The 113,093-nt window shown below is 62.8% G+C and carries 111 protein-coding genes, 1 tRNA gene and 1 riboswitch (1 of these 113 running past the window's edge); of the genes, 65 read left to right on the top strand and 47 right to left on the bottom strand.

The features are described from left to right. From ACODSR_RS05255 to ACODSR_RS05225, 7 genes are all read left to right on the top strand, one after another. Positions 1-282, top strand: the 3' portion of a protein-coding gene (locus tag ACODSR_RS05255; protein ID WP_489074372.1) for a sodium-translocating pyrophosphatase. Its footprint begins 1,845 nt before the window's first position; 282 of the gene's 2,127 nt are visible here — the last part of the coding sequence; its start codon lies beyond the left edge, outside the window; it ends in the stop codon at positions 280-282. 137 nt (positions 283-419) lie between these two features. After that, positions 420-1,718, top strand: coding sequence for a DNA (cytosine-5-)-methyltransferase (gene dcm, locus ACODSR_RS05250; RefSeq protein WP_489074370.1), 1,299 nt, complete (start codon positions 420-422; stop codon positions 1,716-1,718). Further along, a complete protein-coding gene (locus ACODSR_RS05245) occupies positions 1,708-2,178 on the top strand; it encodes a very short patch repair endonuclease (protein WP_489074368.1) in 471 nt (156 codons plus the stop codon). The genes dcm and ACODSR_RS05245 overlap by 11 nt, the downstream gene beginning before the upstream one ends. Continuing rightward, positions 2,165-3,409 carry a type II restriction endonuclease gene (locus ACODSR_RS05240; RefSeq protein ID WP_489074366.1) on the top strand — a complete coding sequence of 415 codons (1,245 nt, stop codon included), beginning with the start codon at positions 2,165-2,167 and terminating at the stop codon, positions 3,407-3,409. The genes ACODSR_RS05245 and ACODSR_RS05240 overlap by 14 nt, the downstream gene beginning before the upstream one ends. A gap of 207 nt (positions 3,410-3,616) precedes the next feature. Next, the gene (locus ACODSR_RS05235; RefSeq protein ID WP_489074364.1) at positions 3,617-4,741 is read left to right on the top strand and encodes an 8-amino-7-oxononanoate synthase; all 1,125 of its coding nucleotides are present in this window, start codon (positions 3,617-3,619) and stop codon (positions 4,739-4,741) included. Beyond that, on the top strand, positions 4,738-5,367 hold the full coding sequence (bioD, locus tag ACODSR_RS05230; protein ID WP_489074362.1) for a dethiobiotin synthase: 630 nt from the start codon (positions 4,738-4,740) through the stop codon (positions 5,365-5,367). The genes ACODSR_RS05235 and bioD overlap by 4 nt, the downstream gene beginning before the upstream one ends. Before the next feature lie 101 nt (positions 5,368-5,468). Continuing rightward, positions 5,469-7,508: a M13 family metallopeptidase gene (locus ACODSR_RS05225; protein WP_489074360.1), complete on the top strand. Its 2,040-nt coding sequence runs from the start codon at positions 5,469-5,471 to the stop codon at positions 7,506-7,508. 40 nt (positions 7,509-7,548) lie between these two features. On the opposite strand, the gene ACODSR_RS05220 is transcribed toward ACODSR_RS05225, so the two are convergent. Genes ACODSR_RS05220 through ACODSR_RS05210 form a run of 3 tightly spaced genes read right to left on the bottom strand, consistent with a single transcriptional unit; the run spans position 7,549 to position 10,021 of the window. Then, the gene (locus ACODSR_RS05220; RefSeq protein ID WP_489074358.1) at positions 7,549-8,136 is read right to left on the bottom strand and encodes a hypothetical protein; all 588 of its coding nucleotides are present in this window, start codon (positions 8,134-8,136) and stop codon (positions 7,549-7,551) included. An 11-nt stretch (positions 8,137-8,147) separates the two neighbouring features. Continuing rightward, entirely contained in the window at positions 8,148-9,290 is a 1,143-nt protein-coding gene (locus ACODSR_RS05215; protein ID WP_489074356.1) for a M48 family metallopeptidase, read from the bottom strand. Next, entirely contained in the window at positions 9,287-10,021 is a 735-nt protein-coding gene (locus ACODSR_RS05210) for a hypothetical protein (RefSeq protein ID WP_489074354.1), read from the bottom strand. The genes ACODSR_RS05215 and ACODSR_RS05210 overlap by 4 nt, the downstream gene beginning before the upstream one ends. Before the next feature lie 88 nt (positions 10,022-10,109). Between ACODSR_RS05210 and ACODSR_RS05205 the strand changes: the two genes are divergently transcribed. The 7 genes from ACODSR_RS05205 (at position 10,110) to ACODSR_RS05175 (ending at position 14,366) form a co-directional block, all read left to right on the top strand. Next, positions 10,110-11,393, top strand: coding sequence for an adenosylmethionine--8-amino-7-oxononanoate transaminase (locus tag ACODSR_RS05205; protein ID WP_489074352.1), 1,284 nt, complete (start codon positions 10,110-10,112; stop codon positions 11,391-11,393). A 63-nt stretch (positions 11,394-11,456) separates the two neighbouring features. Beyond that, positions 11,457-11,675 carry a translation initiation factor IF-1 gene (infA, locus tag ACODSR_RS05200; protein WP_003049127.1) on the top strand — a complete coding sequence of 73 codons (219 nt, stop codon included), beginning with the start codon at positions 11,457-11,459 and terminating at the stop codon, positions 11,673-11,675. A gap of 20 nt (positions 11,676-11,695) precedes the next feature. Beyond that, positions 11,696-12,268 carry a Maf family protein gene (locus ACODSR_RS05195; protein ID WP_489074350.1) on the top strand — a complete coding sequence of 191 codons (573 nt, stop codon included), beginning with the start codon at positions 11,696-11,698 and terminating at the stop codon, positions 12,266-12,268. Positions 12,269-12,276: 8 nt separating this feature from the next. Continuing rightward, on the top strand, positions 12,277-13,266 hold the full coding sequence (locus ACODSR_RS05190; RefSeq protein ID WP_489074348.1) for a ribonuclease: 990 nt from the start codon (positions 12,277-12,279) through the stop codon (positions 13,264-13,266). Next, on the top strand, positions 13,256-13,450 hold the full coding sequence (locus ACODSR_RS05185; RefSeq protein ID WP_489074346.1) for a DNA gyrase inhibitor YacG: 195 nt from the start codon (positions 13,256-13,258) through the stop codon (positions 13,448-13,450). The genes ACODSR_RS05190 and ACODSR_RS05185 overlap by 11 nt, the downstream gene beginning before the upstream one ends. Before the next feature lie 48 nt (positions 13,451-13,498). After that, a tRNA-Phe gene (locus tag ACODSR_RS05180) sits at positions 13,499-13,574 on the top strand. A 120-nt stretch (positions 13,575-13,694) separates the two neighbouring features. Next, on the top strand, positions 13,695-14,366 hold the full coding sequence (locus ACODSR_RS05175; protein ID WP_489074344.1) for a peptidylprolyl isomerase: 672 nt from the start codon (positions 13,695-13,697) through the stop codon (positions 14,364-14,366). 6 nt (positions 14,367-14,372) lie between these two features. On the opposite strand, the gene ACODSR_RS05170 is transcribed toward ACODSR_RS05175, so the two are convergent. Continuing rightward, positions 14,373-14,609 carry a DUF2061 domain-containing protein gene (locus ACODSR_RS05170; RefSeq protein WP_489074342.1) on the bottom strand — a complete coding sequence of 79 codons (237 nt, stop codon included), beginning with the start codon at positions 14,607-14,609 and terminating at the stop codon, positions 14,373-14,375. Between the two features lie 439 nt (positions 14,610-15,048). Beyond that, positions 15,049-15,234: a PspC domain-containing protein gene (locus ACODSR_RS05165; protein ID WP_217674220.1), complete on the bottom strand. Its 186-nt coding sequence runs from the start codon at positions 15,232-15,234 to the stop codon at positions 15,049-15,051. A 343-nt stretch (positions 15,235-15,577) separates the two neighbouring features. On the opposite strand from ACODSR_RS05165, the gene ACODSR_RS05160 reads away from it, so the two are divergent. Then, positions 15,578-15,967, top strand: coding sequence for a gamma-glutamylcyclotransferase family protein (locus tag ACODSR_RS05160; RefSeq protein ID WP_489074340.1), 390 nt, complete (start codon positions 15,578-15,580; stop codon positions 15,965-15,967). 61 nt (positions 15,968-16,028) lie between these two features. On the opposite strand, the gene ACODSR_RS05155 is transcribed toward ACODSR_RS05160, so the two are convergent. Both ACODSR_RS05155 and ACODSR_RS05150 read right to left on the bottom strand, forming a co-directional pair. Further along, entirely contained in the window at positions 16,029-16,562 is a 534-nt protein-coding gene (locus tag ACODSR_RS05155) for a peroxiredoxin (protein ID WP_489074339.1), read from the bottom strand. Positions 16,563-16,584: 22 nt separating this feature from the next. Further along, positions 16,585-16,974 (bottom strand): VOC family protein, encoded by a 390-nt coding sequence (locus ACODSR_RS05150; protein WP_489074337.1) that lies wholly within the window; start codon positions 16,972-16,974, stop codon positions 16,585-16,587. A 101-nt stretch (positions 16,975-17,075) separates the two neighbouring features. On the opposite strand from ACODSR_RS05150, the gene ACODSR_RS05145 reads away from it, so the two are divergent. From ACODSR_RS05145 to ACODSR_RS05130, 4 genes are all read left to right on the top strand, one after another. Next, a complete protein-coding gene (locus tag ACODSR_RS05145; RefSeq protein ID WP_489074336.1) occupies positions 17,076-17,558 on the top strand; it encodes a hypothetical protein in 483 nt (160 codons plus the stop codon). Between the two features lie 39 nt (positions 17,559-17,597). Beyond that, positions 17,598-18,671, top strand: coding sequence for a DNA replication/repair protein RecF (gene recF, locus ACODSR_RS05140; RefSeq protein ID WP_489074334.1), 1,074 nt, complete (start codon positions 17,598-17,600; stop codon positions 18,669-18,671). 108 nt (positions 18,672-18,779) lie between these two features. Beyond that, positions 18,780-19,310, top strand: coding sequence for a CHAP domain-containing protein (locus tag ACODSR_RS05135; RefSeq protein ID WP_489074332.1), 531 nt, complete (start codon positions 18,780-18,782; stop codon positions 19,308-19,310). A gap of 78 nt (positions 19,311-19,388) precedes the next feature. Then, the gene (locus ACODSR_RS05130) at positions 19,389-20,111 is read left to right on the top strand and encodes a CHAP domain-containing protein (RefSeq protein WP_489074330.1); all 723 of its coding nucleotides are present in this window, start codon (positions 19,389-19,391) and stop codon (positions 20,109-20,111) included. Positions 20,112-20,136: 25 nt separating this feature from the next. On the opposite strand, the gene ACODSR_RS05125 is transcribed toward ACODSR_RS05130, so the two are convergent. The 5 genes from ACODSR_RS05125 to ACODSR_RS05105 all read right to left on the bottom strand — a co-directional run bounded on the left by ACODSR_RS05125 (position 20,137) and on the right by ACODSR_RS05105 (position 23,650). Continuing rightward, complete coding sequence (locus tag ACODSR_RS05125) at positions 20,137-20,412, bottom strand: DUF3297 family protein (protein ID WP_489074328.1); 276 nt, start codon at positions 20,410-20,412, stop codon at positions 20,137-20,139. Between the two features lie 99 nt (positions 20,413-20,511). Beyond that, the gene (locus ACODSR_RS05120) at positions 20,512-20,802 is read right to left on the bottom strand and encodes a hypothetical protein (protein WP_489074326.1); all 291 of its coding nucleotides are present in this window, start codon (positions 20,800-20,802) and stop codon (positions 20,512-20,514) included. 112 nt (positions 20,803-20,914) lie between these two features. After that, positions 20,915-22,156, bottom strand: a complete 1,242-nt coding sequence (locus ACODSR_RS05115) for a class I SAM-dependent methyltransferase (protein WP_489074324.1) — start codon at positions 22,154-22,156, stop codon at positions 20,915-20,917. Between the two features lie 31 nt (positions 22,157-22,187). Further along, positions 22,188-22,934: a molybdopterin-binding protein gene (locus ACODSR_RS05110; RefSeq protein WP_489074322.1), complete on the bottom strand. Its 747-nt coding sequence runs from the start codon at positions 22,932-22,934 to the stop codon at positions 22,188-22,190. After that, positions 22,931-23,650, bottom strand: coding sequence for a cytochrome b/b6 domain-containing protein (locus tag ACODSR_RS05105; RefSeq protein WP_489074320.1), 720 nt, complete (start codon positions 23,648-23,650; stop codon positions 22,931-22,933). Before ACODSR_RS05105 ends, ACODSR_RS05110 begins: the two co-directional genes overlap by 4 nt. Positions 23,651-23,972: 322 nt before the next feature. Here ACODSR_RS05105 and ACODSR_RS05100 point away from each other — a divergent pair, with 322 nt between their 5' ends. After that, entirely contained in the window at positions 23,973-24,479 is a 507-nt protein-coding gene (locus ACODSR_RS05100; protein WP_489007097.1) for an outer membrane beta-barrel protein, read from the top strand. A 60-nt stretch (positions 24,480-24,539) separates the two neighbouring features. On the opposite strand, the gene ACODSR_RS05095 is transcribed toward ACODSR_RS05100, so the two are convergent. The 3 genes from ACODSR_RS05095 to ACODSR_RS05085 form a co-directional block, all read right to left on the bottom strand. After that, a complete protein-coding gene (locus ACODSR_RS05095; protein WP_489074622.1) occupies positions 24,540-24,968 on the bottom strand; it encodes a hypothetical protein in 429 nt (142 codons plus the stop codon). Between the two features lie 72 nt (positions 24,969-25,040). Beyond that, positions 25,041-26,309 (bottom strand): dual-specificity RNA methyltransferase RlmN, encoded by a 1,269-nt coding sequence (rlmN, locus tag ACODSR_RS05090; RefSeq protein ID WP_489074318.1) that lies wholly within the window; start codon positions 26,307-26,309, stop codon positions 25,041-25,043. A gap of 47 nt (positions 26,310-26,356) precedes the next feature. Then, entirely contained in the window at positions 26,357-26,836 is a 480-nt protein-coding gene (locus ACODSR_RS05085) for a hypothetical protein (protein ID WP_489074316.1), read from the bottom strand. Positions 26,837-27,008: 172 nt separating this feature from the next. Between ACODSR_RS05085 and dnaN the strand changes: the two genes are divergently transcribed. The 3 genes from dnaN to ACODSR_RS05070 all read left to right on the top strand — a co-directional run bounded on the left by dnaN (position 27,009) and on the right by ACODSR_RS05070 (position 31,146). Beyond that, entirely contained in the window at positions 27,009-28,121 is a 1,113-nt protein-coding gene (gene dnaN / locus ACODSR_RS05080; RefSeq protein ID WP_489074314.1) for a DNA polymerase III subunit beta, read from the top strand. Positions 28,122-28,268: 147 nt separating this feature from the next. Beyond that, positions 28,269-30,839 (top strand): EAL domain-containing protein, encoded by a 2,571-nt coding sequence (locus tag ACODSR_RS05075; RefSeq protein ID WP_489074312.1) that lies wholly within the window; start codon positions 28,269-28,271, stop codon positions 30,837-30,839. Positions 30,840-30,948: 109 nt separating this feature from the next. Continuing rightward, complete coding sequence (locus ACODSR_RS05070; RefSeq protein ID WP_489074310.1) at positions 30,949-31,146, top strand: hypothetical protein; 198 nt, start codon at positions 30,949-30,951, stop codon at positions 31,144-31,146. A 67-nt stretch (positions 31,147-31,213) separates the two neighbouring features. On the opposite strand, the gene ACODSR_RS05065 is transcribed toward ACODSR_RS05070, so the two are convergent. From ACODSR_RS05065 to ACODSR_RS05050, 4 genes are all read right to left on the bottom strand, one after another. Then, on the bottom strand, positions 31,214-31,636 hold the full coding sequence (locus tag ACODSR_RS05065; RefSeq protein ID WP_026002061.1) for a response regulator: 423 nt from the start codon (positions 31,634-31,636) through the stop codon (positions 31,214-31,216). 76 nt (positions 31,637-31,712) lie between these two features. Beyond that, on the bottom strand, positions 31,713-34,457 hold the full coding sequence (locus ACODSR_RS05060) for a TonB-dependent receptor (RefSeq protein ID WP_489074308.1): 2,745 nt from the start codon (positions 34,455-34,457) through the stop codon (positions 31,713-31,715). 262 nt (positions 34,458-34,719) lie between these two features. Continuing rightward, a complete protein-coding gene (locus ACODSR_RS05055; protein ID WP_489074306.1) occupies positions 34,720-35,127 on the bottom strand; it encodes a type II toxin-antitoxin system death-on-curing family toxin in 408 nt (135 codons plus the stop codon). A 6-nt stretch (positions 35,128-35,133) separates the two neighbouring features. Then, positions 35,134-35,361 (bottom strand): AbrB/MazE/SpoVT family DNA-binding domain-containing protein, encoded by a 228-nt coding sequence (locus ACODSR_RS05050; RefSeq protein ID WP_145198984.1) that lies wholly within the window; start codon positions 35,359-35,361, stop codon positions 35,134-35,136. 229 nt (positions 35,362-35,590) lie between these two features. On the opposite strand from ACODSR_RS05050, the gene ACODSR_RS05045 reads away from it, so the two are divergent. After that, entirely contained in the window at positions 35,591-36,760 is a 1,170-nt protein-coding gene (locus ACODSR_RS05045; RefSeq protein WP_489074304.1) for a Fic family protein, read from the top strand. A 16-nt stretch (positions 36,761-36,776) separates the two neighbouring features. Here ACODSR_RS05045 and thiC read toward each other — a convergent pair whose 3' ends face one another. Further along, complete coding sequence (gene thiC / locus ACODSR_RS05040; RefSeq protein ID WP_489074302.1) at positions 36,777-38,741, bottom strand: phosphomethylpyrimidine synthase ThiC; 1,965 nt, start codon at positions 38,739-38,741, stop codon at positions 36,777-36,779. A 43-nt stretch (positions 38,742-38,784) separates the two neighbouring features. Then, positions 38,785-38,894, bottom strand: a riboswitch (TPP riboswitch). A 138-nt stretch (positions 38,895-39,032) separates the two neighbouring features. Between thiC and ACODSR_RS05035 the strand changes: the two genes are divergently transcribed. The 3 genes from ACODSR_RS05035 (at position 39,033) to ACODSR_RS05025 (ending at position 45,755) form a co-directional block, all read left to right on the top strand. Then, complete coding sequence (locus ACODSR_RS05035) at positions 39,033-42,392, top strand: transglutaminase family protein (RefSeq protein ID WP_489074620.1); 3,360 nt, start codon at positions 39,033-39,035, stop codon at positions 42,390-42,392. Between the two features lie 97 nt (positions 42,393-42,489). After that, positions 42,490-44,868: a circularly permuted type 2 ATP-grasp protein gene (locus ACODSR_RS05030; protein ID WP_489074618.1), complete on the top strand. Its 2,379-nt coding sequence runs from the start codon at positions 42,490-42,492 to the stop codon at positions 44,866-44,868. Continuing rightward, positions 44,865-45,755, top strand: a complete 891-nt coding sequence (locus ACODSR_RS05025) for a transglutaminase family protein (protein WP_489074300.1) — start codon at positions 44,865-44,867, stop codon at positions 45,753-45,755. The genes ACODSR_RS05030 and ACODSR_RS05025 overlap by 4 nt, the downstream gene beginning before the upstream one ends. Before the next feature lie 124 nt (positions 45,756-45,879). Here the strand turns inward: ACODSR_RS05025 and ACODSR_RS05020 are convergent, their stop codons facing one another. Beyond that, positions 45,880-47,256 carry a cytochrome P450 gene (locus ACODSR_RS05020; RefSeq protein ID WP_489074298.1) on the bottom strand — a complete coding sequence of 459 codons (1,377 nt, stop codon included), beginning with the start codon at positions 47,254-47,256 and terminating at the stop codon, positions 45,880-45,882. Beyond that, positions 47,253-48,386, bottom strand: coding sequence for a hypothetical protein (locus ACODSR_RS05015; RefSeq protein WP_489074296.1), 1,134 nt, complete (start codon positions 48,384-48,386; stop codon positions 47,253-47,255). Before ACODSR_RS05015 ends, ACODSR_RS05020 begins: the two co-directional genes overlap by 4 nt. 21 nt (positions 48,387-48,407) lie before the next feature. Between ACODSR_RS05015 and ACODSR_RS05010 the strand changes: the two genes are divergently transcribed. Together ACODSR_RS05010 and kdsA are read left to right on the top strand one after the other, a co-directional pair. Beyond that, positions 48,408-48,701 carry a hypothetical protein gene (locus ACODSR_RS05010; RefSeq protein ID WP_489074294.1) on the top strand — a complete coding sequence of 98 codons (294 nt, stop codon included), beginning with the start codon at positions 48,408-48,410 and terminating at the stop codon, positions 48,699-48,701. Between the two features lie 5 nt (positions 48,702-48,706). Beyond that, positions 48,707-49,534, top strand: coding sequence for a 3-deoxy-8-phosphooctulonate synthase (gene kdsA, locus ACODSR_RS05005; RefSeq protein ID WP_489074616.1), 828 nt, complete (start codon positions 48,707-48,709; stop codon positions 49,532-49,534). A gap of 233 nt (positions 49,535-49,767) precedes the next feature. Here kdsA and ACODSR_RS05000 read toward each other — a convergent pair whose 3' ends face one another. After that, entirely contained in the window at positions 49,768-50,199 is a 432-nt protein-coding gene (locus ACODSR_RS05000) for a MarR family winged helix-turn-helix transcriptional regulator (protein ID WP_489074292.1), read from the bottom strand. Positions 50,200-50,278: 79 nt separating this feature from the next. On the opposite strand from ACODSR_RS05000, the gene ACODSR_RS04995 reads away from it, so the two are divergent. From ACODSR_RS04995 to ACODSR_RS04920, 16 genes are all read left to right on the top strand, one after another. Then, entirely contained in the window at positions 50,279-51,730 is a 1,452-nt protein-coding gene (locus ACODSR_RS04995; protein WP_489074290.1) for an aldehyde dehydrogenase, read from the top strand. A gap of 43 nt (positions 51,731-51,773) precedes the next feature. Continuing rightward, positions 51,774-52,619, top strand: coding sequence for a p-hydroxycinnamoyl CoA hydratase/lyase (locus ACODSR_RS04990; RefSeq protein ID WP_489074288.1), 846 nt, complete (start codon positions 51,774-51,776; stop codon positions 52,617-52,619). Positions 52,620-52,627: 8 nt separating this feature from the next. Next, positions 52,628-54,739 carry an acetate--CoA ligase family protein gene (locus ACODSR_RS04985; protein ID WP_489074286.1) on the top strand — a complete coding sequence of 704 codons (2,112 nt, stop codon included), beginning with the start codon at positions 52,628-52,630 and terminating at the stop codon, positions 54,737-54,739. Positions 54,740-54,828: 89 nt separating this feature from the next. Then, on the top strand, positions 54,829-56,145 hold the full coding sequence (locus ACODSR_RS04980) for an MFS transporter (RefSeq protein WP_489074283.1): 1,317 nt from the start codon (positions 54,829-54,831) through the stop codon (positions 56,143-56,145). A gap of 600 nt (positions 56,146-56,745) precedes the next feature. Next, positions 56,746-57,873: an ROK family transcriptional regulator gene (locus tag ACODSR_RS04975; protein WP_489074281.1), complete on the top strand. Its 1,128-nt coding sequence runs from the start codon at positions 56,746-56,748 to the stop codon at positions 57,871-57,873. Positions 57,874-58,148: 275 nt separating this feature from the next. Beyond that, the gene (locus ACODSR_RS04970) at positions 58,149-60,977 is read left to right on the top strand and encodes a TonB-dependent receptor (RefSeq protein WP_489074279.1); all 2,829 of its coding nucleotides are present in this window, start codon (positions 58,149-58,151) and stop codon (positions 60,975-60,977) included. A 34-nt stretch (positions 60,978-61,011) separates the two neighbouring features. Beyond that, positions 61,012-62,007, top strand: coding sequence for an ROK family protein (locus ACODSR_RS04965; RefSeq protein ID WP_489074277.1), 996 nt, complete (start codon positions 61,012-61,014; stop codon positions 62,005-62,007). Beyond that, positions 62,000-63,385 carry a sugar porter family MFS transporter gene (locus ACODSR_RS04960; RefSeq protein ID WP_489074276.1) on the top strand — a complete coding sequence of 462 codons (1,386 nt, stop codon included), beginning with the start codon at positions 62,000-62,002 and terminating at the stop codon, positions 63,383-63,385. Before ACODSR_RS04965 ends, ACODSR_RS04960 begins: the two co-directional genes overlap by 8 nt. A 32-nt stretch (positions 63,386-63,417) precedes the next feature. After that, the gene (locus tag ACODSR_RS04955; protein WP_489074274.1) at positions 63,418-64,917 is read left to right on the top strand and encodes a glycoside hydrolase family 32 protein; all 1,500 of its coding nucleotides are present in this window, start codon (positions 63,418-63,420) and stop codon (positions 64,915-64,917) included. 1,073 nt (positions 64,918-65,990) lie between these two features. After that, positions 65,991-66,152 carry a helix-turn-helix transcriptional regulator gene (locus tag ACODSR_RS04950; RefSeq protein WP_489074272.1) on the top strand — a complete coding sequence of 54 codons (162 nt, stop codon included), beginning with the start codon at positions 65,991-65,993 and terminating at the stop codon, positions 66,150-66,152. 64 nt (positions 66,153-66,216) lie between these two features. Continuing rightward, positions 66,217-66,420 (top strand): hypothetical protein, encoded by a 204-nt coding sequence (locus ACODSR_RS04945; protein WP_489074270.1) that lies wholly within the window; start codon positions 66,217-66,219, stop codon positions 66,418-66,420. A gap of 111 nt (positions 66,421-66,531) precedes the next feature. Then, a complete protein-coding gene (locus ACODSR_RS04940) occupies positions 66,532-66,774 on the top strand; it encodes an AbrB/MazE/SpoVT family DNA-binding domain-containing protein (RefSeq protein ID WP_489074268.1) in 243 nt (80 codons plus the stop codon). After that, positions 66,774-67,106, top strand: a complete 333-nt coding sequence (gene mazF, locus ACODSR_RS04935) for an endoribonuclease MazF (RefSeq protein WP_489074266.1) — start codon at positions 66,774-66,776, stop codon at positions 67,104-67,106. The genes ACODSR_RS04940 and mazF overlap by 1 nt, the downstream gene beginning before the upstream one ends. 93 nt (positions 67,107-67,199) lie before the next feature. Further along, entirely contained in the window at positions 67,200-68,138 is a 939-nt protein-coding gene (locus ACODSR_RS04930) for a recombinase family protein (protein ID WP_489074614.1), read from the top strand. Continuing rightward, positions 68,135-68,764, top strand: coding sequence for a hypothetical protein (locus ACODSR_RS04925; RefSeq protein ID WP_489074264.1), 630 nt, complete (start codon positions 68,135-68,137; stop codon positions 68,762-68,764). Before ACODSR_RS04930 ends, ACODSR_RS04925 begins: the two co-directional genes overlap by 4 nt. 29 nt (positions 68,765-68,793) lie before the next feature. Further along, positions 68,794-69,177 (top strand): endonuclease domain-containing protein, encoded by a 384-nt coding sequence (locus ACODSR_RS04920; RefSeq protein ID WP_489074262.1) that lies wholly within the window; start codon positions 68,794-68,796, stop codon positions 69,175-69,177. A 36-nt stretch (positions 69,178-69,213) separates the two neighbouring features. Here the strand turns inward: ACODSR_RS04920 and ACODSR_RS04915 are convergent, their stop codons facing one another. After that, positions 69,214-70,479, bottom strand: a complete 1,266-nt coding sequence (locus ACODSR_RS04915) for a glutamate-5-semialdehyde dehydrogenase (protein WP_489074612.1) — start codon at positions 70,477-70,479, stop codon at positions 69,214-69,216. 332 nt (positions 70,480-70,811) lie between these two features. Continuing rightward, positions 70,812-71,297: a hypothetical protein gene (locus ACODSR_RS04910; protein ID WP_489074260.1), complete on the bottom strand. Its 486-nt coding sequence runs from the start codon at positions 71,295-71,297 to the stop codon at positions 70,812-70,814. Positions 71,298-71,429: 132 nt separating this feature from the next. Here ACODSR_RS04910 and ACODSR_RS04905 point away from each other — a divergent pair, with 132 nt between their 5' ends. Together ACODSR_RS04905 and ACODSR_RS04900 are read left to right on the top strand one after the other, a co-directional pair. Continuing rightward, positions 71,430-72,314: an aldose 1-epimerase family protein gene (locus ACODSR_RS04905; RefSeq protein WP_489074259.1), complete on the top strand. Its 885-nt coding sequence runs from the start codon at positions 71,430-71,432 to the stop codon at positions 72,312-72,314. A 143-nt stretch (positions 72,315-72,457) separates the two neighbouring features. Beyond that, positions 72,458-74,035: a peptide chain release factor 3 gene (locus ACODSR_RS04900; protein ID WP_489074257.1), complete on the top strand. Its 1,578-nt coding sequence runs from the start codon at positions 72,458-72,460 to the stop codon at positions 74,033-74,035. Positions 74,036-74,151: 116 nt separating this feature from the next. Here ACODSR_RS04900 and ACODSR_RS04895 read toward each other — a convergent pair whose 3' ends face one another. Both ACODSR_RS04895 and ACODSR_RS04890 read right to left on the bottom strand, forming a co-directional pair. Continuing rightward, a complete protein-coding gene (locus tag ACODSR_RS04895; RefSeq protein WP_489074255.1) occupies positions 74,152-75,420 on the bottom strand; it encodes a spinster family MFS transporter in 1,269 nt (422 codons plus the stop codon). A 106-nt stretch (positions 75,421-75,526) separates the two neighbouring features. After that, on the bottom strand, positions 75,527-77,872 hold the full coding sequence (locus ACODSR_RS04890; protein ID WP_489074253.1) for a TonB-dependent receptor: 2,346 nt from the start codon (positions 77,870-77,872) through the stop codon (positions 75,527-75,529). 159 nt (positions 77,873-78,031) lie between these two features. Here ACODSR_RS04890 and ACODSR_RS04885 point away from each other — a divergent pair, with 159 nt between their 5' ends. After that, positions 78,032-78,646 carry a TetR/AcrR family transcriptional regulator gene (locus tag ACODSR_RS04885; protein ID WP_489074251.1) on the top strand — a complete coding sequence of 205 codons (615 nt, stop codon included), beginning with the start codon at positions 78,032-78,034 and terminating at the stop codon, positions 78,644-78,646. A 12-nt stretch (positions 78,647-78,658) separates the two neighbouring features. On the opposite strand, the gene metW is transcribed toward ACODSR_RS04885, so the two are convergent. Beyond that, entirely contained in the window at positions 78,659-79,252 is a 594-nt protein-coding gene (gene metW / locus ACODSR_RS04880; RefSeq protein ID WP_489074249.1) for a methionine biosynthesis protein MetW, read from the bottom strand. Continuing rightward, positions 79,249-80,385 (bottom strand): homoserine O-acetyltransferase MetX, encoded by a 1,137-nt coding sequence (metX, locus tag ACODSR_RS04875; protein ID WP_489074247.1) that lies wholly within the window; start codon positions 80,383-80,385, stop codon positions 79,249-79,251. The genes metW and metX overlap by 4 nt, the downstream gene beginning before the upstream one ends. An 88-nt stretch (positions 80,386-80,473) precedes the next feature. Between metX and hisC the strand changes: the two genes are divergently transcribed. Continuing rightward, positions 80,474-81,583: a histidinol-phosphate transaminase gene (hisC, locus tag ACODSR_RS04870; protein WP_489074245.1), complete on the top strand. Its 1,110-nt coding sequence runs from the start codon at positions 80,474-80,476 to the stop codon at positions 81,581-81,583. A 4-nt stretch (positions 81,584-81,587) separates the two neighbouring features. After that, entirely contained in the window at positions 81,588-82,493 is a 906-nt protein-coding gene (locus ACODSR_RS04865) for a prephenate/arogenate dehydrogenase family protein (RefSeq protein WP_489074243.1), read from the top strand. On the opposite strand, the gene ACODSR_RS04860 is transcribed toward ACODSR_RS04865, so the two are convergent. The 4 genes from ACODSR_RS04860 to ftsE are packed head-to-tail and all read right to left on the bottom strand — an operon-like array spanning position 82,490 to position 85,352. Beyond that, on the bottom strand, positions 82,490-83,194 hold the full coding sequence (locus ACODSR_RS04860) for a lysophospholipid acyltransferase family protein (RefSeq protein WP_489074241.1): 705 nt from the start codon (positions 83,192-83,194) through the stop codon (positions 82,490-82,492). The two genes, ACODSR_RS04865 and ACODSR_RS04860, sit on opposite strands and share 4 nt — an antisense overlap. Before the next feature lie 15 nt (positions 83,195-83,209). Continuing rightward, positions 83,210-83,740 (bottom strand): YdcF family protein, encoded by a 531-nt coding sequence (locus tag ACODSR_RS04855; protein WP_489074240.1) that lies wholly within the window; start codon positions 83,738-83,740, stop codon positions 83,210-83,212. Continuing rightward, positions 83,737-84,642, bottom strand: coding sequence for a cell division protein FtsX (locus ACODSR_RS04850; RefSeq protein ID WP_489074238.1), 906 nt, complete (start codon positions 84,640-84,642; stop codon positions 83,737-83,739). Before ACODSR_RS04850 ends, ACODSR_RS04855 begins: the two co-directional genes overlap by 4 nt. Next, positions 84,642-85,352: a cell division ATP-binding protein FtsE gene (ftsE, locus tag ACODSR_RS04845; RefSeq protein WP_489074236.1), complete on the bottom strand. Its 711-nt coding sequence runs from the start codon at positions 85,350-85,352 to the stop codon at positions 84,642-84,644. Before ftsE ends, ACODSR_RS04850 begins: the two co-directional genes overlap by 1 nt. 169 nt (positions 85,353-85,521) lie before the next feature. Between ftsE and ACODSR_RS04840 the strand changes: the two genes are divergently transcribed. Further along, positions 85,522-86,328, top strand: coding sequence for a zinc-ribbon domain-containing protein (locus ACODSR_RS04840; RefSeq protein WP_489074234.1), 807 nt, complete (start codon positions 85,522-85,524; stop codon positions 86,326-86,328). Between the two features lie 77 nt (positions 86,329-86,405). Here the strand turns inward: ACODSR_RS04840 and ACODSR_RS04835 are convergent, their stop codons facing one another. Continuing rightward, a complete protein-coding gene (locus ACODSR_RS04835; RefSeq protein ID WP_489074232.1) occupies positions 86,406-87,311 on the bottom strand; it encodes a pirin family protein in 906 nt (301 codons plus the stop codon). Beyond that, entirely contained in the window at positions 87,311-87,598 is a 288-nt protein-coding gene (locus ACODSR_RS04830; protein WP_489074230.1) for a BolA family protein, read from the bottom strand. The genes ACODSR_RS04835 and ACODSR_RS04830 overlap by 1 nt, the downstream gene beginning before the upstream one ends. 44 nt (positions 87,599-87,642) lie before the next feature. Between ACODSR_RS04830 and ACODSR_RS04825 the strand changes: the two genes are divergently transcribed. The 6 genes from ACODSR_RS04825 to ACODSR_RS04800 all read left to right on the top strand — a co-directional run bounded on the left by ACODSR_RS04825 (position 87,643) and on the right by ACODSR_RS04800 (position 93,696). Continuing rightward, entirely contained in the window at positions 87,643-88,263 is a 621-nt protein-coding gene (locus ACODSR_RS04825; RefSeq protein ID WP_489074228.1) for a DnaJ domain-containing protein, read from the top strand. A 402-nt stretch (positions 88,264-88,665) separates the two neighbouring features. Further along, positions 88,666-89,958: an Hsp70 family protein gene (locus ACODSR_RS04820; RefSeq protein ID WP_489074226.1), complete on the top strand. Its 1,293-nt coding sequence runs from the start codon at positions 88,666-88,668 to the stop codon at positions 89,956-89,958. Positions 89,959-90,044: 86 nt separating this feature from the next. Beyond that, complete coding sequence (gene cobS, locus ACODSR_RS04815; protein WP_489074224.1) at positions 90,045-91,052, top strand: cobaltochelatase subunit CobS; 1,008 nt, start codon at positions 90,045-90,047, stop codon at positions 91,050-91,052. Positions 91,053-91,055: 3 nt separating this feature from the next. Beyond that, complete coding sequence (locus ACODSR_RS04810; protein WP_489074222.1) at positions 91,056-91,394, top strand: hypothetical protein; 339 nt, start codon at positions 91,056-91,058, stop codon at positions 91,392-91,394. A gap of 1 nt (position 91,395) precedes the next feature. Next, a complete protein-coding gene (gene cobT / locus ACODSR_RS04805; RefSeq protein ID WP_489074220.1) occupies positions 91,396-93,222 on the top strand; it encodes a cobaltochelatase subunit CobT in 1,827 nt (608 codons plus the stop codon). 3 nt (positions 93,223-93,225) lie between these two features. Next, the gene (locus ACODSR_RS04800; RefSeq protein ID WP_489074218.1) at positions 93,226-93,696 is read left to right on the top strand and encodes a GreA/GreB family elongation factor; all 471 of its coding nucleotides are present in this window, start codon (positions 93,226-93,228) and stop codon (positions 93,694-93,696) included. A gap of 125 nt (positions 93,697-93,821) precedes the next feature. Here the strand turns inward: ACODSR_RS04800 and ACODSR_RS04795 are convergent, their stop codons facing one another. The 3 genes from ACODSR_RS04795 to ACODSR_RS04785 form a co-directional block, all read right to left on the bottom strand. After that, positions 93,822-94,313, bottom strand: coding sequence for a Dps family protein (locus ACODSR_RS04795; protein ID WP_489074216.1), 492 nt, complete (start codon positions 94,311-94,313; stop codon positions 93,822-93,824). Between the two features lie 93 nt (positions 94,314-94,406). Further along, a complete protein-coding gene (locus tag ACODSR_RS04790) occupies positions 94,407-94,973 on the bottom strand; it encodes a TMEM165/GDT1 family protein (RefSeq protein ID WP_489074214.1) in 567 nt (188 codons plus the stop codon). A gap of 13 nt (positions 94,974-94,986) precedes the next feature. After that, positions 94,987-95,316, bottom strand: coding sequence for a hypothetical protein (locus ACODSR_RS04785; protein ID WP_489074212.1), 330 nt, complete (start codon positions 95,314-95,316; stop codon positions 94,987-94,989). A 198-nt stretch (positions 95,317-95,514) separates the two neighbouring features. On the opposite strand from ACODSR_RS04785, the gene rpmG reads away from it, so the two are divergent. Next, positions 95,515-95,682, top strand: coding sequence for a 50S ribosomal protein L33 (gene rpmG / locus ACODSR_RS04780; protein ID WP_006959016.1), 168 nt, complete (start codon positions 95,515-95,517; stop codon positions 95,680-95,682). A 160-nt stretch (positions 95,683-95,842) separates the two neighbouring features. On the opposite strand, the gene ACODSR_RS04775 is transcribed toward rpmG, so the two are convergent. After that, positions 95,843-97,678, bottom strand: a complete 1,836-nt coding sequence (locus tag ACODSR_RS04775) for a PhoX family protein (RefSeq protein ID WP_489074210.1) — start codon at positions 97,676-97,678, stop codon at positions 95,843-95,845. A 135-nt stretch (positions 97,679-97,813) separates the two neighbouring features. After that, positions 97,814-98,176, bottom strand: coding sequence for a response regulator (locus ACODSR_RS04770; protein ID WP_489074208.1), 363 nt, complete (start codon positions 98,174-98,176; stop codon positions 97,814-97,816). A 72-nt stretch (positions 98,177-98,248) separates the two neighbouring features. Here ACODSR_RS04770 and ACODSR_RS04765 point away from each other — a divergent pair, with 72 nt between their 5' ends. The 4 genes from ACODSR_RS04765 (at position 98,249) to ACODSR_RS04750 (ending at position 100,871) form a co-directional block, all read left to right on the top strand. Beyond that, entirely contained in the window at positions 98,249-98,536 is a 288-nt protein-coding gene (locus ACODSR_RS04765) for a DUF3572 domain-containing protein (protein ID WP_489074207.1), read from the top strand. Continuing rightward, on the top strand, positions 98,533-99,189 hold the full coding sequence (locus ACODSR_RS04760; protein WP_489074205.1) for an HAD family hydrolase: 657 nt from the start codon (positions 98,533-98,535) through the stop codon (positions 99,187-99,189). Before ACODSR_RS04765 ends, ACODSR_RS04760 begins: the two co-directional genes overlap by 4 nt. After that, positions 99,186-99,650 carry a RidA family protein gene (locus tag ACODSR_RS04755; protein ID WP_489074203.1) on the top strand — a complete coding sequence of 155 codons (465 nt, stop codon included), beginning with the start codon at positions 99,186-99,188 and terminating at the stop codon, positions 99,648-99,650. The genes ACODSR_RS04760 and ACODSR_RS04755 overlap by 4 nt, the downstream gene beginning before the upstream one ends. An 87-nt stretch (positions 99,651-99,737) precedes the next feature. Continuing rightward, the gene (locus ACODSR_RS04750; RefSeq protein WP_489074201.1) at positions 99,738-100,871 is read left to right on the top strand and encodes a GNAT family N-acetyltransferase; all 1,134 of its coding nucleotides are present in this window, start codon (positions 99,738-99,740) and stop codon (positions 100,869-100,871) included. Here the strand turns inward: ACODSR_RS04750 and ACODSR_RS04745 are convergent. Next, positions 100,868-101,164, bottom strand: coding sequence for an SEL1-like repeat protein (locus tag ACODSR_RS04745; protein ID WP_294138036.1), 297 nt, complete (start codon positions 101,162-101,164; stop codon positions 100,868-100,870). The two genes, ACODSR_RS04750 and ACODSR_RS04745, sit on opposite strands and share 4 nt — an antisense overlap. A 232-nt stretch (positions 101,165-101,396) precedes the next feature. Here ACODSR_RS04745 and ACODSR_RS04740 point away from each other — a divergent pair, with 232 nt between their 5' ends. Beyond that, positions 101,397-102,665, top strand: a complete 1,269-nt coding sequence (locus ACODSR_RS04740; RefSeq protein ID WP_489074199.1) for a multidrug effflux MFS transporter — start codon at positions 101,397-101,399, stop codon at positions 102,663-102,665. Positions 102,666-102,736: 71 nt separating this feature from the next. On the opposite strand, the gene ACODSR_RS04735 is transcribed toward ACODSR_RS04740, so the two are convergent. Continuing rightward, positions 102,737-104,317 (bottom strand): amino acid permease, encoded by a 1,581-nt coding sequence (locus tag ACODSR_RS04735; RefSeq protein ID WP_489074197.1) that lies wholly within the window; start codon positions 104,315-104,317, stop codon positions 102,737-102,739. Positions 104,318-104,473: 156 nt separating this feature from the next. Between ACODSR_RS04735 and pgeF the strand changes: the two genes are divergently transcribed. After that, positions 104,474-105,235 (top strand): peptidoglycan editing factor PgeF, encoded by a 762-nt coding sequence (pgeF, locus tag ACODSR_RS04730; protein WP_489074610.1) that lies wholly within the window; start codon positions 104,474-104,476, stop codon positions 105,233-105,235. 803 nt (positions 105,236-106,038) lie between these two features. On the opposite strand, the gene ACODSR_RS04725 is transcribed toward pgeF, so the two are convergent. Then, positions 106,039-107,274 (bottom strand): right-handed parallel beta-helix repeat-containing protein, encoded by a 1,236-nt coding sequence (locus ACODSR_RS04725; protein ID WP_489074195.1) that lies wholly within the window; start codon positions 107,272-107,274, stop codon positions 106,039-106,041. A 180-nt stretch (positions 107,275-107,454) separates the two neighbouring features. Here ACODSR_RS04725 and ACODSR_RS04720 point away from each other — a divergent pair, with 180 nt between their 5' ends. Continuing rightward, a complete protein-coding gene (locus ACODSR_RS04720; RefSeq protein ID WP_489074193.1) occupies positions 107,455-108,726 on the top strand; it encodes an outer membrane beta-barrel protein in 1,272 nt (423 codons plus the stop codon). Between the two features lie 131 nt (positions 108,727-108,857). Here ACODSR_RS04720 and ACODSR_RS04715 read toward each other — a convergent pair whose 3' ends face one another. The 4 genes from ACODSR_RS04715 to ACODSR_RS04700 form a co-directional block, all read right to left on the bottom strand. Then, the gene (locus ACODSR_RS04715; protein ID WP_489074191.1) at positions 108,858-110,195 is read right to left on the bottom strand and encodes an HlyD family type I secretion periplasmic adaptor subunit; all 1,338 of its coding nucleotides are present in this window, start codon (positions 110,193-110,195) and stop codon (positions 108,858-108,860) included. Between the two features lie 22 nt (positions 110,196-110,217). Then, positions 110,218-111,966, bottom strand: coding sequence for a type I secretion system permease/ATPase (locus tag ACODSR_RS04710; protein WP_489074189.1), 1,749 nt, complete (start codon positions 111,964-111,966; stop codon positions 110,218-110,220). A gap of 62 nt (positions 111,967-112,028) precedes the next feature. Beyond that, a complete protein-coding gene (locus tag ACODSR_RS04705) occupies positions 112,029-112,220 on the bottom strand; it encodes an SGNH hydrolase domain-containing protein (protein ID WP_489074609.1) in 192 nt (63 codons plus the stop codon). Between the two features lie 403 nt (positions 112,221-112,623). Beyond that, positions 112,624-113,093, bottom strand: a 470-nt coding sequence (locus ACODSR_RS04700) for a calcium-binding protein (protein ID WP_489074187.1), incomplete at its 5' end; no start/stop codon positions are given.

Below are 113,093 nucleotides of genomic sequence, written 5' to 3'. Positions count from 1 at the left end.
TTCGCCGCCCTGGGCGCGCTGCTGCTGGGCGTCATCGTCTCCGGCCTGTTCGTGGCTATCTCCATGACCAGTGGCGGCGGCGCATGGGACAATGCGAAGAAATATATCGAGGACGGCAACCATGGCGGCAAGGGCAGCGAAGCCCATAAAGCCGCCGTTACCGGCGACACGGTGGGTGATCCCTACAAGGACACTGCCGGGCCGGCAGTCAACCCGATGATCAAGATCACCAACATCGTCGCGCTGCTGCTGCTGGCCGCGCTGGCCCATGGGGGGGTGTAGGCGTTGCGGGACTTTGGCGCGGGGCAAGGCAAACCTTGCCCCGCGCTTAGGTAATTGCGGAATTGGATCGCTTGACGTGCAAATGCAGACCAAATATTCTCTTTTTGTTCTTGATAAATGGGAATCTTGATGCCACTGTGACACAAATTGTCCCAGAGGTGTTCATGCAGCCCGTAACAGAATTTTCCCGCCTTCGAACGAGCGTGGGCATAAGCATTGATGACTTTGCAGACACGGCAGGATTTTCACGCAGCACTGTCTATCGCTGGGAGCGTGGGCTGACCAAGCCGAGACGTGCCGCGATGCTTTTGCTTGATACGATGGCGAAGGACCATAGCGGTCCTGACGCTGTCGCAATGGGAAATGAAACTTTCCGCTTTATCGACCTGTTTGCGGGCATTGGCGGATTGCGGCGTGGGTTTGAACCATTGGGAGGGCGGTGTGTATTCACCAGTGAATGGGATAAATATTCCCAGCTTACTTACCGGGCAAATCACAAATGCGACCATGAAATCGCCGGAGACATTACCAAGGTCGCTATCCAGGACATTCCGGAGCATGATCTTTTGCTGGCGGGATTCCCTTGCCAGCCTTTCTCGATTGCCGGTGTATCCAAGAAAAATGCACTGAATCGACCTCATGGATTTCTTGATGAGACGCAGGGTACACTGTTTTTCAATGTTGCCCAGATCATCAAACATCATCAGCCAAAGGCCTTCCTGCTGGAAAACGTCAAAAATCTGATCAATCATGACAAGGGGCGCACGTTTGAGGTCATCCACAAGACGCTGACGGTTGATCTTGATTATCAGGTCCGTTGGAAGGTCATCAATTCGAAGTCATTTGTCCCTCAGCAGCGCGAACGCATTTTCATTGTCGGTTTTCGTGAACCAAATGATTTTACCTTTGCCGACCTTGTACTGCCTGATCCGCTGCATGGTCCAAAGCTTGGGAAGATTCTCCATCCGGAGGACGGCACCGAGGAACTGGACGGTCACTTTACGCGCGGGAATATCGCCTCCGTGTCCGAAAAATACACGCTCACCGATCATCTTTGGCGCTACCTGCAAAACTATGCCGAAAAGCACCGTGCAGCTGGTAACGGCTTTGGCTTTGGGCTGGTCGGCCCCAATGATGTGGCCCGCACCCTGTCAGCACGATATTACAAGGATGGATCGGAAATCCTTGTTGAACAGGAGGGTAAAAACCCGCGCCGCCTGACCCCGCGCGAGTGCGCCCGTTTGATGGGTTTTGACGAACCGAATGGGAAAGAATTTATTATCCCTGTGTCCGACACGCAGGCATATCGTCAATTTGGCAACTCTGTGGTTGTACCGGTTGTCAGGACCGTAGCCGAACATATGCTTCCGTGGCTGGTCGATCGTGCCGAGATCGAGCCGAAACGCCAACAGCGGAAACTTGCGCTTGCCGAGTGACATTGTCGATGCGGTAACACGCAGTCGCATGATGGCAGGCATAAAGGGTAAGAATACCAAGCCTGAAATGGTCGTGCGGCGCGGCTTGCACGCCCTTGGCTACAGATTTCGCCTGCATGATCGAACTCTTCCCGGCCAGCCCGATCTTGTACTGCCCCGATGGCGTGCAGTGATATTTGTGCATGGGTGCTTCTGGCATGGTCACAATTGTCACCTGTTCCGCTGGCCAGCAAGCAGGCAGGATTTTTGGCGACAAAAGATCGGTCGGAATCAGGAGCGTGACACGGAAGTTGAGGCCGCTCTTCAACATTCCGGCTGGCGCTTGCTGAAAATCTGGGAATGCTCAATCAAGGGCAAAAGTCGGATCGGTTCCGAAGCCATGATGTCCATTGCGGCAGCCTGGTTAGGATCGAATCAGGAAAAGGGTGAAATAAGGGGGACAGATCGTGCCGGTGGGTGATCTTGTTGAGTGGATGGATGAATATGGGGGGCAGGGCTTCGTCTGGTATGTGAAGCGCCTGTCCGGCAATGATACGCTGGCCAACGAGAGCCACCAGGCCGGCCCCTATGTCCCCCGCGATTTCCTGTTTCAGGTATTTCCCGCCCTCAATCGGCCGGGGGAAAAGAACCCGGATGTCAGGTTTGACCTCTATGTAGATTCCCACCCTGACTACCGGGAAATCAGGGCTGTCTGGTATAACAACAAGCTGCATGGCAACCCGAAGGGCGGACGAAATGAAACGCGCCTGACGGGTTTCGGGGGTAGCGCATCGGCGCTACTCGATCCGGAAAGCACTGGCGCACTGACTGTTTTCGCGTTTCGCCATGTCGCCGCGACGGAGGCTGCTGACTGCCATGTCTGGGTATGCCGCCATGAAACCGAGGAAGACCTGGTTGAGGATCGAGTCGGGCCGGTCGAGCCGGGGAAATGGCTGATATGGCCTCCGGCGCAGGGCGGCTTGCTGGATTTGCTTCAACTGGTTCCCGCAACCCGAACGAGCTGCTGGCTGGATGATACCGAGATACCCGCTGCATGGCGTCTGAAATTTCCAACAGGCGTTGAGATTATCAGGAAGGCCGTGGAATTGAGGCCAGACTCCAGCCTTGATCCCGATCGCCGCCTGATAAGGCGCAGGGACTGTGAATTTGAGATTTTTCGCAGCGTGGAGCAGGCCATGGAATTGCCGCACATCCAGGCCGGTTTCACGACCGTGGACGATTTCATTGCGCGGGCGCAGACCGTCCTCCAGCGTCGCAAGGCCAGGTCCGGTCGTTCGCTGGAACTGCACACCCGCGAAATCTTCATTGAGGAGCGGCTGGTGGAAGGTACACAGTTCGCACACCAGCCGGTGTCCGAGAATGACAAGCGCCCAGACTTCCTGTTCCCGTCGATCGCAGCCTACCGGGATGCATCCTTTCCGGCAGACCGGCTCCGGATGCTGGCCGTCAAGACGACCTGTAAGGACCGCTGGCGCCAGATACTGAACGAAGCCGACCGCATTCCGACCAAACATCTGCTCACCTTGCAGGAAGGCGTTTCAGAAACCCAGTTTGGTGAGATGGTAGACGCCGGTGTGCAACTGGTCGTCCCTGCCGGTCTGACCGAGAAATTTCCAAAATCGGTGCAACCCCACCTCCAGTCACTGGAGAGCTTTATTGGTGATGTTCGGCTGCTCGGCGTCTCCAGCTGAACGGAAAATTCCGCACCGATGGCCGTCCACCCAAACCCTGTCCTACATCCCCCCATCCTGCTACAGTCCCGCCCATCCCGCTCTTTCCCATCGTCCGTCCCGCCCCCGCCGCTGCACCGGGGGCCGCGCAAAGTTTCGCCTGAAATTTGCATATATCGATATGGGCGAAGTTTGCGAACTTCCGCCTCCGCGCCTATAGCCCCGGCCATGACCGCCGAACCCTTTGCCAGACAGCTGGCCGCGCTGGAATCGCGCGGGCGGTTGCGCCGCCTGATCCCCCGGTCGGGCCGCGATTTCGCCTCCAACGATTATCTGGGCCTGTCGGGTGACCCGATCATTGCAGGCGCTGTCGCCGACGCGATCGGCCGCGGGGTGCCGGTGGGGTCCGGCGGGTCGCGCCTGTTGCGTGGCAATGCGCCCGAACATGAAGGGCTGGAGGCGAAGGCCGCCGATTTCTTCCGCACCCAGGCCGCTTTGCTCGTCGCCAATGGCTATGCCGGCAACCTCGCTCTGTTCGCCACCCTGCCCCAGCGCGGCGACCTGATCGTCGCTGACGAACTGATCCACGCCAGCGCCCATGACGGCATCCGCATGAGCAAGGCCGCCGCCGTTTTCGCGCGCCACAACGACGTGCAGAGCTTCGCCGACCTGATCACGGCCTTCCGCGCCGAAGGGGGCAAGGGCCGCATCTGGATCGCGGTCGAAACCCTCTATTCGATGGACGGCGACATCGCCCCGCTCACCGATCTCGCCAAATTGGCGGCGAAGCATCACGGGATGCTGATCCTGGACGAAGCCCATGGCACCGGCGTATTCGGTCCGGGCGGACGCGGCCTGTCAGCGGGTCTTGATGGCCTGCACAATGTCATCACCCTGCACACCTGCGGCAAGGCGATGGGGGTCGAAGGCGCGCTGATCTGCGGCCAGCGCATCCATATCGACTATCTCATCAACCGCGCCCGCGCCTTCATCTTTTCCACCGCGCCCTCGCCGCTGATGGCGGTCGCCGTCTCCGCCGCGCTCGACCGGATCGAGGAAGCAGACGATTTGCGCGACCGGCTGACGACATTGCGACAGGACGCCACGGAATCCATTTGCGGTCCGCTCGGCCTGCCCGCCCCGCGCAGCCAGATCGTGCCGGTCATATTGGGGGAGGACAGCCGCACCATGGCTACCGCCGCCGCCTTGCAGGAAGCAGGCTTCGACGTGCGCGGCATCCGCCCACCGACTGTCCCACCCGGCACCAGCCGCCTGCGCATCTCGCTCACCCTCAACGTCAGCCGCGCCGACATCGCCGCGCTGGGCCGCGAGTTGCAACGGATCGTCAAATGACCATCCTCGTCGTCACTGGCACGGACACCGGCATCGGCAAGACCGTATTCGCCGCTGGCCTCGCCGCAACTCTAGGTGCCTATTACTGGAAGCCGATCCAGGCGGGCATCGATCCTGACGGCGACAAGGAAGAGGTCGCCCGCCTCTCCGGCCTGCCCGCCAGCCATATCCTGCCCGAAGCCTATCGCCTGACCACCCCCGCCTCCCCCCATCTCGCAGCGCGGATCGACGGGGTGGAGATCAGCCTCGACCGGCTCGCCCTGCCGCTGGTCGATGGTCCGCTGGTCGTCGAGGGCGCGGGCGGCGTGCTGGTGCCAGTCAGCGAAAGTCTGCTGATGGCCGACCTGTTCGCTTATTGGGGTCAGCCGGTGATCCTGTGCGCCCGCACCGCGCTCGGCACGATCAACCACAGCCTGCTCAGCATCGAAGCGCTGCGCGCCCGCAACGTGCCGATCGCGGGCATCGCCTTCATCGGGCAGGCGCATGCGGAGAATGAGCGGATCATCCCGCAACTGGCCAACATCCCAAGCCTAGGCCGCCTGCCCCTGCTCGATCCGCTTGATCCCGCCACGCTGGCCGATGCCTTCGCCGCGCACATCCGGCTTTCCGATCCTTTCAACGGCTGATAATATTCGACCAACGACATGGACAGGATAGTTGGACAGGCGTTCAAGTCCCGTCATGCCGGGCGCGCTCCACCGCGCCCACTCAAGCAAGGGATGCTTTGATGAAACACCTCCTCCTGCGCGCCGCCGCCTCCGCGCTGGCGCTGACCGCCGCTATCGCTCATGCGCAACAGCCCGCTGCACCAACCGCTACCGCCCCCGCCAAGCCGACCTATGGCAGCTATGGCTTCGACACGGCGGGCATGGACCCGTCGGTCAAGCCGGGCGATGACTTCTACCTCCACGCCAACGGCACATGGGCGAAAAACACGCCCATCCCTGCCGACAAGTCCAATTATGGCGCGTTCAACACGCTGGACGAACTGTCGCGCACCCGCACCCGCGCGATCCTGGATGGGGCCAAGGGCGACGCCAATAGCAAGATCGGCGCGGCCTATGCCAGCTATCTCGACACCGCTACGGTCGAGGCCAAGGGACTGGCCCCGATCAAACCCTGGCTGGCCGAAATCAAGGCGGTGAAGGACAAGGCGGGCTATGCGACGATTGCCGCCAAGGCAGCGCGCAGCGGTATCAGCGGCCCGTTCCGCTTTTACGTCGGGCAGGACGATAAGGACCCCGAAACCTACATCCTCTCGATGAGCCAGAGTGGCCTCGGCCTCCCCGACCGCGACTATTATCTGGATGAAAAGCCGGAAATGGCCAAGATCCGCGCCGCCTATGTCGCGCATCTCGAAACCATGCTGTCGCTGGCTGGCGAAAGCGATGCCAAGGCCCGCGCCGCCGCGCTGATGGCGTTCGAAACGGCAATCGCCAAAGTCCACTGGACCCAGATTGACAGCCGCGACGCCGACAAGACCTATAACAAGCTGACGCTGGCCGCCCTGCAAAAGGCCGCGCCCGGCTTCGACTTTGCCGCCTATTTCAAGGCGAACGGCCTGACCCCCACCGACCTGCTCGTCGCCCAGCCGTCCGCGATCACCGGCGAAGCGGCGCTGATCGCCAAGGCGCCCATCGGCGTGCTCAAGGACGCGCTTTTGCTGCGCAGCCTGCACGCCTATGCCGACAAGTTGCCCGACAGCATCGCCAACGCCGATTTCGCCTTTTACGGCACCACCCTGTCCGGCACCCCGGAGCGGGAGGCGCGGTGGAAGCGCGGCGTCGACTTCCTCAAGGACTCGCTCGGCGAAGAAGTCGGCAAGGCCTATGTCGCGCAATATTTCCCGCCAGAGACCAAGGCGGCGATGGACGTTCTGGTCAAGAATGTGATCGCCGCCATGGGTCGCCGCATCGACGGCCTGCCGTGGATGAGCAACACGGCCAAGGCGCGCGCACACAAGAAGCTGGCCGCTTTCACCCCCAAGATCGGCTATCCCGACAAGTGGCGCGACTATGCCGGCCTGACCATCCAGCGCGACGACCTGCTGGGCAATGCGATGCGCGCCAGCCAGTTTGATTTCGACTATAATATCGGGAAGCTCGGCAAGCCCATCTATCGCTGGGAATGGGGCATGACCCCGATGGAGATCAACGCCTATGCCAATTTCGGCATGGTCGAGATCGTGTTCCCCGCCGCCATCCTGCAACCGCCCTTCTTCGATCCCGCCGCTGATCCGGCAGTCAATTATGGCGGCATCGGCGCGGTGATCGGCCATGAACTGAGCCATCATTTCGACGATCAGGGCGCGAAATATGACGAAACCGGCAAGCTCAACCAGTGGTGGACCGACGCCGACGTCGCCGATTTCAAGGGGCTGACCGACAGACTGGTCAAGCAATATGACGCCTATGAACCCTTCCCCGGCGCGCATGTGAAGGGGGCGTTCACGCTGGGCGAGAATATCGGCGATCTGGGCGGGCTGGCCGTGGCGCTCGACGCCTATCATGCCTCGCTGGGCGGCAAGGCCGCGCCAGTGATCGACGGCATGACCGGCGACCAGCGCTTCTTCCTGGGTTGGGCGCAGGTATGGCGGCGCAATTATCGCGAGGCGAACCTTCGTCAGCGACTGGTCACCGACCCCCACGCCCCATCACAATATCGCGCCGACATCGTGCGCAATTTCGACGCCTGGTATGATGCGTTCAAGCCTGCGCCAGACGGCAAGCTGAGCCTGAAGCCGGAAGAGCGGGTGAAGATCTGGTAAAGGCGCGTGACGGGGCGCGTCGCCCGACGCGCCCCGTGCCTCACAGCGCCGCGCTGTCCGCGATCTGGCGGAAGGCGGTCAGGTCGCGGGCGAAATAATAGAGCGCGGGCGCTTCATAGGTCGTCATGTAGAGCAACCCGCCGATCATCGCCGCGCGCGCTTCGCCCAGCCGCCGGACTTCACTGTCGGGCCGCGTATAGCTGTAGGTGAAGCGCACCCCTGCCGTCCCTGCGAAGCGGGCAGGTTCGACGCTGTCGATGCTCATCAGCGGGGTGTTGAGCGCGATCCGGTAGCTGCTTTCCAGCAGCGCCGGAATGTCGGTGATCAACATCGTCCCTGACACTTTGGGCAACGGCCGGTTGCGCTTGTCGACCTCGCGAAACAGCGTCCGTCCATCGGCAATACCGCCGTAGAAGGTGATCTCGTTCAGCCCATCGCCGTCCAGCGTCCAGCTTTCCGAATTGCGCCCCGGCCGCGCGCCCAGCTTGTTCCATTCACTCGCAGGCGTCACGGCCAGCGTCGATTTCGCCACCAATATCTTGGCTCCCGGTGCAATCAGGCTGTTGCCCGCCTGCACCGGCGATGCCGCCACCAGCAGCGCGAGCGCCGCGCCCATAATCCTGACCATCCCCATCCCCTTCATTGTCCGACCAGCGCCCCGATCATCGCAGCATCCGGCGCAGCGGGCCTGGCGTCCAGATAGCGCCGCAGCGCCGCCTTGCCTGCGTCCAGTTGCTGGCTGCGGAGCAGCGAAAGCCCCAGACCGCGCTGCGCTTCCGCCCCGGCAAAACCGCCCTCGATCGCCTGCTGGTACAATTGCGCCGCGCTTACCAGATCGCGCGGATTACCCCGCTGGCGATAGAGTTCCGCGCGGGCATAGAGCAGGTCGGGCGTCCAGCCATCAGCGGCCAGTTGCCCCAGCAGATAATCCGTGCCGCCAAAATCATTGAGCTTGATCTGGTCGGTCAGAAAATCCGCGATGAACGGGGCCAGCGCCGCGCGGTAGGCCGCTGCGCCCGGATCGCCCGGATCATTTGCTTTGACAGCGGCCTCACGCAGATAGGTGGCGCGGGTCAGTTCGGTCGGGTGGCTGGCGAAGAAACCGGCGCTGTAGCGATGCACCTTGGCCTTGCGCTTGCGCCCGGCAGCGGTCGCGTCGGCCTCCGCCATCAGCCGCTCCCAGACCGGCGCGGCGCTGGCGGTGGGATAGGGCGACTGGGCCAGATAGGTGAGGCCGAGCAAGTCGGCTTCGGTTTCCTGCCCCCGACTGAAAGAATAGAAGCCGCCAATGGCGCTGGTCGCCATCGATGTACAGAGCGTCGGTGACAGCACGGCGGACCAGGTCAGCAGATCACCCAACCCCCGCGCCCTTTTGAACCCTTCGAGCGTATGGCGCTGTTCGAAATGGCCAAATTCATGACCCAGCACAGCCCCTAATTCCGCCTCGTCGCGCACCCGCAGTAACAGGCCGGACCAGACCGTCATCATGCCATTGGGATACATGGTGGCGTTGAAGGTCGGCAGGCGCTGAATATAGAGCCGGGTCGACTGGCAGCGATCCTGCCCCACCGTCCGGCACAATATCCCCCGCACATAGGCATTGAGTGCCGGGTCGCGCAGGACGAAGGGCGAATCGCGCATTTGCCGTTCGGCTTCGTCCGCCTGCATCCACATGCCGCGCTCATCCACGCCGCTCGGTTCATAGGCGGGGGTATAGGGTGGCAGCGGCGCGGCGGCGGTGAGCGCAAACGCCATTCCGAACAGGGCGGCAAGCCGTCTCATTGCCCCGCAGCCGAGGGGACGGGCCGTCCCGGAAAGCCCTCGAACAACTGCGCCACCCGCTTGTTCGCACCCTCTTCCGTCCGCACGTCGCCGCCCATTTGCAGGTCCGCGTTCAGCCACACCAGATCGCCGGTCCTAATATCGACCAGCCCGGCAAAGCCCTTGTGAACGCCGGTCGGCACGCTGACGCCACCCAGCGCGGCGAAAATTTGCACCACTTTGCGCCCGGTCGATCCGAACTGGTCCTCGGTCGTGACGAACAGCGCATAGTCCGCGCCCGCCAGCCCCGGCAGGCTGCTCACACCAGGTCCCAGCGTCCAGCTGAACTGGCCCTTGCGCTTCTTGGTGGGCAGGCGGTTGCCGGGAAAAAATTGATAGACGATCACGCTGTCCGCCAGCGTCGTGAACAGCGCCTGATATTCGGCCAGCGCGCTGGCGTCCGCGCCCACCGGTTCGACCAGATTAACGACGCTGTTGCCCAACTGCCCCTGCACCGCCCCGATCGCCCGGCCCAGCGTATCGCGCGCCTGGAGTGTCCAGTCCGCATTCGGCTCGAACATGCCGCCGGTCGATTGTTCGCCGACCCGGATCGATGGGCGCATCAGCACGATCCGTGCCGTGCCGGGGGGCAGGGTAAAGCCCGGCTTGTTGCCTGTCTTTTCCTGCGCTGCTGTCGGCAAGGCCGTCGCCAGCAACGCGACCGCCACCAAGCTCTTGAAAAATCCCCGCATATGCCCCCCGGCCATTGCTCCCCTGCCCGCAATGATGGCGGGTTCAGCCTTGTCTTGTCAATCGCCGCCAACCCGATAAAGCCGCCCCATGACCTCCCCCGTCTGGCACCCCTTCACCCAGCATGGCCTGAACGAGCCGATCCCCCATGTCGTGCGCGCGGAAGGGGCGCTGTTGCATCTGGCCGATGGCAGCACGCTGATCGACGGGATTTCCAGCTGGTGGGTGACGACGCATGGCCATTGCCATCCGCGCATCACCGCCGCCATCGCGCAGCAGGCGGGGCAGCTGGATCAGCTGATCTTTGCCGGCTACACCCATGAGCCGGCCGAAACGGTGGCGCGCGGGCTGATCGAGATCGCGCCCGACGCGCCCGGCTGCGACCCGCTTGCCCACGTCTTTTTCTCCGACAGCGGATCGACGGCGGTGGAGGTCGCGCTCAAGATGGCGCTGGGTTACTGGCATAATCTGACGCTGGATGGGCTGGCGGAGCCACGCAGCCGCATCCTGGTGCTGGAACATGGCTATCATGGCGACACGATCGGCACGATGTCGGTGGGCGAACGGGGCGTCTATAATGCCGCATGGACGCCGCTTCTGTTCGATGTCGGCACTATACCCTTCCCCGCGCCCGGCAAAGAGCAGGCCTGCCTAGACGCGCTGGAGGCCGCCTGTCGCGCCAAGCCAGCCGCCTTCATCGTTGAGCCGCTGATCCTGGGCGCAGGCGGGATGCTGCTCTATCCGCAGCATGTCCTGCGCGAGATGGCGACGATCTGCCGTCGCTATGACGTGCTGTTCATCGCCGATGAAGTGATGACCGGCTGGGGCCGCACCGGCACGCTGTTTGCCTGCGAGCAGGCGGGCGTGGTGCCGGACATCATGGCGGTGGCCAAGGGCATTACCGGCGGCGCGATCCCACTCGCCGCAACACTGGCAATCGCGCGCATTTTCGAGGCGCACCGATCGACCGACCGTGCCCGGCTCTTTTATCATTCGTCCAGCTACACCGCCAACGCTATCGCCTGCGCGGCGGCAGTGGCGAATCTCGCTATCTGGCGCGAGGAGGATGTGCGCGGCCGAATCGCCGCACTGGCCGATGGGATCGCTGTGCGACTCGCGACGCTGGCACAACACCCCGCCTTCGCCCATCCACGCCAAATTGGCACGATCGCCGCGATCGACATCGTCACGGCGGACGCGGGCTATCTGTCCGATCTTGCCCCGCGCCTGCGCGCTTTCTTCCTGCAACACGGCCTCTTGCTGCGGCCATTGGGCAACACCATCTATCTGATGCCGCCCTATTGCATCGACGCGCAGCAGCTTGATTGCGTCTTTGCCGCGCTCGTCGCAGCGGGCGATCATTTCAGCGCATGAAGCCGCCTTTCATTTTGGATGAATTGGCGCTATGGCGGCGCGATTTTTTGAATTCGGGATATTATGGCCAAAGAAGAACTGCTTGAAATGCGCGGACAGGTTGTGGAGCTTCTCCCCAACGCCATGTTCCGCGTCCGGCTTGAGAATGATCATGAGATCCTCGGCCATACCGCTGGTAAAATGCGCAAGAATCGCATCCGCGTCCTCGTGGGGGACGAGGTGCTGGTCGAACTGACGCCCTACGACCTGACCAAGGGTCGGATCACCTACCGCTTCAAATAAGCCACCGGGTGTCAGGCCCGATGCGGCTCATTCTTGCTTCCGCTTCCCCCCGGCGCCTGGCGCTGCTGGGGCAGATTGGTGTTGCGCCCGATGCCGTGGACCCGGCCGATTGCGACGAAACCCCGCGCAAGGGCGAATTGCCGTCCGTCTATGCCGCGCGGGTCGCGGCGGACAAGGCGGCGATCGTCGCCGCGCGGCATCCCGGCGCGCTGATCCTGTCGGGCGACACGGTCGTTGCGGCGGGTCGGCGCATATTGCCCAAGGCGGAGACGCAGGAGGAGGCGCGCGCCTGCTTGGCTTTGCTATCTGGGCGGCGGCATCGCGTGCTGAGCGCGATCACGCTGATCGACGCCGTAGGCAAGGCACGGCATCGCCTGTCCACCAACATCGTCACGTTCAAGCCGCTGGAGCGCAGCGAGATCGACCGCTATATTGCCAGCGACGAATGGCGGGGCAAGGCAGGCGGCTATGCGATACAGGGGCGGGCCGCTGGCCTGATCCGCGCGATCATGGGCAGCCACAGCGCGATCATGGGCCTGCCGCTTTATGAAACCCGCACGCTGTTGAAGGCGGCGGGCTATGCAATCGATTAGGAACTGACATGGCCGAATGGCTTTATGAAGAAGGCATTGGCGAGGCCCGCGCCGCGCTGGTGGAAAAGGGCCGCCTGGTCGAGGCGCTGATCGAGCGCGAGACCGGCGGGGTGCGCGCAGGCGCCGTTGCGCAGGGGCGCCTGACCCAGACGCTGATCCCCAAGAAGCGCGGCGTCGTGCGGCTGATTAGCCAGGAAGAAGTGCTGATCGAGCCGCTGCCGCCGCGCACATCCGAAGGATCTACCGTGCTGGTCGAGATATTGCGTGAAGCGATCCCCGAAGAGGGCCGTCCCAAGCGCGCCAAGGGCCGAATCGCCCAGCCCGGCAGCAAGCCCCATGCCGGGCCAAGCCTGCTACAACGGCTGCGCGCCACCGGCACCACGGTCGTCCCCTGCCCCGCGCATGAGGAGGACCGGCTGGAGGCGGTTGGCTGGACCGAGTTGATGGAGGAGGCGATCAGTGGCGACGTTGGCACCGAAGCCGCCGCGCTGCGCCTCTATGTGACACCGGCCATGCTGCTGATCGACGTCGATGGATCGTTGCCGCCTGCACAACTGGGGCCGAAGGGTGCCAAGATCGCGGCGCAGACGATTCGCCGCATGGGGCTTTCAGGGTCGATCGGCATTGATCTGCCGACAATGAACAACAAAGATGAGCGGATGATCGCGGCGGCGCAGATCGACAAATATCTGCCGCTTCCCTTCGAGCGTACCGCGGTCAACGGTTTCGGCTTCCTCCAGATCATCCGCAAGCGCGAGCGGGCCAACCTCATCGAACTGCTGCGCGCCGATCCGGTCGAGACGGCAGCGCTGGCGCTGCTGCGCCGGGCAGAGCGGCATGGCAATGGCGGCCCGGCGACGCTGACGGCCGCACCGGCGATCATCGACCTGCTCTATCGCAAGAGTGACTGGATCGAACAACTGGCCAAGCGACGCGGCGGCGCGATCACCCTGACGGCCGATGCGACGCTGGCGCTGGGGGCGGGCCATGTCGCCTAACGCCGCCGCGTGCCCGGTCTGTCGCCAGCCCGCAAAGCCCGAAACCCGCCCCTTTTGCAGCCCCGCCTGCCGCGACCGCGACCTGTTGCAATGGCTGGGCGAGGGCTATCGCGTACCCGGTCCGCCAGCGGACGAAGGGATGCAAAAAAGCAGCGATTATGGGCTAGACAGCGACGCAGATTGACGACTATAGGCACGCTTCCATCGGGCGGAGCCATCCGCAGTTGGCTGTGCCTGGATAGCTCAGTTGGTAGAGCAAGCGATTGAAAATCGCTGTGTCGGCGGTTCGAATCCGTCTCCGGGCACCATTTTTCTTCATCCTGATCATGTCACGCGCGGCCTATCTGGCAGCGGGCGATTGCGCAGATCGTGCGGCAGCTTTAGCCTTCGGGTCTTCACCCCTCCCTGCCGCGAGTGTTCGTCTGTCGATGCGTCTGTTTGCCTGTTGCCTTGCCATCCTGTTAGCCCTGCTTTCGTCCGGCTTTGCCCATGCGGTGCCTGCGAACCGACCGACGCCCGGCTATATCCGCGTGGCGATCGAGACGTCGGTGGGGACGATCATCGTCGCGCTCGATACGAAGCGGGCGCCGCGGACGTCGGCCAATTTCCTGACCTATGTAGATGACGGGCGGTTCGATGGCGTGACATTCTATCGTGCGGCGCGGCGCAAGAGTGCGCCGACGCAGGGGCTGATCCAGGGCGGGATCGACATGGATGCGCGGCGATCGCTGCCGCCGGTGGTGCATGAGCCGACCAGCCAGACCGGCATCCGCCATCTCGACGCCACCCTGTCGATGGCGCGGCCCAACCGGACCAATTCGGCGATGGGCAATTTCTTCATTACCATCGGCGCGACGCCAACGATGGACGCACGGCCCGGTTCGATCGGCTATGCCGCGTTCGGCCATGTCGTGGGCGGAATGGCGGTCGTGAAGAAAATCCTGGCGGTGCCGACCTGTTGCGGGACGGGACCGATGCGGGGGCAGATGATCGTCAAGCCGATCATGATCCTGCGGGCGCGGCGGATGGATGGGACGGCAAAGCCGACGCGCGGTGTCAAGCCATGGCTGATCGGGTTGAAAAGGCCGACAGTGAGATAGACATAGTCACGCAAAAACCGCCTGACCGTCCATGGCGCGCCGCGCCGTGGCGGGCGCAGGCGGCGTGCCGACCTTTTTCCACGCCTGTTTATGAAAGAAGAAGGCGACGGCGTTGACCAGCGGTTCAACCAGCGCGATACCGCCCGCCTGCGCGACCGATCCGGTCATCAGATAGGCGACGGTAAAACCCACGGTCAGGTGGATCGAAAGATAGGTGCCTGTCTTGATAAGGTCCAGCGACATGGGAAGCTCCTCTGTTGCAGGGCATTTAATAATCATTATCAATAATCGCTAATAGATTTTTCCGCTGGCTGTGATCGCACCGCTACTGAATGTTCGGGACAGATGCAGCTTTTTGGCAACGACCTGTTGCATTTATTGCAACCGGTGCGCCGCGCTTTGCGATTGTTACAATAGCATGACGCGCGCATAGGCCCGGTCCGCCCAGATCGGGCGGCGATGAACGAACATATGGAGTTACTTATGCGACAGGCTTTTCAGGGCGCTGCGCTGGTAGTTGCGGTCGGCGTGCAGATGCTGACCTTCTATTCGGTGCTTTACGCCTGAGCGCGACCCGCGCTTATCTCTGCCCCGATTCGTCGGGATATTAAAAAGCCGCCCATGGCCTATGCCGGGGCGGCTCTTTTATTATGGACTGATTGTCGGCGATCTTGCCGAACGCTTAGCCCTCTGCCAGCCAGCCCGCGAGCAGATAGGCCACAACCCCGACCGGGCCGAGCGCGCACAGCGTCAGCAGCACGGTGGCAACGCGGATCAGGGTGACGTCCAGCCCGGTACGATTGGACAAGCCCGCGCACACGCCCATGATCTTGCCGTGGCGACGGTCGAGGGTAAAGCTGTTGTTCATGAGTCTGGCCTTCTGATTTTGAGATGTTGGGGAACAGCGGGTCGATCAGGCGATCGGCAGGACCGGGACGGCTGCGCCGACGAACAGGCTGGCGACGATGAATGCGCCGACCAGAGCAGCGGCAGCGTTGTGGAACTTGGCGATGGACATGGTAGACACTCCCTGATTTTTGGCTGGCCGGGCGATCCGGCCTTGATGCCCAACAGGTTGCAGGAGCCATGCCAGTTTCACTTTCCCCCGGAAATTCGCGACTTTTGGTGGCCGGAGGCAGAATTGCGCTCGCGGAAGTTTCTGCCTGTTGGGAAAATTCACCGCTTATCGGGAGAATTTTCGAGGATGCGGCATGAGCGATGCTTTTCTCTTCGTCTATGGCACGTTGCGACCCGGTTTTGATGGGCCGATGGCGCTGTGGTTGCCAGGCGTGGCCACATTCGTCAGTCCGGCCACCGCGTGTGGCGCGCTCTATCGGGTCGATCGCTATCCCGGTTTCGTGCCGGGGGATGAGGGTGTGGTGACGGGCGACCTGTTTGCCCTGCACGATCCGGCCACGGTGCTGGCGCAGCTGGACGAATATGAGGAATGTGCCGCACATTTCCCGGAGCCGCATGAATATCGGCGCGCAATGGTGATAGTGCAGGGAGCTGACGGGGCGGTAGAGGCCTGGACCTATCTCTATGCGCGCGACGTCACGGGATTGGCCCGGATTCCGAGTGGGGATTTTCTGCGCGGATAATCCCCAACAGCTGTTCGCCCCCAGACAGGTTCAGGGGCGAACAGGCGTTGGAATTGCCCGCTTATTTCTGCTTCATCGCCTCGACCGCCGCCAAAGTGGTTTTGACATGCTCAGCATAATTCATTTCGGAATGGACGAAGGCGATGCGGCCTGACGGAGCGATGACGTAGGATGTGCGGTCGGTCATGCCGGGGCGCATCTTGAGCGCGACGTCATAGCCCGACACGATCCCCGGCCCGGCGGAAGCGACGGCGAATTTGCCCGCACATTCCTTGGTCGAAAAGGCAACCAGATCATCGACCGGATCAGCCGACATGCCGATCACGGTGGCCCCTGCCGCCTTGAACTTGTCGATATTGTCGGCAAATTCGCGCGCTTCGGCCGAGCAGCCGGGCGTAAACGCCTTGGGGAAGAAATAGAGGACGACGGGGCCACGCTTCAACTGGTGCGACAGGGTCAGGGTGAAAGTCTTGCCCGCCTGCGCCCCGCGCGTGGTGAAATCGGGTGCCTTGGCCCCGATGGCAAGGGCAGCCATCGCCCCGCTCGATCCCAGCAGGGTGGCGGCGGCAGCAAAGAACAGGGACAGGCGCTTCATCATCAGGCTCCTTAAAAGTCGGTCAGGCGGCAGGCGCGGGCGGCTCCCACAATTCGATGGCATTGCCTTCGGGATCATGAATACGGGCAAAACGCCCGACATCGGGATGATCCCATTCGGGATTGGTGATGACGGCAATGTCAGCGTCCCGCAAGCCGTTCAGAAGGGAATCGAGATCGGACACGCGCAGATTGATCATGAACGCCTTGTCCGCGGCGAAATAATCGCTGTCGGCCTTGAACGCGGAAAAGACCATCGGCCCGCCCAATGTCCGCCAGGTCCACTCATCAGGCTTGGCGTCAGGATCCGACACACAGCCCGCGCCTACGCCCAGATGGGTGCGATACCAGGCATTCAGCGCGTCAGGATCACGCGCGCGAAAAAATAATCCGCCCATTCCCAGCACCGGCATGACATGCTCTCCCTCTTTCACATCAGCGGATAAGATAGCATGGCAACGACAGTGGGTCACGATCAGGGACAGGAACCGCTGAAAGGCTCGCCGGTTCTGTTATGATGCGCCATGCCCTTGCCCTGCTACCGCTGATCGCCCTTGCCGCCTGCGACAAGCCTGCCGAAACGCCGGAGGTGCAGCCCGGCGTGGTGACGAATATTAGTGACCGGACGGCGCGTGCGCCGGATGTGCCGCCACCTGTGAACGCCACGGTGCCAACGGAGTCGCCAGTACCGGATGTGCGGGCATCCGGGATGATCCCCGCCGCATTGCTGGGCCGCTGGACCGGCGTGACAGACAAGCGCGGAGACCGGACGGCCGATCTGGAGCTGAATATCCTGCCGGACCAGCTTGTCTTTCACGAAAGCGTCGGCATGGTCGAGGCGGTGACTCCGGAGGATGGTGGCCAATTGTCGGTCAAGGCCGCTTTCACTGGCGAGGGCCAAAGCTGGACGCGCACGCTGGTGATGCGACCGGCGGCGGATGGCGCGACGCTGACGATCATCAATGACGGGACGGCAGTGACGCGCAAGCGTTGCTAAACGCTTTCCCGTGGCGACGGACCCGGCTACAGCCGGGCGATGATCGGCCGCCTGACCTTGAGCGATTTCCGCAATCATGCGGACGCGCTGATCGTGCCCGATCATGGCTTCATCCTGCTGACCGGCGATAATGGCGCGGGCAAGACCAATATATTGGAGGCGGTGTCGATGCTGGCGCCCGGACGCGGGCTGCGTGGCGCAGCGTTGCGGGCGATGGCGCGGCAGGACGGACCGGGCGGTTTCGGCATCGCGGCGGAGGTGGATGGCGCGGTGCTGGGCACCGGGGTTGCCGCCGCGACGCCCGACCGACGGCAAGTGCGGATCGGCGGGGTGGCATCGTCCGCCAATGCGCTGGCCGACCATCTCTCGATCGTCTGGCTGACCCCGGCGATGGACCGACTGTTCCTCGACAGTCCAGGCGGGCGGCGGCGCTTCCTGGATCGGCTGACGCTGGCGCTGCACCCGGCCCATGCCGCGCACAGCGCGCGCTATGATGCTGCGATGCGGGCGCGCAACCGGCTGCTGTCCGATCCGCGCCGGGCCGATCCGGCCTGGCTATCCGCGCTGGAGGCGCAGATGGGCGAACATGGCGCGGCGCTGGGGGCGGCGCGCAGCGATCTGGTCGCGCGGCTGAACCTGGCACTGGCGGGGCAGCCCGACGCGCCCTTTGCTAGGCCGCTGGTGACGATAGAAAGCGAGGAGGATGACAGCGATTTGCCGCTTGCCCAGCGGCTGGGGCGGGAGCGACGGCGCGACGCGGCGGCGGGGCGCACCCTGTCCGGGCCGCACCGGCATGACCTGTCGGTGATCCACATCGCCAAGAAGCAGCCCGCGGCGCTCTGTTCCACCGGCGAGCAGAAGGCGCTGCTGCTCTCGATCCTGCTGGCTCACGCTGCACTGGTGGCCGAGCATCACGGCCAGCCGCCGGTGCTGTTGCTGGACGAAGTGGCGGCGCATCTCGACCCGTCGCGACGGGCCGCCCTGTTCGACCGATTGGGGAAAACAGGCGGCCAAGTGTGGATGACCGGGACGGAATCCAGTCTTTTCAACGAATTATCGTCGGCAACCCGGCTGACTGTAACGGCGGGGCATGTTTTTCGTTCCGCGACATAACCCGCCCCCGCAACGACTCGTCGCCCAGCGCTTTTCATCGCGCCTTCGCTCTGCCCTAAAGCCTCTCAACGGGGCAAAAGCCTAAAACAAGGTTGGGGTCGCATTCGCATGATCAGTGGTTTTCAACGGCTTATTGCCGCTGCTCTTTGTGCGCTTTCTTTCCTGACCGTTTCGCCTGCGACCGCTGGAGTGCTGCAATGCGCACCCTTCGCCCGTCAGGTCTCCGGCATCCAGCTGCACGGCAACGCCAACACCTGGTGGAACCAGGCGCAGGGCCGCTATGATCGTGGCTATGAGCCGCGCGTCGGCGCCGTCCTCTCCTTCGCCTCCAGCCGCGCAATGCCGGTCGGCCATGTCGCCATGGTCAGCAAGGTGGTGAGCCAGCGCGAAGTGCTGCTGACCCATGCCAACTGGTCCTATCGCGGCGGCATCGAGCGCAATGTCCGCGCCGTCGACGTGTCGGCCAATAATGACTGGTCGGACGTGCGCGTATGGTATGGCCCGATCGGCAATCTGGGGCTGCGCTCCAACCCCGCCAACGGCTTCATCTATGCCGACCAGCCCAAGACCATCGACCAGCCGGTCCAGGTCGCCATGGCCGATGCCAGCGTAACCGGCGCTGCCCGCTCTGCTTTTTGAACGGCTTAACCGCTTCATAACAGGTCAGGAACTAGGATCGATCCCGGTGGGGCGATTCTCAGGGTTTCGAGATCGCATATGGTTCGACAGTTTCGCTGGGCGGCGGTGTGCCTGCTGTCCGGTCTGAGCGCTGCACCCCTATGGGGTGCGACGGCGCTGCAATGCGTCCCCTATGCGCGCATCGTGTCGGGGGTAGAGATTCGCGGCGATGCGCTGACCTGGTGGGACCAGGCGGCGGCGCACTATAAGCGCGGGCAAAAGCCCAAAAAGGGCGCGGTGCTGGCATTCCGCCCGGCAGGACCGATGACATTGGGGCATGTCGCGGTGGTCAGCCGCGTGCTGGATGACCGGCGCGTGCTGATCCGCCATGCCAACTGGTCGGTGCCAGGCGCGATCGAGGAAGATGTGCTGGCGATCGACGTGTCGGATGCAGGCGACTGGAGCCAGGTGCGGGTGTGGCACAGCCCCACGGGCCAGATGGGCGCGCGCACCAACCCGACTTTCGGCTTCATCTATCCGGCCAAGGCGAAGCTGCATGACTTTACGCCCGATCCCGCGCTGGGCAGCAGCGTGCGCTTTGCCCGTGTCGATCGCGACCAATGGGACGAGGTGCGGCTGCCAGCCGCGATGACGACGCGCCGTGCTGCGCCGCAAATGGCGCAGGTCAAAGCGAAGGGGCGCAAGCCCGCGCCACGGCTGGAGGCCGATCCCTTCATCGTCGAATATGCCGACAACGCCCCGTCGCAACGGACGCTGAGCGCGATCATTGCCGACGTGAAGCGGGAAACGATGCTGAACTGATCGGCGCGAAGTGCGCCGATATCGCTTATTCGGCGTCGGCGGGCTTTTCTTCGGACTCTGCCGCCGGAGTCTGGAACCAGGCTTCGACCCGGCCGCTCAGCTTGATCGTCAGCGGGTTGCCGTGGCGATCGCGGGTCTTGCCGGCAGCGACGCGGATCCAGCCTTCGGAGATGGAATATTCCTCGACATCATTGCGCTCGCGCCCCTTGAAGCGGATGCCGATGCCGCGTTGCAGCACATCCATGTTGAAATGGGGGCTGCGCGGGTTGGTGGACAGATGATCGGGGGGCGTGTCGCTCATGGTCAGATATTTCCTGCAAGGTTGCGCCGCGCCTAGCCGTTTGCCCGTCCTGCTGCAACCCGCCTCCGATCGGCGGCGGGTTGCAGTCTGGCCATGCGATCAGCGACAGATGCGCACGCGCACGTTACGGTCGCGATAATAGTCGTAGCGCCATTCGGTCCAGCAACGCTGGCGATAGCTGCGATTCCGCCAGTCGCGTCGATCACCGCGCCAATGGCGGCGATTATCCCAGCGCCGGTTATCCCAGCGGCCATTATTCCAGTGATGGCCACGGTCGCCGCGCCAGCCATCGCGATAGCCGCCATAATGTTGCGCCTGCGCCGGGGCTGCCATGCTGAGGCCCGCAATAGTCAGGCTGAGTGCCGCGGCACCTTTCCAGATGATGTTCATGTCGCTCTCTCCTCACATGCCCCGCCGCTCCAGAGGCGGGACCATGAGGGGGACAATGCGCCGGCTCGACTGAACCGTCCGCGAACACGCCATTTAGCGGCGGTTCAGCCAGTCAGCGCCCTTGGAGAGCGGCCTCCGCCTCCTGCATATAATCGCGGGTGATGGGCAGGGTGCGGCGGTTGCGGGCATATTGGACCTGGTAATTGACCATGCCGCCATGTTCGAACACCGTCGCCGCGCCCGCCAGATAGAAGGTCCAGAGGCGAAAGAAACGCTCGTCATAAAGGGCGATGATGTCGGCGCGGTGGGCCATCGCCCGTTTGTACCAGTGACGGATGGTCAGGCCATAATGGAGCCGCAGCACCTCCACATCGGTGACCATCAGCCGTGTCCCCTCACTGCCCGCCACCATTTCCGACAGAGCCGGGATATAGCCGCCGGGGAAGATATATTTCTGGGTGAAGGCGTCGGTCATGCCCGGCCCACCCATCCGGCCGATCGTGTGGACCAGCATCACGCCATCGGAGGTCAGCAGGTCGTGGCATGTGTTGAAGAAGGTGCGGTAATGGGCGGTGCCGACATGCTCGAACATGCCGACCGACACGATCCGGTCGAACGGCCCCTTCATGTCGCGATAGTCGATCAGTTCGAAGCGGACATGGTCGGCCACGCCCGCCGCCTGCGCCCGTTCACGCGCGATCTTGAGCTGTTCCTGCGACAAAGTGATGCCGGTGACATCGACGCCGCAGGTGCGGTGGAGATAGAGCGCCATACCACCCCAGCCACAGCCGATATCCAGCACCTTCATGCCCGGCTTCAGCAACAGCTTGGCGGCGATATGACCCTTTTTATCCTCCTGCGCCTGATCCAGGCTGATACCCGCGTCATTGTCGGCGTCAGGCCAGTAAGCGCAGCTATATTGGCGGTCGCGGTCGAGGAAGAGAGCGTAGAGCGCCGCCGAGAGGTCGTAATGATGGGCGACATTGGCCCTGGCCCGCGCCTTGTGATTGGCGCGCCACAATTTTTGCCGGGCGCTACCGATGCCACGGCTCAGCACGCTTTTCGCGTCGATCGAGCGGCCACTTTCCCAAGGATTATTGGCGCGGATCATGGAGAGAAATTCCATGATACCGCCGCCCTCTATCGTCACGCGCCCGTCAATATAGGCTTCGGCCATGCCCAGCCGCGGATCGCGCACAATGTCGAAGGCGACCCGCTTATCCTGCAATCGCAGCGCCAGATCGGGGAAGGCGGGGTCGGACTTGCCAACCGTGAAATGGGTGCCGTCAGGGGTGTAGATCGTCAATTGGCCATAAGTGACCAGTCGCCGCAATATCCGCTCGAACAGTGTCATGGCAATAATCTGTCACCCCGGACGGCAGAGGTCAAATCCCGGCATACCAGTCATAACCGGCATGATCCTCCCAAAAGCCACCCTTGCCCTTGCCGATGCCGTCCAATGTTGCGACCGCTTCGATGCCCATCAGATATTTGGCCTGTTTATAACCCAATTGCCGTTCGACCCGCAGCCGCAGCGGCGCGCCATTGGCGACGGTCAGGGGGCGGTCATTGAGCGCATAGGCCAGGATCGTCTGGGGATGGAAGGCATCGAACCGGTCGATGCTCTCATAATAGGGCCGTCCGCCGCCCATATCGTCGGCGCAGCGAAAGACGAGGTAACGGGCGCTATCGCGCAATCCGGCGGCTTCCAAGATCGGTTTGAGCGAAACGCCGCGCCATTTGCCGATCGCGCTCCACCCTTCGACGCAATCATGGCGGGTGATCTGGGTGCGGTGGGGCATCGCCTGCAACTGCGCCAGAGAAAGGGACAGCGGGCGTGTCACCAGCCCCGTCACCGGCAGCCGCCAGTCGGCAAAGCCACCGCGCCACAGCGCCTTATAGGCCGGCGTATTGGGGTTGGCGGTGCCATTCGCGCGGAAGACTGGCGATATCTGGTCAGGGCGGAATTCCTGCGCCAGCGCGTCTCGCGCCATCAGGCTGCGTTGCGCCCAGCGGTGGAAATTTTCGGCTGAAAAGAGGGCTTCGCGCACAGCTTCATTCCGCCCCAGCCGGTCGCATCCCGCCAGCGTGGCGGTGGCCCCCAGCAGCAGGGTGCGGCGGGTGAGAATCATGGCCGTTCCTCCGGCACGCGATAGCGGCCTGTGATCATGGAGCGGACCTCGTTCACTGGCCCGGCCAGCAGCACCATCAGGATATGGACGAGGAAAAAGGCGATCAGCGCGAAGGCAGCGATGAAGTGGAGCGAGCGCGCCGATTGCCGCCCGCCGAACAGATCGACCAGCCATGGCCAGGCCGCATTCATCCCCGGCGCCATGGTCAGCCCGGTCAGTATGATGAGCGGCAGCAGGACAAAGATGACGCCGATATAGCTGGCCTTTTGCAGTACATTATAGCGCAGCGCCGCTTCGCCAGTGGGAAAGCGCAGCCGGGCATGATCCTTGATGTCCTGCCAGATATGGCGCGGGGCAAGCTCATCGCGACGGAAGGCGAGGTCGCGCACGATGTGCCGGTTGGCCAGACTCCAGAGCATGTAGAATAGCAGCGCGAAGGCGAAAATCGGCGCAGCCGCCAGATGCCAGTGGCGCGACATGGCGAGGCTATAGAGCGCAGGCAGGGTCAGCCAACCGGGGAAGCGATCAAGCTCCAGCCAGGCCGCATCCAGATTTGCGCCATAATGCCCCCAATAGAGGCGGGGATGGGCGTTGAAGATGCCAAGCCCGCTGGTGAACAGCACATAGAGCAATGCCGCATTCAGCCAGTGCCATAGGCGCGTCGACAGGCTGTGCCGCCTGACGGTGCCGGTCGCCTTTGGGGTCTGACTATCCATGGTCGCTATCCTAACCGATCACGCCGCCCAGTCCACGAATGTTCGCCATGATGCGCACACAGCCATCCCATGGCATTGTTACACTTTTGCAACAGAATGTTGAAATCATTTGAAATAAAGACCTGGCCCCTTTGCAAACCAAATTGGCGAACCTAGATGGCGGTTGCGCGATACCGATGCCTATCGCGTCCATATAGTCTCCAGACAAGGAGGGGATATGGGCAGGAGGAGTTGTGTTATTCCAGCCATGATTTCTTGGCATCGAACCTGAACGCCGGATGAATTTCTCTATTCGGCTATGAATATAAATATCGAGGACTTTATGAAAACTGTGATTTTCGCAGCGATTGCTGCTGCCTGCGTTTCGGCCCCTGCTTTCGCTCAGGATGCTGCGCCCTTCACGGGGCCGCGCGCTGGCGTAACGCTGGGCTATGACAATGCCGGCGACGAGGACGGCTTTGCCTATGGCGTGACCGCCGGTTATGACCTGGCGCTCGCCCCCCGCATCACCGGCGGCGTCGAAGTCAGCCTGGGCGACACCACTGTCGGCGATTCCGGCGTGGAAATCAGCCGTGATCTCGCCGCGTCGCTGCGCGTCGGCTTCGTCGCCACCCCGCGCGTTCTGGCGTTCGGCAAGGTCGGCTATGCAACCACCCGCATCGAGACGCTGGGCGTTGGCGCGGCGTTCGAGGGCGTGCGTTTCGGCGGCGGTCTGGAATTTGCCGCAACCCCCAACACCTATATCTCGGCTGAATATCAGCGCACCGAATATGAGCAGAACATCGGTGGCCGTGACGCCGCGATGGTTGGCGTCGGTTTCCGCTTCTGATCCTTTTCAGGACCAGTTTGGAATAAGGAAAGGGCGGTCCGGCAACGGGTCGCCCTCTTTCTATGCAGGCAAGGATCGCAGGTCCGGCGCCACCCAGTTCCGGCGTGCCGCGACGGACATCAGGGTGTCCCGCGACCAGTAAGTGAACAGCCAGTCCTTGTCCCCCAATGGGGATGCGACCAGCGCGGCGAAGGCCGATGCGGGCGTTGGCTTCACATCCTGCGGCAGGCCCGCCAGCAGCACGCGGGTCATATGCAACGACGCCTGGGTGATCGTTTCATGATAGCCGCCCGTGTCGCTATTCACCCCGCCAACACTCTCATTATAGCGGCGGATCATGGTAGGCATGTCGCGTTCGGGCGTGATGCCGGGCCGTTTGAGGATGAGCCACAAGGCAGTCGCAAAATGCGCGCCGTGGGTCCATTCGGCTTTCGGCAGGGTGCAGGCGCAAAAGCCGGTGGCCAGCCGCTCAATCTCGTCATCGGTCATCATCATTCCCCCACATGAAAAGCCCCGCCGTAACGGGCGGGGCTTGTGGCATCCTGTGTCCATCAGCAAGGATCAGCCCAGCGCCGCCTGCTTTTCCTCCGCCAGCCGGTCGAGTTCGGCGCGGCTCTTCTTTTCGCTCGCCGATTTCAACTGCCCGCAGGCTGCCATAATGTCGCGCCCGCGCGGGGTGCGGACCGGGGCGGAAATGCCGCCTTCGAACACGATGCTGCTGAACGCGCGAATCCGCTCCGGCGTCGAACATTCATAGTCGGTGCCGGGCCAGGGGTTGAACGGGATCAGATTGACCTTGGCCGGCAGCTTATATTTGCGGATCAGGCGGACCAGTTCGCGCGCATCATCGTCGCTGTCATTCTTGTCGCGGATCATCACATATTCAAAGGTGATGCGGCGCGCATTGCTGGCCTTGGGATAGTCGGCGCAGGCCTGGAGCAGTTCCTCTATCCCATATTTCTTGTTGATCGGCACCAGCTCGTCGCGCACTTCCTTGGTCACGGCATGGAGCGAAACGGCCAGATTGACGCCGATTTCCTCGCTGGCGCGGGCCATCATCGGGATGACCCCACTGGTCGACAGGGTGATGCGGCGGCGCGAGAGGGCGAGGCCATCGCCATCCATCACGACTTTCAGCGCATCGCGGACATGCTCGAAATTATAGAGCGGCTCGCCCATGCCCATCATGACGATATTGGTCAGCATCCGCCCGTCGGGCGAATATTGAGGCGCGTCCTCATCTTCATCGTCCGGGATGGCGGCGGCACTGCCCATATTCCCTTTGGGCCATTCGCCCAGCGCATCGCGCGCCAGCATCACCTGGCCCACGATTTCGCCGGGCGTCAGGTTGCGAACCAGCCGCATCGTGCCGGTGTGGCAGAAGCGGCAATTGAGGGTGCAGCCAACCTGGCTCGACACGCAAAGCGTGCCGCGATCCGCATCGGGAATGAAGACCATCTCATAATCCTGCCCGTCGTCCGAGCGGAGCAGCCATTTGCGGGTGCCATCGGTGGAGACCTGCGCCTCCACCACCTGCGGGCGGCCCACGACGAAACGTTCCGCCATCCAGCCGCGCATCGGCTTGGCCAAGTCAGTCATCGCCTCGAAATCGGTTTCGCCGCGATGATAGAGCCAGTGGAACAGTTGCTTAGACCGCAGCTTGGCGGCCTTGGCGTCCAGCCCCGCCTCTTCCAGCACGGACTTGATCTGGGGCCGCGACAGGCCGAGCAGGTCGGTGCGCCCGTCAGTACGCGGCGTCACGGCGCGCGGCACAGGCACAGGGTCGATAAGGCCGGGAATCGGCATGATGGGGTTGGCGGCTGATTGCATGATCGCGCCCATAGTCGATTTTCGCGGATTATTAAAGCGCTGCCGCTTTACCGCAATCGCGCGCAGCCCAGCGCTGCGGCGTCGATCGCCGTCGCTGCGCCGCGCAGGGCGTAGCTGTCGGCAAAGGCGCGGCCCTGCGCGTCGCTGGTCTGGACGCTCATGCTGCTGGCGGAGCGCATGGCAGCGATGATCGTCGCGTCGCCGCGCGGGTCGGCGGCCCAGGCGTCCCGCTTGCCAGCCACCAGGGTGAAGCGGCGTTCGCCGACGCTGAGCGTCACCACCGCCTTGTCCGCGCGGCTGCGGCTCAGGCGGAAATGGACCTGTCCCCGCACCTTCTGTCGCGGCCAGGTGCCGACCGAGGCGAAGCCGCTGCTGTCGCGCTTCGCTGGGCGGGCGATGGCGTAGCAGCGCGGCGTGGCAGGATCGCGAAACGCGCCCCAGGACTCAAACATACCCAGAGAATCGCGCGCGGCGGCGGGCGTTGCGGCCAGCAACAGGATCGTCAGCAGGGCAATGGCGCGGCTCATCCGCCATGGCAGAGCGCAACCTGTCCCCTTTTGCAAGAGCGCTCCGGTGGGAAAGCGTGAGCGAGTGCTTGCCCATGCCGCAACAGCGGTTATGAAGAACCATCCATCATAGTCACCCGGATTCGACCGCATCCGGGCCACATGCAGAAAAAGAAACGGACAGAACAGGGACATGAAGGCCACCATCGAACGCGCGACGCTGTTGAAGAGCCTGAGCCACGTCCAGTCGGTGGTCGAGCGGCGCAACACGATTCCGATCCTGTCCAACGTGCTGATCGAAGCGTCAGCCGATGGCGCGATCAAGCTGATGGCGACCGATCTGGACCTGCAGGTGGTCGAAAGCATTTCCGCGCAGGTGGAACAGGCCGGCGCGACCACCATTTCGGCCCACACCCTGTTCGACATCGCCCGCAAGCTGCCCGAAGGCAGCCAGGTGTCGCTGGCGGCAGCCGATGGCAAGATGCTGATCCAGGCCGGGCGCGCGCGTTTCAACCTGTCCACCCTGCCGCGCGACGATTTCCCGGTGATCGCCGAAGGTGACCTGCCGACCAGCTTTGAACTGCCCGCCGAGACGCTCAAGCAGATCATCGACAAGACGCGCTTTGCGATCTCGACCGAAGAGACGCGCTATTATCTGAACGGCATTTATTTCCATGTGTCCGATGACGGCCAGCCAGTGCTGAAGGCTGCCGCAACCGACGGCCATCGTCTGGCGCGCGTCACCGTACCCCGTCCGGATGGCGCAGACGGGATGCCCGGCATCATCATCCCGCGCAAATGTATCGGCGAATTGCGCAAATTGCTCGATGAGGTCGACGGCTCCGTGCAGATTTCGCTGTCGGCCAGCAAGATCCGCTTTGGCCTGGGCAGCGCGATTCTGACCAGCAAGCTGATCGACGGCACTTTCCCCGATTATAGCCGCGTCATCCCAACCGCCAACGACAAGCTGCTCAAGATCGATCCGCGCAGCTTCGAGGAAGGGGTGGATCGCGTCGCAACCATCGCGACCGAAAAGACACGCGCGGTCAAGATGAGCCTGGACCGTGACAAGATCACCCTGTCGGTCACCAGTCCCGAAAATGGCACAGCGGCCGAAGAAGTATCCGGCGTGTTTCAGGGCGAGGGGTTCGACATCGGCTTCAACGCGCGCTATCTGCTCGACATATTGGGCCAGATCGACAGTGAAACGGTGGAACTGCACCTGGCCGATGCCGCTGCACCGACGTTGATCCGTGAGAATGACCGCAGCCCGGCGCTCTATGTATTGATGCCGATGCGCGTTTAGGCAGTGGCCGGTAATTTTCGGTACTTATTGTTCCGTTAATTACACAACAGTTTGGTCGCGCTGAGTAATCCTCCGTAAACGAACGGACGTTAAACAAAGCGCATGTCTCCATTGCGCGCGTCCCTTACCGATAGTCCCTCCCGTTCCATGTCGCTCATCGTCGCGCTGGGACTGGCGGAGAGCGGGACCGAGGTTGCCGCGTCATGGATTTCGGGCGCCTTTGTCCAGATTGCGCGGCTGTGGCCACTGATCCTGCTCGCCAAGCTGTGTGTCATCGCCCTGTTGGGCATCCCATTCTATCGCCCCGGTGACAGTGAGCAGGCGGCGATCATGACCGCAATGCTGCTGGTGGATGGCGCGTTGATGGCGGTGCCGCGCTGGTCGCTGTTTCAGGCGCGGATGCCGCATATCCAGAACTGGCTGATGCTGCCAATGCTGTTCCTGTCCGGCCTGACCTTCAGCCTGTGGCTGGGGCATGAGCCGAAGGCTGCATCCGATTCGCTGTTCCTGGCCGCGGTGCCGGAACTGGCGGTCGCGCTGCTGGCGGTGTGCATCTTTGGCGACAGGCGCTTGCTGGGAATCAGCTATTTTCTGGGCGCGCTGCTGGTGTCTGTCACAGAAAAGGCCGGCCTGGCGCAGGTTGGCCTGCTGGTCAGCTGCGTCATCGTCATGGCGGTCGCGACGCTGCGGCAGGCGACGGCGGACCGGGAACGCGCGATCGAGCGCCACCGGCAGGATTTGCGCGCGCAACGGTCCGACCGGTTGTTACAGGAACATGAGCGCACCGGGCGCGGCTGGTTCTGGGAAACCGACCGGCAGGGATGCCTGACCTATATTTCCGATACGCTGGCCCATACGCTCGATGCGCCCAAGGACGGGCTGATCGGCCGTCCGATCACCGAAATCATCCGGCCCGGCGACAAGCAGCAGGGCGATGGCGAACGCACGTTGGGCTTTCACCTGTCGGCGCGCACCGGCTTTTCCGACATCTCCGTCCGCGCCGCCATGGCAAAGGAGGAGCGCTGGTGGTCGATTTCCGGCCAGCCGGTGTTCAACGAATATGGCCAGTTTCACGGTTTTCGCGGGTCAGGCACGGACCTGACCGAAATGCGCCGCAGCCAGGCGGAGGTCACACGGCTGGCGCAGTTCGATTCGCTCACGGGCCTGGCCAACCGTATCCAGATGCTGCGCTCCCTGGAGCAGGCCGTCGCCGACCGGCACGGCAAGGCGGGCGATTGCGCGCTGATGATGCTTGACCTCGACCGGTTCAAAAGCGTCAACGACACGCTGGGCCATCCCGCAGGTGATGCGCTGTTGCGGCAGGTCAGCCAGCGATTGCAGCGGGTGGTCGGCGACCGGGGTCTGGTCGGGCGGCAGGGCGGCGACGAATTCAAGATTTTGCTGCCGGGGCGTCAGGACCAGACAATGCTGGCGCAGCTGGCGCAGAACATTATCGCCACTGTGTCCCAGCCCTATTCGATTGAGGGAACGGCGGTCGTCATCGGTGTGTCGATCGGCATCTCCTCCTGCCCGCAGGATGGCGTGACCGCCGACGCGCTGATCCGCAACGCCGATCTGGCGCTCTACGCGGCCAAGGGCAATGGCCGGGGCGTCCATCGTTTCTATTCGTCGGATATGCACGCCGATGCGGAAGATCGCCGCGCGCTTGAGGAGGATCTGCGCCATGCGCTGGCCGCCGACGGGCTGCATCTGGTCTATCAGCCGGTGGTGTCGTCCAAGACGGAGCGGATTACCGGCTATGAAGCGCTGCTGCGCTGGAACCATCCGGTGCGTGGAGCGATCTCCCCTGCCCTGTTCATCCCGATCGCCGAGGATACCGGGCTGATCGCGCAGATTGGCGAATGGGTACTGCGCACCGCCTGCCGCGATGCTGTCCAGTGGCAGGAGGATATTCGCGTCGCGGTCAATGTGTCACCGACGCAATTTGCCAATCCGGGGTTTCCGGCCACGGTGATGAACGCGCTCGCCAGTGCACAGCTGGCACCCGAACGGCTGGAACTGGAAATCACCGAAAGCGTATTCCTGAACGATGATGACGGCACCGACGCGATGTTCGCGCGGTTGAAGGCACTGGGGGTCAGGCTGGCGCTCGACGATTTCGGCACTGGTTATTCCTCGCTCGGCTATCTGAAAAAAGCGCCGTTCGACAAGATCAAGATCGACCAGAGCTTCGTGCGCGGCGCCGCGACCAAGGGCAGCCGCAACAGCGCTATCATCAAGGCGATCGTCAGTCTGGCCGAAGCGCTGGGCATGGACACCACAGCGGAAGGTGCGGAGACGCAGGACGAACTGGCGCTGATCCGGCAATTGGGATGCAGCCATATCCAGGGCTATATCTATGGCCGCCCGATGCCCGCTGCCGATGTATTGGCCGGCCAGCATGCGACCGGTTCTGCCGCGTCGGCCAATGGCTTCCAGTCGAGCCGCCCGGAACGCAAGACGATGCTGCGCACCATCGGCGTGCATCATGACGGCCATGTCTATACCGGACGCATCCGCAATATCTCCGCCACCGGCGCGCTGATCGAGGGATTGTGGAACGTGCCGCTGGGTACATTGTTTGCGATCGAACTGGGCGAAGGCCAGTTCATCAACGCCACCGCCCGCTGGTCCAAAGACGACCGTATGGGCGTCGAGTTTGCCGGGACCGTGGACATCGCCGCGCTGCGTAATGCGCCGAGGGCACTGGCGTCCTGACAGGTCGCCGGGATTACCGTTTCCAGCAATAAAATATCACGAAATCATCCCGGAACTGCGCGTTTGCGTGGCGATTATGATCGGCACATACCCTCAATGGAGACAGCCGATGCAGGATAGAAATGATCGTGATGTAAAGGGACATGGACGCCGCAACGGGTTGGCCGTCATCGGCATAGCGCTGGTTCTGGGCATCGCGACGCTGAGCGCCTATATGTTGTCGGGCAATGACGCGAGCGTGAAGCCTGCCACAGGCACGGCACAGGCCATGGCGCTGGCCAGTTCCAATACATCGACCCCTGATTGATCGGGACACGAAAAAGGGGGCAGAAGCGATTTGCCCCTGCCCCCCTTTTTCGTTAGTCGCACTATGGTCAGGCGGCGATCGCCACCGGTTCCGCTTCCGCCTCGATGAGGCCGCGTGCCACGCTTTTGATCAGCGTCACGAAGCGGGTCGCTTCGCGCACGATCATCGCCTTGTTGAAGCAAGCGGCAGCGCCCCGGTCCATCGCTTCGGCGACGATCGGCGCGCCGTCACGCATCAGGCTGGACAACATGATCACCGGGCATGGTTCCATGTCCATAATCTCGTCCAATATCGTCATGCCGTCCTTGCCGGGCATGGCGATGTCGAGCGTCACCACATCGGGCTTTTCGGCCCGGATCATCTCGATCGCTTCCACCCCGTCGCGGGCGATGCCCACCACCTCGACCCGGCGGTCGCGTTCGAGCAGGGTTTCGATCATCGCACGGATGGTGAGCGAATCGTCGACCACCACAATTCTGATAGGCTTCATCTGCCGTCTCCCCGAACCGTTTATGAACATCATAACGACCGGGGTGCCTCATGCTTTAGGCGTGGCTAACAGCAATTTAACTACGTGGACGATTATTGGCGGCGACATTGGGGAAGAAGAGCTTGCGGAAGCTGATCGTCACCGCGCGGCCCAGCGGGTCGAGATAATCCTGCTGATAGCGCAGCGGCGTCATGCCGGTTGCGTCAGTCACTTCGCGCCGTTGATTGAAGATATTGTCGATGCCGATCGACAGCCGCGCGCCGCGCAGGAAGGGTACGGATTTCACCAGTTGCGGCATCTGCCCCAGATTGGCGAAGATACGCAGATTGACCGTCGCCAGACTGCCGAAGTCGAGCCGCGACGCACCCCCAAGCGCGCCATCGACATGGGTGCCGCTTTCCCAGTCGACGCCCAGCCGCGCACCGATGCCATTATTCATATAGCCGATCCGGCCTTCCAGCTCATGGCGCGGCTGGCCGCCTGACGATCCGGTCGCGTCGCCATCCAGCAGGTTGAGCTGTGGCACGCCCGGCGCGATGGTGATGCTCTCGGCCAGGTGCCAGGTGTGATAGAGGCTGAAACTCAGCCGCCCGCCCCCGCCGCCGGGACCGCGCGGGCCGCCAAAGCCGCCGCCACCGGGGCGACCGCCGCCAGCGCCCGCTTCGCGACGCGGCCGATCGCCGCCTTCGCCGGGCGGGGGAGCGCCTTGCGGCCGGGGCTGGCGATTGCCGAACAGCGCCTGCAATTCGGGCGGCCGGTCCTCCGGCTTGCCACCGGCCGCGCGCCAGGCTTCCATCACCTTCTGAATGTGCGACTTGAGCGGGATCGACAGGTCAAAGCCCCAGCGGATCTGTTCGCTTTGCGAGCGGAGGAAATTGGTCGGGCGCGTGTCGATCTGGAACAGATTGCCGTCCGCATCGCGCAGGAAGCGCTGTGGGAAGGCCGCCTCGATCGCCGGGGTCGGCGAGGGGAAGGCCGCGATCGGGTTGCTGGTGCGACTGTTGAGATAGGTGGCGGTCAGCGTCAGATTGGGCTTGTCGAACGGCTTGATCGTCGCGCTGAGGCGGAACTGGTCGCGCACGCTTTCGCGCAAGGACGCATTGCCCCCCGACAGCTGGGTGACGAACAGGCTCTGTCCGGTGGCATAGTCGAAGACGGTGACATTGGGGGTCGCGATAAGCGGATCGGTGATCTGCGTGCCGGTCGGCGCGGCGCGGTCCTGATTGGCGGACACCAGCAATTGCACCGCTTTGACCGGCTGCCAACGCAGGCCATAGCCGAGCGTCGAGAGGGTGCCGAAGTCCGAAAGCTGCTGCGCGGCGAGGTTCAGGTTGACGCCAATGTCGCCGACCGCGCCCAGCACGTCCTTCGAGCGGCTGGTGAGCGGTAGGTCGAGGCTGACCTGCCCGCTGCCAATCTCCCGGCTATAGTCGGACCGGCTTTCGATTCCGGCGCGGGTGGAGCGGCTTTCAAAGCCATTGGCGGACGCGCCGATACGGACTGACGTCATCGCCTGCCCGGCTGGCAGGTCGAACAGCGCGCCGCTGACCAGCAGGTCACCCTGCACCGCCTGCGATTCGGCGCGGGCGCTGTCGGTCAGGCGGGTAGCGATCAGGTCGGGCGCGAAGCTGGTATAGGGATTGACGCTGGCGTCGCCTGCATCGAGCGCCGCCTGGATCGCGCCGGTCGCGACACCCCGGTCGGTGCGGGTGCGGGTGATCGACAGGTCGCCATTGCCGGTGAAGGACCATTGCCAGCTGCCCCCCAGCCGCCCGTTCAGTGTCACGCCAATATGCGCGGTGGTGCCGCGCACCTGCTGCCCCAGCGCGCCCGGCTGGACCAGATAGCGCGAGAGGGCGACGTCATTGGCGAAGGGGGAGAAAGAGTTGGCGGCTGGCAGGGTGAGCGCGGGCTGCGACAGGCCTTGCAGTGAATCGCTGTCCGATAGTTCCAGCCGCCCGTTGATCGTCGCCGACACGCCGCCAAGGGCGCGGGCCAGGGTGGCGTTGGCTGAGAAATTTTCGGTCGCGGGGCTGAGCGTGCGATAGGGGGTGAGGTCGATTGCTTCGCTTGTCGTTGCGCCGGGGACGAAGCTGGCCAGCGTCGGCAGGCTGGTAGCCGCGCTGGCGGGGATGCCGGTCTGGGTCACGATGCCGCCCGCCAGAGCCGAAAGCGCCGGGTCGATTTCCGCGCCGCGCGTCGTCGCGGTGACGCGGGAGCTGCCTGTGTTGACAATGTCGCGCTCGCTTTCCAGCAATTGCGCGGCGCGGCTATATTTGACGTTCAGGGTGAAGCGGTTGTCGCCCTGGATGCGCAGGAAACCGCCCTCCGCCTGGCCATTGTCGCGCCCGCCATCAGTGGTGGTGCCACCGCGCAGATCGATGCTTTCGGCACGGAAACGCTGGCGCAGGACGATGTTGACCACCTTTTGCGTGGGCGCATAGCCATAGGAGAGCGCGACCTGTTCGGGCAATATATCCACCCGTGCCACTGCTTCGGAGGGAAGGTCGGAAATTTCCGAGAAGCTGGAAATCCGCTTGCCATTGAGCAGGACGACGGGCGATCCGTTGGTCTGGGGTGCCAATTCGGTGAGCAGTTCGGAGATGGACGTGACGCCCAGCGCGCGGACGTCCGCGCCGCTTAGCTGCTGTTCCGGCTCGATATTGCCCATCACCGCGCCGCGTTGCGGCTGGCCGGTGACGATAATCTCCTCGCCATCGTCCATCTGCGGGGCAGCCTGCGGCACATCCTGCGCCATCAGCGCGCCGGGCGTGGCCCCCAGCATCAGCGAAAACAGGACGAACGAAGTGGATCGGCGCACGCATTTACCCCCGGACAAAGTCTCTTGCCTCTCCCTCTAGCGGGCAGTTGTCGCAAAATATTGGCAAGGGCCAGCGGGAATTGTCGCAAGATGTAATGGGGGCGCGGAAGTTCGCAAACTTCGCCCATGTCGTGCATGAGGATTTTACGTAAAGTTAGCGGACGAGCAACGCGATGGTGCGCTGTCGGGTCAGGGAAAGCTGACAGTGGGAAGGAGCCGGTGCCGAGGATAGCAGCAACCGGCGCAGTAGGACAGGCGCAGATCAGACCGCGGCGATATGCTGGCGGAACCAGTCGGCCAGGTCGGTTTCGGTCAGGGTGCCGGCGGCAAAGGCGATCATCGTCCGGGTCGCATCGGTCGGATCGAATGTCAGCGCCACCTGATTGAGCGCGAGGAACAGGCGCGCCAGCACCCAACCGGTGCGCTTGTTGCCATCGACGAAGGGATGGTTGCGGACGATACCGAACGCATAGGCCGCGGCCAACTGGCACGGATCATCCTCGCCATAAGCCCACTGGTTGAGCGGACGAGCCAGCCCCGATTCCAGCAACCCGTCATCCCGAACGCCGGTGCCGCCGCCATGTTCGGCCAGCTGGCGATCATGAATAGCCAGCGCCACGGACTTTTCGATCCAGACCGGTTCGAGGCGGTCCCCATCGGCATCAGCCATGCGCGCTTACTTCGCCAGAACGCGCAATATGTCGCGATCTTCCCGCATAATCTGTTCGGCCAAATCCATCTTGGCCCCGAAATCGGGATCGGCGGCGGTCAGCCGGATACCGTCGGGCGCCTGGGTGACATAGAGCATGTCCCCCGGCCCTACCCGCAACTGCGCCAACAACTCCTTGGGCAGGATGACCCCGGCGCTGTTGCCGATCTTGGTGATTTTGAGGGGGGTGTTCATACGAAGGTTATAACACAACTGGATGGTGGATGAATAGTGCAGGGGGAGGTTTAATCGATGATGGAAACCGTAGGGCTATTTAGGGCTACCCATAGCCAGCGGTACACAGCCTCTGTGGTTATAGGGACCATTTAACAACACTAGAAATCCACCTGTAATTCAGGCTAGCCCTTGACCATGGCAAAAAAAGACACGTAGTGAAGCTCTACCCTAATTTAAAAGGCTGATTATGACGGAGGCATTTAGATATCGCGCTGGACGCTATATTCGGCAGGCTGCCCATTATGCCGCTTTCATGCCCGAACCATTGCCTCCTACACCACCACTGGAATGGGACAGCGAACTTCAGACGCTTCTGTCAAAAGCCGACAGAGCGCTTGGCCGATTGGATGGCTCGATACAGACGCTACCTGATCCCGATATGTTTGTTTTCATGTACGTGAGAAAAGAAGCGGTACTGTCAAGCCAGATCGAAGGTACTCAGTCATCGTTGAACGATTTGCTAGAAGCGGAAGCAGCTATAAACGACAGTAGCAGACCAAGCGATGTCGGCGAGGTCCTGAATTACGTCAATGCCATGAACCATGGGTTGAGGCGATTGCCGGATTTGCCGATTTCGGTCCGGTTGATCCGAGAAATACATGAAAAATTGCTTGCTGGGGTTAGAGGCAATCATATGAACCCAGGTGAAATTCGCCGAAGTCAGAACTGGATAGGACCTGGTGGATCGTCCCTGAATGACGCAATTTTTGTACCACCTCCACCACACGAAGTGGAAGGACTGCTTTCAGATCTCGAAAAATTTATCCATAGCGATGAATACATACCACCTTTGATAAAAATTGGCATGATTCACGCACAATTCGAGACTATTCATCCTTTTTTGGACGGGAATGGACGAATTGGACGACTGTTGATCGCATTTTTTCTCTGTCAGAACGAAATTCTGATAAAGCCGGTCCTCTATCTTTCGCATTATTTCAAAACTAACAGATTACGCTATTATGAGCTTTTGCAAAAAGTTCGCGATGATGGCGCTTGGGAAGAGTGGATAAAATTCTTCCTTCATGGAGTGGCAACAGTAAGCCTAGAAGCGACAGAAACAGCCAGATCGATCGTGTCTCTGCGTGAAACTCACCGAGCAAGAATCACCGACAAATTTGGACGTGCCGCAGGTAACGGATTAAGAATATTAGAATCACTTTATCGCAAACCATACACTACTGTTAGCCTTGTAAGAGACCAACTCAAGATCAGCTTTCCGCCCGCTAGCGAACTTGTACAAAGAATGGTCGAAGCAAATATATTGGTCGAGATCACGGGACAAGATAGATATCGAGTGTATCAATACGCGCCGTATGTGCTCCTGTTTTCTGATCCGGCGCGTAGAGGAGATTAAAACCATATCTTAACTCTCAATCCCGCTCCCTGTCCCCAGCGCCCATATACAGCTCGCTGCCGGTTTCTCTGAACACCCGGCTCATTTCCGCCATGCCCTGTTCGGCAAGGGCTGCGTTCAGCGGCGCGCGCCCTCCACCAGCCTGCGGCTGGTCCCCCTCCCCGTGCCGGGGAGGATTGGCCGCGATGAACGTATCGGCGTCCTGATTCTGCTTGGCGGCGAAATCCCGTACCTCCTGCGTGATTTTCATCGAACAGAATTTGGGGCCGCACATGGAGCAGAAATGCGCTGACTTCGCGCCTTCCGCCGGTAGCGTCTGGTCGTGATATTGCTCGGCCGTGTCGGGGTCGAGGCTGAGGTTGAACTGGTCGCGCCAGCGGAACTCAAAGCGGGCGCGGCTCAGTGCGTCGTCGCGGACCTTGGCCGCGGGGTGACCCTTGGCGAGGTCGGCGGCGTGGGCGGCCAGTTTGTAGGTGACCACGCCGACCTTTACGTCGTCGCGGTCGGGCAGGCCCAGATGCTCCTTGGGCGTTACATAGCAAAGCATCGCCGTGCCATACCAGCCGATCATGGCCGCGCCGATGCCGCTGGTGATATGGTCATAACCCGGCGCGATGTCGGTGGTGAGCGGCCCCAGCGTGTAGAAGGGCGCTTCGCCGCAGGCTTCGAGTTGCTTGTCCATATTCTGCTTGATCTTGTGCATGGGGACATGGCCCGGCCCCTCGATCATCACCTGCACATCCTGTTCCCAAGCGCGCTTGGTCAGTTCGCCCAGCGTATAGAGTTCGCTGAACTGCGCTTCGTCATTGGCGTCGGCGATCGATCCGGGGCGCAGGCCGTCACCCAGCGAGTAGGCGATGTCATAGGCTTTGCAGATTTCGGTGATCTCGTCGAAATGCTCGTAGAGGAAGCTTTCCTTGTGATGGCTGAGGCACCATTTCGCCATGATGGAGCCGCCGCGCGAGACGATGCCGGTGACGCGCTTCGCCGTCATCGGGATATAGGCGAGGCGCACGCCCGCATGGATGGTGAAATAATCGACGCCCTGTTCGGCCTGCTCGATCAGCGTGTCGCGGAAAATCTCCCAGGTCAGATCCTCGGCCACGCCGCCGACCTTTTCGAGCGCCTGATAGATGGGGACGGTGCCGATCGGGACCGGCGAGTTGCGCAAAATCCATTCGCGCGTGTCGTGGATGTTGCGACCGGTGCTGAGGTCCATGACCGTGTCCGCGCCCCAGCGGATCGACCAGACCAGCTTGTCGACTTCGGACGCGACATCGCTGGCGACGGCGGAGTTGCCGATATTGGCGTTGATCTTGACCAGGAAATTGCGGCCGATCGCCATCGGTTCGGATTCGGGGTGGTTGATGTTGCTGGGGATGATCGCCCGACCGCGCGCCACTTCGTCGCGGACGAACTCCGGCGTCACATAATCGGGGATTGCCGCGCCCCAATCCTGCCCGTCGCGGATATATTCAGCGAGGCGCGCGCGGCCCAGATTTTCGCGTTCCGCGACATATTCCATTTCCGGGGTGATGATGCCGCGACGGGCATAGTGCATCTGGCTGACATTCGCGCCGGGCTTCGCGCGCAAGGGGCGGCGATGGAGGCCGGGGAATTGGGCGACGCCGCCGGAGCGGTCGGGGCCTTTGAGGCCGTTATCTTCGGGCTTTACCTCGCGGGGATCATATTCCTCCACATCGCCGCGCGCCAATATCCAGTCGCGGCGCAGCTGGGGCAGGCCCGCCATGATGTCGATCTGCGCATTGGGGTCGGTATAGGGACCGGACGTGTCGTATACCCGCACCGGTGCTTCGCCGCTGCCCGGCTCCAGCGTGATTTCGCGCATCGCAACCCTGAGCGGGCCGACATGGATTTTCTTCGATCCACGGATTGCGCCTGTCGTAACGTTCATTGCCGCCTGCCGGCGGATGAAGCCTTCGGCTTCGGGCATCTCGGTACGGGCGGGGACGTCTGCCATAAGTCACTCTCCTTGCAGCGAAAGAGAGAGAATGCGGGCGGTGTGAGTGCGCGCTTACCCTCCCTACGCCGGTGTTAGCCGGATCAGGTTCAGCGGGTCGCGGCCACAAAGCCGCCTCTCAACCGTCTGCGGACGGTCCCCCGGGGATGGCGGGAAGGGTAAGGGGTTTCGCGCGCGGGGTCCAGTGGCTTGTCGCTGCATCGCCGGGGCGAGCCGTGTCCGCGCAGATTCTTTGCCCGCCAAATCATTTGCATATTGCATTGCAACAGGGGGTAGCGTTTGATCCGCGCCATGCTCAAAGCCGCGCTCCACCACCGCACCGCCTATCGCTACAGCCGCTCGATCCGGCTTGGCCCACAGGTTATCCGCCTGCGCCCCGCGCCGCACAGCCGGACCAAGGTGCCCAATTATGCGCTGAAAATCGAACCGGCGGGGCATTTCCTGAACTGGCAGCAGGACCCGCACGGCAACTGGCTGGCGCGGGTCGTCTTTCCAGAGCCAGTCGATCATTTCAGTATCGAGGTCGACCTGCTCGCCGATCTGGACATCATCAACCCGTTCGATTTCTTCGTGGAACCCTATGCGGAAAATTATCCCTTCGCCTATGACGATCAGCTGAAAACCGATCTGGCCGCCTATTTCGACGTGGAGCCGCAGGGCGCGATGTTCGAGGCGATGGTGGCGCAATATGACGGTTATCAGAGCCGCACCGTGGACTTTCTGGTCGAGGTGAACCGCCGCCTGCAACAACAGGTCGGCTATGTCATCCGCATGGAGGCAGGCGTCCAGACGCCGGAGGAGACGCTGGAGATCGGCACAGGATCGTGCCGCGATTCGGCCTGGCTGCTGGTGCAATTGCTGCGGCGGCTGGGCTTTGCCGCGCGCTTCGTGTCGGGATACTCGATCCAGCTGGTCGCTGATGTCGAGCCGATCGAGGGACCAAAGGGGGTCAGCCAAGACGTCGTTGACCTGCACGCCTGGGCAGAGGCCTATGTGCCGGGCGCGGGCTGGGTGGCGCTGGACGCGACCAGCGGCATGTTTGCAGGCGAAGGGCATATTCCGCTGTGCGCGACGCCGCATTACAAGTCCGCCGCGCCGATCAGCGGCATGGCCGAACCCGCCGAGGTCGATTTCGATTTCGCGATGACCGTGTCCCGCATTGCCGAAGCGGTGCGGATCACCAAGCCCTTTACCGACAAGCGCTGGGACGCGGTGATGGCGCTGGGGGCGAAGGTCGACGCGGATTTGGCAGCCCAGGACATGCGGCTGACCATCGGCGGCGAGCCGACCTTCGTGGCGGTGGATGGCGGCGACGCGGGCGAATGGAATGGCGATGCGGTCGGCCCGACCAAGGCGGCCTATGCCGACCGGCTGATCCGCAAGCTGCGTGGCACATTCGCGCCGGGCGGCCTGCTGCATCATGGGCAGGGCAAATGGTATCCCGGCGAAAGCCTGCCGCGCTGGGCCTATGCGGTCTATTGGCGCACCGACGGCACGCCGATCTGGCACGATGAAAGCCTGATCGCGCCCGACGATGCGCCCGATGGCGCGCGCACGGTCACGCCTGACGACGCCCGCGCCTTCCTGGGCCATATGGCCGCCAATATGGGCTTTTCCGACGAATATACCCATGCGGTGTTCGAGGACCCGGCGGTCTGGTCGATCAAGGAATCGGAACTGCCGATCAACGCCACCACCGACGATCCCAAGATCAGCGACCCCGAAGCGCGCGCGCGGATGGTCAAGACGTTCGAGCGTGGGCTGGACCAGCCGGTCGGCTATGTGCTGCCGGTGCAGCGCTGGCAATCGCAGACCACAAAGCCGCGCTGGCAGAGCGAAATCTGGCAGTTGCGGCGCGGCAAGCTGTTCGCGGTGCCGGGGGATTCGGCGCTGGGTTACCGCCTACCGCTCGGCTCCCTGCCCTATGTGCCGCCGTCGGATTATCCCTATATCCACCCGCGCGACACCAGTGAGCCGCGCGAACCTTTGCCCGATTTCCGGGCGCAGGTCGTGCAACAGGCCAATGTCGAGGAGGTGCGTGCGCAACAGTCGCAGCGGGTCGCGGGACCCGAAGGCGGCATGGCCGCGCAGGAGCGGGTCGAGCAGGTCATCATCGAGGGTGCCGTCCGCACCGCCGTGACGGTCGAGCCGCGCGGCCATTATCTGTCGGTGTTCCTGCCGCCGGTGCAGGCGCTGGAAGATTATCTGGAGCTGATCGCGGAGGTAGAGGCGGCAGCCGAAGCGCTGCGGATTCCGGTGCGGATCGAAGGCTATTCGCCCCCGCCCGACCCGCGCATCGCGGTGTTGAAGGCGACGCCCGACCCCGGCGTGATCGAGGTGAATGTCCATCCCGCCTCCAGCTGGGACGAGACGGTCGCGATCACCGAACAGCTGTACGCCTATGCCCGCGAATGCGATCTGACCGCCGACAAATTCATGGTCGATGGCCGGTCGGTCGGCACCGGCGGGGGCAATCATATCGTGCTGGGCGGGCCGACATTGACGGATTCGCCCTTCATCCGGCGGCCCGACCTGCTCAAAAGCTTCGTCCTCTACTGGCAGCGGCACCCTTCGCTCTCCTACCTCTTCTCCGGCCTGTGCATCGGGCCGACGAGTCAGGCTCCGCGGATCGACGAAGCGCGGCATGACGGCCTTTACGAGCTGGAGATCGCGCTGGCGCAGGTGCCCAATCCGTTCGCGGGGGAAGGTGCTTCGCCGCCACCATGGCTGGTCGATCGATTGTTCCGCAACCTGCTGGTCGATGTGACCGGCAACACCCACCGCACCGAAATCTGCATCGACAAGATGTTTTCGCCCGATGGCCCGACCGGACGGCTGGGGCTGTTGGAGTTTCGCGGTTTTGAAATGCCGCCCGAAGCGCGGATGAGCCTGGCGCAGCAATTGCTGATCCGGGCGCTGGCGGCGTGGTTCTGGCGGCAACCGCAGCAGGGCAATCTGGTGCGCTGGGGGACGACCCTGCATGACCGTTTCATGCTGCCCCATTTCGTCTGGGCGGACTTTCTGGAAATCCTCTCCGACCTGCGCGGCGCAGGCTATGATTTCGACCCCAACTGGTTCGAGGCGCAGCGGCAATTCCGCTTCCCCATCCATGGCACGGTCGATGCGGGTGGCGTCGGGCTGGAAATCAGCCATGCGCTCGAACCCTGGAACGTGCTGGGCGAAACCGGGGCGATCGGTGGCACGGTGCGCTATGTCGACAGTTCGACCGAGCGGTTGCAGGTCCGCGCCACGGGTCTGGTCGCCGGACGGCATATCGTTGCGTGCAACGGACGGCAGGTGCCGATGACGGCAACCGCCGTGCCGGGCGAAGGCGTGGGCGGCGTCCGCTACAAGGCGTGGGCACCGGCCAATTGTATGCACCCAAACCTGCCCGCCAATGCGCCGCTGACCTTCGACGTGCTGGACAGCTGGAGCGGGCGGTCGCTGGGCGGCTGCGTCTATCATGTCGCGCATCCGGGCGGACGCAATTACGACACGCTGCCGATCAACGGTTATGAAGCCGAAGCGCGGCGCAAGGCGCGCTTTCAGGACCATGGCCACACCCCCGGCCCGGTCGACATGCCCGCTGCCGAACCGGCGGGCGAGTTCCCGATGACGCTGGACCTGCGCTTCAGGCATCCGGGCGCTTGAGGGCGTTTTGGTGGACGCGGATACAAGACTGAACTGGGCCGACGCCTATCTGGCCACCGCACCGGCGGGCGATCTGTTTGCCGGTGCGTCGCCCGCCATGGGCAAGCGCTGGCGCGCGATGTTCGATCGCCTGTCCACACAGGCGCAGGGCGATCCGGCGATGCTGGCGGACAATGTCGCGCGGCAGGCGATTGACCTGGGCATGGCGTTCCGCCTGACCGGCGACGAACAGGAACGCTCCTGGCCGCTCGGCCCGATCCCGATGCTGATTGACGCTGGCGAATGGGCGCATATCGAACAGGGTCTGGCCCAGCGCGCCGAGTTGCTGGAGCAGGTGATCGGCGACATTTATGGCAGCCAGTCGCTGGTGCGCGATGGCAAGCTGCCCGCCAGCGTCATCACCGGCAGCCCGCATTATTGGCGGGTCATGACCGGCACCCCGCCGCCGCGCGGCCATCACCTCCATTTCTACGCCGCCGACATTGGCCGTGGTCCGGCAGGCGAATGGCGGGTTTTGGCCGATCGGGTGCGGACCCCGGTGGGGGTGGGCTATGCGCTGGAAAACCGCCTCGCTTTGTCGCGTGCGACCGGCGATCTGCTGGGCGCCATGAACACGCGGCGGCTGGCACCCTTTTTCGACGATCTGCGCCGGGGGCTGGCCGCCGATTGCGAACGATCCGACCCGCGCATCGGCCTGCTGACGCCGGGCCGTTTCAACCAGAGCTATGCCGAACAGGCGCATCTCGCGCGCTATCTGGGCTTGTTGCTGGTCGAGGGCGAGGATCTGATCGTCACCGACGGGCAATTATTCGTCCGCACGATCCAGGGTTTGAAGCGCATAGATGGCCTCTGGCGCTGGATGGACAGCCGCTTCATGGATCCGCTGGCGTTTGACAGCAAGTCGCGCATCGGCGTGCCCGACCTGTTCGATGCCTGCGCGCGCGGCGGGCTGGTGCTGAGCAACTGGCCGGGGGCTGGCGTGATCGAATCGCGCGCCTTTGCCGCCTTCCTGCCGCAGTTGAGCAAGGCGCTGCTGGGCGCGGACCTGATCCTGCCCAATATCGCAACCTGGTGGTGCGGCCAGGGCGAGGAGCGCGCCTATGTGCGCGACCGGCTGGACCGGCTGGTCGTCGGCTCCGCCTTCGATCAGGATGTGGCGGGCCTGCCCGATGCGCGCTTCACCCCCGGATCGGCGCTGAACGACCGGCAGCGCGCCACGCTGGCAGCGGCGATGGACCGGCGGCCGATGGATTATGTCGGGCAGGAGGTGGTGAAACTCTCCACCACCCCGGCAGTGGTCGACGGACGGCTGACCCCCCTGCCCTTTACCCTGCGCGTATTCGTGGCGCGCGACGCGCAGGGCCAGTGGCGGGTGATGCCTGGCGCTTTCGCGCGGCTGGCGGGCCATGGCGACATTCGCGCGGCTTTGATGGGCAAGGGCGAAATGTCCGCCGATATGTGTGTGGTCGACAGCCAGCCGGTGCCGCCCGACACGCTGCTTGGCGGCGGTGCGCCCGCGATCCGGCGAATCGGCGGAATGCTCCCGGCCAAGGCAGCGGACAATCTCTATTGGCTGGGACGCTATATCGAGCGGACAGAAATGACGCTGCGGCTGATCCGGGCCATTGTCGGCGGCTCGATCGAGGCCGACCTTGGCCCCTCGGTCGCGTCGCCGACGATGAACCGGCTGGTGGGGCAATTGGTGCTGTGGGGGGCGATCGCCCGCGACGGCGGTGGCCCGGTCGGCCCGCTCTGTGCTACCGCGCTCGGCGATGCGCGCCAGTCGGGCAGCGTCCGCGCGCTCATGGCCAGCGTCGGCAATATCGGCGAAGGGCTGCGCGACCGGCTGGCCAGCGATTTCTGGCGGCTGGTGCGCCTGCCTCTGCCAACCTTCGACGGCGCGGTGACCGAAACCCTGCTCGACGCCTCGTCCCGCATGATCGAGCGGATTTCGGCGCTGTCGGGGCTGGCGGCGGAAAATATGGGCAGGACCGAAGGCTGGCGCTTCCACGATATGGGGCGGCGGATGGAGCGGGCGATCAATGGCTGCCGCCTGCTCGGCCTGTTCGGTAGCGATGGCGCGAGCGCGGACGACCTCACCGTGTTGCTGGACCTCAATGACAGCCAGATCAGCTATCGCACCCGCTATCTGACCGGCCCGGCGCTGCCCCCGGTGCGCGATCTGGTCGCGCTGGAGCCGCATAATCCGCGCGCCATCGTCTATCAGGCGCAGCGACTGGCCGATCATGTCGCGGCGCTGCCGACGCTGCGCGCCGACGGTATGCCGGAGGAGCCAAAGCGCCTGGCCGACGCGCTGGTCGCGCGGCTCAGCCCGCTGACCGGGGATATGCTGACCATCGGTGACATAAACGACGTCGAAAACCGCCTGCTGGCCCTGTCCGACGCGATCGGCCAGCGCTATTTCCTGCAAGTGCGCAAGGCGGAAAAGGCCGATGGAGCGGACCTTTTGTCATGATCTACCATGTCCGCCACCAGACCATATTGCGCTATGCCGCGCCGATGCGGCTTGCCCGCTTCAACCTGCGCCTGCGCCCCGCGCCCTGGGCCGGGCAATGGACGTCGGACTATGCGCTGACGGTCGATCCGGTCCCTTCGACCATCGCGTCGCGCCCCGGCGCATGGCCGGTCCATGTCGCGCGGCTGGTGATCGAAAGCCCGATCCGGCAGCTCACGATCGAGAGCCGCTTCCGCATCGGCGTGCAGGACAGCGCGCCGCCCGAACCCCAGCCCGATGATCCCACCATCGGCGCGGTGGCCAAGGCGGCGCTGGTCGATCGCGACATGAGCGCGTCCGCCCCCGCCCTCTATCTCTACGCCTCCACCCGCGCGCCGTTGCTGGCGGAGGTGGACGACTGGGCCGCCGATACGCTGGCCCCGGACCAACCGATCGTCGCCGCCGCGCTGGCGCTGGCGCAGCGCATCCGGGCAGAATTTGCCTATGATCCGGGCGCGACCGATGCCAGCACCCCTGTCGCCGACGCCTTTGCCGCGCGCCATGGCGTGTGCCAGGATTTCGCCCATGTCATGGTGGTCGCGCTGCGGCTGGCCGGGCTGCCCGCCGCCTATGTCAGCGGCTATCTGCGCACCGATCCGCCGCCCGGTCGCCCCCGACTGATCGGCGCGGACGCGATGCACGCCTGGGTCATGCTATGGTGCGGGCCGACGCGCGGCTGGATCGGCCTTGATCCCACCAATGGCTGCATCACCGGCAACGGCCATATTTTCGTCGCCATGGGCCGCGACTATGCCGACGTCGCGCCGATGGACGGCCTGTTCGTGGGCGGCGGGGGCCAGAGCATCCAGGCGATGGTGGATGTCGTGCCGGAGGAGGAGGTGGCGTGACGCCCGCCTCCGTTCGTTTCGAGCCCTTCGACTGCCCGCCTGCGGCAGGCGCTCAGGATAAACTACGTCGAGAAACGTCGTGCGCGGGTTTCTCGACTTCGCTCGAAACGAACGGGAATTTGGGTCAGTTTGCGAGTTTCTCGAACATCAGCCACATCCCCTTGCGCGGGCGCACGGTCAGGCGGCTGATCGGTTCGGGTTTGTAGCCCGGCCGCACCGACAGGCGATAGTGGCGCAATATGTCGGCGATCACGGTCATCACCTCCTGCTGGGCAAAGCCTGCGCCGACGCACACGCGCGGGCCACGGCTGAAGGGCAGCCAGGCCTGCTTGATCATGTCGGCATTGGCCGGATCGTCGAAGCGGTCGGGATCGAAACTGTGCGGGCAGGCCCAATTATCGTTGTTGCGTTGGGTCAGCCAGGGGGCAACCACCAGCATCGCGCCGGGGACGAGATCCTTGTCGCGCATCCGCATCGGGCAGGGCACTTCGCGCGGGAAGAAGGCGAGCGGGGGGTAGAGGCGCAGCGTTTCCTTGAACACGTTGCGCACCACGCCCATGTCCTTGAGCATCGCCGGGGTCAGCGGCGCGTCGCCCGCCACCGCCATCACCTCGGCTCGCGCGCGCTCCTGAATATGCGCGCATTCCGACAAGAGGTAGAGCGCCCAGGTCATGGTGCTGGCGGATGTTTCATGGCCCGCCAGGAAGATGGTCGCGACCTGATCCATCACCGCTTTTAAGGTGAAATGTTCGCCCGTGCTGGGGCTTTTGGCGGCGATGATCGACTGGAGAATGTCATTATGATCGCCCGGTTCGCCGGCATGGAAGGCGTTGTAACGTTCCTCCACGATCGGCGCGAACACGCCGCGAATGGCGTTGGCGGGCCGTTCCGACCAGCGTTCGAACCAGCGGCTCGGCAGACCATAGAGGCCCAGCATCGAGGCGGAATGGGAATAGCGCTGAAACCGCCCGAACGCCTGATGGATGATGAAGGAGCGTTTGGTATCCAGCGTCTGCGAAAACAGCGTGCGAAAGATGATGTCGGCGGCCACATGGGTCATCATCGCGTCGATGTTGATCGCTTTGCTGCGGTCCATCCCGTCGATCCGCGCGAGAAATGCCGCGACGGCGCCGACCATCAGCGGCATCGTCTTGTGCATCGCGGTATGGGCAAAGGCGGGATTGATCATCGCCCGCTGATTTTCCCAGTCCGCGCCATTGGCGGAAAAGACGCCATCCCCGATCAGCGGCCACAGCCCCTTGACCAGTTCATGATGTTTGGGAAATTCCGTCCCGCCCTTTAGGATACGGTCCACCAGCGGCAGTTCGTTGGCGATATACATGAGCTGCCCGCGCCCGCGCACCTCCCCCATTTTCATCGTATAGCTTTTTTCGAACAGCACATGAATCCAGCTGTGCCAGCCGATGAAGAAGCGCCGCAGCATCGTGCGCTTGTTGCGCGTGGGCTGCGGGAAGGGCGGGGTGAAGAGCGGTTCTGTCATGGAATCGTCCTGAATGCGGCGATCGCGTCGTCCAGGGTGCGGCGGCCCGCCGTCAGGCTCAGGAAATCGACCGGGGACAGGCGATCGCCCACCCGCAGATAGTCGAAATGCGCCTCATATTTGTTCGACCAGCCGCCATGATAATTTTCAGGATCGTAGAACAGGTGGAAGCGCGGCGAGAGCATGTCGACCCGCGCCACATGGCTGTCGCTTTCCAGCAGCAGCGGATTGACGTTGAAATAGGCCGCGCCGTCGGGCGGGAAACTTAAATCGACATAGCGGAAATGCTTGTCGGCCAGCGCGCGCAAATCGGCATGATACCAGCGCGCGTCGGTGCGCAGCGCAACCACCGGCACCACCTGGCCCATGCCGACCATCGCGAAATGATCCGGCAGCCTTGTGCCGCGCAGGTCGAACAGGCGCCGCATCACCGACATGCCCAAAATCGTGCCTGCGCTATGGGTGAGGAACAATATTTCGTCCCACGGCTCGTCGAGTTCCTCAGAAATCCGACGGGCGAACGCATCAAGCCGCGCATCGAGCGCCTCCCCCGGTCCCCCGGCGGCCAGCGTATGATGATAATAGGTAAAGCGCAGCAGCCATGGCACTACCAGCTTGTTGAGCCATTTGCCCGACGCCACCGCGCTGATCACAATCCCCGCCAGCGCCGCCGCCCAGAAGGGCAGCACACTCCACAGCAGAAGCGCAGGGAGCAGCGCGAACAGCAGCGGGATCATCACCGCCAGAAAGGGCGGATAGCAAATGGTCAGCACCGGGCCGGGGCGCAGCGTCTTCATCCGCTTGAACTGCATGAAGCGGCCATGGCCGACATAGGTGGCGATCGATCGCCAGGCGAGTTTCAGCGGATTGCGAATCCACACCTTGCCGACCAGATCCTCCCAGCGGAGAAATTCATAATCTGTTTCGACCCCGGCCTGCGCATTGTCCACGCTCCACAGCGTGGACACGACCGATCCCGCTGGCCCGGCCCGGCGGCCACTCACAATGACATCCTCGCCGCTCAACCGGTCATAGCGACCGGCCTGATCGCGATAGAGCTGGTGGTAAAAACGCACGCCGCGCGGATCAAAACCGCCGAGATAAAAGACTTTACGCTTGAATTTTTGCACTGCCCCGGCCCTAATCGGGTCATGAACACGCCCGAACGCGATTACTGCTATTTCATAGACCACCGTAAATACAACCGAAACATCGGCTGTAGGAAGCATGACAATGCCTATGGCATCAATGGCGGCGGCAGCGAACGGGACCGGTGGCGCGCGGACATGACTTTCTATCGCCATATGAAGAGCCATGGCGATCCGATGGCGCTGCCCTCGCTGATCGCCTGCCTGCTCTTCGGCTGGTTCTGCTGGAACTATCATCCGGGCAAGGGGCTGTGGCGCGGCCAGCTCTTGCGGCGCTTTGCCAAAGCGCCCAAGTGACCGACATGACTGATCCCCACCATGTGAAGGTCGGCCCGATCACCATCGGCAACGACCTGCCCTTCGTCCTCATTTCCGGTCCCTGCCAGATCGAAAGCCGCGACCATGCGCTGTTCATGGCCGACGCACTGGCACAGATTGCGCAGCAGGCCGGCGTGCCGTTCATCTTCAAATCCTCCTTCGACAAGGCGAACCGGACATCGGTGTCGGGCCAGCGCGGCGTCGGCATCGACGCGGGGCTGGCGATCCTGGCCGAAGTGAAGGCGACATTGGGCTGCCCGGTGCTGACCGACGTGCATGATGCGGGTCAGGTGGAGGCGGCGGCTCAAGCGGTCGACATCCTCCAGATTCCCGCATTCCTGTGCCGCCAGACCGACCTGCTGCTCGCCGCCGGACGCACCGGCGCGGTCATCAACGTCAAGAAGGGGCAGTTCATGGCCCCGTGGGATATGGCTGCGGTGGCGCAAAAGGTCGCCTCGACCGGCAATGATCGCATATTGCTGACCGAGCGCGGCGCGAGCTTTGGCTACAACACTTTGGTCAGCGACATGCGCGCGCTGCCGGTGATGGCGCAGACCGGCTATCCGGTGATATTCGACGCCACCCATTCGGTGCAGCAGCCCGGCGGCCTGGGTTCCGCATCCGGCGGCCAGCGCGAATATGCCCCCCTGCTAGCCCGCAGCGCGGTGGCGGCGGGCGTCGCGGCGATCTTCGCCGAAGCGCATCAAGACCCGGATAATGCGCCGTCCGATGGGCCGGTGATGCTGCCGCTCGACTGGGTCGCGCCGATGCTGGCGAAACTGAAGGCGATCGATGCGGTGGTGAAGGGGTAGCGGCTGCCTCAACGCCGTTCGAGCTGGGCGCTTTCCTAGCCCTCTCCCGCCTTCGCGGGATCACCGATGTTGTAACTCAATGGAAGTGGCAATCTGATCCGATATAACTCGTCGGCCGTCTCAAGGTATTAAATTCACATAGAAATTTGTTCGGGAAAGTTGTGTTCAGGCACTAACAGCCGTCGATCACCCCTGTCCCCTCTGCATGGCCGCTCTATGGAAGCAGCGCCCGCTTAGGACCAGAGCCTGGTCAGTACTGAACGTGCCGGTCGATCATCCCCGCCGAGTCGGCCAACAATTAGTCGCTCTTGTTCTTCCATGACTTCTCGCGCTTGGACGCACATTTTCAGTCCCACCGGGGTCAAGGCGAGCCCTTGCGATCGGCCGTCGACCGGCTCTCGTGTCACTAGCTTGCGCTCCTCAAGTCCGGCGGCCAGCGGCACCATATTGGCGCGTTTGATACCTAGTATCCGGCCAAGGTCGCTCTGGGTAATTTGCGGATTGCATTCGATCAGTAGCAGGATCGACGCCTCCGAAACCTTCAGACCCACCGCGTCGAGGCGGTGCGCCAGCTCACCAATGATCGCATTCGACGCGCGCCGCAGCAGATAACCAAGGTGGCCAGCGAAGGGATTTTCAAATTGACGGTCGGATGAACTGGCCATGGACACCTCTTACAAAGCGGACTTGCCATTGGCAAATGAGATTGTTATGAATCATAGCATAATGAGGGAGAGTAGCACGATGCGGCATATCGATCTGAACATCGGGGGTACGGTTTGCCACGCGATGTCAGGGGCGACGTTTGAGCGTCTCAATCCAGTCACCGGTGCGGTGGCCACCGCCGCAGCGGCGGCAGGCACGGCGGACGCGATCGCCGCGTGCGATGCCGCCGCCGCCGCCCTGCCCGCCTGGTCGACGCTCGGTCCCAATGCGCGCCGCGCGATCCTCTCCAAAGCCGCCGACTCGCTCGCGGCGAGGGCCGATGATTTCGTCGATGCGATGATGAGCGAGATCGGCGCGACCGAAGGATGGGCGCGGTTCAACCTGACGTTGGCGGTCGGTATGGTGCGTGAGGCGGCCGCCATCACCACCCAGATCGGCGGCGAGGTCATCCCCTCCGACAAGCCGGGCTGCATCGCGATGGCGCTGCGCGAACCCGCCGGCGTTGTCCTGGGCATCGCGCCATGGAATGCGCCGATCATCCTGGGCGTCCGGGCGATTGCGGTGCCGCTCGCCTGCGGCAACACGGTGATCCTCAAGGCGTCCGAGCAATGCCCCCGCACCCACGGCCTGATCGTCGAGGCGTTCGTCGAGGCGGGGCTGGGCGACGGCGTCGTCAACCTCATCACCAACGCGCCCGCCGATGCTGGCGAGGTGGTCGGTGCGCTGATCGACCATCCGGCGGTGCGCCGGGTCAATTTCACCGGATCGACTGCGGTCGGCAGGATCATCGCCCGGCGCTGCGCCGAACATCTCAAGCCCGCGCTGCTCGAACTGGGCGGCAAGGCCCCGCTGATCGTGCTTGAGGATGCGGACCTCGACGAGGCGGTGAAGGCGGCGGCGTTCGGCGCGTTCATGAACCAGGGCCAGATCTGCATGTCGACCGAGCGGATCATCGTGGTCGATGCAATCGCTGACGCCTTCGCCGCGAAGTTCAGCGCCAAGGTGGCGACGATGGCGGTGGGTGATCCGCGCGAGGGCAGGACGCCGCTTGGCGCAGTGGTCGATAGCAAGACCGTCGCTCATGTCGCCGGGCTGATCGATGATGCGCTGGCTGCGGGGGCCGAGCAGCTCAACGGTGGCGCGGCGAATGGCGTGCTGATGCCCGCGCACGTCGTCGACCGCGTGACCCCCGCGATGAAGCTGTTCCGCGAGGAGAGCTTCGGCCCGGTCGTCGCGATTATCCGCGCGAAGGACGAGGCGGAGGCGATCGCCTTGGCCAACGACACCGAATATGGCCTGTCCGCTGCGGTGTTCACCCGCGACACCGCCCGCGGCCTGCGCGTCGCCCGCCAGATCAAGTCGGGCATCTGCCACATCAACGGTCCGACCGTACACGACGAGGCGCAGATGCCCTTCGGCGGGGTCAAAGGGTCGGGCTACGGCCGCTTCGGCGGCAAGGCCGGAATCGACAGCTTCACCGAACTGCGCTGGATCACGATCGAAACCCAGCCCGGCCATTTTCCGATCTGATCCGAGCCGACCACCGCATTTCCCCATTTCAGGAGCCTGTATCATGACCACCGAAATCGATCCTGTCGAACTCGCCACCGTCGCCTGCACCGTCGAGGACGGCGTCGCCTGGGTCAGCTTCAACCGCGCCGACAAGCGCAACTGCATGTCGCCACGCCTCAACCGCCAGATGATGCGCGTGCTCGATGATCTCGAATTTCGCGCCGACGTCGGCGTGCTGGTGCTGACCGGCGAGGGCACGGCCTGGTCCGCCGGCATGGACCTTAAGGAATATTTCCGCGAAACGGAGGCGCAGGGGCTTCAGGGCACGCGCGGCGCGCAGCGGGAAAGCTATGGCTGGTGGCGGCGGCTGCGCTGGTATCAGAAGCCGACGATCGCGATGGTCAACGGCTGGTGCTTCGGCGGCGCTTATGGCCCTCTGTTCGCCTGCGACCTGGCCTTTGCGGCGGAGGACGCGCAGTTCGGCCTGTCGGAGATCAACTGGGGCATTTTGCCCGGCGGCGGTGCCGCCAAGATCGCGACCGAGATGACGTCGTTCCGCAACGCCATGTACCATGCGATGATGGGCGAGAATATCGACGGCAAGACCGCCGTCGAATGGGGCTTCGTCAACGAGGCGCTGCCGCTCGACAGGCTCAAGGCCCGCGTCGCCGAGGTGGCCGATGTCCTCAAGAAGAAGAACCCGGTCGCGCTGAAGGCGACCAAGGACGCGATCCGCCGCGTGCGCGAAATGACCTATGACAATGCCGAGGATTATCTGATCCGCGCGCAGGAAGCCGCCAACAGCTACGACAATGACGGTCGCAAGGAAGGCATCAAGCAGTTCATCGACGACAAGAGCTACAAGCCCGGTCTGGGCGCCTACGACCTTTCCAAGCAGAAGGGCTGAGCCACGCCATGACGATCGCGTCGCTCGACCGACTGCTTCGCCCGCGTTCGATCGCGATCGTCGGCGCATCCGACAAGCCCGGCGCGCTCGGCGCATCGGTGCTCACCAATCTGGAACGTCAGCGGTTTGCGGGTGACATCCACCTCATCAATCCGAAGCGGGACGTGATCGGGGGCCGCGCATGCATCAAGAGCATCGCCGACCTGCCCGACGGCGTCGATGCCGCCGTGCTGGCGATCCCGCGAGTCGCAGTGCTCGACACCGTCCGGGCGCTCGCGGCGCGGGGCGTCGGCGCCGCGATCATCTTCTCCGCCGGGTTCGCCGAAGGCGGCGCGGAGGGGATGGCGGAGCAGCAGGAACTGGCGCGCATCGCCGATGCGGCGGGCATGGTGATCGAGGGGCCGAACTGCCTTGGCCTCGTCAATTTCGTCGACGGCATCCCGCTGACCTTCGTCGAGTTGCCCCCGGTCAAGGTCGACAGCGGCGCGCGGATCGGCATCGTGTCGCAATCGGGCGCGATGGCAGCGGTGCTGGGCGTCTCGCTCATCAGCCGCGCGCTGCCGCTGTCCTTTTCGGTATCAACGGGCAACGAGGCGGCGAGCGGGGTCGAGGATTATGTCGATTATCTGATCGATCATGACGACACGCGCGTGATCGCGATGATCGTCGAGCAGTTCCGCAAGCCCGCCCGCTTCCTCGCGGCCGCGCGCCGCGCCCGTGCGGCGGGCAAGCACATCGTCCTGCTCCATCCCGGCACCAGCAGCGCCGCGCGTGAATCCGCCGCCACCCATACCGGTGCGATGGCGGGCGACTATGCCGTGATGCGCACCCTTGTCGAGCGCGCCGGCGTGATCTTCGCCGAGACGCTGGAGGAATTGGGCGACATTGCCGAGATCGCGCTGCGCTGCCCAACCTTGCCGCAGGGCGGTGCCGCCGTCGTCGTCGAGTCGGGTGCCTACAAGGCCCTGACCCTCGATTTCTGTGAAGCGATCGGCCTGCCGCTCCCTGTGATTCACGACGCCGACAGCCCGGCGCTGCGCGCCGCCATTCCCGATTTCGTGCCAGTGTCCAACCCGCTCGACATCACCGCGCAGGGGCTGGTCGATCCCGATCTTTATCGTCGCACGATCTCCGCGCTCGTCACCGACGATCGTTTCGGTACGATCATCGTGCCGCTGATCCAGACCGATCCCGGCACCAGCAGGATCAAATTCCCGACGGTCGCCGCCGCGATCCGCGACATGAAGCCCGCCAAGCCGGTGATCGTCGTCGGCCTCGATGAAGGGGCGGAAGTGCCGGCCGCCTATATCGACGAATTGCGCGCGCTCGGCATACCCTATTTCCCCACCACCGAACGTGTCTATCGCGCGGTCAAGCGCCTGTCCGACCATGCGGGCCGCGATTTCGCGGCAGCCGATGGCACACCCACACCCCTGCCCGGCCTCGCCAGCGAAGGCGGCGTCATTCCCGAATATCGCGCCAAGGCATTGCTCGGTCCGCTCGGTGTGCCCTTCCCTCCGGCGACGCTTGCCACCACGGCAGAGGAAGCGCTGGCTGCCGCCGAAGCGATGGGATGGCCGGTCGTGCTCAAGGCGCAGTCGGCCGACCTGTCGCACAAGAGCGATGCGGGCGGTGTGATCGTCGGCCTGTCCGATCCGGTCGCGCTGGCTGCCGGATGGGACCGACTGACCGCCAATATCGCGCATCACCGGCCCGGCCTGATCCTCGACGGGGTGCTGGTGGAAAAGATGGGCGAGCGCGGCACCGAACTGATCGTCGGTGCGCGCAACGATCCTGAATGGGGGCCGGTAATCCTGCTCGGCTTTGGCGGGGTGATGGCAGAACTGCTCCACGACGTCCGCCTCGTGCCGCACGACCTGACCCGCGACGCGATCGTCGCCGAACTGCGGCAACTGAAGAGCGCCGCATTGTTCGACGGTTTTCGCGGATCGCCCGCGCTCGATGTCGACGCGGTCGCCGATATCGTGATCGCGGTGGGGCGCCTGCTCGCAGCCGAACCCGCTATCCGCGAGATCGATCTGAACCCGGTGCTGGTCTATCCGGTCGGCAAGGGGGCGGTGGCGCTCGACGCGCTGATGCTGATTGACACCGGCGGGTAGCATCACCGGCGCGGCGGCGTATCCCGACAATCCGAATACCGAAAAACCGGCGCGCGACCGGTAGAGAAACGATAGCGAGGGACAAGAGGATGGCTGAGGACCCACGTCGGACATTGGCCGACGCGCCGATGCGACGGCCGCAGATCGTGTCGATCGCGTTGTGCGTGCTGCTCAACGCGCTTGACGGATTCGACGTCCTGTCGATCAGCTTCGCGTCGCCCGGCATCGCGAAAGAATGGGGCGTCGACCGTGGCGCGCTCGGCATCGTGCTCTCGATGGAACTGATCGGCATGATGGCCGGATCGATCGGCCTCGGCGCGCTGTGCGACCGGATCGGTCGCCGCCCGACGATCCTGGGCTGCCTCGCGATCATGGGGTCGGGCATGGCGATGGCGATGTACGCCCGCAATATCGAGACGCTGTCGGTCTTTCGCCTGTTCACCGGGATCGGCATCGGCGGAATGCTCGCGGCAACCAACGCCGTGACCGCCGAATTCGCCAATGCCCGCCGCCGCAACATGGCGATCGCGATCATGGCGGGGGGCTATCCGGTCGGCGCGATCGTCGGCGGATCGATCTCGTCGATGATGTTCGCCGTCGGCCATGATTGGCGGTCGGTGTTCGCGCTGGGCGCGGTCGTGACAGCGATGTGCATTCCGCTGACCTGGTTCCTGCTGCCGGAAACGGTATCCTTCCTCGTCCACAAGCGCCGTCCCGATGCGCTCGACCGGGTCAATGCAGTCATGCGGCGTCTGGGCCATGCCGTCGTCAATACCCTGCCCGCGCCCGTCGCCGGTGGCGCGCGCGGTGGTATCGGTCAGTTGTTTCGGCCCGGTCTGGCCGCGATCACGATCCTGCTCACCCTTGCCTATTTCGCGCATATCCTGACCTTCTACTTCATCCTGAAATGGACGCCGAAGATCGTTGTCGACATGGGCTTCTCTCCTTCGTCGGCGGGCGGGGTACTCGTTTGGGCCAATATCGGCGGCGCGATCGGGTCGTTGGTGCTCAGCCTGCTGACGCAGCGTTTCCCGGTTCGCTGGCTGTCGATCGGGGCGATGCTGTTGTCGACGGTGATGGTGGCGGGGTTCGGCCACGCGCCCGCGGACATCGCCACGCTGTCGCTGATCGTCGCGCTCGCCGGCTTCTGCACCAACGGCGCGATCGTCGGACTCTATGCGATGATCGCCCAGTCCTTTCCCACCGCGCTCCGGGCCAGCGGCACTGGCTTCGCGATCGGCGTCGGGCGCGGCGGCGCGGCGCTCAGCCCGATCGTGGCGGGCTTCATGTTCCAGGGCGGCATCGGCTTTGTCGGTGTGGCGCTGACGATGGCGCTGGGATCGGTGGTGGCAGCAGGAGCGCTGTTCCTGCTGCGCTACGAGGAACGGGCTGCGCTGGCGGGTTAGGCCATCTCTTAGGGCAGCAGTTCGGTATCCACCCGTGCCTGCACGGCGGGCCGATGCGGACGGGCCGTCATTGTGCAGGAAAGAAGTTTGCGTAGACCGCTGCCAGGGTCGTGGAGGGGCGCCACTATGGTCGCCAATGTAAGATTCACATCGATGTGTAATATTGCAATATCTTCCGTTCAGGGCACCGCGTCGAAATATGGGACCAGCCAGGACCAGCTTCGGAGCGTCCACTAGCCACATAAGTGTGCCCGCGTGTACGGGTATCCCGTTCGAGGGCGGCAAGCGGCCTGATTGAGCGTAGCTGCCGAAGCCCATGAAAAAGCGTCACCTTTCGACCGAAGCAGACTTTTGCAAGCCGGCGGAGCGTTCGCAGGAGACGGACCATAGGGCGTCCGATACTTTCGATAGCGATATGGCTGGCCGGACAAGCGCGATAGCAATTTTGGTACTGTACTTGTCACCTGCAACGGCGGATTTGGATCCCTGCTATTTGGCTTCGTAGCAGATCGATGGTTGCCTAGCGCAGATTTGGCGGCATAGGTTCATCCAATGCAAAGAGGCAGTAATCTCGATGGTGTCCGACGGTATAATGAGCGATTGGCGCTGGCCACGATCCGAAGAAGAAACGGTGCGTCAAAAACCGACATTGCGAATGCTACCGGCCTTTCCGCGCAGGCTGCTGTAAGAATTGTTGATGCATTGGAGGCGGCGCAGCTGGTCGTTCGGACAGGCAAGCGCACAGGTGGGCTTGGTCAACCGTCGGTATTGTATGAAGTGAACGGCGATGGCGGTTTTACCGTCGGCGTCGAAATTGGTCGCGAAAGGCTAACGCTCGTCCTGCTCAACTATCGTGGGGAAGTGCTGGACCACCATATCCAGCCTGTGGATTTTCCAGTTCCCGGATTTGTGCTGGAGCAAACGGCTGTGTTTGTCGATCGGCAGTTGGCAAGTCTGTCAGCGGAAAAGCGATCGTCCTTCATCGGGATCGGCATAGCCATGCCTTGGTTCATCGGCGAATGGCGCCAGGAAATCGGCATTTCGGAAGCACAGGCAGGCGAATGGGAGAGAGCCGATGTCGAACAGATGTTCCGGTCGAGATTCAACTATCCTTTGTTTTTCGAGAATGACGGCAATGCAGGGGCGCTGGCGGAACTTCTGACCGGTGCCGGCCTTCAGCTTGAAAGCTATCTCTATCTGCACATCGGGACGTTTATTGGTGGCGGACTGGTCTTGCGCGGGCAGTTGGAAGAGGGACGCCATGGTAATGCAGGTGCCATCGCGTCGATGCCAGTGCCATCGACTAATGGGTCAGGAACGGATTATTTGCTCCACAAGGCCTCCCGTTACATGCTTGAAAAGGCGCTTAGCGCCTCGACGGACATCGACGCATCTTTTGACGACATGGTCGCGTCCCAGTCACAGCGCGTCAACGAATGGCTCGCGGATTGCGCCAAGGCCTTGGCATTTGTCATCATCGGGGCCAACAGCCTGCTGGACTTGCAGGCAATCATTATGGATGGGGATTTGCCTCCGGAACTGATTGCGCAAGTCATGTCAGCAGTCGAACAGCATATTGCGCGGTCCACGCCGCTGGACTTCTTTGCGCCCGACCTCGTGCTTGGCACGATGCGGGATATGGCACCTGCGATCGGGGCCGGACTGCTGCCCATGTATGCGACCTTCTCCCCCAATCTGGCTACGCTACTTAAAAATCCCAAAGTCTGATTCGCCTAACAATCGTACAAGACCAAATGCCAATCCCGCTATTGGGATGTTTCGGCACGCGCCTGCTGAATCGTTGGCCGGGATGCATCTGAATTCCCATAACCTTTTGAAATAAAGCATCATAATTCCCCGTTGGCGCACATGCATCCAACAGCCTGAACGCCCCTTGACGGGACTAAATCACTTAAGTAGATTTAGTCCCGTCAAGCAGGTTGGTAGGCCTGGCAAGACCTTAAGAGCGTGCACGTAATGCTCGCCATCAGGAGGGGAAGATCATGAAATTATCCATCGTCAAACCAGTCGTGTCCGCCATAGCTGTCGCTGCATCGATCGGACCTGTCTTGACCGCGTCGTTCCTGTCGCAAGCTGCGTACGCGCAAGAAGGCCTGCCTCAACCGGAGCAAAGCGAAACTGCAAATGGCAATGCCGAAATAATCGTTACGGGCGTCCTGCGGGCCACCCGCAAGATCGACTCGACCAACACGATCAACACCATCACGCAGGAAGACATCAAGCGGCTCGCGCCAATGAGCACCGCCGACCTTCTTCAAAATGTGCCGGGCATCTATGCCGAGGGCAGCACGGCAGGCGAAGCGAGCAACAATATAACGGTACGCGGACTGCCGGTTACGGGCGGCTATCGCTATGCGCCGCAGCTGATCGACGGCCTGCCTTGGTATGAAGAGCCTGAAGTCCAGTTCATGAACAACGACGTCGCAGTGCGCGACGACCTGATGACCGAGCGGGTCGAAGTCATCAAGGGCGGCACCGGCGGCATTCTCTATTCCAATGGCCTGGGCGCGACGGTCAATCACATCACAAGGACCGGCAAGCAGGAATTTGAAGGCGGTTACCGGCTGGAGTTGACGGAATATGGCCTTGTCCGCAACGAAGCTTTCATTTCCGGGCCGATCAACCAGAATCTGACCTTCGCCGTCGGCGGCTTCTATCGCTTTTCAAACGGTATCCGCGATGTCGGCTATACCGCTGATAATGGCGGGCAGATCCGGGCCAACCTGCTGTACAAAAGCGATGATGACACGCTCAAGATCTTCACGCAGGCGCATTTCATCAATGACCGAACGCAGTTCAACCAGAACGTCCCATTTCAGGTTCCGCGCCTGAGCGCTCCAGGTACCGCCGAAGATCCGACGAAAATCAAATCGGGCACCATCGCCCCGATTGGTATTGATTTCGGCAATGGCACCGTCAATTCGCCGTTCAATCGCTATTCCACCATGCTGGGCGAATATGGCCGCCGCCAGATCGACATGGCCGACGGCATTCACCCCAATTTCAAGATCTTCACCTTCAAGATCGACAAGGCGTTCGACAATGGCTGGGCCGTCGGCGGCGGCATTCGCCACACCAGCGGCACCAGCGATTTCAATGCGATGTTCACCGGCAATGATACCGCCTATGCTTCGGCATTCAACAGCGCCCGATACCAGAATGATCTCGTATCCCCCGCCTTCAATGCGGCTGTTTCCTGCGAAAATGGTACGGCCGCCTATGCGAAGCTCGTCGGATTTTTCAACTATCGCACGCCGGGGAGCTGCACGCCCTATACCGGCACGCGCGAGAATTTCATCAACAGCTATGCGCTCGCCAAGTCGGTCGGTGCCACCTATCTGAAAAACGGCCAGAAGGTTCCCGACGGCACCTATCTCAATTTTCTGCTGCCCTTCATCACAGAGACCAAGGCGCGCAGCACGTCGATTGACGTCAAGGTCAGCAAATCGTTCGAGGCGCTGGGGACGCATGACCTGACCGTGGGCGGTTACGCGTCGGCCTATTCCACCGAGCAGAATTTCCAGTCGTCGTTGCTGGTATCGACGATGGAGAAAGACTCTTCGCTGGTCGATCTGCGCGGCCTTGACGCTGCTGGCAATCCCGTTGGGCCTTCGCTGACGCTGGACGGCGCGATATTGCCGGGCTTCTTCGGCTATGTCAGCGACGTCGATGTCAACGGCCGTGCCATCTATGCGCTGGATCATTGGGAAACGCTGGGCGGCAAGCTGAAAGTCGATGCGGGCATCCGCTATCAGACGCAAAGCGCGACCGTGACCCGCTACGACCGGGTCGTGAACACGAACCTGACGCCAGCCAACATCATGGTCGGTTCAGCCAATGACACGACGGCGGACAATGAAGTGTCGCTGCCGGGCAATCGCCGTGACCTGTCCGATGATTTCCACGGCTTTGGCTGGTCGGTCGGGGCCAACTATTCCTTCTCCAACAAATTGGCTGTTTACGGACTGGTCTCGCGCTCCTTCCGCCTGCCCTCGATGGAAGATCTCAACGAATTCCGCGTAAATTCGACTGCCGCCGGCAAGCAGGTCGAACATATCATGCAATATGAAGGCGGCCTGCGCTATTATGACCGTCAGTTCGATGCACAGCTGGCATTGTTCTACAACAAGTTCGATCCCCGCCAGCAGATCAACGAGTATCGCAACTTCACCGATCCTTCCTGTGCCGTGCCTGCACCCGGCGTACCCAACATCAACGCCTGTCCACTTGTCCGTCAGCTCTATCAGCGCGGCATCAAGAATAAGGGCATGGAATTGTCGATGGCGCTGCGACCAAATGCGATCCCAGGCTTTGAGCTTCGCGGCAGCCTTGTTCTACAGGACCCCAAGGTCACGGACGCCAATTATACTATCGTGAATGCATCGACCAACCCAAGTGGCGTGGTGACCGCGTATAATTTCGTCGAGGTCGGCGAAAATGGCCGTCGCCCCCGGCGGCTCGCCAATGTCATGGTCAATATCCAGCCGAGCTGGGATCTCAAACCGCTGACCGGCCTGCCTGTTCGGCCCTATGCCAAATTTACCTATTTCGGCAATCGCTACTCGGAATCGGCTGACTTTAACGTCACCCTCTATCCGGCCTATTATCATGTCGATGCGGGTGTGATGGTCGATGTCACCAGCCGCCTTTCAGCCCAATTCCACGTGTCGAACATCACCAACCAACTGTCCTTTACCGAAGGCGACCCGATCTTCTTCGATTTGCTTGGTCCCAATGGCGATACCAATCGCGGGGTCGGGCGTCCCTTGTTCGGTCGTATCGTTCGGGGAAGCCTGACCTACCGCTTCTGACGCGCCAGCATCACTTCCTGCCCGAAAGGCTCGTATGACCATCGTGACACAAACCGGCCTTCTGGGTGGGATCGAAGCAGGCGGTACGAAGTTCATCTGCGGCATCGCGGATCGTGACGGGGTCATTCTCGACACGATCCGCATACCGACCGAAGCGCCGGCGCAGACGCTTGCAGCGGTTGCCAGCTTTTTCCAATCCGCCGTCGAAAGGCACGGGGCGCTTGCCGGGCTTTCAATCGGCAGCTTTGGCCCTCTGTCGCTGCGTCCCGCCGCACCCGATTTCGGATCGATCACGAGTACGCCGAAGCCAGGTTGGAGCGGGGTTGATCTGGTTGGCTATTTCAGGAACGCCCTGGGCGTCCCGGTGGCCATTGACACCGACGTCAATTGTTCGGCCGTAGGAGAACGCCTGTTCGGCAGCGGCAGGGGCCTCGATAGTTTTTGTTATGTCACGATCGGCACAGGGATCGGTGTCGGCATGATCGTGAACGGCGCGCCCTATGGCGGTGCCAATCACCCCGAAGCGGGCCATATCCGCTTGCCACGGGCACCTGGCGACGAAGCCTTTGCCGGCCATTGTCCTTTTCATGGCGACTGTTTGGAGGGGCTGGCCTGCGGTCCCGCGATGATGGCGCGCTGGGGCGTACGGCCGCCGGAACTTCCAGATGATCATCCGGCATGGGCGATCGAGGCAGACTATATCGCGGGACTGTGCGCCAACCTGACTTACATCATGCGACCGGACAGAATCATCCTGGGCGGCGGCGTGATGCAGCGGCCTCATGTCTACGGCCTCATACGTCATGCCTTGGGCGAAAAGCTGGCCGGATATGATTCGAGCATCCGTGATCTGGACCTGAACGATTATATTGCCCAACCGACGGCAGGCGCCTCGGCCGGGCTCTGCGGCGCATTGGCGATCGCCTATCATGAGGCCGCGCGCCAATGGCCTGCCCATTGGCGCATGGGCGTATTGCAACAAGAGGCGGACGACATTTCGGTCGCACAACAGGAGACGGTGCATGACTGATGACAAGGCGGAGCGCGGCGGCGCTGTAACCCGCCCGATGATATTGGCGGCGGCTGGCGCTGCCCTTGGCGGGCTGCTCTTCGGTGTCGATACCGCCGTCATTTCCGGGACGACTTCGGCGCTTCAGGCGCGCTTCGCGCTCAGCGATTCCGCGCTGGGCTTTACGGTCGCATCCGCCCTGATCGGCACGGTGATCGGCGCGCTGACCGCCGGCGCCCCAGCCGACCGCTTCGGTCGACGGGCGATGCTGATCATCATTGCGCTTTGCTATGTCGTGTCATCCCTGGGCTGCGCCTTTGCATACGGCTGGTACAGTTTGGTCGCGTTTCGATTTCTGGGCGGACTCGCCATCGGCGCGGCGTCCGTCGTGACCCCTATCTACATTGCCGAAGTTTCCCCGGCGGCCTATCGCGGCCGGCTGGTCGCCCTTAACCAGCTCAACATCGTTCTGGGTATATTGCTCGCCTTCCTGTCCAACTTCGTCATCGCCGGTCTCTTTCCGCCGGAAACGGCCTGGCGCTGGATGCTGGGCATTATCGCCATACCCTCGGCCATTTTCCTGGTCATCACCTTCCTCTTGCCCGAAAGTCCACGATGGCTGACCGTTCAAGGGCGCGGCGATTCTGCGCGCCTCGTCATGGCCCGGCTCGGCTTCGTCAACCCCCATGCCGAAGTGGACCGGATGCTGGCTGCGGCAGCACGCGACAAGCATGGCGACAAGCCGCGACTGTTCCAGTCCGCGCATAGCCTGCCGGTTGCCTGCGCCATATTGATCGCGATGTTCAACCAACTGTCAGGCATCAACGCCCTCCTATATTATGCGCCGCGCATTTTCGAACTGGGTGGGGCCGGTGCTGACACGGCCCTGCTGCAATCGGTGGCGGTAGGGGGCACCAACCTCGTTTTCACGATCCTGGCGCTGTTTCTGATCGACCGGTTCGGTCGCAAGCCGCTGCTCTATTTCGGGTCAGTCGCGACCGCCGCAGCTCTGTTCCTTGTTGCGGCCCAACTGGAAAGCGCGCAGCCTGACGGGACGCTGGTATTGTTAGGCTTGCTGGGCTTCATCGCCGCATTCGCGGTTTCGCAAGGCGCGGTCATCTGGGTGTTCATCTCCGAAGTGTTCCCCAGCACCGTGCGGGGCAAGGGGCAGGCGCTTGGCAGCGCCACCCATTGGGTGATGGCCGCAGCCATCACCTGGGTCTTTCCGGTTTTCGCCACCAGTCTGGGCGGATGGGTGTTTGCCTTCTTCGGCGGGATGATGGTGCTCCAGTTGCTGTTCGTATGGAAGCTGATGCCCGAAACCAACGGTATCACGCTGGAAGATATGGACCTGAGTGCCACACGACCCGATCGCATCGGACTGGAGGCAGCGCTATGACCGGGAACTGCATACCGAGCATTAAAGCCGCGATGGCACTTGCGCTAACGATACCTGCTGCCGTCTTGGCGCAAGACTCATCCAACATGCTGCACCCCGCCTATCATTTCGCCCCGGCCGCCAACTGGATGAACGATCCCAATGGATTAGTTTATTATGACGGCGAATATCACCTATTTTACCAGTATAACCCTTTTGGCGACCGCTGGGGCCATATGAGCTGGGGCCATGCGGTCAGTCGGGATTTGGTGCGCTGGACGGAGTTGCCGGTCGCTATCCCCGAAACCGACATCATGGCCTTTTCAGGCAGCGCACTCGTCGATTGGCAGAATGACAGCGGCTTCGGCAAGAACGGCAAGCCGCCACTGGTCGCCTTCTTTACTGGCTTCAATCCCAAGACCAAAATCCAGGCGCAATATATCGCCTACAGCAATGATCGCGGGCGGACATGGACGCGCTTTGGCGACACGCCCATACTCGATATTGGTTCGACCGAGTTTCGCGATCCCAAAGTGTTCTGGCATTCTGGCACGAAAAGCTGGGTCATGCTGGTCGTGCTGGCAGTGGAAAACAAGCTCGCCATCTACACGTCGAAAGATCTCAAGCGGTGGGACAAGGCCAGCGAGTTCGGTCCTGCCGGCGCGCGCGGCAAGAATTGGGAATGCCCCGACCTTTTCGAACTGCCGGTCGAGGGGCATCCGGGCCAAAGCCGATGGGTGCTGGGCATCAATCTGGGCGACGGCGCCATTGGCGGCGGATCGGGCGGGCAATATTTCGTTGGCGATTTTGACGGTCGTCGTTTCACGCCTGATCCAACATCTGGCACCGCCCCGTTGTGGATGGACTATGGCGCGGATTTCTATGCGGCAGTATCGTGGAACGACATTCCGGCAAAGGATGGCCGGCGGATCTGGATTGGTTGGGCGAACGACTGGCGCTATGCCAATGCCATTCCGACATTCCCCAGCCGCGGCCTGATGTCCGTGCCCCGTATGGTATCGCTCCGCAAGACAGCAGCTGGATACCGGATCGCCCAAGCGCCTGTGCAAGAGATAGAAACCCTCAGGCGTGACCCGGTACGTGTCGATGAACTGACGCTGGGCGAAGAGGAGGTCGCAATCCCTGTTGAGGGCGGCTCGGTAGAGCTGCAACTGGACATCGACGTGGGTAATGCGGATCAAATCGTGCTGGCTCTGTCAGACGATCAGGGATTTCGTACGCTGATTGGCGTCAATCCGACGGTGCGGGAGTTGTTCGTCGACCGGACCCGATCAGGTCCGCACTTCCACGACGCCTTTCCAGACCGGCACAACGCCCCGATCAAGATCGAGCAGGGGCGTTTCACGCTGCGCCTGCTGGTCGATCGATCGATCGTGGAGGTCTATGCAGACAACGGCGAAACCACGATCACCGATCGCTTCTTTCCCGCTAATGGGAAACTCCGCTGGAGCGCCTATGCCCGCAACGGCACGGCGACGATCCGTTCGCTGAAAGCATGGCAATTAGGCGATGCGGTGCAGGCAGCCAAATGACATCCCTAATTGCAGCAGCTAGCCTAGCCTGCAGATCTGTTCCGGCTTGAAGCCGGACGGTCCCTGTCCGCGTGTAGACTGCACGCTATGTGCGGATAGGGATCATTCTATGAGATCTCATAGGTGGGGATTGGGTCTCTGATATCACCAGGCTAACAACTGGCAGATGCTCCTGCCTTGAAATCGTGGCATAACAAGAAAAGAGCGAACGGCTGATCGAGGAAGCTCGCGCGGCGGGCTACAGCGAAATGAGGCTTGATGTGCAGGCAAAGTTCGTTCCAGCGCGCAAGCTGTATGAGGCTTTCGGTTTCGTCGCGGTCGAGCCGATCTCTTTCAATCCGGTTCCCGGCGTGTCCTTTCTCGGCCTCCCCCTGTAGTCGATTCGATACTTGGTTTCGGTGAGGTGTGCGGAAATCGTGTAAAATCCGTTCCGGCAGCTTCTAACATAACCTGTCGTTCGCGCACCCGCGTCGCAAGACGTAAGTTGGTCGGGAACCGTCGGAATATCGGACGGTCCGCACTTGGAGAGCGGATGTTGCTCGCTGAGCGTCCACGAGGGGTCGGCTTTGTTGGCACAGATTTTTTTTGATTAGCTATCTGCTGATAGCAACACGACATTTCGATATGGCCGTCGCCCCCTAACGATCGAGGATCTACAGAGGCAGAAGGCAAGGTCAGGTTTACGCCAGCGCCAAAGCCACGGGCTGGCGCATCATCAAAAGCGTTGACAACAGGCTGCAAGCGACCAAGCATTTCGGTTGCTTCATCACACGTGACGGGCGTCCCTACAAAACTCGACCTGATCACCGTGCATGCCGCCCGCAACGGGCTGCCGCACGTTTGCGCGAGTGAAATTTGGCACAAGGTGAAACAAAAACTTCACTGATCGCGATCTGCGACGCGCCTCACGCCAATGTTCGCCATTCTCCGCTCACCTACGCCTGCCGCCGCCAGCGTCCACCGACATGTGAGAGCATGACCGTGTTGACCCCGACAGGTCTCTTGTCGGGGACGGCAAGGCATTGAATGCTCGTCATCGGGGGCGCGTAACATGCTGTGAAGAGAATGTTCCGATGACCAATAGTGATCGCATCATTCGCCTGAAAACCGTTCTGGCCCGCACGGGCCTCTCTCGTTCCACCCTCTATCGCAAAATTGCTTACGGTACATTTCCCGCGCAAATCAGGATCAGCGTCCAGGGCGCTGGATGGCGGGAGTCGTCCGTCAATCTGTAGATCGCCGATCCCGTGTCCTACAGGGCCGACAATGACAATTTACTTTCGCGCAAGGAGGGCAACCATGAAAATGGGTGACGATGAAGCCACAGACCATCGCATCCTCGCCGCGAACGACAATGACATTGTCACCGAACCGCCTGACATGGATGTAGAAGCAGCGCTGACCTGCATCGCGGAGGCTATCGGTCGGCACATCGCCCGCCAGCATATTCGCGCCCGCACAGCGGCCAATGACAATCAGCCTTGGGTGACTGAAGGAGAGTAAGTGGTGGCAACGTGGGTGGGTGGTACGTAAGGCCTAGTCTGGTATCGACATTTGTTTACACTTATCGATGCTGTGATAGTGTATGGCAATACCACTAAAAGGAGGTGCGCTATGCGTGTGCAGGTCAAGAAATGGGGCAACAGCGCCTCGGTGCGGATTCCTGCATCGGTCATGGCTGCTGCTGCTTTGCATATCGATCAGGCGGTGGATGTGCGGGAAGAAGGTGGCCGCCTGGTGATCGAGCCGATCCGAGCACCTGTCTATGATCTCGATGAATTGCTATCCGCAATGACGCCCGACACCTTTCCCGATGATGTCGATTTTGGCGCTCCGATCGGCAAGGAAGTCTGGTGATGCCTGCCTGGGTGCCCGATCGCGGGGACATCATATGGCTCCATTTCGATCCGCAAGCGGGACATGAACAGGCGAGGCACCGTCCCGCCCTCGTCCTCTCGCCCGCGCGCTATAACGGTCAGCGTGGCATGATGCTATGTTGCCCGATGACAACGCAGATCAAGGGCTATGCCTTTGAGGTTGTCGTCAGCCACGATCCGCCAAGCGCTATACTGGCCGATCAGATCAAAAGCCTCGACTGGCGTGCCTGCAAGGCCAGCGCCAAGGGGAAGGTATCGGTCGAAGTGCTGGCCGATGTTCGTGCCAAACTCAAGGTGCTGCTGCAAATCTAACCTATCAGGGAGATACTCATGACCCGCGTCGCCCTCTCCGCCCGTTACTCCTCCAACCAGCAGAGCGCCGCGTCGATCGAAGATTAGCTTCGCATCTGCCGCGAGCGGGCGACCAGCGAAGGCTGGCATGTCGTTGAGACATATTCGGATGCTGCAATTTTGGGGGCCAGCATGATCCTGCGGCCTGGCATCCAGTCGTTGGTGCAAGACGCACGGGCAGGTCTGTTCGACATGGTGCTGGCCGAAGCCCTGGATCGGGTCTCGCGTGACCCGGCGGACGTTGCCACGCTCTTTAAGCATCTCCAGTTCGCCCGCGTGCCGCCGGTGACGCTCGCCGAAGGCGAAATTTCCGAACTGCACGTTGGTCTCAAGGGCGCGATGAACGCGCTGTTCCTTAAAGACATCGCCAAGAAAACCCATCGTGGGCAACGAGGCCGCGTGGAGAAAGGCTTTTCGGCAGGACCCGTAGGCTATGGCTATCGCACGGTGAGGCGGCTTTCCAGCGAAGGTGAACTGGTACGAGGCGAATGCCGGATCGAGCCGAGCGAAGCGCCAGTGGTCGAGCGCATCTTTCGCGAGTTCGCCGCGGGCAAGAGTCCACGCGCCATTGCTCGCGACCTCAACGCCCAAGGGATCGCTGGTCCTGCCGGGCGGCCATGGAGCAACACGACCGTGACCGGCAAGCGTTGCCAGGGCGTGTGTATTCTCAACAATGAACTCTATGTCGGAAAGCGGGTCTGGAACCACAAACACTATCTCAAGAATCCGCTGACGGGTCGGAGGGTAGCCCGCACCAACCCCCAAGCCGAATGGGTTCGGGTAGAGGTACCGCATCTGCGGATCGTCAGCGACGATCTTTGGCGCGCAGTGAAGCAGCGACAGGATGCACTTACCGACAAATATACCCAAGCCACGCAAGCCAGCCGGATGCATCTTGGCAGACGCCCGGTCCATCTGCTCTCGGGCCTTATCGAATTTGGCCTGTGCGGCGGCAAGCTCGGTGTGGCGGTCAATGGCGCTATGGCTGTTTGAATCATCATCGCCGCCACATCTGCGCCAACAACCGGACCATTCGCCGTGAAGTGCTGGACCAGCGGGCACTTGCGGCCCTTACCGAACGGCGTGTGTCTCGCGACAAGGTGCAGGCGGCTGTTGCGGCCTATGCCGAGCATATCAATCGCGAGAACCGGGAAAATCGCGCGCAGGTTGAAGAGGATCATCGTGCGCTAGAGAAGATCGACCGGGCCATTGCCGGGATCATGATCGCCATCGAGGACGGACTGAATCAGCCTGCCATGAAAGTTCGCATGGCGGAGCTTGAACGACAGAAGGCCGACATAGCCGCCCGCATTGCCCAATTGCCGCAACCCATCCCCGATGTGCATCCTAGAATCGCCGAAATCTACAAGCGGGAGATGGCGCGATTTACGCAGGCGCTCGAAGATCCAGAAACACGGCTTGATGCCTCGCGGGCCATTCGGTCTTTGATCGACCGGATTGTCTGGCATCCAGGCGAAAAGCGCGAGGAAATACATGCCACGCTACACGGTGCCTTGGTGGGCATTCTAGATTTTGCTCGGGAGACTTCCGGGCCTGCCTCACTTGCGACGCTAGCTACACCAAAGGCGGCATCGGGTTCACCGGAGAGGGCTGGGTGAGGGCCTTTCTTACTTTATAGTGGCCCCCGATGTACCCGGTCCGACGCCGGATAAGCCCTCATGCCAGCCGCCTTCGACGGGATATGACTGACGTTGAGCGATCGGTCTGGGCGGTATTGCGCAATCGTCAGCTCGAAGGTTTCAAATTTCGCCCCCAGGCCACTATCGGGCCATTTATAGTAGATTTTCTGTGCATTGAGGCCGCGTTGGCGATCGAAATTGATGGCGGCCAGCATAATGAACAGGCGGATCGTTCACGCTCGGAATTTTTGGAAGTGCAAGGGCTGCTCGTCATGCGCTTCTGGAATCACGAAGTGACGGAGAATCTTGAAGGTGTGGTTGAGGCCATTCGTATGGCTCTTTTCAAAAAGACCCTCACCCAACCCTCTCCCGCGAAGGCGCGAGAGGGCTAAGAAAGCACCCAGCCCGAACGGAGGGAGTATCTGACCTTAAGGCCGAACCTGCCCCGTCCCGCGCACGATCCATTTGTAGGTCGTCAGCCCCTCCAGCGCGACCGGCCCGCGCGCGTGGAGGCGGCCGGTCGAGATGCCGATTTCCGCGCCCAGCCCGAATTCGCCGCCATCGGCGAACTGGGTGGAGGCGTTCCACATCACGATGGCGCTATCGACGGCATTCAGGAACCGCTCTGCAACCTCGGCATCCTCGGTGATGATCGCGTCGGTATGGTGGCTGGCATGGGCGGCGATATGGGCGATCGCCCCATCGACGCCATCGACCAGCCGGATCGACACGATCGCTTCGAGATATTCGGTGTCCCAGTCCTGATCGCTGGCCGCAACAACGCGCGCGTCCATCGCCTGCACCGCTTCGTCGCCGCGCACTTCGCATCTGGCGTCGAGCAAGGCCTTTACCAGCGCGGGCGCGTCGCCAAAGGCGCGGTCGATCAGCACCGTTTCGGTCGAACCGCACACGCCCGTCCGCCGCATCTTGGCATTGATCACCAGCTGCCGCGCCATCGCGGGGTCCGCCGCGCCATCGACATAGCTATGGTTGATGCCGTCCAGATGCGCCAGCACCGGCACCCGCGCTTCCTCCTGCACCCGCGCGACCAGGCTCTTGCCCCCGCGCGGCACGATCAGGTCGATAAATTCGGTGGCGCGCAGCAAGGCGCCCACGACCGCGCGGTCGGTGGTGGGGATGAGTTGCACGACGTCGGCGGGCAGGCCAGCGGCCACGATCCCCTCGACCATCGCGGTCAGGATCGCGCGGTTGCTCTCCTTCGCCTCGCTGCCGCCGCGCAGGATGACGGCATTGCCCGCGCGCAGGCAGAGCGCCGCGGCGTCCGCCGTCACATTGGGGCGGCTTTCATAGATGATGCCGATCACGCCCAGCGGCACGCGCACGCGGCTGAGTTCCAGCCCGTTGGGACGCACGCTCTGGTCGATGACGCTGCCCAGCGGATTGGACAGGCTGGCGACCTGCTCCACCCCATCGGCGGTGGCCGCGACCCGGCCCGCGTCCAGCTTCAGCCGGTCGAGCATGGCGGGCGACAGGCCATTGGCGGCGGCATTGTCCATGTCACGCGCATTGGCGGCGATGATCGCCGGCGCCTGATCCCGCAACGCCTGCGCCGCGCGGCGCAGCGCGTCGGCCTTTTGCGCGTCGCTCGCCTGCGCGAGGGCCAGCGCAGCGCGACGGGCGCGCGCGCCCATCATCGCGATCAGCATTTCAGGGGTCTGGGTCAGGTCGTTCATCATGGGTCTCGCCAGTGTGTTGGCGGCGACCTAGCATGAAAGCAGGATGAAGCGAAGGTGTGAACTCTGTCTCGAAATGCGCGAAAGAGCGCATTTGCGTTACCGCACCAGCCCACACCCCCACCCGACCGCCCACAGAGTGTATCCTGAATGGGAGGTCGGGTGGGGGTGTGGGCCGGTGCGGTCTAAACCTTGCGAACCAAGGGCCGATGGCCGGATCATGGGTCGCGAATGATCCGGCCATCGGCAGGCAGTCAGACCGCCTTCTTATGGCATCTATCCATCCCGTCGGACGCGCGCATACCCCATCGGGGTTATGCGCGCGAATATGCTTAGCTGATGATCTTGCAGCCTTTATTCGCCGCCATCCCGCGCAGATAGCCGCGCCGGGCGATCCCCGCCGTGACCGCCGCCTGCAAACGCCGTTCCTGCGGCGCGGCGCCGCTGATTTCGCGCACCAGACCCCGGAAAGGGATCAGCGAATTGACGATGGTCTTGCCGACCGCCTCGGCAATCTTGCCGGTGCGATTCTCGTTCGCTTTTGCGCCGACCGTGAAATCCTCGCCCAGCACTGCGTTGAGTTCGCCCAGCGATGCTTTCAGCCCCTTGCAGGTCCGCGACGCCGGGGTCGCATAGGGATTTTCCACCGCTTTCAGCAACACCGGCGGAATCTCGTCCTTGTCCAGGCCGATGTCGCGCACCGGCTGGCTGGCGATATTACCCGCTTTTTTGAGTGTTTCGTCCTTTGGCTTTTCCGCTTCCTGCGCCAGCGCCGGTGTTGAACAGAGTAAAAGCGCGGCCATACCGTATATTTTCATGATCATGTCTCCCGCGTGCCAAACCAGCGATGCAATCTTTCGGTTCCCTTGCGAAACGAGCGCGCGTCGGGGCAAGACAGGCGGCTGCCTCCGCGCTAAGGCAGGCCCGCATCATCAGGAGGACAGCAGGACGTGACAGACGCACCGGTCAGCATCGCTTCGGACCAGTTGAGCGCCACCATCCACCACCATGGCGCGGAACTCTGGTCGCTGCGCGATGCACAGGGGCGCGAGTTGATGACCGACGCCGATCCGCGCTGGTGGACTGGCCATGCGCCGCTGCTGTTCCCCTTTGTCGGGCGGTCGCGCGGCGACGTCTATCGGCTGGACGGGCGCGATTATGCGATGCCTCAGCACGGCTTTGCCCGGCGCAGCGCATTCGCCCGGATCGACCGCAGCGAGAGCGCCGCAACCTTCCGGCTGGAAGCGGACGAGGCAAGCCTTGCCGTCTATCCCTTCACCTTCCGGCTCGACATGAGCTTTGCGATCGAGGGGGCCAGCCTGCGCATGACCGCGACGGTGAGCAACCGGGGGGAGGCGGTCATGCCCTTCTCCTTTGGCTATCATCCCGCCTTCGCCTGGCCCCTGCCCTATGGCGGCGCACCGGAGGATCACCGCATTGTCTTTGAACAGCCCGAACCCGCGCCGATCCGCAAGGTGGGCGAGGAACCGGGCCTGATCGCGCGGGAGTCCATCGCATCCCCGGTCGATGGCGACACGCTCGTCCCCAGCCGTGCCATGTTCGCGGGCGACGCACTGATCTGGGATGATCTTGCCAGCCGCTCATTGCTCTGGGGCGTGCCGGGCCAGCCGCGCCTGAAAATCGACTTTCCCGACACGCCATGGCTGGGGCTGTGGCAGAAGCCGGGCGCGCATTATCTGTGCGTCGAACCTTGGGCGGGCATGGCCGATCTGGTCGGGTTCGAGGGTGACGTGTGGGAGAAACAGGGCATCATCGCCCTGCCGCCGGGGCAGAGCCGCGCCTTCCGCATGGACGTCAGCCTTGTGGACGTGTAACGGCGCAACCTAGATTCCGTTCGGGCTGAGCGAAGTCGAAGCCCTCCACTGAGCGAAGCCGAAGTGCCTCGCCTCCGCTCGGCATGGCCCTTCGACTTCGCTCAGGGCGAACGGCTTTATTACTCCCGACCCAGAAAATCATCATGACCATCCCATCCCGCCGCACCTTCGCGATCATTTCCCACCCCGACGCCGGTAAGACTACGCTGACCGAGAAGCTGCTGCTGGAGGGCGGCGCGATCCATCTGGCGGGTGAAGTCAAGGCGCGCGGGGCGAACCGGCGCGCGCGATCGGACTGGATGAAGATCGAGCAGCAGCGCGGCATTTCCGTCACATCCTCGGTCATGACGTTCGAGCGGACCCGCGATGGCGAGACGATCACCTTCAACCTGCTCGACACGCCGGGGCATGAAGATTTTTCCGAGGACACCTATCGCACCCTGACCGCGGTGGACTCCGCCGTCATGGTGATCGACGCGGCCAAGGGCATCGAGCCGCAGACCCGCAAATTGTTCGAGGTATGCCGCCTGCGCAACCTGCCGATCATCACCTTCGTCAACAAGGTGGATCGCGAAGGCCGCGAGACGTTCGGCCTGCTCGACGAAGTGGCGGACCAGTTGCAGCTTGACGTCTGCCCGATGAGCTGGCCGGTCGGCATGGGTGGCGAGTTTGAAGGCATATATGATTTCGCCACCAACCGGCTGATGCAGCCGAGCGGGCCGTCGAAGGAATTTGACGGCACGCGGCACCAGTTTACCGGGCTGGACGACCCGAAACTGGCCGATTTCCTCTCCCCCGACGGCCTGACCAAGCTGCGCGAAGAGGCCGAACTGTCACAGGGCGGCTATGCCGAGTTCGATCTCAACCGCTATCGCCAGGGTGACCTTACCCCGGTTTATTTCGGCTCCGCGCTCAAATTGTTCGGCGTCACCGAGTTGATCGACGCGCTGGCCGCCCACGCCCCGCCGCCCCGCGCCCAGCCCGCCGAACCCGCTGCGGTCGAGCCGGAGGGCAGTGAAGTTACCGGCTTCATCTTCAAGGTGCAGGCCAATATGGACCCGATGCATCGCGACCGCATCGCCTTCATGCGGCTGGTGTCGGGCAAGTTCAAACGCGGCATGAAGCTGACCCCGTCAGGCTCCGGCAAGGCGCTGGCGGTCCACTCACCCATCCTCTTCTTCGCGCAGGACCGTGAGCTGGCGGACGAGGCCTATCCCGGCGACATTATCGGCATCCCCAACCATGGCGCGCTGCGCGTGGGCGATACGCTGAGCGAGAAACCCGGCCTGCGCTTCACCGGCCTGCCCAATTTCGCGCCGGAAATTTTGCGCCGGGTGCAGCTGAAAGACCCGACCAAGACCAAGCAGTTGCGCAAGGCGCTGGACGACCTGTCCGAAGAGGGCGTGATCCAGGTATTCTACCCCGAAATCGGCAGCAACTGGATCGTCGGCGTCGTGGGCCAGCTCCAGCTCGAAGTGCTGATTTCCCGGTTGGACGCGGAGTATAAGGTCGCAGCGGGCCTCGAACCCTCGCCCTTCGACACCGCCCGCTGGATCAGCGGCGACGAAGCCGCGATCAAGGATTTCATCGGCTTCAACGCCGCCAATATGGCCAAGGATCGCGACGGCGCGCTGGTATTCATGGCCCGCAGCGCCTGGGACATTGGCTATCAGCAGGAACGCCACCCAAAGATCAAGTTCAGCGCGACCAAGGAGCGGTAATCCCCTCCTCCGTTCGCCCTGAGCTTGTCGAAGGGATCGGCTGAGCGAAGTCGAAGCCACTTCGCTTCGCTCAGTAGAAGGCTTCGACTTCGCTCAGCCCGAACGGGGATTGGGAATTACGCCGCCACCCAATTCTTCCTCAGCGCCCTGCCCGCCAGCGCCATGAACAGCCCCGCCAGCAGATAGAAGCCCAGCGCCGCGACGATCGCGTAGCGCAACGCCTCCACCCCATAGGCGGGCGTCAGCGCATCGGACAAAGCCCCCACGCTCCAGCTGCCCAATCCCAGCCCGACCAGATTGTTGATCAGCAGGAAGCTCGCCGCCGCGCTGGCGCGCATATGGGCGGGGACGAGGTGCTGCACGGCGGTCAGTACCGGGCCGAGCCAGACATAGACAAGCGCCTGCGGGATCAGAAACAGCGCAAAGGCAAAGCCCACGCTGTCGGACAGCACGCCGACCACGAACAGGGGCATCCCCACGACATAGCTGATCGCAGGCACCCAGGCATAATAGGCCTTGTCCTTACCGCCCATCGCGTCGCCCAGCCAGCCGCCGAGCAGCACGCCTGCCACCCCGCCGATCAGCAGCAGCGCTCCCAGAAACTGCCCCGCGCCCATCAGGTCGAGGCCAAAGCTGCGCATCAACAGGCTGGGCAGCCAGAAGGCGACACCATAGCCGCACATCGAACTGCATGCCGCGCCCAGCGCCAGAAACCAGAAGCCGCGCTTGGCCGCCAATATGCCGAACACTGCGCTGACCGGCACCGCATCACTCGCCAGCACCGGGCGCGCGGGTTCGCGCACCACCAGCCGAAACAAAGGCGCGATCAGCAGACCCGCCAGCCCCACCGCGATGAAGGCGGTGCGCCACTCGACCGCCTGCGCAATATAGCCGCCCAGCAGCACGCCACCGGCTGATCCCAACGGAATGCCGAGCGAATAGATGGAGAGCGCCCGCGCCCGCTGGTTCGCGGGGAAATAATCGGAAATCACGGCATAGGAGGGCGCGACGCCGCCCGCCTCCCCCACGCCCACGCCGACGCGGAACGCGAACATCTGCCAGAAACTGCCCGCCATCCCGCACAAGGCGGTAAAGCCGCTCCACACGGCGAGGGAGACGGTGATCACCCAGGTCCGGCTGGTCCGGTCGGCCAGCAGCGCCAAGGGAATCGCCAGCGTCGAATAGAGCAAGGCAAAGGCGATCCCGCCCAGCGCGCCCAACTGCCCGTCGGTGAGGCCCAGCTCCGCCTTGATCGGGCCAGCCAGGATGCCAAGGATCTGCCGGTCGAGGAAATTGAACGTATAGACCAGCAGCAGCATCGCCAGCACGACGCCGCGATAGGCGGGGGAAACGGGTGCCGGGGTGGCGGGTGTTGGGTCGGTCATGCTTGCTTCTTACGCTCCCTACCGCCCAGCAACAGCGTGTTCCCGCGCAGGCGGGAACCCAGTCCCGCCGTGGAACTGGATTCCCGCCTACGCGGGAATACCGAACCTAGAACTTCACCATCCCCGTGACGAACACCTGCCGGGGATTGCCGTAAAAGGCCGTCAGAGTGCCTTCACGCCCCAGCGAAGGGGTCGGGAAACCCGCTGCATTGTTGATGATCGCGCCGGTCGTCGCATTGGCCGCGACGAAGGTGTAGCCCGACGTCTTATATTCTTTGTCGAGCAGGTTCTTGCCATGCAGCCCCAGCGTCCAGCGATCATCCGGCGCGGTATAGACGATGCTGGCGTCCCACAGGGCAAAGCCCTTCTGGTCGATATAGGGGTTGGGCACTTCAAACTGATAGGTTTTGCTGCGCCACGAGACGGTGCTGCCCGCGTAGAGGCTGCCGTCGCCGACTGGCGTGGTGTAGCCCAGCGTGCCGCTGGCGGTCCATTTGGGGGTGTTCTGCACTTCGCGGAACGCGGCCACATCAGTCGGGACGCCGCCGATATTGGTGATATATTCGCGATATTCCGCGTCGATGAAACCCACCGCCGTCGCCAGGCTCAGCCGGTCGCCGCCGGTCAGGAAATCCTGCGCCAGCCGGGCGTTGCTTTCAAATTCCAGCCCCTTGAACCGCGCCTTGCCCGCATTGGACACGACGCCGCAGAAGGACGGGATGCCGCCGACCGAGCAGGCCACCGAGCCGGGGATCTGCACATCGGTATAATCGGCATAGAAGCCCGCGACCGCGACATAGAGCGCGCCGTTCATGAAGTTGCCCTTATAGCCCACTTCATAGCTTTCGACGCTTTCGGGGCGGAAGCTGAGGAAGGACGCGATCTCGCTATCCTCGCGGATGCCATTGCTGTTGAGGTCCGGGGCATTGACGCCCACGCCGCGCGGGTCGAACCCGCCGCCCTTGAAGCCCTGCGCATAGCTGGCATAGATATTATGATCAGGCGTCGGCTTGTAGCTGATCGAGACGCGCGGCGTGAATTTCTTATATTCGCGCTCACCGTTGAAATTGGTGCTGGGCGCGCCGAACGCCACGCCTGCGCCGCCGAACAGGGGCGACCCGCCGCCCAGATAATTTTGCCGCAATATGTCGGCCCGGCGCTTGTCCCACGTATAGCGACCGCCCGCCGAAATGCTCAACTGCTGCGAAATGTCGAAGGTGAAGTCGCCGAACACGGCATAGGTTTCGGTATCGACATCCGCCTGGGTGAAGGCGGTCAGACCCGCCAATGTCGTGAACAGCCGGACGTCGAAGGCGGTGTCGGCCTTCGCATCCAGATAATAGAAGCCCATCAACCCATGCAACGGGCCGCTGTCATAAAGAAGCTGGAATTCCTGGCTCAATTGCTCGTTGAAATAGAAGGCCGGGACATCGACGTCGACCGCAGGCAGCGCGTCGAAATCAATCGGCGATGCACTGTCATCCTTGCGCCACGCGCTGATTGATCGCAGCGTCACCGCGTCGGACAGTTCCGCCGTGATATTCATCGAAAGCCCGTAGGACTTCACATATTGTTTGGGGTCGGTGAGGCCACCGCGCGTGTCGAACACGTCGCCCAGCACCGGCGCCCCCGACAACTGACCGGGGATCAGGCGATGGCCGCCACGCGCGCTGCTATTATCCTTGGTATAGTCGCCGGTGATCCGCATCAGCACCGGCTGGCCATAGCCGCCCATCTCGAACGTTGCGCGCCCGGCCCAGACATCCTTGTTGTAATTCTCGTCCCCGGTCGTGAGATTGTCGCCAAAGCCACCGCGCGACAGGCGGGCAAGTGCGCCGCCGACCCGGATCATGTCGCCGATCGGCGCCGACACGCTGATGATGCCATCGGCCTGATCATAGGTGCCATAGCTGCCCTTGATCTTGAGCGCAAAATCCTGCGGCAGCATCTTGGTCACATATTTGACCGCGCCGCCGATCGTGTTGCGGCCATAAAGCGTTCCCTGCGGCCCGCGCAGCACCTCGATCCGCTCGACATCGTAAATGTCCAGGATCGCGCCCTGCGGCCGGTTCAGATAGACATCGTCCAGATAGATGCCCACGCCCTGTTCAAAGCCGGACACCGGGTCCTGCTGGCCCACGCCACGGATGAAGGCGGTCAGCGTCGAATTGGTGCCGCGCGACGCTTCCAGCGTGGTGTTGGGGGTCAGGTTCGCCAGATCGGTAATGTCGATCGCGCCCTGCGATTCCAGCTTGTCACCGGAAAAGGCGCTGACCGCGATCGGCACGCTCACCAATGTTTCCTCGCGGCGACGGGCGGTAACGACGATCGCGCCTTCGCTGTCGTCGACGGCTCCCTGCGGCGCGTCCTGCGCAAGGGCGGGCAGGGCCAGCGCGCCGGTCCAGGCGGCAGACGCAAGGGCTAGAGCGCGGATGCTGTGATAGGCCTTCATGAGCGGTCCTCTCCTGAATATGTGCGCCCGGTTGGCGGGTCGCCATGTGTCTTGTCCGATTCGATAATGAAAGTTGAACCATCTTTCAACTTGAAATAGAGAGCAGGCTATCGACGCAGCCAGAATGCGCTAAAAAGAACACAGGGACGGGGAGAGAGCATGACCGATCAGGGACCGGGCAAGGACGATAAGACCCCCCGCACGGCGCGCGGCGAACGCACCCGCCGCGCGCTTCTGGCGGCGGCTGCGCAGGAGTTCGGCGAAAAGGGATTTCACGAAGGCTCGATCAGCGGCATCACCCGCCGCGCGGGCTGTGCGCTGGGCAGTTTCTACACCTATTTCGATACCAAGGATGATATTTTCCGCGCGCTGGTGGCCGATATGTCGGGGCAGGTACGCGACTATGTGTCGCCCCGCATCGCGACGGCGCGCGACGGCATCGACGCCGAACGGATCGGGCTGCTGAGCTTTCTGGAGTTCGCCCGGTCGCACAAGGAGCTTTACCGCATCATCGACGAATCGGAATTTGTCGATGCCGCCGCCTACCGCGCCCATTACGAAAACACCGCCGCCCGCATGACGACCCGCCTGGCCAAAGCCGCAGAGCGCGGCGACGTGCGCGGCGATGTGGAAGAAGTCCACGCCTGGGCGATCATGGGCATGAACGTGTTTCTGGGACTGCGCTACGGCATCTGGGACGACAGCCGCCCGGCGGAAGAGATCGCCGCGATCGCCAATGCCCTGATCGAAAAGGGGATCGGGATGCGGGTGTAGGAACGAGCGAACCTATTTCCGCAGCAGAAACACCGCATGTTCGGCGAACAGATTGGCGTTGGCGTGGGTGGTTTCCCTGTCGCCCTTCAGGAACCATTGCCCGTCGATGGTCCAGCCGCGATCCTTCACCAGCGCGCGGAAATCGTCCACCGTCACATGATGGATGTTGAGCGTGTCATACCAGGTGTCGGGCAACAGCCGGGTCACCGGCATCCGCCCACCCCACAGCAGCGAAATCCGCCCGCGCCAATGGGCGAAATTGGGGAAGGACACGAAGGCCTGCCTGCCGATCCGCAGCAGTTCCTCCACCACCAGGTCGGGCCGCCGCGTCGTCTGGAGCGTCTGGCTCAATATCGCATAGTCGAAACTGGCGTCGGGATAGTAGCGCAGGTCGGTGTCCGCATCGCCCTGCACCACCGACAGGCCGCGCCCGACTGCGTCGGCGACGTTGGACCCGTCAATCTCCAGCCCGCGCGCATCCACCCCGGCATTGTCGCGCAGCGCCGCCATCAGCGCGCCGTCGCCACAGCCCACGTCCAGCACCCGCGCGCCCTGCCGCACCGTGCGCGCGATCAGCGCCAGATCGGGCCGCAGCAGCTCACTCACGCCCGACCGCCTTTCAGGAAGCCATCGACAACGCGGTTCAATTCAGGACATTCCAGCAGGAAGGCGTCATGACCGAACGGGCTGGACAGTTCGACGAAACTCGCCTGCGCGCCGCCTGCGTTCAGCGCATGGACGATGATCCGCGATTCCGTCGTCGGATAGAGCCAGTCGGTATCGAAACTGACAAGGCAGAAGCGCGCCTTGCTCGCCGTAAACGCTCTGGCCAGCGATCCGCCATGATCCTCGGCAATGTCATAATAGTCCATGGCGCGGGTGATGTAGAGGTAGCTGTTCGCGTCGAACCGCTCGACAAAGCTCAACCCCTGATGGCGCAAATAGCTTTCCACCTGAAAATCCGCGTCGAAGCCGAACGTCTTGGCGTCGCGGCCCTGCAAGCGCCGCCCGAATTTCTCGGTCAGCCCCGCTTCGGACAGGTAGGTGATATGCGCCGCCATCCGCGCGACGGCGAGGCCGGCGCTCGGCACTTGCCCGTCGGCATAATAATCCCCCCCGCGCCAGTGTGGATCGGCCATGATCGCCTGCCGACCGACCTCGTGAAAGGCGATATTCTGAGCGCTGTGCCGCGCGGTTGACGCAATGACGATGCAGCTTTCCACCCGGTCGGGAAACAGCGTCGGCCAGGTCAGCGCCTGCATCCCGCCCATCGACCCGCCAATCACCGCCGACAGTCGGTCCACCCCCAAATGGTCGAGCAGCATCGCCTGCGCCCGCACCATGTCGGCGATGGTCAGCACCGGAAAGCGCATGGCAAAGGGCGCGCCCGTCGCCGGGTCCACACTGGCCGGGCCGCTCGACCCCATGCAGCTGCCGATGACATTGGCGCAGACGATGAAATGCCGCGCCGGATCGACCGGCTTCCCCTCCCCCACCAGTCGCCACCACCAGCCGGGCTTGCCCGTCACCGGATGGTCGGACGCGACATATTGGTCCCCGGTCAGCGCATGGCAGATCAGGATCGCGTTGGATCGGTCGGCATTCAGCGTGCCATAGGTTTCATAGGCTATATCGACCGGACCCAGCGCCGCGCCGCTGTCCAGCGGCAATGGCCCGGCAAGCCGAACCTGTCGGCGCAGGCCGAAACGGCTGTCATCTGTCATAGAGAGGCTGGCCATGGTCGCGCCGGGCTAGGACCACGGTGGAGCGCTGTCAATCTGGACTGCCGCTTTGCCTTTGGCGCGGAAGCCGCTAAAGCGCGTCGCCATGACAGAGACACTTGCAAAACCCGCTCCCAAGGACTGGATTCTCGGCATTTCGCCCTATGTGCCGGGCAAGTCCGCGACCGATGATGGCCGTCCGCTGATCAAGCTGTCGGCCAATGAAAATCCGCTCGGCACCGGCGCTGCCGCCCGCGCTGCGTTGGTCGCCGCCACCGCCGACCTCGCCACCTATCCCGATCCGGGCGCGACCATGCTGCGTGAGGCGATCGGCGCGGTGCATGGGCTGGACCCGGCGCAGATCATCTACGGCACCGGATCGGACGAGTTGCTGCACATCGCGGCCAGCGCCTATGCCGGGCCGGGTGATGAAGTGCTGTATGTGCGCTATGGCTTTGCCGTTTACGACATCGCCGCCCGCCGTGTCGGCGCGACCCCGGTGATCGCGCCGGACAAGGATTATGCCACCGACGTGGACGCACTGCTGGCCGCCGTGACGGACAAGACCAAGGTCGTATTCCTCGCCAACCCCAACAACCCGACCGGCACGATGACCAGCCGGGAGGAGATTGCCCGGCTGCACGCGGGCCTGCGCCCCGACATATTGTTCGTGCTGGATCAGGCCTATGCCGAATATCTCGATACGGACGAGGATGATGGTGGCCTCGAACTGGCCAGAACAGCCAGCAATATTTTCGTCACCCGCACCTTTTCCAAAATTTACGGGCTGGCGGCGGAGCGGATCGGCTGGGGCTATGCCAGCGCGGAAGTGATCGACATCCTCCACCGCATCCGCGCGCCGTTCAACGTGACGACCGCAGGGCAGGCCGCCGCGATCGCCGCGATCAATGACAGTGCGTGGGTCGAATCGAGCCGCACCCATAATGCGCGCTGGCGCGAATGGCTGGCGGGCGAAATCGGTGCCCTGTCCAACCACGGCCTGCGCGTGGTGCCCAGCAAGACCAATTTCCTGCTGATCCTGTTCGATGGCAAGCTGACCGCCGAAGCCGCGATGAAGGGATTGTGGGAAGAAGGCTATGCCACCCGCTGGCTGCCGGGACAGGGGCTGCCCAACGGCCTGCGCATCACCATCGGCACCAAGGCGCAGACCCGCGCGGTGGCGAACAAGTTGCGCGCCATGGCGGAATCGGCCTGACGCGATGCTGCCATTCGCCCGCGTCACCATCATCGGCCTTGGCCTGATCGGCTCCTCGCTTGCCCGCGCGATCCGGGCGGAGATGCCGACCGTGCGGGTCACCGGCCATGATGCCGATCCGGCGGTGCGCGACACCGCGCGGCGGATCGACCTGTGCGACGACATTACCGACACGGCAGGGGCGTCGGTCACCGACGCCGATCTGGTGGTGCTGTGCGTGCCGGTGCGGGCGATGGGTGCGGCAGCGGCGGAACTGGCCGATGATCTGCCCGCCGACGCGATCGTCAGCGATGTGGGTTCCTGCAAGGCGGACGTGCTGGCGCAACTGGTCGCGGCGCTCCCCGGACGCACGATCATCCCGGCGCATCCCGTCGCAGGCACGGAGAATAGCGGGCCGGAAGCGGGCTTTGCCACATTGTTCAAGGGCCGCTGGTGCATCGTCACCCCGCCCGCTGACGCTGATCCGGTTGCGGTCGAGCGCGTCGCAGACCTGTGGCGGCGGGTCGGCGCGGACGTGGAGATGATGGACCCGGCGCATCATGATCTGGTGCTGGCGGTGACCAGCCATTTGCCGCATCTGATCGCCTACACCATCGTCGGCACGGCCAGCGATCTGGAAAATGTGACACAATCGGAAGTCATCAAATATTCCGCCGGTGGCTTTCGCGACTTCACCCGCATCGCCGCGTCCGACCCGACCATGTGGCGCGACGTATTCCTGGCCAACAAGGACGCGGTGCTGGAAATGCTCCAGCGCTTTTCGGAGGATCTGTCAGCGCTCCAGCGGGCGATCCGCTGGAATGATGGCGATGCGCTGTTCAACCTCTTCACCCACACCCGCGCCATCCGCCGATCGATCATCGAACAGGGTCAGGACGACGCCAAGCCGGACTTTGGCCGGGCGCATTAAGTCAGGGCAGAAGGCGGGTTCAGCGCGTTGATCGCGGCATGGACCCGCACTTCCGCCTCGCGCCGGTCCAGCCCGGCCGGCACGATCGCACCCACCTTATAGGTGATGATGCCCGCTTTTTTCAGGAAACTGCCCTTGGGCGACACCCGCCCGCTATCCAGCGCGATCGGCACTACCGGCAGGCTCAGCAGGGCATATAGCCCGGCAAAACCCGACTGCAACGGCGGCGATTGCCCATGGGGAACGCGAGTGCCTTCGGGGAAAATACAGACCGCCCGCCCCGCTTCAGTGGCTTCTCTCGCGCGGGTCCGCAACGTCCGCATCGCGCTAGCCCCGGCGGCGCGCTCGATCGGGATCAGGCCATAGCGTTCGGCGATAATTCCCCACAACGGAATGTCGAACAGCTCCCGCTTGGCCGGGATAACGGGCAGGTCGAACACGCACAGCATGTCGATGGTCTCGAACATCGATTCATGCTTTACGACGTAGAGATAGGAACCCAGCGGCAAATCGCCCTCTATCACCACCCTCTGCCCCAGCAGCCAGCGGGCGCAATGGCGGTGGAACCAGCCCCACATCGTCGCCACCCACCGCAGCGCGGGCGGCGAAAACTGGCCTACGACCAAAGCGATCAGCACCAGCAGCAGGCTGCCGGGATAGAAGATGAGCGAAAAGACGATGGAGCGCAGCAAGGTGATCATTGAAGCCCTATGCCATCAAATGCCAAGAAGTGCAGCGGCCCGGCGCAGCAGATATTTATTATATTCGCGCGCTAGCATGGTGAGGCTCGGACGACTGGGCACCGCGTCATAGACGATAGCGACCCGGCCGGGCAGAGCCTGCCGCAGTTCGAGCGCCGCGCGGCGCATATGCCAGTCGGTCGTGATGAGACGCACCGTCTTGTAATCGCGCCGTTCCAGCCAGCGCGCGGTTTCAATCGCGTTGGACCGTGTGTCGATCGCTTCGCGGCCCAATGTGATGCAGCAGGTGAACAAGGCTTCGGGCGTCTGATATTGCGCCGCGAGTTCGACCGGGCGGACGGAGCGATCGACGCCGGAAATCAGCATCCGTTTGGCCGCCCCGCCCTGCAACAGGGCAATGCCCCGGTCGATCCGCCCCGCGCCGCCGGTCAGTACAACGATCGCGTCGGTCTGGCGCCCGTCGAGCGGCTGGGGCAGGAAAATCGCAAACCACACAAAGCCCAGCATCCAGCCGAGCAGCGCGACGGCGAGCAGCCGGACGATCACAGCGCCCGCCCCAGCGCCCGCAACACCGTCCAGCGCGCCGCCAGCGTCGCCAACAGGACGCCCGCCACCGGCAGCAATGCCAGCACCGCCCAACTGATCGGCGGCAGGCGCACCGCGCCCAGCAGTTCCGAACCGGTAGCCGAGAGGCGCAGGCCAATCAGCAGGATGACGAAGGCAGCAAAGGCAAAGCCCAGCGCGCTGCCCAGCAGCGCGTCGAGGCCAATGCGGCGCTGGAACAGCCGGGCAATCTGGACGTCGGTGGACCCCATCAGGTGCAGCACCTCGATAGTGCCGCGATGGCTGTCATGCGCGCCGCGCGCCGCCAGCACCACGACCGCGCCGGTCGCCAGCGTCATCAGCAAAACGACCCCGGCGGCCAGCCAGCCCAGCGCCGCCAGCAATCCGGCCAGTGGCATCAGGAAGGCGGCATGGGGTTCGATCCGCAAGGCAGGCGACAGGTCGCCCAGCAGACGGCGGAGCCGCGCAACCTTTGCGTCGGCATCGCCCGGCGTCAGCGTCACGTCGATCAGCGCAGGCAGGGGCAGGTCGCCGCTGGTCGCTTCCTCGCCCAGCCAGGGGCGGATCTGCTCGGCCAGCAGTGCAGGATCGACCGCTGCGGCAGCCTGCACCCCGTCCGCGCCGCGCAATGCCGTCAGCGCTCGTGCGGCGAGTTGGTCGCGCTGCTGCGGGTTCGCTTCGACCACCTGCACGCTGGCGCGACCGGCCAGGTCCGCGCTCATCGATTGAACCGCAGCCCCCAGCCCCAGACCGGCAGCGGCGGCCAGCACGGTCAGGAACATCATGATCGCGATGATCCACAGCATCGGCCCGGCCACCCGCCCGCCGGGCAGCAGGCGATGGCGCGCCGCAGCGGCGGCACGGCGATCCGCGCGCGACGCCATCACTCGCCACCCTGCTGGCGCGGCGGATAGCGCAGCGATCCGGTCGGGTCGGCCAGCCGCCCCTTGTCCAGTCGCATCATCTGCGCGCCCGATACCTGCGCGATCAGCGGCAGGTCATGGGTGGCGACGACGATGGTGGTGCCCAGACGATTGAGCGCCTCGAACAGGGTCATCAGGCGGCGGGCCATGTCGGCGTCGACGTTGCCGGTCGGTTCGTCCGCTACCAAAATTTCGGGCCGCCCGATCACCGCGCGGGCGATGGCGACGCGCTGCTGCTCCCCGCCCGACAGGGTTGCAGGCCGCGCCTGCCCGCGGTCGCCCAGCCCGACCCAATTGAGCATTTCGGTGACGGGGGCGTCGATCTCTCCCTCCTCCATGCCCGACACCCGAAGCGGCAAGGCGATATTGTCATAGGCGGACAGATGCGGGACCAGCCGGAAATCCTGAAACACCACGCCGATGCGGCGGCGGAAGCCGGGCAGGCGTTTGCGCGGCAGGGTCACGACATCTTCGCCGAACAGGCGGATGACGCCCCGGCTGGGGCGCTGGGCAAGGTAGAGCAATTTGAGCAACGATGTCTTGCCCGCGCCCGATGCGCCGGTCAGGAAATAGAAGCCGCCGCCCGCCAGCGTAAAACTGACGTCGGACAGCGTTTCGCTGTCCAGACCATAGCGCAGGCCGACATTCTCGAACTGGACGATGGCCGACATGACTTGAAATATGGCGCTCGCGCGCTCCCTGTTCCCCGGAACCACAGCCATGGCACAGCGGGCAGGCAGCCGTAAAGCCCGGCCGGCATCTGACCGCGAGTCGCGACGGAATGACGCCAACACAAGTTGACCGCTTGCGCGCGAGTCCCTGCCATGCCTATGAAGCAACATGATCCTGGTGTGCCCCAATTGCGCGACGCGCTATGTCGTGCCGGACAGCGCCGTCGGCCCGGCCGGCCGCCAGGTCCGCTGTGCCGCGTGCAAGCATAGCTGGTTCCAGCAACCAGCCGCCCTGCCGCCGCGCGAGAGCGCGCCGGTTGAGGCTGCGGTAGTTGTGCCGCCGGTTGCGGCACCGGTCGAACCCGTCGCCCCGCCCGCGCCTGTCACTGCACCGGAAGCGGCCGAAGCCGTGGCCTCTGTGCCGGAGGAAGTAGCGCCCGTGGCGCCGCCGATCGCCGCGCCTGCGGACAATCGGATCGACGATATTTACGCCGGTGCGCCGGTCGATGTCGTGGAGGAGGGCCAGTTCGCGCCCGCGCCGCCGTTCAAGCCGCGCCGCAATCCAGTCAAGCTATGGACCTATGCCGCCATCGCCTTTGCCTTGGTCGTCGCGGCGGCTGGCGGAGCCTTCTATTATTTCGGACCGCCGGGATGGGCAGTCAGCCTGGGGCTGGTGGCCGAAGAGGGCGATCCTGATCTGCTCTTCTATCTGTCCAAGCCCGCCGAGCGGCGCAAGCTGCCGACGGGCGAGGAATATTTCGCGTTCGGCGCGCGGATCGTCAACAGCGGGACGCAGGCGCTGCCGGTGCCGCCGGTGCTGGTCCAATTGCGCGACCGGCAGAACCGGCTGGTGTTCAGCTGGACGACCAAGGCCGACAAGAACCGCCTGAAGCCGGGCGAGGAAGCGTCGATCAACGAGAGCCGGATCGACATTCCCAAGAACGCCGAGAATCTGTCGCTGACGTTCGTTCAGTAGCACGAGGGCGCGTCCAGCCGCCCGCCCCCTCCACCATCGGCTGCGCCGACGGTCCCCCTCCCCGAAACGGGGAGGAATTACGGATAGCTGACCGTCTTGGGGCGGCCCTGCGGGATCGGGATGAACTCCTGATCATCGCCGGGGATCAAGGGGAAGCGGAGGGCTTCCCAATCCTCGCGCGCCTGCATCAGTCGGTCCTGGCGGGAGGAGACGAAATTCCACCAGACATGGCGCGGCGTTTTGAAGGCTTCGCCGCCGCACAGCACGACGCGGCCACCATCGACGCTCATCAGCGTGGCGCTGGTGCCGGGGCGCAGGACGTAGAGCGTCTGGGGCGCCAGCATCATCCCGTCGAGCGCGGCATCGCCGCCAGACACGTAAATCGCGCGTTCGTCGGTGGACGGGTCGATCGGCACATGGCCGCCGGGCGATAGCTGGATGTCGGCATAGATGGTATCGGCATAGGTGGTGACGGGCGAGCGCTGCCCCCAGAGCGACCCCATGATGACGCGGGCGCGCACCCCATGCGCCTCGATCACCGGCAGGCCGCCTTCGCCGACATGCTCGAACGCCGGGTCCATTTCTTCCAGCGCGTCGGGCAGCGCCAGCCAGGTCTGGATGGCGGACAGTTTGGAGAGCTTGGCCCGCTCTTCATCGGGCGAGCGTTCGCTATGGACGATGCCCTTGCCCGCCGTCATCAGATTGACCGCGCCCGCCTCGACAATCTGCTCCGTCCCCAGCGAATCGCGATGGAAGAAGGCCCCTTCATACATATAGGTGACGGTGGCGAGATTGATATGCGGATGGGGCCGGACGTCGATGCCCTGCCCCGCGCCGATCTTGGCTGGCCCCGCCTGATCGAAGAAAATGAACGGGCCGACCATCGTGCGCCCCTTGGCGGGCAGCGAACGGTGGACCTTGAAATCGCCCAGATCATGGGTGGTCGGCGTGATCGTCTGGATGATGAGATCGTCCATGGTCATCAGGCTTCTCCCGGAGCGCGCGCCTTGATGGCCAGCGCATGGACCTTGTCGCGCAGCAGGTCGGCAAGCGCGGCGTTGACCATGCGCTGGCGGGCGACGCGGCTCTGGCCGGTGAAGCGATCCGACACGATGTCCACAGTGAAATGGCTTTCGCCCGATCCGTCATGCCCGGCGTGACCGCGATGCTTTTCGCTGTCGTCGATCACGGCCAGCTGTTGCGGGGTCAGGGCATTTTGCAGCCGCGTTTCGATTTCGGTGGCCACTGGGCCTTTCAGAATCTGGGTCATGCCGCCTATATAGACGCTTTGCCGCGACTTGCATCAGGACAGTTTTGTCGACCGACCCTTTCTCGACCCGCCGCTTCAACCGCTTCCATGGCCGGGTGGAGGGCGACCGCCCCTGCTGGGTGACCGGCTGCCCGGAAGCGGGCGAGTTTCGCGCGCCACCGCTGGAGGGCAGCGCCCGCCCCGGTGACGAGGGGCCGCGCTGGCGCTGGCTGTGCCTGGACCATGTGCGCGAATTTAATCAGGGCTATAATTTCTTCACCGGCATGTCGCCGGAGGAAATCGCCGCTGCCCAGCGCCCCTTTGCCGGGTGGGAGAGGGAGACGCGCGCTTTCTCCTCCAACGCGCACAGCCCGCCGCCCAAATGGTCGGATTTCTCCGATCCGCTCGACGCCATTGGCGCGAAGTTCAAGGAACGGGTGGCCAAGGCGCGGGCCGATGCGCAGATGCGGCAGGACGGGCAATTTCTGTCGACGGAGGACCGCAAGGCGCTGCGCGTCATGGAATTGGAGATCGACGCCGACCGCAAGGCGCTGCGGACGCGCTACACCCAGTTGCTGCGCCGCTATCACCCCGACCATAATGGCGGCGATCGCAGCCATGAAAGCGCATTGCAGGCGGTGATCGAAGCCTATGGCCATTTGAAGAAGGCGGCGATTTTCGCTTAAAATTTAGGCGATCTTGTCCTTTGCAAATCCGATATTGGCGTTTCAAGAATAAGCCCGTCCTCCCCTGGCGGGGGAGGTGGATGGCCGCAGGCCAGACGGAGGGGTGTCGCCCTCTCGACAGGGTGACACCCCTCCACCACCAGCTACGCTGGTGGTCCCCCTCCCCTTGCAGGGGAGGAATTTGGTGGTGAATTTGCAAACTTCATAGTCACCGAAATTCAACCGGGTTTCGATTGCGGAAGTTCGCAAACTTTACCCATGTTGCGCATGGCAAGTTTTTCGCAAGATCGACGATGGGAAAGAGCCGGGGCGGAGCATGGCAGTAAAGGGGCCTGTAGGACAGGCTTGTCCTGACACGGCACGGCTGTCATAGCGCGCGGCCCCTTCCCCGGAGACACAATCATGCAGGACGTGCCGCGCGCGCTGGGCCTAGATTTCGGCACGACCAACAGCGTCGTCGCCATCGCCACTGGCCAGCAGTCCGATCTGGTTGAATTTGCGGGCAAAGAAGCGACCGGGGCGGTGTTCCGCTCTGCCCTGTGCTTCTGGCATGAGGAGGGCGTCAAGGGGGGCCTCGCGCATGAGGCCGGGCCATGGGCGATCGCGGAATATATGGAATATCCAGAGGATAGCCGCTTCCTCCAGTCGTTCAAATCGGTCGCGGCCAGCCCGATCTTCGAGAGCGCAAACATATTTGAGAAACGCTATCGCTTCGAGGAACTGGGCGCGATGTTCCTCAAGCATATGGTCGGCCATGCGGGCGGCGCATTGGACCAGAGGCCGGAGCGGATCATCGTCGGGCGACCGGTGACCTATGCCGGGTCGCGGCCTGACGAGGCGCTGGCGCGCAAGCGTTACGACGCCATGTTCGCCGATTTCGGTGCCGACATTCATTATGTCTATGAGCCGCTGGGCGCGGCGTTCAGCTATGCCAGCCGCCTGACGCAGGCGGCGACGATATTGGTCGCGGACTTTGGCGGCGGCACCAGCGATTTTTCGATCGTGCGGGTGGAAGCGCCGGGCGCGGCGCGGCGGGCAACGCCCTTGGGATCGGCGGGCATCGGCATTGCTGGCGACCGGTTCGACTATCGGATCATGGACCATCTGGTGCTGCCGATGCTGGGCAAGGGCGGCAGTTACCAGTCGTTCGGCAAGACGCTGGAGATACCGCGCAGCTATTTCGCCGACTTTGCCGACTGGTCGCGCCTCGCGCTGATGCGCAACCGGCGGACGATGGATGAACTGGCGAGGCTACAGAAATCGGCCGATGAGCCCGCCGCGATCGGGCGGATGATGACGGTGATCGAAAAGGAGCTGGGCTATCCGCTCTATGATGCGGTGGGCAGCCTGAAGCGGGCTTTGTCGGCGCAGGAGAGCGCGGCGTTCCGCTTTGCAGGCGGCGGGCTGGAGATTGGAACGCAGGTGACGCGCGCCGATTTCGAGCGCTGGATCGCGCCCGATATCGCCCGGATCGAGGGATGCGTGGACAAGGCGCTGGCAACCGCAGGCGTAAGCGCGGACGCCATCGACCGGGTGTTCCTGACCGGCGGATCGTCGCTGATCCCGGCAATCCGGGGGATATTCGACGCGCGCTTCGGGGCGGATCGGATTGCGACCGGGGGCGAACTGACATCGATCGCGCATGGGCTGGCGCTGATCGGGCAGGAGGCCAATCTGGCCGAATGGGCCGCTTGATCCGGCGCATCCTTGCCCCCACTCTATCGACACAGCCTTCATGGATCGGTTAGGGCTGGCGTGACTCGCAGGAAGATGATGACCCGATGACTGATATTTCCAACGTTCAGCCCGACACGCGCGCCGAAACGCTGATGGATGCCCCCGACCGGTTCGTGGACGCCCGCGATGTGTTCGGCATCGACGTCGACATGCAGATCCCGGCCTTTAGCGAAGCCGACGAGCGGGTGCCGGACCTGGACCCCGCTTATGTGTTCGATCCCGACACCACGCTGGCGATTCTGGCAGGCTTCGCGTTCAACCGCCGCGTCATGGTGCAGGGCTATCATGGCACGGGTAAATCGAGCCATATCGAACAGGTCGCCGCGCGCCTGAAATGGCCGTGCATCCGCATCAATCTGGACGCGCATATCAGCCGCATCGACCTGGTCGGGCGCGACGCCATCGTCCTGAAAGACGGGCAGCAGGTTACCGAGTTCAAGGAAGGCCTGCTCCCCTGGTCATTGCAGCGCCCGGTCGCTTTGGTGTTCGACGAATATGACGCGGGCCGCCCCGACGTGATGTTCGTGATCCAGCGCGTGCTGGAAACCGACGGCAAGATGACGTTGCTCGACCAGAATCGCGTGATCCGGCCCAACCCCTATTTCCGCCTGTTCGCGACCGCCAATACGGTGGGTCTGGGCGACACGACGGGCCTGTATCACGGCACGCAGCAGATCAACCAGGGCCAGATGGACCGGTGGAATCTGGTGGTGGCGCTCAATTACCTGCCCGCCTCGACCGAGGCGCAGGTGGTGCTGGCCAAGTCCGGCGAATATGATCATGAAGGCGGCCGCAAGGAAGTCGAGAATATGATCAAGGTCGCCGAACTGACGCGGCAGGGCTTCATCAACGGCGATATTTCGACCGTCATGTCACCCCGCACCGTGATCAGCTGGGCGCAGAACGCGCTGATCTTCAAAAATGTCGGCTTTGCGTTCCGGTTGAGCTTCCTCAACAAATGCGACGAGGCGGAGCGCGCACTGGTGGCCGAATATTATCAGCGCGTGTTCGGCAAGGACCTGCCGGAGAGCGTGGTGGGGAAGGCGGGGTAAGCCATGCCTTTACAGATCAATGATTTTCATCAGCTCAAGGCTTATGCCGATGGCGTGATGAGCCGGGCGGATCATCACGCTAAATCAGTCAACGGGATTGCGCTTACTTTGTTAGGCGCAATACTTTGGAAGTCTGATGGCAACGTGGAAGTATTCGGGGCATCGGGTACTGCTGGCAACGTATTGTGGGCGAAAATTTCCGGCACTCGTTACGCCTTCACTTATGACCACAGCAATGAGGTCATTTTGATGCGAGAGAAAAGCACGCAAGGCTCAGTGCTTCACCGATTTGACAACAGCACACCGCCAACGGACATCGAACAAATTTTCCGTAGCCTTTGACATGACCGAACGCTCCCCCCTCGATGCCTTCAAGGACGTGCTGTCTGGGACGGCGCGGTCGATGGCGCGCGATATGGAGGTGGAGGTCGGTTTCACCGCTGATGCCCCGCATCTGGCGGGCAAGGCGATCAAGGTGCCGACACCCGCGCGGACTTTGCCGGCTGATCAGGTGGCGCTGGCGCGAGGCTTTGCCGACGCCAATGCGCTGAAATTGCGGTATCATAGCGCGAAGATTCATGCCGCGTCCGCGCCGGGCGAGGCGGTGGCGCGCGCCGTGTTCGACGCGGTCGAGCAGGCGCGGGTCGAGGCGATCGGATCGCGGCAGATGGAGGGGGTGCGCGCCAACCTCAACCATGCGCTCGACATGCGATTAAAGTCCGATGCGATCCGCCGGGCGCGGTCGGCGGACGAGGTGCCGCTGTCCACCGCGCTGGCGCTCAAGGTGCGCGAACGGCTGACGGGGCAGGCTATCCCCAAGGACGTCGCGACGGGCGTCGCGATGGTGGAGCAGTGGATCGAGGACAAGGCCGGACATGATCTGGACGCGCTGGCGCTGGCGATCGACGACCAGCGCGCCTTCCAGAAGCTGACCACCGCGATGCTGGAGCATCTCCAGCTGATCGACGCCGACGTGCCGCCCGATACCGACGAGCCAGAGTCGCAGGACGAGGGCGACGAGGATGAGGAGCAGTCGGAGGACGGCGATTCGGGGGAGGACGAGTCCGGCGACAGCGATGTGAATGCCGAAGCCCGCGCCGAGGATCAGGGCGGCGACACCGAAGAGGGCGAGACGGAATATAGCGACGAGTTCGACGCCGACAGCGATGCGGGCGCGGACGATATGGGCGAGGAAGGCATGATGCCGGTCCGCCCCAACCGGCCTATGTCCGACCTGCCGCCGGGCTTCGATTACAAGGCCTATACGCTCAAGCATGACGAAATCGTCACCGCCGATGAGCTGTGCGACGAGGAGGAGTTGGTGCGGTTGCGCGGCTTCCTCGACCAGCAGCTCGTCAGCTTGCAGGGGGCGGTGACGAAGCTCGCCAACCGGCTGCAACGGCGGTTGATGGCGCAACAGTCGCGGTCCTGGGATTTCGATCAGGATGAGGGGATGCTGGACGCGGCGCGGCTGGCGCGGGTCATCATCGACCCGACCCGGTCGCTGACCTACAAAATCGAGCGCGATACCGAATTTCGCGATACGGTGGTGACGCTGCTGATCGACAATTCAGGGTCGATGCGCGGACGGCCGATCAGCATCGCGGCGATCAGCGCCGACATCATGGCGCGCACGCTGGAACGGTGCGGGGTCAAGACCGAGATTTTGGGCTTTACCACGCGGGCGTGGAAGGGCGGACAGGCGCGCGAGGAGTGGCTGGCCGCCGGGCGACCGCCGATGCCGGGGCGGCTCAACGACCTGCGCCATATCGTCTATAAAAAGGCCGATGAGCCATGGCGGCGGGCGCGCAAGAATCTCGGCCTGATGATGCGCGAAGGGCTGCTGAAGGAAAATATCGACGGTGAGGCGCTGCTCTGGGCGCACAGCCGGTTGATCGCCCGCAATGAGGAGCGCCGCATCCTGATGGTCATTTCGGACGGCGCGCCGGTGGATGATTCGACCCTGTCGGTCAACAGCGGCACCTATCTGGAGCGCCATTTGCGGCAGGTGATCGACTGGATCGAGAACCGATCGCCGGTGCAGCTGGTCGCGATCGGTATCGGGCATGACGTGACCCGCTATTACAAGCGGGCGGTGACGATCATGGATGCCGAGCAATTGGGCGGGACGATGGTGGAGCAGCTGGCCGGCTTGTTCGATGAAGATTGAGCCATGAGTGTCGCCTTTCGTCGCGAGGGCGATGATGAGCATATGGAACCCAAGTTCGAGCTGCCGATCCCGGCGGGGCCGAACTGGGTGACGGTGCGGGGCTTGCGGTTGACGCGGGAGAAGGTCGCGGCGCTGGAGGCGGTCGATCTGAGCGGTATGGTCGAAGAGGATGCCAAGAAGCATAATCGTGTGCTGCGCTACTGGCGCACGCGGCTGGCGACGGCGGAGGTGCGGCCGGTCGCAGCGGGGGATGCTGTCGCTTTCGGGTGCCGGGTGACCTATCGGCTCAATGGGCGGGACAAGATGGTCGGACTCGTGGGCGATGACGAGGCTGACCCGGCGGACGGACGGGTCAGTTTTTCCGCGCCGCTGGCGCGCGCGATGATGGGTGCGGCGGTTGGCGAACTGGTCGATTTCGCGGGTAAGCCGGATTCTGTGGCAATTCTGGCTATCGAGACAGTCCAGGACGCCTGACCTGCTCTTCCAGCAAAGCTGGTTTTCTGTTTTTTCGCGCAGAGGCGCAGAGAACGCCGAGAGTATATGCAACCCCTCTGCGCTTTCTGCGCCTCTGCGCGAAAAGAAATATCTGCCTGCGGCGCTTACGCCCCCCGGCCAGCCTCGAACAGGAACCAGGCGCGCTGTTCGGCCTGGTCGGTCCAATCATCGACAATGCCTTCGGTGGCGTTGTCGCCTGCTTCGGTCGCGGCAGCCTTCACCGCGCGGAAGGATTCGACCAGCGCCAGATTGTCGTTGCGCAATTCCATCAGCATGTCGGCGGGGCTGACAAATTCGGCGTCATTGTCCGTCAGGCTCTGATGGCGGGCAATATCGCCGATCGAGCGCAGGGTAACATTGCCGGTCTTGCGGACGCGCTCGGCAATCAGGTCGGTGGTGGCGAGGATTTCGGTCGCCTGCTCATCGAACATCAGATGATAGTCGCGGAAATGCGGGCCGGAGACGTGCCAGTGGAAATTCTTGGTCTTAAGGTACAGCGCATAGCTGTCCGCCAGCACGCCGTTCAATGCCTGCGCCACGGACTTGGTGGCGTTGCTTTTAAGGTCAGTGGGGGTCTTGAGATCGGCGGCGGTCATTGATGTCCTCCTGGAATTGGTTTCGGACATATAATGATCGACGGCGCATAAGGTGCCACCGAAAAACGCGATCAGCCTGATGAAATAAAGCGATCAGAAAAGCGCCAGCGCCGACAAGGCCATGATAGCGCCCGCGACCAGCAGCAGCACGCCGCCGCCCAGCCGGATCGCGCGGGTGGGCAGGACGGCGAAGAGCCGATCACGCAACAGCACGACCGGCACGGACGCCGCAATCACACCGATTGCGCCGCCGACAGCCGCCAGCACCGGATTGCCGCTATGGGTCGTGATCCCCAGGATCAGAAATTGCGGGCCGTCGCCAAAGCCCAGGATGAAGAGGCCCAGCATCGTGGTGAGGAAGGCGCCGGTCGGCCAGTTGGCCAGCGGATCGGGCGCGGTGACGGGCCAGAACATACCGATCCCCAGAAACAGGACGGAGAGCGAGAGGAACAGAAGGCGGGCGTCGGCCCCCAGCATCGGGCCGATCCATGCGCCAGCGGTGGCGGAAATGGCGGCATTGGCGATGGCGGCGACGACGATGCCGGCGATCACGGCGCCATTGCGGTGATAACGGGTGGCGAGCGCGAGGACGAGCAACTGGCTCTTGTCACCAATTTCGCCAAGCAGGCAGCCGAGCAGGGCAAGCAGCAGGGCGTCCATCGGCAGCGCTGGTTCAGGCGCGCAGGGTGGGACGTGCGGCGGCGGGCGGGCGGTGTGCGATGATCGGCACGATGTCGGCCACGGGCATGTCGCTGGTGATCGCGTCGCGCATCAGGTCGAGATAGGACAGCACCACCGGGCCAAGGCCGTGGAGCGAGAGCGCCGACTCGAGCGTCCCGGCCAGTCCTTCGACCGCATCCAGGCGAAAGGCGCGGGCGATGTGGCGAATCTGGTCGACTTCATCATGCAGCCGGACGACCGACAAATGACCGCGCTGGCCCGCCAGCCCGTCGACCCGTCGCATCAGGTCGGCCAATATCGCCAGCTTTGGATCATGTCGCATGGGAAAGCCCCTTCGCTGTCCTGTCGTTCCATTGGCATGATGCGCCTGTCTGGTTAAGACCGGGTAAACCGGCCCGGCCAAGCGCGCCAAACTTGACAGCGACGCGAATCTGCCCCATGGGCCACCGCTGAAACGGGGCGGTCCTGACATTTGGCGGGCCGCTCTTACTTTTTTATATTCACGTCCGGGGATAAGGCCATGGCCAAGCCAGCAACTGTCAAGATTCGCCTCGTCAGCACCGCTGACACCGGCTTCTTCTACGTCACCAAGAAGAACCCGCGCACCAAGACCGAGAAGCTGAGCTTCAGCAAATATGACCCGGTCGTGCGCAAGCATGTCGAATTCAAGGAAGCCAAGATCAAGTAAGCCGCTACGGGGTTTGCCCCCCGCGCACTTGATCGGTTTTTTAAGATAGCCAAAAGGCCCGTTCCAGTGGTGGAACGGGCCTTTTGCTGTTGGTTTGGGCGATTGGGCACGCCCCCACCCCAACCCCTCCCCTAAAGGGGAGGGGCTTTTCATTATTGGATCAGTTACCGACCGGCTGGCTGTCCGTGCGGCGGACCACGATGGTGGACGAGCGCGGCTGTTGCCCGGCGACCGGCCAGTTGCCGGTGGGATGCTGGATGTTGATGAAGAAGGTCTTGAGGTCCGGGGTATAGGCAAGGCCGGTGATTTCGCAGCCGGTTGGCCCGACCAGGAAGCGCGTCGACTTCTTCGTCGTCTGATCGACATAATACATGGAGTTATTGCCGAATACCGACGTGGTGGAACTGCTGGTGCTGGCGTCGGTCTGGACCCACAGGCGACCCTTGGGGTCGATGCGCAGGCCATCGGGGCTGGAGAAGGGGTCGCCGTTGATATTGCCCTTGAGATTATCGTCGGCCAGGGTCGGGCTGCCCGCCAGCAGGAAGATTTCCCAGCTGAACTTGGTGGCGAGCGGCGAATTGCCCTCTTCCTTGAACTTGACGATGTGACCGTGGCGATTGGTGACGCGCGGGTTGGCCGCATCGGTGACGCGGCGGCTGCTGTTATTGGTCAGTGTGACGAAGATCGCGCTGTTGTCGGGCGCAACCGTGATCCATTCGGGGCGGTCCATGATGGTGCCGCCCGCGACGCGCGCCGCCGACTGGCAGTTGATCAGCACGTCGGCCTGGCTGTTGAAGTCCACCGTCGCGGGGGCTGGCGGAGTCGTGAACTGGCTGACATCGCCCGGATCGGACGCGCCGGTGGTCAGGCCGTTCTGGCCCCGCACCAGTGCGCGCCATTCGCCCGTGCCATCGCCATTGAAGCGCGCGACATAGAGCGTGCCATAGTCGAGCAGGTCGATATTGGCCGCGCGGTTGGCGGTGGAAAAAGCACGGTCGGGGATGAATTTATAAATGCAGCCCGGCGTCGTGTCGTCGCCCATATAGATGGCGACGCGATTGTCGCTATTGGCCATGTAAGCGGTGTTTTCGTGGCTGAAACGACCGAGCGCGGTACGCTTGGTCGGGGCGGCCAGTTCCTGATAGGGGTCGATTTCGACCACCCAGCCATAATCTTCGGCAGGCTGCGTCGGGTCGAGATAATTGTCGGTGGTTTCTTCGCAGGTAAGGTAGGTGCCCCAAGGGGTGCGGCCCGACGCACAATTGTTGAGCATACCCTTGATCGAGCTGGACAGCAGGCCAGCGGCGGGACCACCCGCGCGATAGAGATCATTGCCCGTGTAACGCTTGTTGAAGCGCGACCCGGCCTTGACCCCCCATTTGCCGTCGCTGGCCTTGGCGATTTCCACCACGGAGATGCCGACTGCCGACAGGGCCAGCGCCTTTTGATCGGCGGTGGCGGTGGCGGCATTGTAGCTGCCGGACATCAAGATGTTGAAATCGGGATATTCATGGTTCAGCGCCAGCAGGCCGCCGCTATTGGCATCGGTCCCCGACAGATCGAAATATTCCATGCCGTCATGGCCGCCGCCGGCCCATTTTTCAGCGTCCGCAGGCGTCGGGAAGCTGCCCGAATAGGGGCTGCCGGTCTCGACCGAATCGCCAGCTTTCAGCAGGATATCGACGGTGTAGCCGGTCGGCACGGTGACGGTGTCATTCTGGTTGGCGGCAACCCCGGCAAAGCTGATGGTATAGCTGTCGGTCGGCGTGGGGGTCGGCGTGGGCGTGGGGGCAGGCGTGGCACCCGCGTCATCATCGTCGCACGCGGACAATATGCCCAGCATCGGCAGGATCGACAGGCCCATCAGGCCGTTTTTCAGGATCGTGCGGCGCGCAGGATTGGCTGCAACGATCGCTTCCAGGCTGTTGTCGCCCATGGAAATGGTCGGCTGCGCATCACGATAGGGCGCGCGCGCTTCGTCGGTCAGATGGGACATGGTTGATTACCCTTATAGCGTTTCCGGGCCGTCGGCAGTGCGCCGCGCCCCTGTGGCCGTGGCGCAGTGCCAGCATGGGATGACAAGCGGACGGCGGGACCGGGTCAGGGTGATGAAAGGCGCATGACAGGGCCGTTACAGCAAGCTGTTCACCTGTTCGATAAAGCGCAGCACGGAAATGGGTTTGGACACATAGGCCTGCGCCCCGGCGGCGCGAATCCGGTCCTCATCGCCCTTCCCGGCATAGGCGGTGACCGCCATGATCGGCACGGCGGACAGGCGATCATCGGCCTTGAGGGAGATGATGAGGTCCAGCCCGCTGACATGGGGCAGGTGAATGTCCGTGATCACAAGGTCGGGCAGAAAGTCGCGCGCCTGCACCAGCACGTCGCGGCCATCGCGCATCGGTAAGACTTCATGACCATGAGCGCGCAACAGATCGCAAAAAAGTTTCAGATTAAGTTCGTTGTCCTCGACAACAAGCACGCGCTTTGCCACCAGTCACCCATAATTTCCAAGCAGCCCATGAAGCGCGCCATCCCCTGGCCGCACCCCCGCCGAGAGCCGATCATGCGACCCGACACCCATAATGGCAAGCGCGATAGCGGCGCGGACCCCGCGACGCTGGCGCTGATGGCGCTGGGCTGGATATTGGCCGACGGACAGCGGGCCGACCGGCTGCTGGCGCTGACGGGCCTTGACAGTGACGCGCTGCGCGCAGGGATCGACAATCCGGCGATATTGAGCGCGGTGCTGGCTTTTCTGGCCGATCACGAGCCGGACCTGATCGCCTGCGCCGAGGCGATCGACACGCGCCCCGACATATTGATCGCCGCGCAGGAGAGTTTGAGCCGATGAGCCGCCCGTTGATCATCACCGATTGCGACGAGGTGCTGTTGCACATGGTCGTGCCGTTCCGCGCCTGGCTGGACGAGACGCATGATGTGCATTTCGACATGCATGATCGCGGTTTTGCCGAAGCGCTGCGGCACAAGGATAGCGGCCTGGTTGTCGAGCGCGACCGGGTATGGGCATTGCTGGTGGAATTTTTCGACATGGAAATGCACCGGCAGACGCCGATTGCGGGCGCGGTCGCAGCGCTGGGGCGGCTGGCGCAGGTCGCCGACATCGTCGTGCTGACCAATATTGGCGAACGCCACCACCAGTTGCGGGTTGAGCAGTTGGCGGCGTTCGGCCTCAACTTTCCGGTCCACTGGAATCATGGGCCGAAGGGCGAACCGCTGGCCGCGATCGTCGCGGCGCATGATCCGGGCGCGGCGCTGTTCATCGACGATCTGGCCGAACATCATGCGTCGGTCGCGCGCCATGCGCCGGGCGTATGGCGGCTGCATATGGTGGGCGAACCGGAAATTGCCGCAACGGTGCCCGCCGCTCGCCATGCCCATGCGCGGATCGATGACTGGGTGGTGGCGGAACGCTGGATCATGGACAAGCTGGCCGCTGGGCCGGCACCGACCGAGACACTTTCCACAGATGGAGCCTTATCATGAGCATCGACGCCCGCCTTGCCGAACTCGGCATCACCCTGCCCCAGGCCGCCGCTCCGGTTGCCGCCTATGTGTCAAGCGTGCAGGCCGGTGACCTGCTGCATATTTCCGGGCAGATTTCGCTGGCCCCCGACGGGCTGATGACCGGGCGTCTGGGCGAGGACCGGGCACTGGATTATGGCGTTGCGGCAGCGCGGATCTGCGGCCTCAACCTGATCGCGCAGATGAAAGCGGCGCTCGGCAGCCTCGACCGGGTCGAGCGCGTCGTAAAGCTGGGCGCGTTCATCGCCAGCGCCCCTTCCTTCACTGACCAGCCCAAGGTCGCCAATGGCGCGTCCGAACTGATGGTGGAAGTGTTTGGCGAGGCAGGCAAGCACGCCCGCAGCGCGGTGGGTGTGCCGGTGCTGCCGCTGGGCGCGGTGGTGGAAATCGACGCCATCGTGCTGGTCCGCGCGGCTGGCTGACCGGCGGACCTTGCGCAATAGCGGGCGCGACCCAATTTTCCGGGCTGTGACCCATGCTGCCAGACCCCAACGCCTGAAGGCCCGCCGATGAGCGATGTCGTCGCGCGGATCGCTGCGGGGGTGGCCGACTTGCCGCGCGACCAGTGGGATGCCTGCGCGGGGGCCGACAATCCCTTTGTCAGCTGGGATTTCCTGAGCGCGCTGGAACGATCGGGCAGCGTGGGCGAAGGGACGGGCTGGCAGCCGCTACCGCTGCTGATCGACGGAGCGGATGGACGCATCGCCGCCGCCGCGCCGCTCTATGCCAAGAGCCACAGCCAGGGCGAATATGTGTTCGACCATGGCTGGGCCGATGCCTGGCATAGGACGGGCAGGCGCTATTATCCCAAGATCCAGATCGCCGCGCCTTTCTCCCCCGTGCCCGGTCCCCGGCTGCTGCTGCGTGACAGGGGGATGGCCCCGGCGCTGATCGCGGGGATCGAGACAGTGGTGGAGCGCAACAGCCTGTCCTCGGCCCATGCGACTTTCGTGGCGCCGGATCAGATTGCGCATTTCGAGGCGGCGGGCTGGCTGGTCCGCGAGGATAGTCAGTTTCATTGGTCCAATCGCGGCTATGGCTGTTTCGACGATTTTCTGGCCGACCTGTCGAGCGCCAAGCGCAAGAATATCCGCAAGGAACGCGCACGGGCGGTCGAAGGGCTGGAGATCGTCCACCTGACCGGCGACGACCTGACCGAGGCGCATTGGGACATATTCTGGGATTTTTATCAGGATACCGGCGCGCGCAAATGGGGGACGCCCTATCTGACGCGGTCCTTCTTCTCGCTGCTGGGCGAGACGATGGGTGACCGGGTATTGCTGATGCTGGCGCTGCGCCAGGGCCAAGCGATTGCGGGCGCGCTCAACCTGATCGGTGCGGATACGCTTTATGGCCGCTATTGGGGCTGTAATGAGGAGGTGCCGAACCTCCATTTCGAACTCTGCTATTATCAGGCGATCGACGTCGCGATCGCACGCGGCCTTGCTCGCGTGGAGGCGGGCGCGCAGGGCGGACACAAGCTGGCGCGGGGCTATGCCCCCGAACCGACCTTTTCCGCGCATTATATTCCCGATCCGGGTTTTCGGCGCGCGGTGGCCGATTTCCTGGCCGCAGAGCGGGCGGGCGTGCAGCAGGACCGGCAATGGCTGGCCGAACGGACGCCGTTCAGGAAGGCAGATTAGGCGGCGCGCACCTGCGTAAGGGCGATCCATGCGCGAGCCTGACGCTGGGCCTCGGCGATTTCGCGGGCAGTCATTTCCTCGGCAATTTCGGCGCGCATCGCCTGGCCCTCTTCGCTGCCGCCAAGGGCCGCCAGATTGAACCATTTATGTGCCTCGATCAGATCGATCGGCATATCGCCGGTGCCGCAGCTGAAGGCGACGCCCAGATCGAAACAGGCCTCTGCCGATCCGCCGGCTGCCCGCGCCATACGGCTATCGGCTAGAAATTGCGCACTCTTGATACTATTGCCCATGACCCTGTTCCCTTTTCCAACATTAACCCAATGGACGACAACCCTTGTTCTTTTTCCACGAAGAGCAGGTTGGACCGGCAGCTGCTAAAAAATGGTTAACGGCATTGGCCTCATAACAGGCCGAACGCGCGCCATTCCGGGGGCAGGCAAGGTTAACGCGGGTCGAAGCGTGCGATGAACAGTGGCAGATAAGGACTGGCATCGGCGCGTCATTATCCCCATAGCCGCACGCATGGCCCAAACTCCCCCTTCCGCGCCTGCGGGCAAGGACATCCAGTTCCGCGAATTCGTGCTGCTATGCGCCTGCCTGATGGCGATGAACGCGCTGTCGATCGATCCGATGCTGCCCGCCTTGCCCGCCATCGGCCGCGATCTGGCGATTGCGCAGCCCAATGACCGGCAACTGATCATCAGCGTTTATTTTCTGGGGCTGGGCGTTGGCTCGCTGCTCTTTGGCGTCCTGTCCGACCGTTATGGCCGTAAGGGGGTACTGGCCTGGGCGATGGTGCTGTTCATCCTGTCATCCATGGTCTGCGCGGCGGCACAGAGTTTCCCGATGATGCTGATCGGGCGCGCCTGCGCGGGCTTTTTCGCCGGGGCCAGCCGCGTCATTACCGTGGGCATCGTGCGAGACCGTTTTCACGGCGATGCGATGGCGCGCGTCATGTCGCTGATCTTTGCGGTATTCATGCTGATCCCGGTCATGGCCCCCAGTTTCGGACAGGCGATATTGTGGATCGCGCCATGGCGCTGGATCTTCTGGGCACTGTCGATCCTGGCGAGCCTGCTCCTGCTGTGGATGGTGGTGCGGATGCCCGAAACATTGCGGCCCGAAAACCGGATGCGGATTACGGTCAATGCCCTGCTGCACACGGTCGGCACGATCCTGCGCACGCGCAGCTCGATCGGCCATATGCTGGCCAGCGGCGTGGTGATGGGCGGACTGATCGGCTTCATCCTGTCGGTGCAGCAGATTTTCTTCGATGTGTTCAAGGCAGAGCATATTTTCCCGATCGCCTTTGCGGTCATCGCGGGATGTATGGGAGTCGGCAGCCTGCTCAACAGCCGGCTGGTGTCACGCTTTGGCGCGCGGCGTATGAGCCAGGGCGCGCTGATTGCCTTCATCCTGATCGCCATCGTCCATCTCGCCGTCATACTGTCCGGGCGGGAGACGATCATGACCTTCATGCTGTTGCAGGCGATGACGATGCTGACCGTCGCCTTCACCGCCTCCAATTTCAGCGCGATCTCGATGGAGCCTTTCTCAAAGGGCGCAGGCGTAGCGTCCTCCTTTCAGGCGTTCCTGACCACCGCCCTGTCGGCTACGCTCGGCAGCATCGTTGGCCGTGCCTTTAACGGCACCACCCTGCCGCTGACCCTGGGCCTGCTGGTGTTCGGATCATTGAGCTTCCTGATCGTGATCTGGGCGGAGCGGGGCAAGCTGTTCACCCGGCCCAATAATAGCGGCCTTCGGGACGTCGAGTTCGAGACTCTGCATTGATCTACTCTTGGCAATAAAAAACGGGGCGGTGTGACCCGCCCCGTTTTCTTTCGTTCAGGCGTTTTGCCTAATTAGGCATCTTGGCCGCCCGGTGTATGCGCGCCGGGCAGCGGTGGCACTGGCTGGGGCGGGATGCCCGCATCCAGTTCCGGCACATCGCTCACACCGCGCCCGACATGGCTGCGGCTGCGGCTATAGGCGAAATAGACGATCAGGCCGACCGCGGCCCAGCCCACAAACATCAGCTTGGTTTCGACGCCCAGGCTCCAGAACAGATACATGCATCCCAGGATCGCGATCGGCGCGGTGAACATGATCGCCGGGGTGCGGAAGGGCCGCTTGCGCGACGGGTCGGTGCGACGCAACACCAGCACCGCGATCGACACGGCGGCGAAGGCGAACAATGTGCCGGAGTTGGAAATGTCCGCCAGGATACCGACCGGGAAGAAAGCTGCGAACAGCGCAACGAAGATGCCGGTCAGGATGGTGATGACATAGGGCGTCTTGTAGGTCGGATGCACCTTGGAGAATATGGCCGGAAGCAGGCCATCGCGGCTCATGACAAAGAAGATGCGGGTCTGGCCGAACATCATCATCAGGATAACCGAAGGCAGAGCGAGACCGGCAGCCAGGCCAAGCAGGTTACCGATCTGGGGCCAGCCGATTTCACGCAGGGTCCAGGCCAGCGCTTCCTTCGAGCAGGTGACAGCTTCGGTGCCAGCGGCAGCCAGCGCCGCGCATTGTTGCGACAGCGCGGTCGAACCGGGGGCGAGAGCAATGCCGCCTTCCGCAATCGGGATACCGCCTGCCGTGACCGGCTGCGCGCCCACGGTGCCGATGACGCCAGCAGCCACGAGCATGTAGAAGATGGTGCAGATGCCAAGCGATCCGATCAGGCCGATCGGCATATTACGCTGAGGGTTTTTGGTCTCTTCCGCAGCCGTCGAAACGGCGTCAAAGCCGACATAGGCGAAGAAGATAGAGGCGGCGGCCGCGGAAATGCCCGAAAAGCCGAGCGGCGCGAAGGGGGTGAACTTCTCCATATTCATGACCGGCAGCGCCAGCACGATGAACAGGGTGAGCGCTGCGACCTTGATCAGCACCAGCACGGCATTGACCGAGGCGCTTTCCTTGGTGCCGATGACCAGCAGCCAGGTGACCAGACCGGCGATCAGCATCGCGGGCAGGTTGACCATGCCGCCGTCAAACGGACCGCGCGTCAGCAGATCGGGAATGTCGAGATGGAATGTATGTTCAATCAGGCCCACAACATAGCCGGACCAGCCGACCGAAACCGCGCCCGCCGCGACGGCATATTCCAATATCAAGGCCCAGCCGACCATCCAGGCGATCAACTCGCCCATCACCGCATAGCTATAGGTGTAGGCGGAGCCGGACACCGGCACCATCGCCGCCATTTCAGCGTAGCAGAGCGCCGCCACAGCGCAGACGAAACCGGCAATGACGAAGGCAAGCATCATGCCCGGCCCAGCCTTTTGCGCAGCTTCGGCGGTCAGCACGAAAATGCCGGTGCCGATGACGGCCCCAATGCCGAGCATGGTGAGCTGGAATGCGCCCAGCGAGCGATGCAGCGATTTCTTCTCCGCCGTCGCCAATATGGCGTCGAGAGATTTTACGCGCCCGAAAATCATGGATGGAACCCTTTATCTTGCGATGTCTTGCCCCAGCGGCCGGATCACCCGCCCCCTTTTGCTATGGGAGCGGAGACTATCGCCTAATCGCGCGCGCGCAAGTATGTTGCGTCACCGCGACATGACCATCCAACGGTGAAGGCATAAGGAGCCATGATGATCGACCTGCTGACAGCACCCGGCCTGCACGACATCCCCCATGGTTTTGCCGGGCGGCGCGGCGGGGTGTCGGTGGGCATATATGCCGGCCTGAATGTGGGTCTGGGGTCGCAGGATGATCGCGCGGCGGTACTGCGCAACCGGGAATTGGCGCGCGACGCAGTGATGCCCGGCGCGCAGCTGGTGACGGTGCATCAGGTCCATTCGCCCGATGTCGTGACGGTCGGCAGCGCAATAGCGGATACCGAGCGCCCTGCCGCCGATGCGATGGTGACGGATCGGCCGGGATTATTGCTGGGGATATTGACCGCGGACTGCGTGCCGGTGCTGTTTGCCGACAAGGCGGCGGGCGTGGTCGGTGCAGCGCATGCGGGGTGGAAGGGTGCGATTGGCGGGGTGACCGATCAGACGATTGTGGCGATGGAAGCGCTGGGTGCGCAGCGCAACCGCATGGCTTGTGCGATCGGCCCCTGTATCGGGCGCGCCTCCTATGAAGTGACGCTGGATTTTGCCGAGCGGTTTGAGCGGGACGACGCGGATAACGCGCGTTTCTTCACCGCGGGCCGTCTGGGCCATGTGCAGTTCGACATCGCCGCCTATGTCGCGTCGCGGCTGGCGGCGGCGGGGGTCGGGCGGATCGATTTGCTGGAGGAGGACACCTATAGCCAGCCGGATCGCTTTTTCAGCTATCGCCGGTCCTGCCATCGCGGCGAGGCGGATTATGGGCGGCAGGTTTCGATGATTGGCCTGGGCAAATGATGATCGTGGGGGCGGGCCTTCGTCGCTCGGCGCGGCCCCGCCACCTGACTGTGCCGTAGAAGCGCACTTGCCCAATATCGCCCGTGCGAGGAGTAGTTTTGTAATAAATTCCATTTTATAAATATAATATTATTTCAACGCTGCGGAATATGGCTTGCGTTAAAATCGTCTGGCCAGTCTGTTCGCACCTGCAGTATCGTGCAAGCATAGAGCAGCATAGACGCAGACCAAGACTCCAGCAGATCGCGCAAGAACGCAAATCTCATCGACTTGTCCGTGAGCAGAAGCCCAAATATTTGATTTTTGGCAGTTTTACTGCAAACCAGTCAATATAATGGTGCCAATTCCGATCCAAAGCGCGGCCGAAACACTCGCAGTGATCAAAAAACGGGACGCATATCTGCGTGGCATAGAATTCAACATACGACCTCTCCAAATTATGGTTTTCTTTTATCCTTAGCATAGGTTTTTTTCACGTCCAGATATGCAACGGTTTTTCTGCATAAAGTTTCCATGCAAAGAGGCGGCATATCACCGCGCAGCGCCGCGCATCTGCTATGCCGATGCAGCGATGCGTACAGCTATTCTGCTGAAAAAAGGTGATTATCTAACGCATAGCTATGCTGGACCTGGACCAGGCCAGAATGGATCGAAAAAATGCGATCAAGGCAGAAAAGAACGCCAGAAACCGGCCGATATGGCCTGTCAAGCAGAGCTAACCGCCCGTCTGACGCAGAGCAGAGGACATCTGCCCAACAGACAGGCGCGTGAAGCTGTCGTGCCGATGCGCTTCGCGCTCGCGGTCAGCCGGGAAAGGGCAGCGCCTGAGGACGTGGACCGACAGAAATGGCGGGTCGCCCCCCGCCCCGGTTGTTCAGGAAGCGGATCGCCCCTGTCCCCTGCATGGAGCGCAGCTTGCCCGCATTCCGGCTGAACTGATTGTCGGAAATCGCAATATCCGACGAATAAAGGGCCGTCGCCGCGCGGGGGTGATTGCGGCCAAGCTCTATCACCGCGCCATAGCCCTGCGACACATCCAGATAATTGCCGCTGATTTCCGCGCGCTGGGCCGCCATGATGTTGACCGCGCGCTTACCCACGCGCTCGACCACATTGCCAGTCACGCGGACATTGCGCGCCTCGAACCCTTCATAGCCGGGGCGCGACGCCATGCGCGGGCTGGTCCAGCCACCCACCAGCACGCCATCGGACATGATATCGCTGATCATATTCCCGTCGATCAGGATCTGATCGCTGCCACCCTTGACCGATATCGCCCCGGTCCTCGATTCGACCTTCGACACGCTGTTGCGGGAAATCCGGCCATTGGTGATGCCCAGCAGGTCGATGCCTTCGTCATAGCAATTGGTGATGACGTTGTCGGCGACGACGACATTGCTACCGCCATTGATCTTCACGCCGTCTTCCATCGGGTTGTCGATGACATTGCCATAGACCGCGATATTGTTGACGGTGTCGTGGTAATCATAGCCATTCTGGCTGAACTGGATGCCATTATGGCCCCCGGTCACATGGAAGCCCTGCACCAGGACATTTTCGGTCCCCCCGCCCCCGATCGCCGCCCATTTGCCTTCGCGCGGCGCCACGATGCGGGCCGCCTGCGGGCCATCGGCCGACACAAGCCAGATTGGCGCATCGGGCGTGCCGTTCACCTTCTTGGGGAAAAGGACATTTTCATGATAGGTGCCCGCCTTCACCATGATGGCCGTGCCGGGCCGGGCGATCATAACCGCATCGCCGATCCGGGCGAAGGGATGGTCGCGGCTGCCATCACCCACCTCTGCCGACGCGTCAGCCGATACCCAGACAAAGCGCAGCGGCTTTGCCTTTCCGAACACCGCCGCATCCAGCCCGGCAGGCGGCAATGCCGACAGGACGTCCGTATCCATGCGCAAATCCGCAATATCCTGCTGCGTGGCAAGCGCGCGCTCGCCCACTACGTTGGGATCGTTGGCCGATGCGACGTAAAGGCCGGTGACAGCGGTCAGGACGATCCCTGCAATCGCAAAATGGTTCATCGCTTCCCTCTTCGATTGCCAAACAGCGCGCAGTGCCTGCCAGGGCCAGCCGCATTTTGCACAGAAAGGGCGATGATGCACGCGCCCTGCATTTTGATGGTTAACCGGAGATTTACAGGCATCGACTCTGGTGTATAGAGGCCAGTGACCATGATACGTCAGGCCGCTTGGGGGTTTCAATTGAAACATTACTTCTGGATCGTGGCGACAGCCGCGGTCACGTCCATCCCCTTAACGGGTCATGCGCAACAAATCCCCGACGATGTCGGTGTCGCTGCGCGTGTGCCTGACGAATTCAAGCCTATTGGCGGCCGGATCGGCAGCGTATTTGTTTATCCGGCCCTGACCTACGACCTGACCGGCACCGACAATGTCGTGGCATCGGACGCAGACCGCAGGGGCGACGCCTATGTGACCGTGGCGCCCCGCGTCACGATTGCCCGCAACAGCCAGCAATCGAACCATGTGGTCCAGCTGTTCAACGCCAATCGGTTTCATTTCGATTCGAAGGATGAGAATTTTTCGGAATTCGGCGTCCTGACACGCAACCGCTGGGGCGCGGTCGACAGTAACAACATCCTGTTCGAAGCATCCGCCCAGCGCGAAGTGGATCAGCGCACGGGGCGCAACAATGTCACGCTGTCGCGATCGCCCGTCCATCATGGACGCTTCGACGGCGAACTGGCCTATTCATTTTCCGCTGGTCGGTTCAGCTATCGCTTTGGCGTCCACGGAAGGCGCGTGGATTTCGCCGATGCCAGGAGCCGTACCGGCACCGTCATCGACCAGGATTTTCGCGACTATGCGCAACTGGGCGGCAATGCCCAGCTCGGCTATCGCCTGCGCGAGGGGATCAACCTCGTCGGGCAGGTCGATTATGACCGCTTCTATTATGACGTTGGGCCGGGCGAAACCGGCTTTCCATCGGGCCTGGCGCCCGACCGCAATTCCTATCGCGTCAAGGGTGAAGTCGGCCTGGGCTTTGACATAAGCCAGCGTTTATATGGCGTTGCGACGATCGGCTATCTCACGCGCAATTATCGCAAGCAAATTCCGCAGCTCCGCGATGTCAGCAGCCTGTCCTATAATATCAACCTGCTGTGGAATCCGACCGAATATCTGACCGTCCGGGTCAATGGCCTGCGCGACATACAGGAAACCGCCTCACCGCTCGTGGCTGGCGATCAGTTCACGCGCGGCACAGTGGCTGTCGACTATATGCCCACGCCCGCTTTGCTGTTTACGGCCAGCGCCAACGCGGTCCATTATAATCCCGTCGGCGTGACCACCGGCAATGCGACGGAATATGGCGGCAGCCTGCTTGCGCGCTATCGCCTGAACCGCCAATGGTCCGTCACCTCGCGGCTTTCCTATAATGGCCGCGACACCAACTCGCCGGTCGACAGCTTCGACGGCGTCTGGTTCAGCATGGGCGTCGTCATCACGCTGTAAACGACGCCACCACATGGTGGCATGCGTGTATCTACGCCGCTTAGAGCAGCATGGGGCTTCTCGCCCCGCTGCGTTTATTCGGCTGCCTGTAGCGCGCTCCAGCAGGTGATCCCACCGGTTGCTCAAATGCTCTAGCTGTGCCGGAAGGCGCGATAAAGCTGGTCTCTCAACGGCTTGACCAAATAGCTCAGCATCGATCGTTCGCCGGTCTTGATGAAGGTTTCCACGGGCATCCCCGGTTTCAGCTTCAAACCGTCCAGCTTTTTCAGCTCGTCCCTCGTCACCTGAACGCGCGCGACATAATAGGGCATCCCGTTGCGCTCATCGGTGCGGCGGTCACCCGAAACATAGGCCACGGTTCCGGCGATTTCGGGCGTCGTGCGCATGTTGAACGCGGAAAAGCGCAACATGGCCAGCTGCCCTGGGCTGACCTGATCGATATCGGCAATGCTGATACGCGCGGTCACCTCCATATCATCGCCATCCGGGATCAGCTCGATCAGCGTTTCGCCCGCAGGCACGATCCCGCCGATGGTGGTGAATTTGATCTTGTCCACCACCCCGTCGGACGGCGCGCGGATGGCATTGCGTTCATCGTCCGTCATCGCGGTGATATTGTTGCGGCGCAGTTCGATCAGTTGCGCCTGGACAGTGGCCAGATCGGTCCCTGCCTGACCGCTGAGGTCCGACGTGATCGATATACCCTGCTGGCTTATTTCCGACAGCCGCGCCCGCGCCTGTGCCGCCTGGACCCGCGCATCGGCCACGGCGCTGTGCGCCGCAATGGCGGCCCGTTCCAGCGACCTCAGCTTGTCGAGCGTCGTATAGCGTTTTTCCCACAGCATCCGGGTGGCCGCCAGCTGATCGTCCATCAGCTCCGCCTGCTTTTCCAGCGAGATGACCTGATCCTCAAAACCGGCGATCTGCGTCTGTGTCTGGCGCACCCGCTCCTGTACCTGCTGTTCCTGGCCCCCGCGCGAAGCCCGCCGGAACGCAAAGGCGCGTTGTTCGACGCGCATGATTTCCGCGACCGCAGGGTCCTTGGCCCGCGAACGCAGCGATGCCGGGAACATGATGGCCGGCAATCCGTCCCGCTCCGCAATCAGCCGCGCTTCACGCGCTTCAAGCTGATCGATATTCGCGCCGGTCATGGCCGCTGATGCTGAACTCACCCGATTGTCGAGGGCCATCAGCAACTGCCCCTTCTTGACATGCTGGCCCTCGCGCACGGGCAGATCCTTGATCACGCCGCCGGTGGGATGGCCAATCTGCCGGATGCGGCTTTCGACGGTCACTTCCCCCGACCCGATAACGGCGCTGGCCATCGGCAGAAAAGCCGCCAGGCCGCCCAGCACGATGACGAGTATGCCCACCAGCAGCATCGCGTGGCGCAGGCTGCGCATCAAGGTGACGGCTGGCGTCCTTTCCACGGGACGATCGGGGCGCTGGTCGGTGATCAGATAGTACATGCCGAAAATCCCTGTCGATCTGCTACGCGGCACCAGCCGACGAAATCACTGCGGGCTTGTCGTCCACGCGGGGCGGGGCGGGCGCGGGCAGCTTCATCTTTTCCATCACCTTATCACGCGCGCCGAACAACTGCATCTGGCCGTTCGACATGACGAGAAGATGCGTGACATGAGCCAATATATTGGATCGATGCGCAACGATGATCGCAATCGCATTGCGCGCGCGCGCCGCCTGGATCGCTGCGCCAAGCGCATCTTCGCCATTGGCGTCGAGATTGGAATTGGGTTCATCGAGCGCGATCAGGAAGGGATCACCGTAAAGCGCCCGCGCCAACGCCACACGCTGCCGCTGACCGGCCGACAAATTGCCGCCATTGGTGCCAAGGGGATGATTATAGCCCTTGGGCAGCTTGATGATCAGGTCGTGGACATCGGCCGACTTGGCGGCGGCGATGATATCCTCCGAACGAGCTTCCGGGTCGAACCGCCCGATATTCTGCGCGATGGTGCCATCGAACAGGTCGGTCATCTGCGGCATGAAGCCGATATGTGCGCCCAATATGTCCGGGTCCCACTGATCGATCGAAGCGCCATCCAGCCGGACCGCGCCGCGCAGAGGTTCCCAGATGCCCACAAGGCCGCGCAAAAGGCTGGACTTGCCCGAACCCGACGCGCCGATAATCCCCAGCACGTCGCCCGCCGCCAGGGAGAAGCTGACATCATTGACGGTCACCTTCTTCGCACCGGGCGGCCCAAGCGTCAGCCCTTCCACCGACAGCCGGTTGGATGGCGGGGGCAGTTCCATCGTCGGCATCGGCGCCGGCACTTGCTTGAGCATCGAGTCCAGCCGCTTCCAGGCCTGGACGCAACCCGTCATGCCCTTCCAGTTGCTGATGACCGCCTCGACCGGCGCCAGCGCGCGGGCGCTCAAAATCGAACCGGCGATGATCACGCCGCCCGACGCCAGATTATCGATCACCAGCGCAGCACCGGCGGCCAGCATCAGGGATTGGAGCAGCATACGGAAGGTCTTGCTCAACCCCTGCATCCGCCCGCCCACATCCGCCAGCCGATCGGTGGACCGAACAAAGGCAGCGGACGCATCTTCCCACGACTGCCTGGCCCGTTTGTGCATACCCAGGGCATAGATGACTTCGGCATTGCGCCGGCACATTTCGATCAGCATCCCACGGCTGGAGCCGATCTGCGTGGCTTTCATCGTCGCCGATTTGGTCATGCGATCGGCGGCCAGCATGATGGCGACCAGAACCAAGACGCCGATCGTCGCCATGACGCCCAGCGTCCAATGGAACATGAACAAGACGGCCAGGTAGAGAAGAACCCAGGGCAGATCGAGAATGGCGAGCGGACCTGACCCTGAAACATAGGATCGGATCGCATCCAGATCGCGCGCGGCCTGCGTCCCTTCGGGCATTTCGCGCCGCCGCAATTCCATTTTGGTAATCACGTCGAATACGCGCGGCGTCACTTCCCGGTCGACCAGCGCGCCGATCTGGATCATCGCCCTGGACCGCAACAGGTCCAATATCCCCTGAAAGCAATAGACAATAGTGATGATGATCAACAGGCCGACAAGCGTCGGGATGCTGCGACTCGGCAACACCTCATCATAGACCAGCAGCATGAAAAACGATCCGCCCAGCATCAGGATATTCAGCACGGCGCTGATTATGCTGATCTGTCCTATGGCGAAGCGGAAACGACGCAGCGCCGAACCGATTTCCGATTCTGAATCAAATACCTTCAGCATCAATTTGTCCTGCATCAAGCCGAAAGCCGCCCTGTCCGACTTGGCGTCTTAGGAACAGAGTTCTACATATTCTTGCCGGAACGAGAAAGCGTGTTCGTAGGAATCTGCCAGAATTCCCGCGTTACCCATTTGGCTCCGAACATGCTTAGGTGATTGGCATCAAAATATAATGAACGCCCTTCACGGGCGAGCGAACACCATTGGCGGCTGCATAGCGTGTCCGAGGGGCGAAGCACAGCGATATCCGACGGCACATTGCGGGCAAACCATATCAATGTGGCGCGGTCCGCCGCTAGCAAGATGGGATGCCGGCAAGGGAAGGCCTAACGTGCCGAAACAGGGGTGTCATCGTATCGCAACATGGCGAACGTGCAGCGCTTTTCGCCACATATCCTTTGCACCAGACAATGTCTCTGGGGATATCCAGATTGGACCACTGGCCCCGGTCACCCGCACCGTCTTGACGGCAACACCACTCACACTGGCCTGCCTTGACCAGGCAAATCAAGATGGCAAGGATCGCCAAAGCAAATCGCCGCTGACTCTGGTGGATCATATCCCCCAGCGTCAGCGGCAATTCACTATTCACATGATCAGGCTAGGCAAATCGGCTGGCGCAGCATATTTCGTCCGCCCCCGCCGAGTTGCACACCCAAATCAGGGAAGAATGTCAGCCAGTTCGTAGGTCTTGTACGCGCCGTTTTCCCAGAACTTCAGAGCTTCGATGTTCTTGAGGATATCACGACCGTCGCTACCGACATTGTCGATGATCACGACTTCGCCGCGATCGTTCAGATAGATGGTGTAGTCGCTCAGCGCGCCACGATATTGGGCGGTGTCATAGTCCGCGCCGCCATTGAGGTCGTCATTGCCGTCACCACCGAACAGCAGGTCGTTGCCCTGGTTGCCGGTAATGCCGTCGTTGCCCGATCCGCCGGAGATGGAATCATCCCCCAGCCCACCACGAATCCGATCGTCACCGTCGCCACCTGCGATCTGGTCTGCCGCGTCAGTGCCGGTCAGATCGTCTGCGGTGTTGCCGTTACCCGGCGTACCTTTAATGACTGCCATAGGCTTTGTTGCGCAATTACGCTTGGGGGATTCCTTGGGGGAATCGAGTGCTTTAG

It is taken from the genome of Sphingobium sp. FG125 (assembly GCF_057809795.1).
The sequence above is the reverse complement of the archived record's forward strand: the minus strand, read 5'-3'. Positions and strand labels throughout refer to the sequence as shown.

Bases quoted from the DNA above. Each gene is read 5' to 3' on its own strand.
- ACODSR_RS04915 (WP_489074612.1), bottom strand. From the start codon at position 70,479: ATGAACGACCTGACCCAGACCCCTGAAATGCTGATCGCGATGATGGGC.
- ACODSR_RS05120 (WP_489074326.1), bottom strand. From the start codon at position 20,802: ATGAACATCATCTGGAAAGGTGCCGCGGCACTCAGCCTGACTATTGCG.
- ACODSR_RS04790 (WP_489074214.1), bottom strand. From the start codon at position 94,973: ATGGACGCCCTGCTGCTTGCCCTGCTCGGCTGCCTGCTTGGCGAAATT.
- ACODSR_RS05135 (WP_489074332.1), top strand. From the start codon at position 18,780: ATGATCAGTGGTTTTCAACGGCTTATTGCCGCTGCTCTTTGTGCGCTT.
- ACODSR_RS05125 (WP_489074328.1), bottom strand. From the start codon at position 20,412: ATGAGCGACACGCCCCCCGATCATCTGTCCACCAACCCGCGCAGCCCC.
- ACODSR_RS04715 (WP_489074191.1), bottom strand. From the start codon at position 110,195: ATGTACTATCTGATCACCGACCAGCGCCCCGATCGTCCCGTGGAAAGG.
- ACODSR_RS05010 (WP_489074294.1), top strand. From the start codon at position 48,408: ATGAACACGCCCGAACGCGATTACTGCTATTTCATAGACCACCGTAAA.
- ACODSR_RS04840 (WP_489074234.1), top strand. From the start codon at position 85,522: ATGATCCTGGTGTGCCCCAATTGCGCGACGCGCTATGTCGTGCCGGAC.
- bioD (WP_489074362.1), top strand. From the start codon at position 4,738: ATGACCATCCTCGTCGTCACTGGCACGGACACCGGCATCGGCAAGACC.
- mazF (WP_489074266.1), top strand. From the start codon at position 66,774: ATGCCTGCCTGGGTGCCCGATCGCGGGGACATCATATGGCTCCATTTC.
- ACODSR_RS04760 (WP_489074205.1), top strand. From the start codon at position 98,533: ATGAGCCGCCCGTTGATCATCACCGATTGCGACGAGGTGCTGTTGCAC.
- ACODSR_RS05205 (WP_489074352.1), top strand. From the start codon at position 10,110: ATGACCTCCCCCGTCTGGCACCCCTTCACCCAGCATGGCCTGAACGAG.
- ACODSR_RS04755 (WP_489074203.1), top strand. From the start codon at position 99,186: ATGAGCATCGACGCCCGCCTTGCCGAACTCGGCATCACCCTGCCCCAG.
- ACODSR_RS04950 (WP_489074272.1), top strand. From the start codon at position 65,991: ATGACCAATAGTGATCGCATCATTCGCCTGAAAACCGTTCTGGCCCGC.
- ACODSR_RS04960 (WP_489074276.1), top strand. From the start codon at position 62,000: ATGACTGATGACAAGGCGGAGCGCGGCGGCGCTGTAACCCGCCCGATG.
- ACODSR_RS05150 (WP_489074337.1), bottom strand. From the start codon at position 16,974: ATGCCGGTGCTGGGAATGGGCGGATTATTTTTTCGCGCGCGTGATCCT.
- metX (WP_489074247.1), bottom strand. From the start codon at position 80,385: ATGGCCAGCCTCTCTATGACAGATGACAGCCGTTTCGGCCTGCGCCGA.
- ACODSR_RS04745 (WP_294138036.1), bottom strand. From the start codon at position 101,164: ATGGGCAATAGTATCAAGAGTGCGCAATTTCTAGCCGATAGCCGTATG.
- ACODSR_RS05170 (WP_489074342.1), bottom strand. From the start codon at position 14,609: ATGTCGCTGGACCTTATCAAGACAGGCACCTATCTTTCGATCCACCTG.
- ACODSR_RS04800 (WP_489074218.1), top strand. From the start codon at position 93,226: ATGAGTGTCGCCTTTCGTCGCGAGGGCGATGATGAGCATATGGAACCC.
- ACODSR_RS05065 (WP_026002061.1), bottom strand. From the start codon at position 31,636: ATGAAGCCTATCAGAATTGTGGTGGTCGACGATTCGCTCACCATCCGT.
- ACODSR_RS05045 (WP_489074304.1), top strand. From the start codon at position 35,591: ATGACGGAGGCATTTAGATATCGCGCTGGACGCTATATTCGGCAGGCT.
- ACODSR_RS05070 (WP_489074310.1), top strand. From the start codon at position 30,949: ATGCAGGATAGAAATGATCGTGATGTAAAGGGACATGGACGCCGCAAC.
- ACODSR_RS05225 (WP_489074360.1), top strand. From the start codon at position 5,469: ATGAAACACCTCCTCCTGCGCGCCGCCGCCTCCGCGCTGGCGCTGACC.
- infA (WP_003049127.1), top strand. From the start codon at position 11,457: ATGGCCAAAGAAGAACTGCTTGAAATGCGCGGACAGGTTGTGGAGCTT.
- ACODSR_RS05020 (WP_489074298.1), bottom strand. From the start codon at position 47,256: ATGACAGAACCGCTCTTCACCCCGCCCTTCCCGCAGCCCACGCGCAAC.
- ACODSR_RS04945 (WP_489074270.1), top strand. From the start codon at position 66,217: ATGAAAATGGGTGACGATGAAGCCACAGACCATCGCATCCTCGCCGCG.
- ACODSR_RS05085 (WP_489074316.1), bottom strand. From the start codon at position 26,836: ATGAGCCGCGCCATTGCCCTGCTGACGATCCTGTTGCTGGCCGCAACG.
- ACODSR_RS04750 (WP_489074201.1), top strand. From the start codon at position 99,738: ATGAGCGATGTCGTCGCGCGGATCGCTGCGGGGGTGGCCGACTTGCCG.
- ACODSR_RS04850 (WP_489074238.1), bottom strand. From the start codon at position 84,642: ATGGCGTCGCGCGCGGATCGCCGTGCCGCCGCTGCGGCGCGCCATCGC.
- ACODSR_RS05165 (WP_217674220.1), bottom strand. From the start codon at position 15,234: ATGAACAACAGCTTTACCCTCGACCGTCGCCACGGCAAGATCATGGGC.
- rlmN (WP_489074318.1), bottom strand. From the start codon at position 26,309: ATGCAATCAGCCGCCAACCCCATCATGCCGATTCCCGGCCTTATCGAC.
- ACODSR_RS05175 (WP_489074344.1), top strand. From the start codon at position 13,695: ATGCGTCTGTTTGCCTGTTGCCTTGCCATCCTGTTAGCCCTGCTTTCG.
- cobT (WP_489074220.1), top strand. From the start codon at position 91,396: ATGACCGAACGCTCCCCCCTCGATGCCTTCAAGGACGTGCTGTCTGGG.
- ftsE (WP_489074236.1), bottom strand. From the start codon at position 85,352: ATGTCGGCCATCGTCCAGTTCGAGAATGTCGGCCTGCGCTATGGTCTG.
- ACODSR_RS05100 (WP_489007097.1), top strand. From the start codon at position 23,973: ATGAAAACTGTGATTTTCGCAGCGATTGCTGCTGCCTGCGTTTCGGCC.
- ACODSR_RS05035 (WP_489074620.1), top strand. From the start codon at position 39,033: ATGCTCAAAGCCGCGCTCCACCACCGCACCGCCTATCGCTACAGCCGC.
- ACODSR_RS04795 (WP_489074216.1), bottom strand. From the start codon at position 94,313: ATGACCGCCGCCGATCTCAAGACCCCCACTGACCTTAAAAGCAACGCC.
- ACODSR_RS04985 (WP_489074286.1), top strand. From the start codon at position 52,628: ATGACGATCGCGTCGCTCGACCGACTGCTTCGCCCGCGTTCGATCGCG.
- pgeF (WP_489074610.1), top strand. From the start codon at position 104,474: ATGATCGACCTGCTGACAGCACCCGGCCTGCACGACATCCCCCATGGT.
- ACODSR_RS04970 (WP_489074279.1), top strand. From the start codon at position 58,149: ATGAAATTATCCATCGTCAAACCAGTCGTGTCCGCCATAGCTGTCGCT.
- ACODSR_RS05215 (WP_489074356.1), bottom strand. From the start codon at position 9,290: ATGAGACGGCTTGCCGCCCTGTTCGGAATGGCGTTTGCGCTCACCGCC.
- ACODSR_RS05110 (WP_489074322.1), bottom strand. From the start codon at position 22,934: ATGATTCTCACCCGCCGCACCCTGCTGCTGGGGGCCACCGCCACGCTG.
- ACODSR_RS04890 (WP_489074253.1), bottom strand. From the start codon at position 77,872: ATGAAGGCCTATCACAGCATCCGCGCTCTAGCCCTTGCGTCTGCCGCC.
- ACODSR_RS04740 (WP_489074199.1), top strand. From the start codon at position 101,397: ATGGCCCAAACTCCCCCTTCCGCGCCTGCGGGCAAGGACATCCAGTTC.
- ACODSR_RS05190 (WP_489074348.1), top strand. From the start codon at position 12,277: ATGGCCGAATGGCTTTATGAAGAAGGCATTGGCGAGGCCCGCGCCGCG.
- rpmG (WP_006959016.1), top strand. From the start codon at position 95,515: ATGGCCAAGCCAGCAACTGTCAAGATTCGCCTCGTCAGCACCGCTGAC.
- ACODSR_RS05145 (WP_489074336.1), top strand. From the start codon at position 17,076: ATGATGCGCCATGCCCTTGCCCTGCTACCGCTGATCGCCCTTGCCGCC.
- ACODSR_RS04835 (WP_489074232.1), bottom strand. From the start codon at position 87,311: ATGACCATGGACGATCTCATCATCCAGACGATCACGCCGACCACCCAT.
- ACODSR_RS04860 (WP_489074241.1), bottom strand. From the start codon at position 83,194: ATGATCACCTTGCTGCGCTCCATCGTCTTTTCGCTCATCTTCTATCCC.
- recF (WP_489074334.1), top strand. From the start codon at position 17,598: ATGATCGGCCGCCTGACCTTGAGCGATTTCCGCAATCATGCGGACGCG.
- ACODSR_RS05210 (WP_489074354.1), bottom strand. From the start codon at position 10,021: ATGCGGGGATTTTTCAAGAGCTTGGTGGCGGTCGCGTTGCTGGCGACG.
- ACODSR_RS05115 (WP_489074324.1), bottom strand. From the start codon at position 22,156: ATGACACTGTTCGAGCGGATATTGCGGCGACTGGTCACTTATGGCCAA.
- ACODSR_RS05105 (WP_489074320.1), bottom strand. From the start codon at position 23,650: ATGGATAGTCAGACCCCAAAGGCGACCGGCACCGTCAGGCGGCACAGC.
- ACODSR_RS04895 (WP_489074255.1), bottom strand. From the start codon at position 75,420: ATGACCGACCCAACACCCGCCACCCCGGCACCCGTTTCCCCCGCCTAT.
- ACODSR_RS05025 (WP_489074300.1), top strand. From the start codon at position 44,865: ATGATCTACCATGTCCGCCACCAGACCATATTGCGCTATGCCGCGCCG.
- ACODSR_RS04965 (WP_489074277.1), top strand. From the start codon at position 61,012: ATGACCATCGTGACACAAACCGGCCTTCTGGGTGGGATCGAAGCAGGC.
- ACODSR_RS04980 (WP_489074283.1), top strand. From the start codon at position 54,829: ATGGCTGAGGACCCACGTCGGACATTGGCCGACGCGCCGATGCGACGG.
- hisC (WP_489074245.1), top strand. From the start codon at position 80,474: ATGACAGAGACACTTGCAAAACCCGCTCCCAAGGACTGGATTCTCGGC.
- ACODSR_RS05050 (WP_145198984.1), bottom strand. From the start codon at position 35,361: ATGAACACCCCCCTCAAAATCACCAAGATCGGCAACAGCGCCGGGGTC.
- ACODSR_RS05155 (WP_489074339.1), bottom strand. From the start codon at position 16,562: ATGAAGCGCCTGTCCCTGTTCTTTGCTGCCGCCGCCACCCTGCTGGGA.
- ACODSR_RS04995 (WP_489074290.1), top strand. From the start codon at position 50,279: ATGCGGCATATCGATCTGAACATCGGGGGTACGGTTTGCCACGCGATG.
- ACODSR_RS04810 (WP_489074222.1), top strand. From the start codon at position 91,056: ATGCCTTTACAGATCAATGATTTTCATCAGCTCAAGGCTTATGCCGAT.
- ACODSR_RS05030 (WP_489074618.1), top strand. From the start codon at position 42,490: ATGGGCAAGCGCTGGCGCGCGATGTTCGATCGCCTGTCCACACAGGCG.
- ACODSR_RS04865 (WP_489074243.1), top strand. From the start codon at position 81,588: ATGCTGCCATTCGCCCGCGTCACCATCATCGGCCTTGGCCTGATCGGC.
- ACODSR_RS04955 (WP_489074274.1), top strand. From the start codon at position 63,418: ATGGCACTTGCGCTAACGATACCTGCTGCCGTCTTGGCGCAAGACTCA.
- ACODSR_RS04820 (WP_489074226.1), top strand. From the start codon at position 88,666: ATGCAGGACGTGCCGCGCGCGCTGGGCCTAGATTTCGGCACGACCAAC.
- ACODSR_RS05095 (WP_489074622.1), bottom strand. From the start codon at position 24,968: ATGACCGATGACGAGATTGAGCGGCTGGCCACCGGCTTTTGCGCCTGC.
- ACODSR_RS05195 (WP_489074350.1), top strand. From the start codon at position 11,696: ATGCGGCTCATTCTTGCTTCCGCTTCCCCCCGGCGCCTGGCGCTGCTG.
- cobS (WP_489074224.1), top strand. From the start codon at position 90,045: ATGACTGATATTTCCAACGTTCAGCCCGACACGCGCGCCGAAACGCTG.
- ACODSR_RS04990 (WP_489074288.1), top strand. From the start codon at position 51,774: ATGACCACCGAAATCGATCCTGTCGAACTCGCCACCGTCGCCTGCACC.
- ACODSR_RS04735 (WP_489074197.1), bottom strand. From the start codon at position 104,317: ATGATTTTCGGGCGCGTAAAATCTCTCGACGCCATATTGGCGACGGCG.
- ACODSR_RS05055 (WP_489074306.1), bottom strand. From the start codon at position 35,127: ATGGCTGATGCCGATGGGGACCGCCTCGAACCGGTCTGGATCGAAAAG.
- ACODSR_RS04830 (WP_489074230.1), bottom strand. From the start codon at position 87,598: ATGACCCAGATTCTGAAAGGCCCAGTGGCCACCGAAATCGAAACGCGG.
- ACODSR_RS05000 (WP_489074292.1), bottom strand. From the start codon at position 50,199: ATGGCCAGTTCATCCGACCGTCAATTTGAAAATCCCTTCGCTGGCCAC.
- ACODSR_RS05130 (WP_489074330.1), top strand. From the start codon at position 19,389: ATGGTTCGACAGTTTCGCTGGGCGGCGGTGTGCCTGCTGTCCGGTCTG.
- ACODSR_RS04725 (WP_489074195.1), bottom strand. From the start codon at position 107,274: ATGAACCATTTTGCGATTGCAGGGATCGTCCTGACCGCTGTCACCGGC.
- ACODSR_RS04920 (WP_489074262.1), top strand. From the start codon at position 68,794: ATGTACCCGGTCCGACGCCGGATAAGCCCTCATGCCAGCCGCCTTCGA.
- ACODSR_RS05075 (WP_489074312.1), top strand. From the start codon at position 28,269: ATGTCGCTCATCGTCGCGCTGGGACTGGCGGAGAGCGGGACCGAGGTT.
- ACODSR_RS05160 (WP_489074340.1), top strand. From the start codon at position 15,578: ATGAGCGATGCTTTTCTCTTCGTCTATGGCACGTTGCGACCCGGTTTT.
- kdsA (WP_489074616.1), top strand. From the start codon at position 48,707: ATGACTGATCCCCACCATGTGAAGGTCGGCCCGATCACCATCGGCAAC.
- ACODSR_RS05185 (WP_489074346.1), top strand. From the start codon at position 13,256: ATGTCGCCTAACGCCGCCGCGTGCCCGGTCTGTCGCCAGCCCGCAAAG.
- ACODSR_RS04775 (WP_489074210.1), bottom strand. From the start codon at position 97,678: ATGTCCCATCTGACCGACGAAGCGCGCGCGCCCTATCGTGATGCGCAG.
- ACODSR_RS04940 (WP_489074268.1), top strand. From the start codon at position 66,532: ATGCGTGTGCAGGTCAAGAAATGGGGCAACAGCGCCTCGGTGCGGATT.
- ACODSR_RS05235 (WP_489074364.1), top strand. From the start codon at position 3,617: ATGACCGCCGAACCCTTTGCCAGACAGCTGGCCGCGCTGGAATCGCGC.
- dnaN (WP_489074314.1), top strand. From the start codon at position 27,009: ATGAAGGCCACCATCGAACGCGCGACGCTGTTGAAGAGCCTGAGCCAC.
- ACODSR_RS04710 (WP_489074189.1), bottom strand. From the start codon at position 111,966: ATGCTGAAGGTATTTGATTCAGAATCGGAAATCGGTTCGGCGCTGCGT.
- ACODSR_RS04910 (WP_489074260.1), bottom strand. From the start codon at position 71,297: ATGAAAATATACGGTATGGCCGCGCTTTTACTCTGTTCAACACCGGCG.
- thiC (WP_489074302.1), bottom strand. From the start codon at position 38,741: ATGGCAGACGTCCCCGCCCGTACCGAGATGCCCGAAGCCGAAGGCTTC.
- ACODSR_RS04785 (WP_489074212.1), bottom strand. From the start codon at position 95,316: ATGCGACATGATCCAAAGCTGGCGATATTGGCCGACCTGATGCGACGG.
- ACODSR_RS04900 (WP_489074257.1), top strand. From the start codon at position 72,458: ATGACCATCCCATCCCGCCGCACCTTCGCGATCATTTCCCACCCCGAC.
- ACODSR_RS05220 (WP_489074358.1), bottom strand. From the start codon at position 8,136: ATGGTCAGGATTATGGGCGCGGCGCTCGCGCTGCTGGTGGCGGCATCG.
- ACODSR_RS04885 (WP_489074251.1), top strand. From the start codon at position 78,032: ATGACCGATCAGGGACCGGGCAAGGACGATAAGACCCCCCGCACGGCG.
- ACODSR_RS04765 (WP_489074207.1), top strand. From the start codon at position 98,249: ATGCGACCCGACACCCATAATGGCAAGCGCGATAGCGGCGCGGACCCC.